The sequence below is a fragment of the Bradyrhizobium sp. SRS-191 genome (assembly GCF_024586915.1).
Lineage (GTDB): Bacteria > Pseudomonadota > Alphaproteobacteria > Rhizobiales > Xanthobacteraceae > Bradyrhizobium.
Genome location: NZ_JANBVS010000009.1, coordinates 57,524 through 172,866, shown reverse-complemented (window position 1 = coordinate 172,866; position 115,343 = coordinate 57,524). Strand labels below are relative to the sequence as shown.

General features: G+C 65.8%; 92 protein-coding genes, 1 tRNA gene and 1 pseudogene (1 of these 94 cut by a window edge). 55 read left to right on the top strand and 39 right to left on the bottom strand.

Annotation, left to right across the window (positions count from 1 at the left end):
• Nucleotides 1-118, top strand: partial view of a preprotein translocase subunit SecA gene (gene secA, locus NLR35_RS18225; RefSeq protein WP_257167899.1) — the final stretch only. Its footprint begins 2,735 nt before the window's first position; the window shows 118 of its 2,853 coding nt (coding positions 2,736-2,853); the start codon falls outside the window, past its left edge; its stop codon occupies nucleotides 116-118.
• Between the two features lie 479 nt (nucleotides 119-597).
• Here secA and NLR35_RS18220 read toward each other — a convergent pair whose 3' ends face one another.
• From NLR35_RS18220 to NLR35_RS18200, 5 genes and pseudogenes are all read right to left on the bottom strand, one after another.
• On the bottom strand, nucleotides 598-1,710 hold the full coding sequence (locus tag NLR35_RS18220; protein ID WP_257167898.1) for a glycoside hydrolase family 3 N-terminal domain-containing protein: 1,113 nt from the start codon (nucleotides 1,708-1,710) through the stop codon (nucleotides 598-600).
• 75 nt (nucleotides 1,711-1,785) lie between these two features.
• Entirely contained in the window at nucleotides 1,786-3,084 is a 1,299-nt protein-coding gene (locus NLR35_RS18215) for a flavin-dependent oxidoreductase (RefSeq protein WP_257167897.1), read from the bottom strand.
• A 215-nt stretch (nucleotides 3,085-3,299) separates the two neighbouring features.
• Nucleotides 3,300-3,793: pseudogene (locus NLR35_RS18210) on the bottom strand (GNAT family N-acetyltransferase).
• Nucleotides 3,794-3,893: 100 nt separating this feature from the next.
• Entirely contained in the window at nucleotides 3,894-5,813 is a 1,920-nt protein-coding gene (locus NLR35_RS18205) for an acyl-CoA synthetase (RefSeq protein ID WP_257167896.1), read from the bottom strand.
• A 420-nt stretch (nucleotides 5,814-6,233) separates the two neighbouring features.
• Nucleotides 6,234-6,677: a MarR family transcriptional regulator gene (locus NLR35_RS18200; protein ID WP_257167895.1), complete on the bottom strand. Its 444-nt coding sequence runs from the start codon at nucleotides 6,675-6,677 to the stop codon at nucleotides 6,234-6,236.
• 186 nt (nucleotides 6,678-6,863) lie between these two features.
• Between NLR35_RS18200 and NLR35_RS18195 the strand changes: the two genes are divergently transcribed.
• Entirely contained in the window at nucleotides 6,864-8,045 is a 1,182-nt protein-coding gene (locus NLR35_RS18195) for a substrate-binding domain-containing protein (RefSeq protein ID WP_257167894.1), read from the top strand.
• A 263-nt stretch (nucleotides 8,046-8,308) separates the two neighbouring features.
• Here the strand turns inward: NLR35_RS18195 and NLR35_RS18190 are convergent, their stop codons facing one another.
• Both NLR35_RS18190 and NLR35_RS18185 read right to left on the bottom strand, forming a co-directional pair.
• Complete coding sequence (locus NLR35_RS18190) at nucleotides 8,309-10,381, bottom strand: bifunctional diguanylate cyclase/phosphodiesterase (RefSeq protein WP_257167893.1); 2,073 nt, start codon at nucleotides 10,379-10,381, stop codon at nucleotides 8,309-8,311.
• Nucleotides 10,382-10,649: 268 nt separating this feature from the next.
• Nucleotides 10,650-13,049, bottom strand: coding sequence for a membrane-bound PQQ-dependent dehydrogenase, glucose/quinate/shikimate family (locus tag NLR35_RS18185; protein ID WP_257167892.1), 2,400 nt, complete (start codon nucleotides 13,047-13,049; stop codon nucleotides 10,650-10,652).
• 234 nt (nucleotides 13,050-13,283) lie between these two features.
• Here NLR35_RS18185 and NLR35_RS18180 point away from each other — a divergent pair, with 234 nt between their 5' ends.
• Nucleotides 13,284-14,174, top strand: a complete 891-nt coding sequence (locus NLR35_RS18180; protein WP_257167891.1) for a hypothetical protein — start codon at nucleotides 13,284-13,286, stop codon at nucleotides 14,172-14,174.
• 85 nt (nucleotides 14,175-14,259) lie between these two features.
• Here NLR35_RS18180 and NLR35_RS18175 read toward each other — a convergent pair whose 3' ends face one another.
• The 5 genes from NLR35_RS18175 to NLR35_RS18155 all read right to left on the bottom strand — a co-directional run bounded on the left by NLR35_RS18175 (nucleotide 14,260) and on the right by NLR35_RS18155 (nucleotide 21,190).
• On the bottom strand, nucleotides 14,260-15,708 hold the full coding sequence (locus NLR35_RS18175; RefSeq protein WP_257167890.1) for a hypothetical protein: 1,449 nt from the start codon (nucleotides 15,706-15,708) through the stop codon (nucleotides 14,260-14,262).
• Nucleotides 15,709-16,978: 1,270 nt separating this feature from the next.
• Complete coding sequence (locus tag NLR35_RS18170; RefSeq protein ID WP_257167889.1) at nucleotides 16,979-18,442, bottom strand: L,D-transpeptidase family protein; 1,464 nt, start codon at nucleotides 18,440-18,442, stop codon at nucleotides 16,979-16,981.
• Nucleotides 18,443-18,733: 291 nt separating this feature from the next.
• Nucleotides 18,734-19,696, bottom strand: a complete 963-nt coding sequence (locus tag NLR35_RS18165; protein ID WP_257167888.1) for an acetyl-CoA carboxylase carboxyltransferase subunit alpha — start codon at nucleotides 19,694-19,696, stop codon at nucleotides 18,734-18,736.
• Between the two features lie 219 nt (nucleotides 19,697-19,915).
• Complete coding sequence (gene xerD, locus NLR35_RS18160) at nucleotides 19,916-20,872, bottom strand: site-specific tyrosine recombinase XerD (RefSeq protein WP_257167887.1); 957 nt, start codon at nucleotides 20,870-20,872, stop codon at nucleotides 19,916-19,918.
• Between the two features lie 171 nt (nucleotides 20,873-21,043).
• Nucleotides 21,044-21,190, bottom strand: coding sequence for a hypothetical protein (locus NLR35_RS18155; protein WP_006613638.1), 147 nt, complete (start codon nucleotides 21,188-21,190; stop codon nucleotides 21,044-21,046).
• 329 nt (nucleotides 21,191-21,519) lie between these two features.
• Between NLR35_RS18155 and NLR35_RS18150 the strand changes: the two genes are divergently transcribed.
• The 3 genes from NLR35_RS18150 (at nucleotide 21,520) to NLR35_RS18140 (ending at nucleotide 24,707) form a co-directional block, all read left to right on the top strand.
• The gene (locus tag NLR35_RS18150) at nucleotides 21,520-22,185 is read left to right on the top strand and encodes a shikimate kinase (protein ID WP_257168025.1); all 666 of its coding nucleotides are present in this window, start codon (nucleotides 21,520-21,522) and stop codon (nucleotides 22,183-22,185) included.
• A complete protein-coding gene (aroB, locus tag NLR35_RS18145; protein WP_257167886.1) occupies nucleotides 22,182-23,330 on the top strand; it encodes a 3-dehydroquinate synthase in 1,149 nt (382 codons plus the stop codon). Before NLR35_RS18150 ends, aroB begins: the two co-directional genes overlap by 4 nt.
• 72 nt (nucleotides 23,331-23,402) lie before the next feature.
• Nucleotides 23,403-24,707, top strand: a complete 1,305-nt coding sequence (locus tag NLR35_RS18140; protein WP_257167885.1) for an HlyC/CorC family transporter — start codon at nucleotides 23,403-23,405, stop codon at nucleotides 24,705-24,707.
• A 19-nt stretch (nucleotides 24,708-24,726) separates the two neighbouring features.
• Here the strand turns inward: NLR35_RS18140 and NLR35_RS18135 are convergent, their stop codons facing one another.
• Nucleotides 24,727-24,996 carry a BolA family transcriptional regulator gene (locus NLR35_RS18135; protein ID WP_257167884.1) on the bottom strand — a complete coding sequence of 90 codons (270 nt, stop codon included), beginning with the start codon at nucleotides 24,994-24,996 and terminating at the stop codon, nucleotides 24,727-24,729.
• Between the two features lie 110 nt (nucleotides 24,997-25,106).
• Here NLR35_RS18135 and NLR35_RS18130 point away from each other — a divergent pair, with 110 nt between their 5' ends.
• Nucleotides 25,107-25,751: a J domain-containing protein gene (locus NLR35_RS18130; protein WP_257167883.1), complete on the top strand. Its 645-nt coding sequence runs from the start codon at nucleotides 25,107-25,109 to the stop codon at nucleotides 25,749-25,751.
• Nucleotides 25,752-25,788: 37 nt separating this feature from the next.
• On the opposite strand, the gene NLR35_RS18125 is transcribed toward NLR35_RS18130, so the two are convergent.
• The gene (locus tag NLR35_RS18125; protein ID WP_257167882.1) at nucleotides 25,789-26,877 is read right to left on the bottom strand and encodes a citrate synthase/methylcitrate synthase; all 1,089 of its coding nucleotides are present in this window, start codon (nucleotides 26,875-26,877) and stop codon (nucleotides 25,789-25,791) included.
• 82 nt (nucleotides 26,878-26,959) lie between these two features.
• Here NLR35_RS18125 and NLR35_RS18120 point away from each other — a divergent pair, with 82 nt between their 5' ends.
• Nucleotides 26,960-28,183, top strand: a complete 1,224-nt coding sequence (locus tag NLR35_RS18120; RefSeq protein ID WP_257167881.1) for a citrate synthase family protein — start codon at nucleotides 26,960-26,962, stop codon at nucleotides 28,181-28,183.
• Nucleotides 28,184-28,199: 16 nt separating this feature from the next.
• Here NLR35_RS18120 and NLR35_RS18115 read toward each other — a convergent pair whose 3' ends face one another.
• A complete protein-coding gene (locus tag NLR35_RS18115; protein ID WP_257167880.1) occupies nucleotides 28,200-28,856 on the bottom strand; it encodes a DedA family protein in 657 nt (218 codons plus the stop codon).
• 297 nt (nucleotides 28,857-29,153) lie between these two features.
• Here NLR35_RS18115 and cobS point away from each other — a divergent pair, with 297 nt between their 5' ends.
• The 12 genes from cobS (at nucleotide 29,154) to NLR35_RS18055 (ending at nucleotide 44,358) form a co-directional block, all read left to right on the top strand.
• On the top strand, nucleotides 29,154-30,152 hold the full coding sequence (gene cobS, locus NLR35_RS18110; protein WP_257167879.1) for a cobaltochelatase subunit CobS: 999 nt from the start codon (nucleotides 29,154-29,156) through the stop codon (nucleotides 30,150-30,152).
• A gap of 154 nt (nucleotides 30,153-30,306) precedes the next feature.
• Nucleotides 30,307-32,211 carry a cobaltochelatase subunit CobT gene (cobT, locus tag NLR35_RS18105; protein WP_257167878.1) on the top strand — a complete coding sequence of 635 codons (1,905 nt, stop codon included), beginning with the start codon at nucleotides 30,307-30,309 and terminating at the stop codon, nucleotides 32,209-32,211.
• 67 nt (nucleotides 32,212-32,278) lie between these two features.
• Complete coding sequence (locus NLR35_RS18100; RefSeq protein WP_257167877.1) at nucleotides 32,279-33,355, top strand: esterase-like activity of phytase family protein; 1,077 nt, start codon at nucleotides 32,279-32,281, stop codon at nucleotides 33,353-33,355.
• Between the two features lie 97 nt (nucleotides 33,356-33,452).
• Nucleotides 33,453-34,565: an NADH:flavin oxidoreductase/NADH oxidase gene (locus NLR35_RS18095; protein WP_257167876.1), complete on the top strand. Its 1,113-nt coding sequence runs from the start codon at nucleotides 33,453-33,455 to the stop codon at nucleotides 34,563-34,565.
• A 91-nt stretch (nucleotides 34,566-34,656) separates the two neighbouring features.
• Nucleotides 34,657-36,543: an RDD family protein gene (locus NLR35_RS18090; RefSeq protein ID WP_257167875.1), complete on the top strand. Its 1,887-nt coding sequence runs from the start codon at nucleotides 34,657-34,659 to the stop codon at nucleotides 36,541-36,543.
• Between the two features lie 181 nt (nucleotides 36,544-36,724).
• The gene (locus NLR35_RS18085; RefSeq protein WP_257167874.1) at nucleotides 36,725-37,825 is read left to right on the top strand and encodes an LLM class flavin-dependent oxidoreductase; all 1,101 of its coding nucleotides are present in this window, start codon (nucleotides 36,725-36,727) and stop codon (nucleotides 37,823-37,825) included.
• A 189-nt stretch (nucleotides 37,826-38,014) separates the two neighbouring features.
• Nucleotides 38,015-38,440: a hypothetical protein gene (locus tag NLR35_RS18080; RefSeq protein WP_257167873.1), complete on the top strand. Its 426-nt coding sequence runs from the start codon at nucleotides 38,015-38,017 to the stop codon at nucleotides 38,438-38,440.
• A 301-nt stretch (nucleotides 38,441-38,741) separates the two neighbouring features.
• Nucleotides 38,742-40,289, top strand: a complete 1,548-nt coding sequence (locus NLR35_RS18075; protein ID WP_257167872.1) for an ABC transporter substrate-binding protein — start codon at nucleotides 38,742-38,744, stop codon at nucleotides 40,287-40,289.
• 82 nt (nucleotides 40,290-40,371) lie between these two features.
• Nucleotides 40,372-41,343: an ABC transporter permease gene (locus tag NLR35_RS18070; protein ID WP_257167871.1), complete on the top strand. Its 972-nt coding sequence runs from the start codon at nucleotides 40,372-40,374 to the stop codon at nucleotides 41,341-41,343.
• Complete coding sequence (locus NLR35_RS18065; protein WP_257167870.1) at nucleotides 41,340-42,179, top strand: ABC transporter permease; 840 nt, start codon at nucleotides 41,340-41,342, stop codon at nucleotides 42,177-42,179. The genes NLR35_RS18070 and NLR35_RS18065 overlap by 4 nt, the downstream gene beginning before the upstream one ends.
• A 170-nt stretch (nucleotides 42,180-42,349) precedes the next feature.
• Nucleotides 42,350-43,954, top strand: a complete 1,605-nt coding sequence (locus NLR35_RS18060; protein WP_257167869.1) for an ABC transporter ATP-binding protein — start codon at nucleotides 42,350-42,352, stop codon at nucleotides 43,952-43,954.
• 221 nt (nucleotides 43,955-44,175) lie between these two features.
• The gene (locus NLR35_RS18055) at nucleotides 44,176-44,358 is read left to right on the top strand and encodes a hypothetical protein (protein ID WP_257167868.1); all 183 of its coding nucleotides are present in this window, start codon (nucleotides 44,176-44,178) and stop codon (nucleotides 44,356-44,358) included.
• A 48-nt stretch (nucleotides 44,359-44,406) separates the two neighbouring features.
• Here NLR35_RS18055 and rpsU read toward each other — a convergent pair whose 3' ends face one another.
• Complete coding sequence (rpsU, locus tag NLR35_RS18050) at nucleotides 44,407-44,721, bottom strand: 30S ribosomal protein S21 (RefSeq protein WP_257167867.1); 315 nt, start codon at nucleotides 44,719-44,721, stop codon at nucleotides 44,407-44,409.
• Nucleotides 44,722-45,198: 477 nt separating this feature from the next.
• Here rpsU and NLR35_RS18045 point away from each other — a divergent pair, with 477 nt between their 5' ends.
• The 3 genes from NLR35_RS18045 (at nucleotide 45,199) to NLR35_RS18035 (ending at nucleotide 46,113) form a co-directional block, all read left to right on the top strand.
• Entirely contained in the window at nucleotides 45,199-45,405 is a 207-nt protein-coding gene (locus tag NLR35_RS18045) for a cold-shock protein (protein WP_006613659.1), read from the top strand.
• Nucleotides 45,406-45,540: 135 nt separating this feature from the next.
• A complete protein-coding gene (locus NLR35_RS18040; RefSeq protein ID WP_257167866.1) occupies nucleotides 45,541-45,783 on the top strand; it encodes a transcriptional regulator in 243 nt (80 codons plus the stop codon).
• A gap of 84 nt (nucleotides 45,784-45,867) precedes the next feature.
• Complete coding sequence (locus NLR35_RS18035) at nucleotides 45,868-46,113, top strand: hypothetical protein (RefSeq protein WP_257167865.1); 246 nt, start codon at nucleotides 45,868-45,870, stop codon at nucleotides 46,111-46,113.
• Nucleotides 46,114-46,198: 85 nt separating this feature from the next.
• Here NLR35_RS18035 and NLR35_RS18030 read toward each other — a convergent pair whose 3' ends face one another.
• On the bottom strand, nucleotides 46,199-47,461 hold the full coding sequence (locus NLR35_RS18030) for a DUF2235 domain-containing protein (RefSeq protein WP_257167864.1): 1,263 nt from the start codon (nucleotides 47,459-47,461) through the stop codon (nucleotides 46,199-46,201).
• A 325-nt stretch (nucleotides 47,462-47,786) separates the two neighbouring features.
• Nucleotides 47,787-48,095 (bottom strand): 50S ribosomal protein L28, encoded by a 309-nt coding sequence (rpmB, locus tag NLR35_RS18025; RefSeq protein WP_006613663.1) that lies wholly within the window; start codon nucleotides 48,093-48,095, stop codon nucleotides 47,787-47,789.
• 557 nt (nucleotides 48,096-48,652) lie between these two features.
• Between rpmB and NLR35_RS18020 the strand changes: the two genes are divergently transcribed.
• From NLR35_RS18020 to NLR35_RS17990, 7 genes are all read left to right on the top strand, one after another.
• Nucleotides 48,653-49,501: a DUF3108 domain-containing protein gene (locus NLR35_RS18020; protein WP_257167863.1), complete on the top strand. Its 849-nt coding sequence runs from the start codon at nucleotides 48,653-48,655 to the stop codon at nucleotides 49,499-49,501.
• A gap of 563 nt (nucleotides 49,502-50,064) precedes the next feature.
• Complete coding sequence (locus NLR35_RS18015) at nucleotides 50,065-53,538, top strand: helicase-related protein (RefSeq protein ID WP_257167862.1); 3,474 nt, start codon at nucleotides 50,065-50,067, stop codon at nucleotides 53,536-53,538.
• Entirely contained in the window at nucleotides 53,538-53,864 is a 327-nt protein-coding gene (locus tag NLR35_RS18010; RefSeq protein ID WP_257168024.1) for an RNA-binding S4 domain-containing protein, read from the top strand. The genes NLR35_RS18015 and NLR35_RS18010 overlap by 1 nt, the downstream gene beginning before the upstream one ends.
• A 114-nt stretch (nucleotides 53,865-53,978) precedes the next feature.
• Nucleotides 53,979-54,317 (top strand): ferredoxin FdxA, encoded by a 339-nt coding sequence (gene fdxA, locus NLR35_RS18005; RefSeq protein WP_006613667.1) that lies wholly within the window; start codon nucleotides 53,979-53,981, stop codon nucleotides 54,315-54,317.
• A 501-nt stretch (nucleotides 54,318-54,818) separates the two neighbouring features.
• On the top strand, nucleotides 54,819-55,646 hold the full coding sequence (locus tag NLR35_RS18000) for a CarD family transcriptional regulator (protein ID WP_257167861.1): 828 nt from the start codon (nucleotides 54,819-54,821) through the stop codon (nucleotides 55,644-55,646).
• A gap of 83 nt (nucleotides 55,647-55,729) precedes the next feature.
• A complete protein-coding gene (locus tag NLR35_RS17995; RefSeq protein ID WP_257167860.1) occupies nucleotides 55,730-56,251 on the top strand; it encodes a hypothetical protein in 522 nt (173 codons plus the stop codon).
• 63 nt (nucleotides 56,252-56,314) lie between these two features.
• Entirely contained in the window at nucleotides 56,315-56,704 is a 390-nt protein-coding gene (locus NLR35_RS17990; protein ID WP_257167859.1) for a hypothetical protein, read from the top strand.
• A gap of 23 nt (nucleotides 56,705-56,727) precedes the next feature.
• Here NLR35_RS17990 and NLR35_RS17985 read toward each other — a convergent pair whose 3' ends face one another.
• From NLR35_RS17985 to NLR35_RS17975, 3 genes are all read right to left on the bottom strand, one after another.
• Nucleotides 56,728-57,720, bottom strand: coding sequence for a hypothetical protein (locus NLR35_RS17985; protein WP_257167858.1), 993 nt, complete (start codon nucleotides 57,718-57,720; stop codon nucleotides 56,728-56,730).
• Between the two features lie 378 nt (nucleotides 57,721-58,098).
• Nucleotides 58,099-59,565 carry a M48 family metalloprotease gene (locus NLR35_RS17980; protein ID WP_257167857.1) on the bottom strand — a complete coding sequence of 489 codons (1,467 nt, stop codon included), beginning with the start codon at nucleotides 59,563-59,565 and terminating at the stop codon, nucleotides 58,099-58,101.
• A gap of 49 nt (nucleotides 59,566-59,614) precedes the next feature.
• Nucleotides 59,615-60,454 (bottom strand): thermonuclease family protein, encoded by an 840-nt coding sequence (locus tag NLR35_RS17975; protein WP_374940828.1) that lies wholly within the window; start codon nucleotides 60,452-60,454, stop codon nucleotides 59,615-59,617.
• Nucleotides 60,455-60,647: 193 nt separating this feature from the next.
• Here NLR35_RS17975 and NLR35_RS17970 point away from each other — a divergent pair, with 193 nt between their 5' ends.
• From NLR35_RS17970 to NLR35_RS17960, 3 genes are all read left to right on the top strand, one after another.
• A complete protein-coding gene (locus NLR35_RS17970; protein WP_257168022.1) occupies nucleotides 60,648-61,832 on the top strand; it encodes an ABC transporter substrate-binding protein in 1,185 nt (394 codons plus the stop codon).
• A gap of 189 nt (nucleotides 61,833-62,021) precedes the next feature.
• Nucleotides 62,022-62,816, top strand: a complete 795-nt coding sequence (locus NLR35_RS17965) for an enoyl-CoA hydratase (RefSeq protein ID WP_257167856.1) — start codon at nucleotides 62,022-62,024, stop codon at nucleotides 62,814-62,816.
• A gap of 173 nt (nucleotides 62,817-62,989) precedes the next feature.
• Nucleotides 62,990-63,748 carry a hypothetical protein gene (locus NLR35_RS17960; protein WP_257167855.1) on the top strand — a complete coding sequence of 253 codons (759 nt, stop codon included), beginning with the start codon at nucleotides 62,990-62,992 and terminating at the stop codon, nucleotides 63,746-63,748.
• Between the two features lie 316 nt (nucleotides 63,749-64,064).
• Here the strand turns inward: NLR35_RS17960 and NLR35_RS17955 are convergent, their stop codons facing one another.
• The 3 genes from NLR35_RS17955 to NLR35_RS17945 form a co-directional block, all read right to left on the bottom strand.
• A complete protein-coding gene (locus NLR35_RS17955; protein ID WP_257167854.1) occupies nucleotides 64,065-64,874 on the bottom strand; it encodes an enoyl-CoA hydratase/isomerase family protein in 810 nt (269 codons plus the stop codon).
• A gap of 222 nt (nucleotides 64,875-65,096) precedes the next feature.
• Entirely contained in the window at nucleotides 65,097-66,254 is a 1,158-nt protein-coding gene (locus tag NLR35_RS17950; RefSeq protein WP_257167853.1) for an acyl-CoA dehydrogenase family protein, read from the bottom strand.
• 19 nt (nucleotides 66,255-66,273) lie between these two features.
• Nucleotides 66,274-67,338, bottom strand: coding sequence for an acyl-CoA dehydrogenase family protein (locus NLR35_RS17945; protein WP_257167852.1), 1,065 nt, complete (start codon nucleotides 67,336-67,338; stop codon nucleotides 66,274-66,276).
• A 246-nt stretch (nucleotides 67,339-67,584) separates the two neighbouring features.
• Between NLR35_RS17945 and NLR35_RS17940 the strand changes: the two genes are divergently transcribed.
• Nucleotides 67,585-68,367 carry an SDR family NAD(P)-dependent oxidoreductase gene (locus tag NLR35_RS17940; protein ID WP_257167851.1) on the top strand — a complete coding sequence of 261 codons (783 nt, stop codon included), beginning with the start codon at nucleotides 67,585-67,587 and terminating at the stop codon, nucleotides 68,365-68,367.
• A 268-nt stretch (nucleotides 68,368-68,635) separates the two neighbouring features.
• Here NLR35_RS17940 and NLR35_RS17935 read toward each other — a convergent pair whose 3' ends face one another.
• The 3 genes from NLR35_RS17935 to NLR35_RS17925 form a co-directional block, all read right to left on the bottom strand.
• The gene (locus tag NLR35_RS17935; RefSeq protein ID WP_006613680.1) at nucleotides 68,636-68,902 is read right to left on the bottom strand and encodes a GlsB/YeaQ/YmgE family stress response membrane protein; all 267 of its coding nucleotides are present in this window, start codon (nucleotides 68,900-68,902) and stop codon (nucleotides 68,636-68,638) included.
• Nucleotides 68,903-68,929: 27 nt separating this feature from the next.
• Entirely contained in the window at nucleotides 68,930-69,523 is a 594-nt protein-coding gene (locus NLR35_RS17930; RefSeq protein ID WP_257167850.1) for a YidB family protein, read from the bottom strand.
• A 210-nt stretch (nucleotides 69,524-69,733) separates the two neighbouring features.
• The gene (locus NLR35_RS17925; protein ID WP_257167849.1) at nucleotides 69,734-70,396 is read right to left on the bottom strand and encodes a hypothetical protein; all 663 of its coding nucleotides are present in this window, start codon (nucleotides 70,394-70,396) and stop codon (nucleotides 69,734-69,736) included.
• A gap of 409 nt (nucleotides 70,397-70,805) precedes the next feature.
• On the opposite strand from NLR35_RS17925, the gene NLR35_RS17920 reads away from it, so the two are divergent.
• Nucleotides 70,806-72,926, top strand: a complete 2,121-nt coding sequence (locus NLR35_RS17920; protein WP_257167848.1) for an NAD(P)/FAD-dependent oxidoreductase — start codon at nucleotides 70,806-70,808, stop codon at nucleotides 72,924-72,926.
• 18 nt (nucleotides 72,927-72,944) lie between these two features.
• Here NLR35_RS17920 and NLR35_RS17915 read toward each other — a convergent pair whose 3' ends face one another.
• Genes NLR35_RS17915 through NLR35_RS17905 form a run of 3 tightly spaced genes read right to left on the bottom strand, consistent with a single transcriptional unit; the run spans nucleotide 72,945 to nucleotide 75,452 of the window.
• A complete protein-coding gene (locus NLR35_RS17915) occupies nucleotides 72,945-73,889 on the bottom strand; it encodes a M28 family peptidase (RefSeq protein ID WP_257167847.1) in 945 nt (314 codons plus the stop codon).
• Between the two features lie 25 nt (nucleotides 73,890-73,914).
• Nucleotides 73,915-74,532: a fused MFS/spermidine synthase gene (locus tag NLR35_RS17910; protein ID WP_257167846.1), complete on the bottom strand. Its 618-nt coding sequence runs from the start codon at nucleotides 74,530-74,532 to the stop codon at nucleotides 73,915-73,917.
• Nucleotides 74,529-75,452, bottom strand: coding sequence for a spermidine synthase (locus NLR35_RS17905; protein ID WP_257167845.1), 924 nt, complete (start codon nucleotides 75,450-75,452; stop codon nucleotides 74,529-74,531). The genes NLR35_RS17910 and NLR35_RS17905 overlap by 4 nt, the downstream gene beginning before the upstream one ends.
• Nucleotides 75,453-75,776: 324 nt before the next feature.
• Between NLR35_RS17905 and NLR35_RS17900 the strand changes: the two genes are divergently transcribed.
• From NLR35_RS17900 to NLR35_RS17890, 3 genes are all read left to right on the top strand, one after another.
• Complete coding sequence (locus NLR35_RS17900; RefSeq protein WP_257167844.1) at nucleotides 75,777-76,823, top strand: alpha/beta hydrolase; 1,047 nt, start codon at nucleotides 75,777-75,779, stop codon at nucleotides 76,821-76,823.
• A gap of 111 nt (nucleotides 76,824-76,934) precedes the next feature.
• Nucleotides 76,935-77,011, top strand: a tRNA-Arg gene (locus NLR35_RS17895).
• 412 nt (nucleotides 77,012-77,423) lie between these two features.
• Nucleotides 77,424-80,099: a patatin-like phospholipase family protein gene (locus NLR35_RS17890; protein WP_257167843.1), complete on the top strand. Its 2,676-nt coding sequence runs from the start codon at nucleotides 77,424-77,426 to the stop codon at nucleotides 80,097-80,099.
• Here the strand turns inward: NLR35_RS17890 and NLR35_RS17885 are convergent.
• From NLR35_RS17885 to NLR35_RS17875, 3 genes are all read right to left on the bottom strand, one after another.
• Complete coding sequence (locus NLR35_RS17885) at nucleotides 80,053-80,616, bottom strand: hypothetical protein (protein ID WP_257167842.1); 564 nt, start codon at nucleotides 80,614-80,616, stop codon at nucleotides 80,053-80,055. The two genes, NLR35_RS17890 and NLR35_RS17885, sit on opposite strands and share 47 nt — an antisense overlap.
• A gap of 72 nt (nucleotides 80,617-80,688) precedes the next feature.
• Nucleotides 80,689-81,573: a hypothetical protein gene (locus tag NLR35_RS17880; RefSeq protein WP_257167841.1), complete on the bottom strand. Its 885-nt coding sequence runs from the start codon at nucleotides 81,571-81,573 to the stop codon at nucleotides 80,689-80,691.
• A 280-nt stretch (nucleotides 81,574-81,853) separates the two neighbouring features.
• Nucleotides 81,854-85,387: an autotransporter domain-containing protein gene (locus NLR35_RS17875; protein ID WP_257167840.1), complete on the bottom strand. Its 3,534-nt coding sequence runs from the start codon at nucleotides 85,385-85,387 to the stop codon at nucleotides 81,854-81,856.
• A 401-nt stretch (nucleotides 85,388-85,788) separates the two neighbouring features.
• On the opposite strand from NLR35_RS17875, the gene NLR35_RS17870 reads away from it, so the two are divergent.
• On the top strand, nucleotides 85,789-87,936 hold the full coding sequence (locus NLR35_RS17870; RefSeq protein ID WP_257167839.1) for a tetratricopeptide repeat protein: 2,148 nt from the start codon (nucleotides 85,789-85,791) through the stop codon (nucleotides 87,934-87,936).
• Nucleotides 87,937-88,082: 146 nt separating this feature from the next.
• Here NLR35_RS17870 and NLR35_RS17865 read toward each other — a convergent pair whose 3' ends face one another.
• Nucleotides 88,083-89,135: an LLM class flavin-dependent oxidoreductase gene (locus tag NLR35_RS17865; RefSeq protein WP_257167838.1), complete on the bottom strand. Its 1,053-nt coding sequence runs from the start codon at nucleotides 89,133-89,135 to the stop codon at nucleotides 88,083-88,085.
• A gap of 905 nt (nucleotides 89,136-90,040) precedes the next feature.
• Here NLR35_RS17865 and NLR35_RS17860 point away from each other — a divergent pair.
• Both NLR35_RS17860 and NLR35_RS17855 read left to right on the top strand, forming a co-directional pair.
• Nucleotides 90,041-91,066 carry an alpha/beta fold hydrolase gene (locus NLR35_RS17860; RefSeq protein ID WP_257167837.1) on the top strand — a complete coding sequence of 342 codons (1,026 nt, stop codon included), beginning with the start codon at nucleotides 90,041-90,043 and terminating at the stop codon, nucleotides 91,064-91,066.
• A 13-nt stretch (nucleotides 91,067-91,079) separates the two neighbouring features.
• Nucleotides 91,080-92,033 carry a fatty acid desaturase family protein gene (locus NLR35_RS17855; protein ID WP_257167836.1) on the top strand — a complete coding sequence of 318 codons (954 nt, stop codon included), beginning with the start codon at nucleotides 91,080-91,082 and terminating at the stop codon, nucleotides 92,031-92,033.
• Between the two features lie 264 nt (nucleotides 92,034-92,297).
• On the opposite strand, the gene NLR35_RS17850 is transcribed toward NLR35_RS17855, so the two are convergent.
• Entirely contained in the window at nucleotides 92,298-94,358 is a 2,061-nt protein-coding gene (locus NLR35_RS17850) for an ATP-dependent helicase (RefSeq protein ID WP_257167835.1), read from the bottom strand.
• Nucleotides 94,359-94,554: 196 nt separating this feature from the next.
• Here NLR35_RS17850 and NLR35_RS17845 point away from each other — a divergent pair, with 196 nt between their 5' ends.
• From NLR35_RS17845 to NLR35_RS17810, 8 genes are all read left to right on the top strand, one after another.
• A complete protein-coding gene (locus NLR35_RS17845; RefSeq protein ID WP_257167834.1) occupies nucleotides 94,555-96,870 on the top strand; it encodes a Tex family protein in 2,316 nt (771 codons plus the stop codon).
• Between the two features lie 139 nt (nucleotides 96,871-97,009).
• Complete coding sequence (locus NLR35_RS17840; RefSeq protein ID WP_257167833.1) at nucleotides 97,010-97,654, top strand: nucleoside-diphosphate sugar epimerase; 645 nt, start codon at nucleotides 97,010-97,012, stop codon at nucleotides 97,652-97,654.
• A 279-nt stretch (nucleotides 97,655-97,933) separates the two neighbouring features.
• Nucleotides 97,934-98,914: a TRAP transporter substrate-binding protein gene (locus tag NLR35_RS17835; protein WP_257167832.1), complete on the top strand. Its 981-nt coding sequence runs from the start codon at nucleotides 97,934-97,936 to the stop codon at nucleotides 98,912-98,914.
• 17 nt (nucleotides 98,915-98,931) lie between these two features.
• Complete coding sequence (locus tag NLR35_RS17830) at nucleotides 98,932-100,965, top strand: methyl-accepting chemotaxis protein (RefSeq protein WP_257167831.1); 2,034 nt, start codon at nucleotides 98,932-98,934, stop codon at nucleotides 100,963-100,965.
• A 62-nt stretch (nucleotides 100,966-101,027) separates the two neighbouring features.
• A complete protein-coding gene (locus NLR35_RS17825) occupies nucleotides 101,028-101,720 on the top strand; it encodes an alpha/beta family hydrolase (protein WP_257167830.1) in 693 nt (230 codons plus the stop codon).
• A gap of 117 nt (nucleotides 101,721-101,837) precedes the next feature.
• The gene (locus NLR35_RS17820) at nucleotides 101,838-102,839 is read left to right on the top strand and encodes an ABC transporter substrate-binding protein (RefSeq protein WP_374940827.1); all 1,002 of its coding nucleotides are present in this window, start codon (nucleotides 101,838-101,840) and stop codon (nucleotides 102,837-102,839) included.
• Nucleotides 102,840-102,881: 42 nt separating this feature from the next.
• Nucleotides 102,882-103,655 (top strand): ABC transporter ATP-binding protein, encoded by a 774-nt coding sequence (locus tag NLR35_RS17815; RefSeq protein ID WP_257167829.1) that lies wholly within the window; start codon nucleotides 102,882-102,884, stop codon nucleotides 103,653-103,655.
• Nucleotides 103,648-104,478: an ABC transporter permease gene (locus NLR35_RS17810; RefSeq protein ID WP_257167828.1), complete on the top strand. Its 831-nt coding sequence runs from the start codon at nucleotides 103,648-103,650 to the stop codon at nucleotides 104,476-104,478. The genes NLR35_RS17815 and NLR35_RS17810 overlap by 8 nt, the downstream gene beginning before the upstream one ends.
• Before the next feature lie 9 nt (nucleotides 104,479-104,487).
• Here NLR35_RS17810 and gtdA read toward each other — a convergent pair whose 3' ends face one another.
• Nucleotides 104,488-105,525, bottom strand: a complete 1,038-nt coding sequence (gene gtdA, locus NLR35_RS17805; protein ID WP_257167827.1) for a gentisate 1,2-dioxygenase — start codon at nucleotides 105,523-105,525, stop codon at nucleotides 104,488-104,490.
• Between the two features lie 99 nt (nucleotides 105,526-105,624).
• Here gtdA and maiA point away from each other — a divergent pair, with 99 nt between their 5' ends.
• Entirely contained in the window at nucleotides 105,625-106,257 is a 633-nt protein-coding gene (gene maiA / locus NLR35_RS17800; RefSeq protein ID WP_257168020.1) for a maleylacetoacetate isomerase, read from the top strand.
• A complete protein-coding gene (locus NLR35_RS17795; protein WP_257167826.1) occupies nucleotides 106,247-106,756 on the top strand; it encodes a MarR family winged helix-turn-helix transcriptional regulator in 510 nt (169 codons plus the stop codon). The genes maiA and NLR35_RS17795 overlap by 11 nt, the downstream gene beginning before the upstream one ends.
• Nucleotides 106,757-106,794: 38 nt before the next feature.
• On the opposite strand, the gene NLR35_RS17790 is transcribed toward NLR35_RS17795, so the two are convergent.
• The 3 genes from NLR35_RS17790 to NLR35_RS17780 form a co-directional block, all read right to left on the bottom strand.
• On the bottom strand, nucleotides 106,795-108,408 hold the full coding sequence (locus NLR35_RS17790) for a benzoate-CoA ligase family protein (RefSeq protein WP_257167825.1): 1,614 nt from the start codon (nucleotides 108,406-108,408) through the stop codon (nucleotides 106,795-106,797).
• Entirely contained in the window at nucleotides 108,405-109,544 is a 1,140-nt protein-coding gene (locus tag NLR35_RS17785) for an FAD-dependent monooxygenase (protein ID WP_257167824.1), read from the bottom strand. Before NLR35_RS17785 ends, NLR35_RS17790 begins: the two co-directional genes overlap by 4 nt.
• Before the next feature lie 80 nt (nucleotides 109,545-109,624).
• A complete protein-coding gene (locus tag NLR35_RS17780; protein WP_257167823.1) occupies nucleotides 109,625-110,608 on the bottom strand; it encodes a RimK family alpha-L-glutamate ligase in 984 nt (327 codons plus the stop codon).
• Between NLR35_RS17780 and NLR35_RS17775 the strand changes: the two genes are divergently transcribed.
• The 4 genes from NLR35_RS17775 (at nucleotide 110,608) to NLR35_RS17760 (ending at nucleotide 115,321) form a co-directional block, all read left to right on the top strand.
• Nucleotides 110,608-110,826, top strand: coding sequence for a hypothetical protein (locus NLR35_RS17775; RefSeq protein ID WP_257167822.1), 219 nt, complete (start codon nucleotides 110,608-110,610; stop codon nucleotides 110,824-110,826). The two genes, NLR35_RS17780 and NLR35_RS17775, sit on opposite strands and share 1 nt — an antisense overlap.
• Before the next feature lie 70 nt (nucleotides 110,827-110,896).
• Entirely contained in the window at nucleotides 110,897-111,670 is a 774-nt protein-coding gene (locus NLR35_RS17770; protein WP_009026109.1) for a ferredoxin--NADP reductase, read from the top strand.
• A 210-nt stretch (nucleotides 111,671-111,880) separates the two neighbouring features.
• Complete coding sequence (locus NLR35_RS17765) at nucleotides 111,881-113,446, top strand: acyl-CoA synthetase (RefSeq protein WP_257167821.1); 1,566 nt, start codon at nucleotides 111,881-111,883, stop codon at nucleotides 113,444-113,446.
• Between the two features lie 252 nt (nucleotides 113,447-113,698).
• The gene (locus tag NLR35_RS17760) at nucleotides 113,699-115,321 is read left to right on the top strand and encodes an FMN-binding glutamate synthase family protein (RefSeq protein ID WP_257167820.1); all 1,623 of its coding nucleotides are present in this window, start codon (nucleotides 113,699-113,701) and stop codon (nucleotides 115,319-115,321) included.
• The last annotated feature ends 22 nt before the right edge of the window (nucleotides 115,322-115,343 follow it).

The following is a 115,343-nucleotide window of genomic DNA, read 5'->3' as shown; positions in this document are numbered from 1 at the left end:
CCCCGCCGAAGCGCGCAACCCGAACGACCCGAATACATGGGGCAAGGTCGGCCGCAACGAGGACTGCCCCTGCGGCTCCGGCAAGAAGTACAAGCACTGCCACGGCCGCTACGCGTAAGCGCGGGCCGCGATAGTCTCTCTACGGGCAGTCCATCGACCGTCATTGCGAGCGTAAGCGAAGCAATCCAGAGTCGCCCACGACTCTGGATTGCCTCAGCCTACGCTCTTTGAGCTTCGGCGGACGCGTCGCTACGCTCGCAATGACACGACTGCCCGAGCTGCGCGTCCAACCCACCACTGTCGTCCCTGCGAACGCAGGGACCCATAACCACGGGATGACGTGAGGCGGCAGGCTGGTAGCTCCAGCCTTATTCTCTCAAATCGGCCGGTGGTTATGGGTCCCTGCGTTCGCAGGGACGACAGCGTTTGTTGGGCGCGATCCGGGCACACACTTCGCTGTCATCCCGGCGAGCGCCGGGATCCATAACCACCGGCCGATTTGCAGATGCCCGCTGATCGCTCCAGGATATCGCCTCACGCTCGCTGGAGCAGGGAACGCCGGTCAGCGCACAGCAACGCTCGCACGTCGCTGCTCGACTACGGCCGCTTCCAACCCGACGTCCACTGCCGGATGCGCGCCAACGAGCGTTGCACCCTTCCGCCCTTGATCTCACCCGAGCACACCGCCGCCGTCAGCGCGCCGTTGGTCTCGCGGCCGACATCGGAGGTCTGATCCTCGTCGCTGAACTTGGTGAACATGATGATGTCAGCGCCCGCCTTGACCGCATCGACGGCGGCCGCGGCCGGCGGCTTGGCGTCGAGGATAGCCTTCATCGCGAGATCGTCCGTCATGACCACGCCGTCATAGCCGACCTCGCGGCGCAGCAGGCGATCGATCGCATGTCCGCCGCTCTGGGTGGCGACGCCACCCCATTGCCTGGAATGCGCGAGATGGCCGACCATGATAGCGCCGGCGAGTCCTTGCCGGATCAGGCGCCTGTACGGCTTCAGCTCCGCTGATGACCATGTCTTGGTGACGTCGGCGATGCCGGCATGGCTGTCGGCGGTGGACGATCCATGACCGGGAAAATGCTTGAGCACCGTCAGGATGCCCTGCTTGCGGTGCGCCTCGATGAACGCCGCCGCATAGCGCACCACGGTGTCGGAATCGCTGCCATAGCTGCGCTGCCGTTGCCCGATGATCGGGTTCGACGGGTTGGTGTTGAGATCGACCACCGGCGCGAGGTTGATGTTGATGTGCAGCGTCGCGAGCTTCCCGGCGAGTGCGGCGTAGGTGCTGCGCGCCGCCGTGATGGAGCCCCGAGCGACCTCTGCAGCCGATGGTGTTTCGGCCAGGCCGATGTTCTGTCCGAGCCGCTCGACGGTGCCGCCTTCGTCGTCGATGGCGATGAACGGAGGAGCCGCGCATTTGCAGGACCGGATCCGCTCGATCATCGCGGTGAGATCATCCGACGTGCCGACATTGCGCCCGAGGATGACGACACCGCCGATGAGGCCCTCCTCAAGATCGGCGAGCAGCTGCTGGAATCCCTGATCCGACGGCTTGGTCCCGAAGAAACCGGCCATGATCATCGGGCCGACGAGTTGCGAGGTTGCCGACGTGTTGCTGCAGTGGGCAGCGAGGCTGGACTGACCCGACAGCGTCAGGACGGTGGCGGCCAGCAATAGCCGGCCTAATCGTCGGAGCATGGCGGTCTCCGCTGGGCGGCTGTTTCGGCGACTGCTCGCATGCACCGGTTCAGATCGCGTCGCACACGCCAGGTCTCAGATCGCCGCCAGGCTCTCGACCTTTGCCCCCTCCGCAATCGTCCGCTGCGCCGTATTCAGCTGCTCGATCGCAAACCCGGCCGCCTTCTTGTAGTTGGCCATGAACGCCTCGCGCTCGGCCGGCGGCACTATCTCATCGATGTTCGTGAACTTGCCGCCGCAGCGCTCGTCGACGAGATTGAGCAGGCCAAATGGGCCGGCGCCGCGGTTGCGCAGGATCACCTGCGAGATCGGGCCGCACAGTCTCTCGTCATAGGCAGCGAGCGCCGCCGGCGTCACGCCGTGGGCCAGCAGCATGGTGCCGAGCACGCGGGCGTCGACGATGGCCTGGCTCGCGCCGTTGCTGCCGGTCGGATACATCGCATGCGCCGCGTCGCCCATCAGCGCCACCGGGCCGTCGACCCAGGTGGAGACCGGATCGCGGTCGATCATCGGGTTCTCATAGGCGCCGTCGGCGCCGGCGATCAGTGCAGGGACATCGAGCCAGTCATAGGTCCAGCCGGCGAAATGCTGCGCGAATTCGCTGACCGGCACCTGCCGGAACCAGCCGGTCTGCTTCCAGCCCTCGGTGTTGTCCATCGTCACTTCCGCGATCCAGTTGATCAGCGCGAGCCCCGTCTTCGGATCGGGATGTGAAATCGGATAGACCACGACGCGATGGCGATGGGTGCCGAGGCCGACGAAGGACGAGCCGGTGCGCATCGGCTTCGCCCAGGTGACGCCGCGCCACATCACCGCGCCGCCCCAATGGATCGGCGGCTGGGTGGGATGCATCTGCGCGCGGACCGCCGAATGGATGCCGTCGGCGCCGATCAGCAGCCGCCCGCGCTGCTCGGAGCGCGAGCCGTCGGCGTGCTCGATGCGGGCCGTCACGGTCCCATCAGCATTCTTTTCATAACTCGCGACGCGACTGCCGAGCCGCACCGTCGCAGCGCCGGCGCGCTCGACCAGCCGGCTGTACAGCAGCATATGCAGCTTGCCGCGATGCACGGCGTATTGCGGCCAGTTGTAGCCGGCGAGCAGGCCGCGGGGCTCGGAATAGATGTCGTTGCCGTTGAGCCCGACCAGCGCCCATTCCTTCGCGGGCACGCCGACCTGGTCGAGGTCATCAGGCCCGATGCCGAGGTCGTACAACTCGCGCACCGCATTCGGCTGCAGATTGATGCCGACTCCGAGCGGCCGCATCTCGCGCACGCCCTCATAGACCACGCATGGCACGCCGATCTGCTGCAGGGTGAGCGCGGTCGCCAGGCCGCCGATGCCGCCGCCGGCGATGAGGACAGGAAGGTCGGTCATGGGCATGGGTCCGTCGCGCGTGAACTCGAAGGCAGAACTCGGAAAGAAAGGCCGAAGGGAATGAGGCACGGCATGTGCTGCGCGTGCGGATCGCCTCCCCTCGATCCGTGGCCAGCCTTGTCAGCTGGTCTGATGGTCAAGGCCTAGTTCAGAAGGCCTGCGGAGACAAGGGGCATGGGCTTCTCGCGCTTCGGTAGGCTGGTGCCATTCGGTAGTCATCGGAGTGCCTCGGTCGCCCCTTCAAGTCGCAGCCGTTTCGTCATGAACAGACTGAGCGGATCGAGTCGGTAAGCCCCGAACGGTCCGCAGTCCTGATAACCGGAGCTGCGATAGAGCCGGATCGCCTCCGGCTGTCGGATGCCGGTTTCGAGACTGAGGCAGTCGAGACCGCGACGGCGGGCCTCGTCTTCCAATGTCGTCAGCAGCTTGCGCCCAAGGCCGAAGCCGCGGGCCGCTTCGCGTACGAACAGCCGCTTGATCTCGCCATGTCGCGGGCCAGCTGGCCGCAAGGCGATCGAGCCGAGCAGCTTTCCCTCTCGACGGGCGGCAAAGAACACGACGCCGGGCGCCGAGAGGGCGTTGGCGTCGACGGGGGCATTGCTTTGGGCAGGGTGAGGGTGCGCAGAAAGGCATTGGCTTCGGCGATCAGGTCGGCGACGTCAGCCTGCCTGGCATCCTCGATCGCAATGTTGATATCGCTTGGGTTCATCGTCCCCGGCCAGACGAACGCGGCAAACTCGTCGCGATTGTGCCAGAGCACAGCCGCCTTGATCAAATGGCGGGACGGCGGCTTCGCCGGACATGGCTCTTCACTCCATCACCACCTCATGCCGGATCACGAACGGCGCCAGCAGCGTGTGCACCTCGTTCTCAACAGCTTCGCGGCTCTCCGCCGGCACGTTGCGCAGGGTCACCGTGGCGAGGCTGCCATGGCTGCCATGGGCGCCGACCTTGACGCTGCAATCGATGCCGCGGTCGGTCAGTTGCGATAGCACCTTGGTGAACACGCGCGTGGCGGCGTCCCAGCGCAGCTGCGGCTTGAACACCTTGCCGACGCCCGTGACCGGCATCGGATCGATCGGGATGATCTGCACCGGCACCGCGGCGCGCTCGGGCGTGCGGGCGCGCACCCAGTCTTCCAACTCGCCAGGCTGCACGGAGGCGCCCGGCTTGAGCTGGACGTAGCCGATCGGCAGTTCGCCGGCGTAGGCGTCGGGCTGGCCGACCACGGCGGCGAAGCCGACGGCGGGATGCTGGAACAGGATCTCCTCGATCGGCGCCGGATCGATGTTGTGGCCGCCGCGGATGACGAGATCCTTGGCGCGGCCGGTGATCCAGAGGAATCCGTCGGCATCGAGCCGTCCGAGATCGCCGGAGTTCACCCAGTGGCCGTCGACGAAGGCGCCCTTGTTGTGGGCGTCGTCGAGATAGCCGGAGAACACGCCGGGCCCGGCCATGATGACCACGCCGATCTCATCAGTTGCACAGTCGCGCTCATAGCGGCCATCGGCATCGAGCTTGACGATGCGCACCTTCGCGTAGGGCAGGGGCAGGCCGACCGAGCCGAGCCTGATCGGCTGGTCCGCATAGGCCATGGTGTGCACGCTCGCAGTCTCGGTCATGCCGTAGACCTCGATCACCGGCAGGCTCAGCCTGTCCATGATCGCTTGTCCCACTGCGACCGGAATCGCCGAGCCGCCGCCTGCGGCGTAGCGCAGGCTGGAGATGTCGGCGTTGCCTCGCGGCACCGCGAGTGTTGCGGCGAGCACCGTGGGCACGCTCGACAATGTCTCCGGCTTGTACTTCTCGACCAGGCCCCAGATGTTGCGCACCGCGTTCGGATTGCGCCAGCCGGCGCCCGAGAGCACGACGAGGCTGCCGCCGGCCGAGAGCGTCTGCAGCGCCTGCGTCAGCGAGCCGCCGACGTGGAACAGCGGCATGCCGAACAGCAGCGTGCCGCCGGGCTTGGCCTTGAGGACCAGGTTGATGCCCCAGGCCTGGTAGACCTGGTTGCCGTGGCTGTGGCGCACCAGCTTTGGCGTGCCGGTCGTGCCGCCGGTGTGGAAATAGGCCGCGGTGTCGCCGGCCTTGATCTGCCGGCCGCTGACGAGGTGATCGCTGGGCTGCGGCTTGATCAGATCGTTGAAGGCGTGGACGCCGTTGGCCGGATCACCGCCGCCGCCGTAAACCTGCACGATCGCCTTGAGGTGCTTGCAGCTGCCGCGCACCCTTTCGACCTTCTGCCAGATGTCGGTGCCGGGCAGCGGGCCGAGCGCCACCAGCACCTTGGTCTTGGCGGCGTCGAGGATCTCCGCGATCTGGTGCGGCTCGAGCAGCGGATTGACCGGGTTGGCGATCCCTGCAGCCTCCGCGCCGAACAGCGTGACGAACGCTTCGGGCACCAGCGGCAGCATCAAGCTGACGACATCGCCGGGGCCGACGCCGAGCGCATGAAACATGTTGGCGGCCTGCGTCACCCTCGCGATGAAGTCGCGATAGGTGATCACCACCGGTGTATCGGCGGGATCGGCATTCTGCAGAAACTGGATCGCCGGGGCATCCGGATTGGCCGCCGCGCCGCATTTCAGCGCCTCATAGGTACTCTGCGCGGCGATCCGTTCGCTGTACGGCGTCTGCTCGAAGGCGCGGATATCAGCCGTACTGGCGAATGTCGGATAGTCGCTGCCGATGGTGCGATCGAGCAGATGAATGCCCATAGAAATCGCCATGGCCCGTCCTCCCTGTGTCGTGTCCTCGTCCGGCCGATGCGGCCGGTGATCGCGCGCGGGCTCTGTGCGGCCCGTTCGTCGCGATCGCGAGAGGACAGGATGAGGGAGGATTCGTCTTGCGTCTATCCCGGCGTGACCGGGGACGTCGGGAGATTTGTCGCAGCAACGCTGCGCTGCGAGATGCTGCGCCCTCTCCCCTTGCGGGAGAGGGCATCTCCGGCCTATCAGCGCGCGCGGTGGGGTGAGGGGTCTCTCTCCGCGAGTGAAGCGCGTTGAGGCATACCCCTCACCCAATCGAGCTTGCTGAACCTTCCTACATGCCCTCTCCCGCAAGGGGCGAGGGCGCATTCACGAGCACCGGCCTGAAATTCTCATCGTCGAGCGCTGCGACGATTGAGTCGCCGGCAAGGCAGGGCCGCCTCAGCTCGCCGCGTCGATCAGATTCTCCAGCAGCCGCTTCAGCTCGCCGGTGGCCTTGTCGCCGTAGTTCTCCAGGATATGCGCCTCCTGGCTGGCGGCGAGCGAGTTGAGCCGCTTGCACAGCGCCTTGCCGCGGTCGCTGATGAACATCAGCACCTTGCGGCGGTCGTGGGCGTCCTGGCGGCGGTAGACCAGCGAGTCCGACACCATGCGGTCGGTCATCTTGGTCAAGGTCGGATGGTTCAGCAGCACCGCGTCGGCGAGGTCGCCCATCGAATGTCCCTCGCCGTCCGACAGCACCTTGAGGATGCGCCATTGCTCGACGGGCACGCCCTCCGTGCTCAGGCGCGATTCCAACTGCCGGTTGATCTCCCGGTTGGCCTGCGCGAGCAGATAGGCGAGATGTTCGGTGAGGGGGCTGTTTGGATGGGGCGATTTGGCCACGATGAACTTCGCTCAGAGGTCCCGACTTGAATGAATGTCCGGCAGTTGCTGCCCGATCTATATGCATCCCAATTCTTGAACATTCAACATTTTCGAATAGGATATTTGCCGAACGCGTGCTGATTTTGACGGCGTATGACCGCCGTCCCACACTGGGTTTCTCACGGCCGCGGCCAAGGAGTGGGTGTGCTCTCGACAGGATCTGTCACGGCCGGGCGCTGCAGCCCGCCGCCCTCCCTGCTGTTCAGGAGCCCGCCTGAGCGGGGCGGCCCGCCGTCGACGGCCCCCTTCGATCCCGATCGCTTTGCGCGGCGCGGCCGCCACAACAAGCTCCGTATCGGCAACTTCATCACGTTCTCCGGCTCGCCCGGAATCTGGGGACCGGCGGCGACCAACAGCGCGCTGCTTGCGGTGTCCGAGATCAACCGCCGCGGCGGCATTCTCGGCCGCGAGATCGAATTGTCGTTCTACGATTCCGGCGGTCCGGTCGATGAGGTGGCCGCGCGCGCCCGGGACGCGCTCGATTTCGACGACATCGACGTCGTGATGGGCTCGCATATCAGCGCCGTCAGGCTGGCGCTGCGCCGGCTGACCCGCGGCCGTATCCCTTATGTGTATACGCCCGTCTACGAAGGCGGCGAGCGCACGCCCGGCGTGATGGCGATCGGCGAGACGCCGCACAGCCAGACCCGCCCGGCGATCCATTGGCTGGCCGAGAACAAGGGCGCCAAGCGCTGGTACCTGATCGGCAGCGACTATGTCTGGCCGTGGCAGTCGCACCGTTCGACCAAGACCTACATCACCGAGGCCGGCGGCCAAGTCGTCGGCGAGGAGTTCGTGCCCGTTGGTGAGGACGATCACGAGGCGCATCTCGCGCGCATCCGTGCTGCCAGGCCGGATGTCGTGCTGATCTCGCTGATCGGCACCGACTGCATCACCTTCAACCGGGCGTTCGGCGAGTCCGGTCTTGCTGCGACGACGCTGCGTCTCGCCGGTGCCGTCGATGAAACCGTGCTGCTCGGCATCGGCGCTGACAACACGGAGAACCTCTATTCCGCCTCCGGCTATTTCAGCTGCATCGGCTCCGATGCCAATGATGCCTTCATGAGCCGTTATACCGCGATGTTCGGAACGGAGGCGCCGCCGGTCGGCTCCGTCGGCCAGTCCAACTACGAAGGCCTGCGCTTCCTCAAGGCCGCAGCCGAACGCGCCGGCTCGCTGGCCCTGCACCCGCTCGCCACCACCGGCCGCAACATCGTCTATTCCGGCCCCCGCGGCGACGTCGCCATCCGCCACGGCCGCGCCGCCATGGCCATGCACCTCGCAGAAGCCGACGGGTTGGATTTCAAGATCATCCGCACGTTCTGAGCGGCTGCGCCGGTTCGGCCGAGCATCCTCTCCTGGAGGGCAGGGCTATCGCTTATGGACATGCGGAGGCTATCTCGGCGAGCGATCCTGCCGATGATTTTCTCCGTCATGCCCGGGCTTGTCCCGGGCATCCACGTAGTTCTCAGCATGCCGAACGACGTGGATGGCCGGGACAAGCCCGGCCATGACGTTGTGGAGATGGACCCGCGCAAAACTCCGATCGTTGCACGCGATCGTCCTGCCTGGAGTGGGAGCACCTGCGCTCACGCGGCTGCCGCGTTCTTGGCCGGCGCGTCAGCGACGGCTGTCTGAATGACCCCCACCTCCCGGATCATCCGGCTGATCGCTTCATGCGGCATCGGTCTGCCGAACAAGAAACCCTGCACGCTGCTGCAGCCCTCCTCGCGCAGGAAGGCGAGGTGCTGCTCGGTCTCGACACCCTCGGCCAGCACGGGGATGTTCAGGCTGCGGCCGAGCAGCAGCGTCGCCTTGACGATCGCAGCCGCATGTACGCTGGTCTCGACCGACTGGATGAAGCTCTTGTCGACCTTGATCTTGTCGAACGGAAACACCTGAAGCGTCGACAGCGACGAATAGCCGGTGCCGAAATCGTCCATCGCCACCGTCACGCCGATCGCCTTCAGCGCCTGCATCACCTGCAGCGCGTGCTGGCGGTCGGCGATGATGCCGGTCTCCGTGAGCTCGATCTCCAGCCGCTCCGGCGAAAGCCCCGTCTCGCGCAGCACCTCCGCGACGCGCTTCGGCAGATCGTGGTTCAGCTGCATCGGCGCGACGTTGACGGCGACCTTGAACGGCTGGCTCCAGCCTGCCGCCGTGGCGCAGGCAGTGCGCAGCACCCAGTCGCCGATGTCGACGATCAGTCCCGTCTGTTCGGCCATCGGGATGAAATCGTTCGGCGGCACGCGGCCCTTGACCGGATGATTCCAGCGCAGCAGCGCCTCGAAGCCGATGATCTCGCCGCTCTGGGTGTCGTTCTGGACCTGGTAGTGCAGCTCGAACTCGTTGCGCACCAGCGCGCGCTTCAGGTCGATCGCGAGCTCGGCGCGACGCCGGCTGGCCTCGTCCATCGAGGGCTCGTAGGTGCAGATCTTGCCCTGGCCGAGGCTCTTGGCGCGATACATCGCGAGATCGGCGCGGCTGAGCAGTTCGTCTGCCGTGAGGCCATGCTCGGGATGGAGCGCGATGCCGATGCTGCAGCCGACCGAGAGGCTTCGCTCGTCCCAATCCACCGGCGTCAGCACCAGGGTGCGCATGCGCTCGGCGAATTTGGCGGCCTCGGTTCGCGCGAAGATCTCGCTCTTCACCGCGACGAATTCGTCACCGCCGATCCGCGCCAGAAATTCGCCGGGCTGCAAGGTCGCCGCGATGCGCTGGGCGATCGTGGACAGCACCGCGTCGCCCGCGGCATGCCCGTGCGCGTCGTTGATGTCCTTGAAGCGGTCGAGGTCGATGGCGAGCACGACGAGATGCGCGGTCTCGTCGCCATCCGCCAGCAGCGGCGTCAGCCGCTGTCCCAGGCCGTTGCGGTTGGGCAGGCCGGTCAGCGGATCCTGCAGCGCCAGCTGCCGATAGCCTTCGACCGCCTCCTGCGCGGCCTGCATGTCGATCATGTAGGCCGACGCCGCCATCGCCATGATCAGGCCGATGCCGGTGACGATGCTGATCAGCATCACGCCGTCGGACAGCGCCTGCACCGGCGCATCGATGCCGGCCATCGGCGCCAAGGTGAGGGCCGCCATGCCGGTGAAATGCAGGCTGAGAATCGCGAGCACCATCGCAGCCGAGCTGCCATATTTGCAGAACCGCGTGACCGGGCGTGCAATGCGGTTGGCGGCAATTGCGCCAAAGCCCATCGCGAGCACGAGGGAGAGCCAGATCGCGGGGGCATGCCACGTCCTGATGCCCTCGAGATTGAGCGCGCTCATGCCGGTGTAGTGCATCGCGGCGATGCCGAAGCCGAACACCGCGCCGCCGATCTCGATCAGCGGGCCGCGCTGGGTGCGCGTGGTGATGAAGAAGCCGAGCCAGGAAAACCCGATCGCAAGGCCGAGCGAGGCGAAGGTCATGCCTGCTTCGAACGAGCGATTGCCGGCAGCCTCATAGCCGAGGATGGCGGCGAAATGCGTCGTCCACACCGTGCCGCCGGCGACCAGCCCGGCCAGGAACAGCAGGTGAATCCGGCGCAGCCCCGTGTTGCGGCGGACGCGGGCGAGCAGGCGCATCGACAGGATGGAGCCGAGGACGCAGACCAGCAGCGCGGCGGCGACGTAGCGGAGATCGTGATCGGCAGGCAGGCAGGACAGGATCGTCAACATCGGCAAATGAACCCTTACGCAGGCGAGCTACGCATCGCGGCGCGTCGCGTTTTGGCGCGCGCGGATTCGCGGTTAGCAAAGCGTCAATGCGGGCGGAAAATCTTCGGCCCGCGCCGAGTCATGCACGAGGTCTGGGAAGCTGACGATTAAAGCGCGCGCTCGGCCGGCAGAGTTCCTCCGCGGAACCCCGGATATCGTGACCAAATGTGCAACGGGTCGGCTCACTCTGCGCAGGGCTGGAACCTGCGAACGATTTGCCTGCGACCGACTACTTGCTCGCGACATTGCCCGGCAGCGCATAGGCGCGCACGTAGTCGCCGAGCTTGGTGCCGAACGAACCGTGGCCGCCATCGACCGTGACGATGTACTGCCTGCCGCCGGCCTCATAGGTCATCGGTGTCGACTGGCCGCCGGCCGGCAGCCGGTCCTGCCACAGCAGCCGGCCATCCTTGACGTCGAAGGCGCGGATGTAGTCGTCCATCGTGCCGGTCAGGAACGCGACGCCGCCTGCCGTCACCATCGGACCGCCGAGCATCGGCACGCCCAGCTTGAACGGCAGCGGCACCGGCGACTGGTCGCGGATGGTGCCGACGCGGTGCTGCCAGACGATCTGGTTGGTCTTCAGATCGATCGCGGCGAGGCTGCCCCAGGGCGGCGCCATGCAGGGGATGCCGAGCGGCGACAGAAAGATGCCGAGCGAGACGCCATAGGGCGTGCCGTACATCGGCTGCACGCCGAGCTCGGTGCCCGGCGGGTGCGCGGCATTCGGCGCGGCCGGATTGTCCTTGCCGCGCGGCGCCAGCCGCGACACGAACGGGATCGACTGCGGATTGGCGATCGCGATTTTTCTCACGGGATCGATGGCGATGCCGCCCCATTCGAACATGCCGAAATCGCCGGGATAGACCAGCGTGCCCTGCTCGGAGGGCGGCGTGAACGGCCCCTCATAGCGCAGCCGCTTGAACTGGATGCGGCAGGCGAGCTGATCGAACATCGTCGCGCCCCACATCTGCGCGCCGGTGAGCTCCTGACGCGGTCGGAAGCTCAGCTCGGAGAACGGCTGCGTCGGCGATAGATGATCGCCGGGCGCAGCCCCCTGCGGCACCGGCTTCTCCGGCGCGGGGACTAATAAGTGTCCGTCGCGGCGATCGAGCACGAAGATGTTGCCGGTCTTGGCGGGCACGTAGATCGCCGGCACCACGCCGTCCTTGCCGGGCATGTCGACGAGGCTCGGCTGCGACGGCATGTCCATGTCCCAGAGATCGTGATGCACGTTCTGGAACGACCAGCGCAGTTTCCCCGTGGCGATGTCGAGCGCGACCAGTGCGGAATCATAGCGCTCGTTGTCGGCCGAGCGGTTGCCGGCCCAGATGTCCGGCGAGCTCGAGCCGAGCGGGATGTAGGCCAGGCCGAGCGCCTCGTCGGCCGCGCCCACGCTCCAGCCGTTCGGTGACCCCGGCGTGAAATGATGCGTCGGCGACGGCATCTCGTTCGGATCGGGATTGCCCGGATCGAACGCCCACAACAGCTTGCCGGTGTAGACGTCGAAGCCGCGGATCGCGCCTGAGGGCACCTTGTTGGAGTAGTTGTCGATGACAGCGCCCGCCATTATCACCACCTTGTCGGTGACCACGGGCGGAGAGGTGCCCTCGTAAAAGCCGACGGTGGTGATCTCGTTGCCCGCCTTCAGGTCGATCTGGCCGTGATCGCCAAAGCCCTCGCACGGCTTGCCGCTGTCGGCGTCGAGCGCGAACAGCCTTCCGTCATTGGTCGGCAGGAAGATGCGCCTGGCGCATTCCGTCGGCGCCGCGGCGCCTGACACGTCAACCGCGCCGGGCCTGGTCTCGTGATAGGCAACGCCGCGGCAGGTCATGTGCTGGAAATTCTTGTGGTGCTCGATCTTCGGATCGAACGTCCAGCGCTGTTTTCCAGTGGCGGCATCGAGCGCGAACACGATCTGGTGCGGCGAGCAGGTGTAGAGCAGATCGCCGATCTTCAGCGGCGTCACCTCGTTGGTGAATTCGTCGGGATCGTCGGGGCCCTTGCGGTCGCCGGTCCGGAATTCCCAGGCGAGCTGCAGGTTCTTCACGTTGTCGGGCGTGATCTGCTTCAGGCTGGAGAAGCGGGTGCCGAAATTGCTGGCGCCATAGGCGGTCCAATCCGCTTGCGCTTCCGCGGGCGCAGTATCGGTGCCGGCGGTCGCCGCCGCGGCCTGCGCCAGCGCGCCGTTGGCGCCGAAGCGGTCGCCGCGCAAGGAAGCGCCGAGCACGACGATTGCGACCGCGAGCACGGCGACGAGGCCCCAGCGCGCCGAACGCATGTCGCCGATGAGATGCGCGGTGATGAACGGCAGCAGTAGCCAGAGTCCGAGCGGCGCCAGCACGTCGCCGCGCGGCGCCAGCGACCAGAAGTCCAGGCCGACTTCCCAGATCGCCCAGATCATCGTGCCCAGCAGCAGCGCCGCATAGAGCCAGAGCGCCGCCGCTCGCCGCTGCCACAGCAGCCACGCCGTGCCGAGCAGAGCGGCGCCGGCGATGACGTAGTAGAGCGAGCCGCCGATCGCGGCGAGCCAGAGGCCGCCGGCGAGCAGCGCCACGCCCATGAGTCCGACAATGATGGCAGTGAAGGTCAGCAGCGGCGCGCGCTGCAGCTCGCGGGCGGCGGCCATGCGCGGCTCCAGGCTGATGAGAACGAAGCGCGGCAGGACGCCGCAGTCGCGTCATGAACGGCGAGGCCGGGCGGAAGTTCCTTCAGCCCGGAAGGCTTCCGGGACGCTTGTCTCGCCCGCTCGCAGGGACCCCAGCACACGCCCTTTTGCGTGCCCCCCGGGCCGGAACGGGTTGCTGCTCCATGATGGAATTAATACGATCCGATGTCAGTCACATGAAAATTGGAGTGCCGGATGCGTGCGCAGTCGCGAGCTTTGTCGAACCCGGTCGCCCTGTGGTGGGCGATGCTGACCCTGGTCAGCCTCGCCAACATCGTGTTCTGGTTCATCCTGTATCGCGAGCTCGCCGGCGGAAGCGGGAGCGCGACGAGCCTGTCCTCGCAATCCGGCCAGATGCTGGCGCTGTCGGCCGCCTATGTGTTCGGCTGCGCCTTCCGCTCGGTGCTGCCGCGCGCCGACGTCCAGCGCATCTGCCTGGTCGACAGCTGGCTGTCGAGCATCTTCGTCGGCCGCAGCGTCGCGACCATCGCCGAAATCGCCTTCGCGGCGCAATGGGCGATCATCCTGGCGCAGCTCGGGGCGATCGCCGATGCCGACACCGCCGTCAACATGGCGCGCCTGATCGTGCCGATCATCGTCGTCGCCGAGATCTGCTCCTGGTACGCCGTCGTCACCAAGAACTTCCTCTACAACGCGATCGAGAACTCGCTGTGGGCGGTTGCCTTCCTGCTCGTCGGAATCGGCCTCGGCCGTCTGCTGCCGGAGTTCGATGGCCTCGTGCGCGGGCTCTTGATTGCAGGCCTGGTGGGCATCGCCTGCTATCTCGCTTTCCTCGTCGTGGTCGACGTGCCGATGTATGTGAAGCGCTGGCGCATCGAGCGCGCCGCCGGCGTGCCGCTGCTGCATCCGCTGGTGGGATTGCGCGATTCCGCCACGCAGTGGACCGTCACCCATGAGTTCGAGCACTGGAAGGAAGAGATCGCCTGGATGTCGCTGTATTTCAGCGCGGCGGTCTGGGGCTCGCTGGCGCTGTGCGCGCTGTCGGCGATGAACGATCACCTGCCGCAAGCCCGCGCGCAGGCCTCGGCGCCTGCGGCGATCGTCCAGCCGGTGCAGACGCGCTGAGCCGAACGCGGCATCTCTGAGACGACAAATCTGAGAGGACGAAAAACCCGCGGTGCATGCACCGCGGGTTCTTCTTTGTCCGGCCTCAGCCATGCAGCGTGAAGTGATGCGAGTCGTCGATGTGGGCGACGTGGCTGAAATCGTGGTGCGGAGCGTCGTGCGCGCCACCGGCGTGGCTGAAATCGTGCGGCGGCACGATGCCGGTGTTGCCCGCCTGATGATCGTGGCCATGGTCGCCGAACCCATGATTGCCAAGGCCGTCGGCGATGATCGGGTGATGCGACGAGCCCTCGCCATGCAGCGGACCACCAAAGCCGAGGCCGGGGCCGTTGCCGCCGTGGCCGTTGTCGCCGGACTGGTGGATCGCCTGCGCGATCTGGTCCCAGAACCCGCCGCCGTGGCCGCCGGTGTGGCCGCTCTCATGGCCGCCGCCGAGCACGTCACCGGCGAGCTTGAACAGGTCGTTGAGCGCGGCCTGAGCATTGCCGTGGCTGAGATCGCTGGCGAGCGTCCCGAGATCGTGGCCGATCGCGTTGGCCTGGTGCCCGACCGCGTGGGTCAGGTCGCTGGCGGCCTCCGTCAGGCCCGACACGCCCGCGCCGACGGCGTGGCTGATGCCGCCGGTGATCCCGGAGCCGACCGTCTCGGCGGCGTGCGCGACGTCGGAGATGACGTGGCCGAGCGGTCCGCCCACCAGGTGACCGGCGCTCGACACCGCATCGGTGACGATGCCGATCGTGCCGTGACCGAGCGTCGTGCCGAGCTCGAGGCCGCCCTTCACCACATCGCCCGCCAGATGGATGCCGTCGGCGCCGACATGCGCGGCCGTGTCGACGATGGTGCCGGCCATGCCGAGCGCGCCGTGACCGATCGCGCCGGCCGCTTCCAGCCCGGCATGGCCGAGGCCGACGGCGCCATGGACGGCGTCGCCCACCGTGGCGATCACGCCATGCGCAAGGTCACCGCCGACCTTCACGCCGCCGTTCACGATATCGCTGCCGATGTGTCCGATGTCGCCGACGACACCGCCGAGATCGCCATGGGCGAGATGGTTGAGGCCGGAGGCGACGTCACCGACCACGTGAGCGCCGGTGCTGGCGATGTCGCCGGCGACGTGACCGGCGGTCGACACCACGTCCTGAACCCCATGAATGATGCTGCCGCCGACCGCCGCGCCGGCATGCTCGACGGCATGCACGACGCCGCCGACGGTGTGGATCGCCTCGCTGCCGAGATGGCCGATGCCGTGGGCGACATCGCTCACGACGTGCCCGACGTCGCCGGCGACATGACCCACCGTGTGGACGACGCTCGACGCGGCGTCGCCGACGGTGTGCGTGACCTTGCCGATGGTATGGATGACCGAGCCGCCGAGATGGCCGACCTCGTGCGCGACGCCGCTCGCCGCATGCTCCACCGTATGCACCACGCTGGAGGCGGCGTGACCGACCGCATGGCCGACATCCGACGCCACATGCGCCACGCCCTTCACAGCCGACCCCAGGGCGTGCCCGATATCGCCGAATAAGCTCATTGTTGTTCTCCCTCGGTTTGACGTCACCTCACCGCGGGTGACGGCCGAGTTGTCGCAGAGTGACGGCGCGATCTCCGTGAGGGACGTCACGCAAGCGCCTCGGGAGCCGGACCAGCGCAGCGGGGCACGCGTCCTGGTCGCGTGAGACGACTTTGTCCATGCGTGCACCGGCGACGCGACGGCGCTCTGCACGGCGAAGCGTCTGCGCGCGGACTCTCATTTCTCCCGTGCCTTCAAGCTGATTTGGCCTGTCCAGTCCCCTTGTGAAAAATAATCAGCTTCGCTTTTTCGGAAATCTATGCTCTTATCCCGTCATCCCGCCTCATCGACGAGGGGCGCTGCGCGGTCGTCACGAAGCGTGGAGTGCGGGATGTGGTGGGCGGGCCGGTTTGCAGCGTGAGCAATCGCGCCGACGAACGAATTGGTTCGCACGGTCAAGTCGCGTGGTCCTGATACTCCGAAGCCAGTATCAAGCCTGCGCCGGCGCGAGAGCGTGGCGCAGGCGACGGTGACCAGACAGCCCGGGCACCGGGGAGATCGCGAAGCAGCCGTAAAGCCATCACGCAGGGAGGGCCGGGTCGATCCGGCTGGACCTGTGGTTCCTGCCGCCTGCATTTTTTCCGCAGGCGGGCCACGGGCCTCAGTCGAGGCCCGGCTCTCCCTGCACCCTCGGTTTGGAGAGGGTGATTGGATAAGCAACACTCGGACGCGACAGCGGGTGCGAGAATGCGCAACCGTGCCGACAAAATTCGGTGTCGTCCCGGCAAGCCCGGCGACGCGCAGCGTCGCTGGGCGCCGACCCGGGATCCATACTCCGCGGCGGTTGTATGGGGCACGCTGGAGCACACATCTCGCGCCTCGATTCCCGCCGGTGGTTATGGATCCCGGCGTTCGCCGGGATGACGCCGAATGATTTGCGACAGCTGCGGACTCATCGGCACGATGCGGTCGATCGCGACCGGTTTGGCGTGAGAATGACGAACCGCGCCGACAATCTCCGCTGTCGTCCCGGACAAGCCGTGACGCGCCACGCGCGTCGCGGCGCTGATCCGGGATCCATACTCCGCGGCAGACGGATGCGGCACGCTGGAGCATCCAGCTCGCGCACCGATTCTCGCCGTGGTTATGGATCCCGGCGTTCGCCGGGATGACACCGAATGGTTTGATGCCGATGCGAACCTATCGACACAGGGTGCGGACAGTCGCGACGAAGCAGATCGCACGATCTGCCAACCGGAATAGCGATCCGCGTGGTGCCGCGTTGGCCGGCCTACTTGAACCCGGCGAACCGGCTGTCGAACGAGTTCGACGGCAGCACGGGCGCGGCGCCGGAGACCAGGGAGGCCTGGGTCTGCGCCGGGGCCGACGCCGTGGTCGCCGGTGCGTCGCTGGCCGCGGGCTTGAACGGCGGCCGTGCGGCGGCCTGCTTGGTTTCAGCGGGCTTGGCGGCGGCGACCGGCTTCGGTGCGGGCTTTGTCTCCGCGGTCTTCTCTGCAGGCTTCGCGCTTGCGGTGGTCTCAGCCGGCGCATTGCCGCCGAGGCCGACCTTGCGGGCGAGGCTCGACATGAAGCTCGGCTTCTCCGGCGCGCTGACGGCCGCAACGCGGGTCGAGGTCGAGGACGTCGTCGCCGGAGCCGGCGCTGTACTGGCCGGCATCGCCGCGACCTCGGTCGCGTCAGGCGCGCGCGGCGGGTTGACGTGACCCGGGATCGTGCCCGGCGTCGCCTGGAAGTTGGCGAGCGACAGGCCCGGCGCCTCGCCGGCATCGGACAGGCCCGTCGATGCGCCCGGCACGCGGCTGGCGAACACCGGATTCATGCCGCCGTCGATGCCGGTGTTGAGCTTGGCCACCGGCGTGCCCTTGGCGACCAGCTTGGCGTATTCGGCCTCGTCCGCCTGCTGCTTCTCGCGCACCGCCGTCGTGATCTCGTCCGGCACGACATAGGCCGGGCACTTGGCGGCCGCGTCGAACACCGGATCACGGGTCGCGCCCGGCGGCTTCTGGGCGTTGAAGACGTATTTCTTCTCACAGAAGTCGACCTTCGGCTCCTGACGGGTAACCTCGAAGGCGTCGTAGCCTTCCTTGATCATGCGCCAGAACGGCATGTTCGGATTGTTGCGATGCTTGGCCATGTTCACCGGCGTCATCCGGAACGGATAGGCCTGGAACTGGAAGGCGCGCTGCCCGCCGAAGAAAGATTCGCGGCCGAGCGCATAGATCTCGGCGATCTGCTCGTCGGTCATCGCAAAGCAGCCGCGCGAGGAGCAGTCACCATGCACCATCAGCTGCGAGCCGGTGCGGCCGAGCGCCTTGTCGAACGCGTTCGGATAGCCGGTGTTGAAGGAGAGATAGTAGGCCGACTGCGGATTCATCTGGCTCGGATTGATCGAGTAGAAGCCCTCGGGCGCCTGGCGGTCGCCCTCCCGCACCTTGGGCCCGAGATCGCCCGACCAGCGGCAGATCGGATAGGACTTGAGCAGCCCGAACTTGCCGGAGCGGTCCTGCTTCCAGACCTCGAGCTCGGCCTCCTGCTTGAACACGCGCACCAGGATCGGCGACTGCGGATCCATGTCCTTCTCGGTCATGGCCGCAACCAGCTTCGGCGGCACCGGCTGATTGGCCTTGGCATTGGTGGCAAGCGCGACCTGGTCGCTGTTGCAGCCGGTCAGCAGCGCACCGGCGGCCAGCGCGGCCGAGGTCATCAGGACCCGGACGAAAGCGCGGTTGATCAAAGCGAAGCTCCCCGCAAACCCAGCATGCCGCGATACCCCACTCTTGCTCTCGATCGGTCGGGACGCTGGAGAGATCCCAGGTCGACCGCGCGTCATGCCCACGTCAAACCAATGATTAAAATTGTACCCTTTGGCCCCGGGAGCCGCAACCCGCGCTACGGCAGTGCCGCGGCGCGGTGGCCCTCTTGGTCAACAAGTTCTAAACAGCAGACCGCGCCGCCACGGCCGAAATGCGGCCAAACGGCTGGAAAGACTCACAAATCCGCGAGCGGCAGACGCGGGCAGGCCGGCTCAGCTCAGCTTGCGGCCGATCTCGATGAACTTCTGGCGGCGCTGCTTGCGGATGGCATCGCCATCGAGGCCTTTCATCTCGTCGAAGGCCTGGGCGATCGCCTCGCCGGTGGCCGCGATCATCGCGGCGGGGTCGCGGTGGGCGCCGCCGACCGGCTCCTTCAGGATGGTATCGACCACGCCGAAGCGCAGCATGTCCTGGGCCGTGATCTTCATGCTGTTGGCGGCTTCCTGCGCCTTGGTGCCGTCGCGCCAGAGGATCGAGGAGGCGGCTTCCGGCGAGATCACGCTGTAGATCGCGTGCTCCAGCATCAGCACCCGGTTGGCGGTGGTCAGCGCGATCGCGCCGCCCGACATGCCCTCGCCGGTGATGATGGCGACGTTCGGCACGCCCAGCGCCAGGCAGGCGTCGGTGGAGCGGGCGATGGCCTCGGCCTGGCCGCGCTCCTCGGCGCCGATGCCGGGATAGGCGCCGGCGGAATCGACCAGCGACAGCACGGGGATGCCGAAGCGCTCGGCCATTTCCATCAGCCGGACGGCCTTGCGGTAGCCTTCCGGGCGGGCCATGCCGAAATTGTGCTTGAGGCGGGATTCGGTGGTGGCGCCCTTTTCCTGGCCCATCACGCAGATCGGCTCGCCACGGAAACGGCCGAAGCCGCCGAGCAGAGCGGCGTCCTCGCCGAACTTGCGGTCGCCGGCGAGCGGCGTGAACTCGGTGATCAGCGCATTGACGAAGTCGGTGAAGTGCGGCCGCTGCGGGTGCCGCGCGACCATCGTCTTCTGCCACGGCGTCAGATTGGCATAGAGCTCGGCCAGCGCCTGGCCGGCCTTCTCCTCGATCCGGCCGACCTCCTCGCCGATATCGGTGCCGGAGGCGGCCATCGCCCGGAGTTCATCGACCTTGGAATCGAGCTCGGCAACGGGCTTTTCGAAATCGAGGTAGCTGCGCATGGGATCCGGCATGGAAGAGCTGAAGGAAGAGCGCTGGGAGACGAGATCGGCTCGGCCCTCGGACCTGAAGACGTGGGACTTCAGGAGCTTAAGGGTCGATCGGTGCCCGGACTCCAGGCATCACGCCGGGATCGCGGGCAGGATGGCGCTCTTTCAGCGCAGACGGGCGCGAAGTCAAGCGGGCGCCGCGTCACGCTAGAGGATTTGGTTGCGGGAAAGTGTGGGGCCGGCTCAGGTTTCGGCAAGGGGGTGCAGGTCGCGGACCAGGCTCTTCAGCCGCTCCTCGACCACATGGGTGTAGATCTGGGTGGTCGAGATGTCGGTGTGGCCGAGCAGGGTCTGGACGATGCGCAGGTCGGCGCCGTTGTGCAGCAGGTGGCTGGCGAAGGCGTGGCGCAGCACGTGCGGCGACACCAGCCGGGCCGGCAGGCCGCTCGCCACCGCGAGCTCCTTGAGGTCGCGGGCGAAGTGCTGGCGGGTCAAATGGCCGCTCTCGCCGAACGAGGGAAACAGCCATTTGCCGAAGGTGGCGCTGGCCTTCTTCTCCGGCTTCTGCTTGTCCAGAACAGCCAGATAATCCGCCATCGCCTGGCGCGAGGCCTGGTTCAGCGGCACCAGCCGCTCCTTGTTGCCCTTGCCACGCACCACGATCATGCGAGCGTCGTTGCGTGCCGCCGTGCGCGGCAGTGCCACCAGCTCGGAGACGCGCAGGCCGGTGGCGTAGAGCACCTCGAGCAGGCAATACAGCCGCAGTGCGCGCAGCCGCTGCGACGGCGAGGCGTCGGCGGCCTCGGAGAGCTCCTTGGCCTTGGTCAGCATGCGGTCGACGTCGCCGATCGACAGCACCTTGGGCAAGGACCGGCCGCGCTTCGGGCCGGACAGGATCGCGGCGGGATCGTCGCTGCGGATGCGCTCGCTCAGCAGAAAGCGGAACAGATGCCGCATCGCCGACAGCCGCCGCGCCACGCTCGAGGACTTGAAGCCCCTCGTGTCGAGATCGGCGAGATAGTCGCGCAGCGCCTGGGTGTCGGCGGTCGCGAAGCTGTCGGCCTTGCGGGTGAGAAACTCGGAGAAGTCGGTGAGATCGCGCCGATAGGCGTCGAGCGTGTTCTGGCCGGCGCCCTGTTCCGCAGCCATCATGTCCAGGAACAGGCTCATCAGCCGGGCGTCGGAGGCCTTGACCTTCATAGTGTGGATTCCGCTGGGTCCGAGGCGATCGAATCAGTTCGAGATATTCGCGCCGGCACGTCGAGCGGTGACCGCAAATCTGGCCGATATCGCGGCGCCGGGCCGCCTCAGCCAATCGTAAAAATCTTAATCAATGCCCTGTGGCTTTTCGGTTCGCGGCGACCGCGCGGATCATTTCTTCTGGAACTTGTCCGGCGGGATCGACACCGTCATCTCGCGCGACTTCGGCGTCACGAAATTCGCCAGCGCGTAGATCGCGCCATAGACCACGCCGACGATGACGGCGATCACGGTCAGGAAGCGGAACAGGCTGGGCATCGGGGTCGCAGAGGCCACCAGGGAAGGAACGGTTTCATCCAACATGTTCGCACCCGGCTGGCAAGTCCGCGCTGCCGGCCCGTCGTCCGATGACCAGTTGTCTTGCTCCGTCATTCCGGGGCGGCCCGCGCAGCGCGACGAGTCCGGAATCCATACCCACAGCATGCCGTATGGTGCAGGCTGGTGGTGGGTATCTCGCTCCACGACATCTGCCTGGGGTTATGGGTTCCGGGCTCGCGCCGCGCGCGCCCCGGAACGACGTCCGGGGTTGGCGTGACGCGGAACAGGATGCCTTTGAAAGCAGCAGGGGCTGGGTTAGAAGCGGAGGGATGACCGATACGACCCAACCAGCACCCAGCCCAGCCGCTCCGGAGGCCGCGATTGTCGCGGGCCTCGGCAAGCGGCTGATCGTGCTGGTCGGGATGATGGGCGCCGGCAAGTCGACGGTGGGCCGGCGGCTCGCGGCGCGGCTGCGGCTGCCTTTCGTCGATGCGGACACGGAGATCGAGACCGCGGCCGGCATGAGCATACCGGAGATCTTCGAGGCGCGCGGCGAGGATTATTTTCGCAACGGCGAGGCGCGGGTGATCGCCCGGCTGCTGGAAGCCGGGCCGACGGTGCTGGCCACCGGCGGCGGAGCCTTCATGCGCGAGGAGACGCGCCAGCGCATCCACGAAAAAGCTGTCTCGGTGTGGCTCAAGGCGGATGCCGACGTGATCATGCGCCGGGTCCGGCGCCGCGCGGATCGCCCGCTGCTGCAAACCGCAGATCCCGAAGGCACCGTCGCGCGGCTGCTGACCGAGCGTGAGCCGGTCTACCAGACCGCTGACATCACGATCTGCTCGCGCGACGTGCCGCATGACCGCGTCGTCGAGGATTGCCTGGAGGCGCTGCAGGCTTTCCTGGCCCCGCCCGAAACCGAGGGGCAGCCGGACGGGCCGCAACCCGATCCGATTCAACCCGATCCTCCGCAGGCGATGAGCGCACTCCGATGACGGCACCCCTGAAGCATTCCGATCCGATCATCGTCGATGTCGCGCTCGGCGACCGCGCCTATGACATCGTCATCGGCCGCGGCGTCCTGGCGACGCTCGGACAGCGGATCGCGGCGCTTCGGCCGGGCGTGCGGACGGCCATCGTCACCGACCGCACCGTTGCCACGCATTGGCTGAAGCCGGCCGAGGCGATTCTGGCCGAGGCCGGCATCCCCACCTCGACCATCGTGGTCGAAGAGGGCGAGGGCTCCAAGACCTATGCCGGCCTGGAGAAGGTCAGCGAGGCGCTGATCGCCGCGAAGATCGAACGCAACGATCTCGTCATCGCGCTCGGCGGCGGCGTGGTCGGCGATCTCGCCGGCTTCGCGGCCGCGATCCTGCGCCGCGGCGTCGATTTCGTGCAGGTGCCGACCTCGCTGCTGGCGCAGGTCGATTCCTCGGTCGGCGGCAAGACCGGGATCAACTCACCGCAGGGCAAGAACCTGCTCGGCGCGTTCCACCAGCCGGTGCTGGTGATCGCCGACACTGCGGTGCTCGACACGCTGTCGCCGCGCCAGTTCCGCGCCGGCTATGCCGAGGTCGCCAAATACGGCCTGCTCGGCGACGCCAGCTTCTTTGCCTGGCTGGAGGCCAACCACGCCGACATCGTCAAGGGCGGCGCGGCCCGCGAGCATGCGGTCGCGACCTCCTGCCGCGCCAAGGCCGCGATCGTCGCCCGCGACGAGCGCGAGACCGGCGACCGCGCGCTGCTCAATCTCGGCCACACCTTCGGCCATGCGCTGGAGGCCATCACCGGCTTCTCCGACCGGCTGTTCCATGGGGAGGGCGTGTCCGTCGGCATGGTGCTGGCAGCGCAATTCTCCGCCGAGCTCGGCATGCTGCCGCCGGACGATGTCACGAGGATCGAGCGTCACCTTGCCGCCGTGGGCTTACCGACCCATCTGCAGGATATCGCCGGCTTTGCCCAAGAGGGTGTCGGCGACGCCGACCGGCTTTTGGCCTTGATGGCGCAGGACAAGAAGGTGAAGCGCGGCAAGCTCACCTTCATCCTGATGGAAGCGATCGGCCGCGCCGTGATCGCAAAGGACGTCGATCCCGTGCGGGTGCGCGACTTCCTGCAGGCCAAATTGCACCGCCGCGGCTGATCGCAGCTTTACGCCACGTTGAGCAGTGGCGGGGCATCATCGGCGGCTTCCATCGAGAGTGACATCGGCGTCATGGATTGGTTCACCCTCACCATCGTCATCCTCCTCCTCGCCGGCTCCGCCTTCTTTGCGCTGAGCGAGACCGCGCTCACCGGCGCCTCCCGCGCCTCGATGCTGCGCCTGTCGAAGCAGGGCAATCGCGAGGCCGACGTGGTGTCGAGCCTGTTCGACATGCGCGAGCGGCTGATCGGTGCGCTCCTGCTCGGCAACAACATCGCCAATATCGGCGCGTCGGCACTGGCGACCGGCATCTTCACCGCCTGGTTCGGCGAGGTCGGCGTGCTCTACGCGACCGGCGTGATGACCGCGCTGGTCGTGATCTTCGCCGAGGTGCTGCCGAAGACGATCGCGATCAACGCGCCGGACCGCGTGTCGCTCGCGGTGGCCCGGCCGATGCGGGCGACCGTCTTCGTGCTCGGTCCGGTGCTCGCGGTGATCGAGGCGATCGTGCGCGTCCTGATGCGGCTGATCGGCTTCAAGGTCGGCGCCAACCAGCCGATCCTGTCGCCGACGGAACGCCTGCGCGGCGCGGTTGATCTGCTGCATCACGAGGGCAAGGTCGAGAAGCAGGATCGCGACATGCTCGGCGGCCTGCTCGACCTGCGCGAGCTGCAGGTGTCAGACGTGATGGTCCACCGCACCGAGATGGTGATGGTGAATGCGGACCTGCCGCAGGAGGAACTGGTCCGCGAGGTGCTGGCGTCGGAATACACGCGCATCCCGCTGTGGCGCGACACGCCGGAGAACATCATCGGCGTGCTGCATGCGAAGGATCTGCTGCGTGCGATCCGCGCGGCCGAAGGCGATGTGACGCATATCGATGTGGCGTCACTCGCGCTGCCGCCCTGGTTCGTTCCGGAGATGCGTTCGGTGTCGGAACAACTCAAAGCGTTCCGCCGCCGCAAGACGCATTTCGCGCTGGTCGTCGACGAGTATGGCGAGGTCGAAGGCATCGTCACGCTCGAGGATATCCTGGAAGAAATCGTCGGCGACATTTCCGACGAGCAGGACGTGCAGGTCGCCGGCGTGCGCGTGCAGCCGGATGGCTCTGTCGTCGTCGACGGTTCGGTGCCGATCCGCGATCTCAATCGCGCGATGGACTGGACCTTGCCTGATGAAGAGGCAACGACGGTTGCCGGTCTGGTGATCCACGAGGCGCGCTCGATCCCGGAGCGTGGCCAGAGCTTCACGTTCCACGGTTTTCGCTTTCGCGTGCTGCGCCGGGAGCGCAATCGCATCACCGCGCTGCGCATCGTGCCGGTGCCCCGTGGAGAAACGGAGGAGACACGGCCGCGCCGAGCCGGTACGGCGTTCTAATCGGTGGGAGTGGTCGGGATCAGGCTTCGCCCGGCGCCTTCGCATGCAGCGCAAGCGCATGCACGGAGCCGGCAAGTTCCTCGGACAATGCGGCGTTGATCAGGCGATGGCGATCGACGCGGCTCTTGCCGGCGAAGGCCTGCGACACAATATACACGCGGAAATGGGTCTCACCGCTGGGACGGTGTCCCATGTGGCCCGCATGCAGATGTGATTCGTCCTGCACATCGAGGCTCTCCGGAGAGAAAGCTTCGCGCAACTTTTCGATGATAGCATCCTGGGTCCGCATGGTCTCTGGAAATACGCATCAAATTATTTTTCGTCAATCGGCGGTCCCCGCCTGAGGTATTCGCAATGTCAAGACTTGAAGCTTTTCGCGTTGCGTAGTCAAAGTCCGCCATGCCGATCGATTCAAACAAATTCTTCGACTCCATCCGCATCAAGCCCAAGAAGACGGCTGCGCGGCAGCCGGTGGTGCGCGAGGAGGCCCAGCCCTGCCAATGGCCGGACTGCAAGAACAAGGGTTCGCATCGCGCGCCCAAGGGACGCGAGAACCAGCGCGAGTATTGGCACTTCTGTCTCGATCACGTCCGCGAGTACAACCAGTCCTATAATTTCTTCTCCGGCATGAATGCCGATGCGGTCGCGCGCTATCAGAAGGACGCGCTGACCGGACATCGCCCGACCTGGAAGATGGGCGCCAATACCGCGGGCAAGCGCGGCACCGGCAATGCCGAATCCGATCTCGGCGATGCGTCGGATCCGTTCAGCGTGTTCGCCGAGATCAACGGCCGCGGCAGCTGGCGGCCGGGTGCGCAGTCGGCGCCGAAGGCCGAGACGCGCAAGGTGTTCAACGCCGAGAAAAAGGCGCTGCAGGTGATGGGCCTCGGCCCCGACGCCACGCTCGAGGACGTCAAGGTCAAGTACAAGGCGCTGGTGAAGCAGCACCATCCCGATGCCAATGGCGGCGACCGCTCCACCGAGGATCGCCTGATCGAGATCATCAAGGCCTACAACTATCTCAAGACGGTGGTGAAGGGCTGACGCGCGACAGCGAGGCTGCCGCGCGCCGTTCGTTGTTTTAGGGCTTCGGCCCGATATAGGCTGAGCTCGGCCGGATCAGCCGCCCCGTCCGCTGCTGCTCGCGGGCATGCGCGGTCCAGCCCGTGGCGCGCGCCACCGCGAAGATCGGCGTGAACGCCTGGCGCGGAATCTTCAGCGCGTCGAGCAGGATGGCGGTGAAGAACTCGACATTGGTGTCGAGCACCCGGTCGGGATTCTTCTGCCGCAACGCCTGCCGGATGTAAGCCTCCACCTCGCTCGCGAACGGCAGATCCGCCCCGCTCCCCGCCAGCCGCTCGATCGCGGCCTTGAGCACATCGGCCCGGGGATCGCGGACCCGATAGATCCGGTGCCCGAACCCCATCAGCCGCTCCCCCCGCGCCAGCGCCGCATCGACCCACGGCTTGATGTTCTCCCGCGTCCCGATCGCGTTCAGCATTTCCAGAACCGGCTCCGGCGCCCCGCCATGCAGCGGCCCGGTCAGGGCGCAGTAGCCGGCGGTGATCGCGGCGAACAGGTCGGCCTGGGTCGAGGCGACGACGCGGGCGGCGAAGGTCGAGGCGTTCATGCCGTGATCGCTGACGGTCACGAGATAGGTATCGAGTGCCGCGACCTCGCCATCGGCCGGCGTGTCGCCGCGCACCATGCGCAGGGTGTCGGCGGCGTGGCTCACGTCCGGGTTCGGAGCGATCGGCTGGGCGCCCCTGGCGCGCTGCACCAGGGCGCCGGCGATCACCGGGCAGGCGCCGACGATGGTGGCTTCGTCGTCAAGACCGGCCTCGACGCGCAGCGCTGCAACGGCGGCGCGGAAGCCATCGATGATCGACATCCCGGAGGTCGCAGCAAGCAGCTCGGGTAGCCGGGCGAACGCGCGCTGGCGCGCCTGGCCGAGGCTGGCGCGGACATCCGCCTCGCTGATGCTGCGCTTGGTCGCCGCGTTCCACAGCCGGGCCGTCACCCCCTCGAAGCCGCTGGCGGCCGCAAGGTCGGCCACGCGGCTGCCGGCGATGATCAGCTCGCCCTGCTGGCCGTCGACATGGCTGAGCACGGTCTCGGCGGCGGGAATACCGTCGAGGCCGATGGGGGACTTCGAAAGCTGGATGGTCATGGCGCGATCTCCTGCGTGAATGGTCACGTCCGTAAGATTCGCCCCGTCGACGGATTGATCAATCTTGATTAAGCTGATCAATATGAAAAAAGACAGTGGTCTTTACCTATCTGCTCGTGAGGCCTCCGCCGAACTCGCGATCACGCCGGCGACGCTGTACGCCTATGTCAGCCGTGGCCTGGTCCGTTCCGAGCCGTCGCCCGACTCCCGCAGCAACCGCTATCGCGCCGAGGATATCCGGGCGTTGAAGGAGCGGCGCGCGCCGGCGCCCGAGCCACGCGCGTTCCGCAGCTTCGATGCTGACCTGCCGGTGTTCGACTCTGCCGTGTCGACCATCACCGAGGCCGGTCCGATCTATCGCGGGGTGAACTGCGTCGAACTGGCCGAGCGGGATTCGCTGGAGCATGCGGCGACCCTGCTGTGGGATGTCACGGCCATCGACCCGTTCGCGGCCGAGAATATGCCGCACATCTCGGAGGAGATGAGCCGCATCGCCGACGCTGCACGGCGCGCGGCGCCGATCGACCGCGCCATCGCCGTGCTGGCGCTGGCGACACATGCAGACCTCGCCGCGTTCAACCGTGCTCCCGACGGTCGCGCGCTGGTCGGCGCGCGCATCGTTCGGCTCGTGGTCGCGACGATGCTGAATGGGCCGCCGTCTGCCGAGCCCCTGCATGTTCAGGTTGCCAAGGCCTGGGCGCCCGAGCACAAGCATGCGCCCGACCTGATCCGCCGCACGCTGGTGCTGCTGGCCGATCACGAGCTGAACGCCTCGACCTTCACCGTCCGCTGCGCGGCCTCCACCGGCTTGAGCCTCTATGATGCCGTGATCGCGGGCCTTGCGGCCCTCAAGGGTCCGCAGCACGGCGGCGCGGGCGTGCTGGCCTCGCAGTTGGTCAAGACGCTGATCGATCGCGACGTGGCGCCGCTGATCCGCGAGCGGGTGGCGCTGGGCGAGCGCTTCGCCGGCTTCGGGCATGGCGTCTACAAGCGCGGCGATCCGCGCGCGATCTCGCTATTGGAGGCGCTGACGCGCGCCGGCGCGCCGCGCAAGTTTACCCGCGAGGTGCCCGAGCGGATCGCGGAGGCCACCGGCGAGTTCGTCAACATCGACTATGCGCTGGCCGTGCTGGTGCACAGCCTGCGGCTGCCGGCCGGCAGCGAGCTGGCGCTGTTCGCGATGGCGCGCTGCGTCGGCTGGATCGCGCATGCCTGCGAGCAGCTCCAGTTCGGCCGGCTGATCCGGCCCCGGGCGCGCTATACCGGACCCATCCCGGGGCGCGCTTCCAGCCTCGAAACGCTGTAGCGGGTGTCGCCCGCGCCTATTCTGCAGAGCCTGCCGCCAGCTGCGTCTCGCGCCGTTTCCGCAACGTCCTCAGCACCAGCCAGACGACGATCGTGCCCACGACCGCCGCGACGATCCAGGTCGACTTGGCGATGTGGCTGTGATGCGGAATGCCGCCATAGCGATGCAGCAGTTGGACGGCGAACACGCCCGGCAGCACGTGGGCGCTGGCCCACAGCACGATCGCCGGAATGTTCACGGCGTAAAAGCGGGTCGGCGGAATGTCGAGCGCGCCCGCCGTGATCGGCACCACAGCGCGGATCGGCGCCACGAACCGGGCGAAGAAGATCGCCAGCGTGCCGAACCGGTGGAAGAAGGCCTCGCTCTGCGCCACCAGCCGCGGATAGTTCGAGAACGGCCAGGCCGTCAGGATCTCGCGCTGCTGGCGATGGCCGACCCAGAACGCCCCGCCGTCGCCGATCACCGCACCCAGAATGGCGGCCGCCAGCACCCATTGCAGCGTCAGCTCGCCGCCGGGGATGAGCGCGCTCAGCGCCAGGATGATGGTCGTGCCCGGGACCACGGAGCCCACGATCGGGACGGCCTCCAGCAGCGCCGCCATGAACAAAGTGAGATAGGCCAGTCCCGCATGGGCGGAGACGAAGGCGATCAAGGGGTCGAGCAGATGGGCCACACGAGTCCTGCCGGGTATGACGGAGAAATGACGAACTGTTCGATAAGTAGGAACCCCACCCCCGAGTGCCACGTCAGAATGCCGGACCCGTCGTGAGGCCAAAAGGTGGCGCGATACGCAGGGCAGCCTTCCAAAAACGTCGGCCCATGCCTATCTCGATGATATAACGACGGAACTTTGATCAAGGCTTAGGCTTCTGCCCGCGCGTGCTCTCTGCTAGGCTGGCGTCCGAAGCCCTTCAACCGCAGCCAAACCATGAAATCTGGTTTCGGGAATGCCCGGGACCTCGGAGGATGAATGACGACCGCCGCTACGACCAATGCGCAGGAGATGACCGGTGTGCCCGACATGAAGGTGTCGGTGCGGCAGGTGTTCGGGATCGACAGCGACCTTGAGGTGCCGGCCTTTTCCGCAACCGACCCGCACGTGCCCGAGGTCGATGCCGACTACCGTTTCGACCGCGCCACCACGCTGGCGATCCTGGCCGGCTTTTCCAAGAACCGGCGCGTGATGGTGACCGGTTACCATGGTACCGGCAAGTCGACCCATATCGAGCAGGTCGCCGCCCGCCTCAATTGGCCCTGCGTGCGCGTCAACCTCGACAGCCACATCAGCCGTATCGATCTCGTCGGCAAGGACGCGATCGTCGTCAAGGACGGCAAGCAGGTCACCGAGTTTCGCGACGGCATCCTGCCCTGGGCCTTGCAGCACAACGTGGCGCTGGTGTTCGACGAATACGACGCCGGCCGCCCCGACGTGATGTTCGTGATCCAGCGCGTGCTCGAAGTCTCGGGCCGGCTGACCTTGCTCGACCAGAACAAGGTCATCAAGCCGCATCCGGCGTTCCGCCTGTTCGCCACCGCCAACACGATCGGCCTCGGCGACACTTCGGGCCTGTATCACGGCACGCAGCAGATCAACCAGGGTCAGATGGATCGCTGGTCGATCGTCACGACGCTGAACTATCTGGCGCATGACGAGGAGGTCGAGATCGTTCTGGCGAAGGCCAAGCACTATCAGAACGCGCAGGGCCGCGACACCGTCAACAAGATGGTGCGGCTCGCCGATCTCACGCGCAATGCGTTCGCCAATGGCGATCTGTCGACGGTGATGAGCCCGCGCACGGTGATCACCTGGGCCGAAAACTCCGAGATCTTCGGCGATATCGGCTTCGCCTTCCGCGTCACGTTCCTCAACAAGTGCGACGAGCTCGAGCGTCCGCTGGTCGCGGAATTCTATCAGCGCTGCTTCAATGCCGAGCTGCCGGAATCCGCCATCAACGTCGCGCTGAGCTGAACTGGCGTCGTCCCGGCCTCGCGCCGGGACCCATACGCCGTAACGTTTCGGCCATAGGCTGGAGTTGGCGGCTGGAGTTGGCGTCGATACGAATGGATGACCGCCGGTGGTTATGGGTCCCGGCGTTCGCCGGGACGATAGCCGCAGGGATCAGATGACCACATCCAACAGCAAACTCCGTCCCGGCACCAAGGAAGCGCCGACCGAGCCGTTCAAGCGCTCGGTGACCGGCTGCCTGCGCGCGATCGCGCGCGCGCCGGAGCTCGATGTCTCCTTCGCCGCCGAGCGGCCGGGCCTGGCGCCGGGCAAGGCGCGGCTGCCGGAGCCGGCGCGCAAGATGACCAAGCGCGATGCGGCGGTGGTGCGCGGCCATGCCGACTCGATCGCACTCAAGATCGCCTGTCATGATCCAAAAATTCACCGCAAGCTGATCCCCGGCAATCCGCAGGCGCGCGGCGTGTTCGAGGCGGTCGAGCAGGCGCGGGTCGAAGCGATCGGCGCCAAGCGCATGGCCGGCGTCGCCAAGAACCTCACGGCGATGCTCGACGATCACTTCCATCGCGGCAAGTATGACGAGATCACCGACCGCGCCGATGCGCCGCTGTCGGATGCCTTGGCGATGATGGTGCGCGAGCGGCTGACCGGCATGGCGCCGCCGAATGCGGCGCGCAAGGTCGTCGATCTCTGGCGGCCGTTCCTGGAGGACAAGATCGGTTCGCGTCTCGATGAGCTCGGCCGCTTCACCGAGGACCAGGCCAAGTTCGGCGATCTCGTTCACGACTTGCTGTCGGCGCTGGATCTCGGCGACGAACGCAACGCCGATTCGGAAGAAGACGAGGACAACGACGACAATCGCGACGGCGACAATGATCAGTCCGGCGCCGAAGGCTCGCCCGAGTCCGATGCCGCGCAGGAGATGAGCGCCGACCAAGCGCAGACGACATCGGACGAGATGTCGGAGAGCGCGATGGAGGCGGCGCAGGCCTCGGCCTCCGACACGCTCGACGACGGCGAACTCGGCGACGACGAAACGCCGGGCGAGGCGACGCGGCCGAACCGCAACGGCGCGAATGAGCCGCGCGGACCGGAGTATCACGCTTTCGCACCGAAGTTCGATGAGATCATCGCCGCCGAGGATCTGTGCGATCATGACGAACTGGAGCGGCTGCGCTCCTATCTCGACAAGCAGCTTGCGCATCTGCAAGGAATCGTGGCGCGGCTCGCCAACCGGCTGCAGAGAAGGCTGATGGCGCAGCAGAACCGCGCCTGGGAGTTCGACCTGGAAGAGGGCATCCTCGATCCCGCCCGGCTGTCGCGCGTCGTGATCGATCCCTATCAGCCGCTGTCGTTCATGCGCGAGAAGGAGGCGACCTTCCGCGACACCGTCGTGACCCTGCTGCTCGACAATTCCGGCTCGATGCGCGGACGCCCCATTACGGTGGCCGCGACCTGCGCCGACATTCTCGCCCGCACGCTGGAGCGTTGCGGCGTCAAGGTCGAGATTCTCGGCTTCACGACGCGGGCCTGGAAGGGCGGGCAGTCGCGCGAGGCGTGGCTCGCCGCCGGCAAGCCGGCCAATCCGGGGCGCCTCAACGATCTTCGTCACATCATCTACAAGTCCGCCGATGCGCCCTGGCGCCGCGCGCGGAAGAATCTCGGCCTGATGATGCGCGAGGGTCTGCTCAAAGAGAACATCGATGGCGAGGCGCTCGACTGGGCGCACAAGCGCCTGCTCGGCCGGCCCGAGCAGCGCAAGATCCTGATGATGATTTCGGACGGCGCGCCGGTCGACGACTCGACCCTGTCGGTCAACCCCGGCAACTATCTCGAACGTCACCTGCGCCACATCATCGAGGAGATCGAGACCCGCTCGCCGGTCGAACTGATCGCGATCGGCATCGGCCACGACGTGACGCGCTACTACCGACGCGCGGTGACGATCGTGGACGCCGAGGAGCTCGGTGGCGCCATCACCGAGAAGCTCGCCGAGTTGTTCACCGAGACGCACACTGCGCCACAGCAGCCCGCGCGCGCACCAAAGCGCAAGCTGCACTCGTAAGCCGGTCGCTCGATCGGACGCGTGCCTCCTCCGTCTCGGAGGGGGCGGGGAGGGGGCCCCGCTCACGATGTCGCTGCAGGCGATCGCCGACCGCAGGCGCTTTCTCGCGCTGACCCTCGGTGGGGTGTCGGCGGTCGCCTTGCCCGGTCGCGCCGGTGCGCAGTCGGCGACGCCTCCCGTGCGGAGACGGGCCGCCGTTGACGAGCACTCCGTCGCCTCGGCGACGAAGATCGAAGTCAAAGCGCGACCGTTGCCGTCGTTCGACCTGCGCGACCGCACGCATCTGCGCTTCGGCATGCTGCACTATCGCAGCGGCGTGGCACTGACCTCCTCCTATCCGGGCTTCGGCGGGCTCTCCGGCATCCGGCTGGACGCAAAGGGCGAGCGCTTCCTCGCGATCAGCGACAAGGGCGGCTGGTTCACCGGCCGCATCGTCTATTCCGGGCGTGACATCGCGGGGCTTGGCGATGTCGAAGCAGCGCCGCTGCTCGGTCCCGACGGCCGGCCGATCACCGATCGCGGCTGGTACGATTCGGAGTCGCTCGCCCGTGACGGCGACCTCGTCTATGTCGGCCTCGAACGCGTCAATCAGCTCTTGCGCTATGACTTTGCCAAGGGTGGCACCGGCGCGCGTGGCGAGATTATCCCGCTGCCGCCTGCGGCAAAGCGCCTGCCGAACAACAAGGGGCTGGAGGCGCTGGTTGTCGTGCCGAAGGGGCTGCCGCTCGCCGGCACCGTGATCGCGATCTCCGAGCGCGGGCTCGATGCCAACGGCAATCTGCTGGCGTTCCTGATCGGTGGTCCATCGGCGGGTCAGTTCAGCATCGTGCGCAGCAACGATTTCGATGTCAGCGACGGCGTGTTGTTGCCGTCCGGCGACCTGCTGGTGCTGGAGCGCAAGTTCTCGCTGTTCAACGGTGTCGGCATCCGGATTCGCCGCATCAAGCTTGCGGATATTGCTCCGGGCGGGTTGGTCGATGGTCCCGCGATCTTCGCCGCGGATCTCGGCCAGGAGATCGATAATCTCGAAGGCATCGATGCGCATGTCACGCCGGAGGGCGAGACCGTGCTGACATTGGTCTCCGACGACAATTTCTCGATGATCCAGCGCACGCTGCTGCTGCAGTTCACATTGCTGGAATGAGCTGCGCTGCATCGCGCCGGCCGCGTTGACCGCGACCGCGCCATCGCCGACACTGGTCGATAAGATCACACGATCAACTCATAACCTGGAACTCAGCATGAGCGCCCTGTTCTCTCCGATCAAGCTGCGCGACCTCGAGCTCGCCAATCGCATCGTCGTGTCGCCGATGTGCCAGTACTCGGCCGAGAACGGCGCGGCCAACGACTGGCACTTCACCCACATCAACACGCTGGCGCTGTCCGGCGCGGCGATGTTCTGCATCGAGGCGACGCATGTCGAGCCGATCGGCCGCATCACGCCCGGCTGTCTCGGACTGTGGGACGATACCACGGAAGCGGCGCTGAAGCCGATCCTGGCCTCGGTGCGCAAGCATTCGAAGACGGCGATCGCGATGCAGCTCGCCCATGCCGGCCGCAAGGCTTCCAGTCACAAGCCGTGGGACGGCGGCCAGCAGATTCCGCTCAATGAAGGCGGCTGGCAGACCGTCGCGCCGTCGGCGCTGCCGCACAAGGACGGTGAGCTTGCACCGGAGGCGCTCGACACTGCCGGGCTGGTCCGCATTCGCGATGCTTTCGTGTCCGCGGCACAACGCGCCGCCCGCCTCGACATCGATGCGATCGAGCTGCACGGCGCGCATGGCTATCTGCTGCATCAGTTCCTGTCGCCGATCGCCAACCAGCGCAGCGACGCTTACGGCGGCTCGCTGGAAAACCGCATGCGCTTCCCGCTCGAAGTGTTCGATGCCGTGCGCGCCGTCTTCCCGGCTGACAAGCCGGTCGGCATGCGCGTGTCGGCGACGGACTGGGTCGAGGGTGGCTGGGATCTCGATCAGACCATCGTCTTCGCGAACGAGCTGAAGCGCCGCAGTGTCGATTGGATCGATGTGTCCTCGGGCGGTGCGTCCCCGCTGCAGAAGATCACGCTCGGGCCCGGCTATCAGGTGCCGTTCGCCGAAGCCGTGAAGACGGCCACGGGGCTTCCGACCATGGCGGTCGGCCTCATCACGCAGGCGCAGCAAGCAGAAGACATCGTGGCATCCGGCAAGGCCGACATGGTCGCGCTCGCCCGGGGCATGCTCTACGACCCGCGCTGGGGCTGGCATGCCGCCGCCGAGCTCGGCGGACAGGTTGCCGCGCCTCCGCAATATTGGCGCTCGCAGCCGTCGACGCAGAAGGAGCTGTTCGGCAAGACGACGTTCGGCGCACGCTGAACGCTCGCCTCCGGGAGTGGTCGCTTGCCCCGGTAGTCAATTCCAGGTAGCGTGCGAAGGCAGTGCCGCATGTGGCGGGTCATGGCAAGCGATGTTCGCCGAGCGGTTAGCGACAGACCAGGATCTCAGTAGCATCACCAAGCGCGCCGGAGTCTGGCGCCGGCTTGGCGCGCTGTTGATCGACATGATCGCCATCGCGGCCATTCTGCAGGTCTGCGCGTTGATCCTGTTTCCGCTGAGCCACGGCCGCGTTCAGTTTGCGGACGGCATCTATGCCATCAGCTGCAGAAAGCTTGACGCGATCCCGCCCGGGGTCGCCGTGCCTGCCGATCTGAAGCCCAACCGGATCGTCGATTGCACAAACAGCGTGTTCGGCCTGCCCTCTGCCCGCATGGTGCGGGTCGCGCAGGTCACGCAGGACGGTCCGTTCACCAAGGAAATCCACGTCGACAGCATGCTTGATGCGGAGGGCACTCCGGTCAAGGGACTCTCGCTCGGGATTGTCCTGCTGCCGCTGCTGCTGGTCCTGCGCGCCCTGTTCGACACGGCCGCCGGCACGCCCGGCCGAAGGATCTGTCGTATTCGTCTGGCGCGCGCCGATGGCGGTGCGGTGACGAATGCCGCGGCCTGGCGGCGTTACGGCCTTCTGCTCCTGGTCGTGAGTCCCGCGCTGATCTGGTCGGTCGTGCTCTCATTCCTGGATATCGCCGCGCTGCCGGCATCTCTGATCATTGGCCTGACGCTCGCATCCTATGCTCCGCTGCTGATCGCCGGCCTTGCGACATGGCGCCAAGTCTACGCCCGAAGCGATAGCTGGTACGACCAGTTCGCGGCCACTGCCGTCTATTGCGTTGATCGCGGGTGGGCAAGTGCCGAGCCGTCTACTCCGCTCTCGTCCGCGCCTTTGAGCCCGCAGCCGAGCTACCTTGCCCGGCATTGGCGCGGTGAGCTGTCCTTGCCCGTGTCGTACTGGGTCAACGGAGCATTGCTTGGCGTGATCGCGACGCTCGCGACCGAGGTTGTGACGGCGCTGGTCGCGCAGCAGGGATTCGATGCGCAGCCGCTGCCGGCGCTCGTCGTGATGTGCGTGATATGGCTCTGCATCTTGTTGTTCACGCTTTGGCAGAGCGTCGGCATCTGGCGCTCGTCGACGCGCTATGGCAGCGCTGACAGCAGCGCATGGGGCGGCCTGGCAAAGATCATGGTCGCGCTCGGCGTCGGAATCTCGGCTTGGCAATTCTTCACGCAAGGCCTGCCGCGGATCGCAGGCCTTGCCGAAATCGCCGGGGGCGACAGCTCGCTGGGACCGCACCAATTCAAGGTCCTCGCCTCTGGCGAAATGCTGGAATTCAGCGGTGGCATCAAGTACGGCACGGCCAAGGAGCTGGAAGACTTCCTGAACGCGATGTCGGAGGTCAAGACGGTGCGTCTCGATTCAGCCGGCGGCCGCATCCGCGAGGCGCAACGGATGTCCGACCTGATCAAGGCGCGCGGATTGTCGACCCTGGTCGAGAAGCAATGCCTGTCCGCCTGCACCATTGTCTTCCTGGGGGGCAAGGACCGTATCGTCGTGTCAGATGCACGGCTCGGTTTCCATCAACCCTCCTATCGCGGAATCACCGCTGCCGAGCGCGGCCGGACCATTGCGATCGAAGAGGAGCGGCTGCAGAATCTGGGGCTGACTCGCGCCTTTGCCGAACGCGCCAACATGGCGGAGCCGAGCTCGATGTGGTTTCCTGACCATGCCGAACTGCTCAGGGAGCATGTCGCGACCCGCCTCGTGCCTGCGACCGCAACTGCCGCGGCTGCGTCGGCAACGAAAGTTCGAACCATTGCGGTGGATGGTGCGGACAGCGGACAGTCGGCCGCACCTGCCCCGCCGCGGCCCACGGTTTACCTGCCACCGGACCTCGTGCAGCGACTCCAGTCGGAGAAACCTCCCGGTCGCTTTCCATCACCCATGACGGGCCTCAAATAGTCGCGATCTGCGCTGACGTGTACCCGGCCCTCGCGCAGTCGGTGATTGTCGACGGCTCATGAAGTGCTACACTTCGCAGACCACGTGCGGCGTTGCCGACTCCGTTGGTCGTGTTTCGTCTCGCGTGACGATGAGCGCATCACAAAGGTGCGCCGCAGTATAAACGCGAGAGGAAAGCGCCATGGAAATCGGATACTTCACGATGCCCTCGCATCCGCCGGAGTGCGGGTTGAAAGAAGGGCAGGAATGGGACCTTCAGGTCCTGCGCTGGCTCGATGAGCTCGGCTATCAGGAAGCCTGGATCGGCGAGCATCACACCGCGCCCTGGGAGCCGCATCCGGCGCCCGACCTGATCCTGGCGCAGGCCTTTCGCGAGACCAAGAACATCCGGCTCGGCCCCGGCGGTTTCCTGCTCCCCTATCATCATCCCGCCGAGCTCGCCAACCGCGTCGCGATGCTCGATCATCTCTCCGACGGCCGGCTCAATTTCGGCATTGCCGCATCCGGCCTGCCGAGCGACTGGGCGATGTTCAACGTCGACGGCATGAGCGGGCAGAACCGCGAGATGACCCGCGAGGCGCTTGAGATCATCCTGCGGCTGTGGACCGAGCCGGCGCCGTTCACGCACAAGGGCAAGTACTGGACGGTCACCAAGCCGGATGTGATGTTCGACTTCCTCAAGCCGCACATCAAGCCGGTGCAAGCGCCGCATCCGCCGATCGGCGTCGCCGGCCTGTCGAAGAATTCTGACACGCTCAAGCTCGCCGGCGAGCGCGGCTTCATTCCGATGAGCCTCAACCTCAACCCCGCCTATGTGTCGTCGCACTGGGATTCCGTCGAGGCCGGCGCCGCCAAGTCCGGCCGCAAGCCGAGCCGCAACGACTGGCGGCTGGTGCGCGAGGTGTTCGTCGCGGAGACGGACGAGGAGGCCTGGCGGCTGTCGACCGGCGACATGATGGGCCGGATGATGGGCGAATACTTCCTGCCCTTGCTCAGTCATTTCGGCTTCAAGGACTATTTGAAGCATTCACCCGACGTGGTGGATTCCGACGTGACCGTGGACTATTGCGCCAAGCGCAACTGGATCATCGGCTCGCCGGCGACGGTGACCGAGAAGATCGAGAAGATCTGGCACGAGGTCGGCGGCTTCGGGACGCTGTGCGTGTTCGGCTTCGACTACAAGCACAAGCCGGAAGCCTGGCACAACTCCCTGCGGCTGCTGAAGCACGAGGTGATGCCGAGGTTGCGCCATCTCAATGCCGATATGACCCGGGCCGCCTAGCGTTCTGCGTCCACGTCTGCCGCCCCGACGATCCGGCTCCGGCAGATGTGGCGCCACTGCAAAACTCGCTAAAATTTTCGAGCGAGTGGAGCTTCGGGTTTGACGCTCGGGTGACGGTCTCCCCGCTAGGAGGTCCGGAGCGTCAAATCCGCTGCGCCGGTGGCGCATCCGACATTCGGGAAGCAGATCATGCGGTTTCGCATCCGGAAGTTTGCCCATGTTCTCGAACGCTCCGGCCTTGCCTTGGCCGGGGCGGCCTGTGGTGTCTTCGTCGGAGCTCATGTCGGCTCCAGCGTGCCGGTGCTGACCAGCCAGGGCTTTCTGCTGGCGATGATGCTGTCCGGTGCGGCCGGTTTTTATCTCGGCATCGACACCCCGCAACTGCCGTTTCATCCTCCGGATGAAGACGTACCAGATACGAACAAGATCGATACGGCCGAATTCCTGAGCGCGGTCGGTACCTTTCTCGCGACTCTCACCGCCTTCTTTTCCGTCAGCATCATCATTCTGCGCGAGGATCCGCACATCGTCTGGACCTCCTTGATCCTGTTGGGATGGGTGATCGGGGTGGCGATGCAGATCGTCGCGGGTGCCATCGCGCGGATGCGGCGCTGAGTTTCTGATCAATTTTTGTGCTGATCCTGTCGCGACTTTCATCTGGCGCGATCGCGTGCGCGGACGCATGTCCCGGCGGAGTTCTGCTGCACGGAACTAATTGAGCGGCGCTGGTTGAGGTCGTCTCGTCCCTGCTTCCGATTGCCGTGGTACGGCGACCCCTCGGCCTGCATTTGGCGGGCCGATACCTCCGCGTCATGCATTCAGGGCAAGCGCAGCATCAAAACGCCGCATGGCCTTCGCGCGCACATTGGCGCGCTTGATGCATCGCTGCTGACCGAAATCATTTGGGACGTGCATCATGATCAAACGGGCGTTGCTGGGGATCGTTATCGGCTGCGGATTGTCCGTGGCGCAAGCGGAGGAGCCAAAGGTCGGCGGCGTCGTCAATGCGGTGATCCAGCCCGAGCCGCCCGGCCTGATGCTGGCGATGGTCCAGAACGGCCCCACCCAGATGGTATCCGGCAACATCTTCGAGGGCCTCCTGCGCTACAGTCCCAAGCTCGAGCCGCTGCCCGGCTTGGCCGCGAGCTGGACGATCAGTCCCGATGCGAAGGTCTACACCTTCAAGCTCAAGCCCGGCGTGACCTGGCACGACGGCAAGCCGTTCACTTCGGCCGACGTGCTGTTCTCGATCGAGATGCTGAAGCAGACGCATGCGCGCGCCCGCAACAATCTTGTGATGGTCGAGAAGGTCGAGGCGCCCGATGATCTCACCGTGGTGTTCACCTTGAAGGAGCCTTTCGGTCCCTTCATCGGCATCTTCGAGGTCGGCTCGCTGCCCATGGTGCCGAAGCACCTTTACGAAGGCACCGATTACAAGACCAATCCGAACAACAACGCGCCCATCGGAACCGGCCCCTTCATGTTCAAGGAGTGGCAGAAGGGCTCGTTCATCCGGATGGTGAAGAATCCGAACTACCACGAGAAGGGCAAGCCGTATCTCGACGAGGTCTACTGGCAGATCATTCCCGACGCGGCGGCCCGCTCGGTCGCGTTCGAGACCGGCAAGGTCGACGTGCTGCCGGGCGGCTCGATCGAGAATTTCGACGTGCCGCGGGTCTCCAAGCTGCCCGGCGCCTGCGTCACCGGCGCCGGCTGGGAGTTCTTCTCGCCGCTGTCGTGGATGTGGCTGAACCTGCGTAATCCGATCCTTGCCAACAAGAAGGTCCGGCAGGCGATCATGTACGCGATCGATCGCGACTTCGCCAAGGACGTGATCTGGAACGGGCTTGGCAAGGTCGCCACCGGTCCGTCGGCCTCGACGATCAAGTTCTACACCGATGACGTGCCGAAATATCCGTACGATCCCGCCAAGGCCAAGGCGCTGCTGAAGGAAGCCGGCTACAAGGGCGAGAAGATCCGCATGCTGCCGCTGGCCTATGGCGAGACCTGGCAGCGCTGGGGCGAGGCGGTGAAGCAGAACCTGCAGGACGTCGGCATGACGATCGAGACGATCGCGACCGACGTGCCCGGCGGCAACCAGAAGATCATGGAGTGGGACTACGACATCGCCTTCACCTATCTCTATCAGTACGGCGATCCCGCGCTCGGCGTCTCCCGCAACTACCTGACCTCGGCGATCGCCAAGGGGCAGCTGTTCAACAACGTCGAAGGCTATTCCAACCCCGAGGTCGACAAGCTGTTCGCCGAGGGCGCGACGGCGCCGACGGACGCCAAGCGCAAGGAGGCCTACGACAAGGTGCAGAAGATCCTCGTCGAGGACGTGCCGGTCGCCTGGCTGCTGGAGCTGCAGTTCCCGACCATCACCAAATGCAAGGTCAAGAACCTGATCACCACCGGCGTCGGCGTCAACGACGGCTTCCGCGATGCCTGGCTCGACAAATAGCGGTGGTCCAGGGAGCGCGGCCATCAGCGCCGCGCTCCAGCGCCTCAACTGATCGTGCCGAGCTGACCATCACGGGCCCTTTATGCTCTCCTTCATCGCCCAGCGCGTCGCGAAGGGCGTCATCGTCCTTCTCGCCATCATCGTGCTGAACTTCTTTCTGATCCGGCTGGCGCCGGGCGATCCCGCTGTCGTCATGGCCGGCGAGGCCGGCGCCTCCGACCAGATGTTCGTCGCGCAGTTGCGCGAGAAGTTCGGCCTTGATCGTCCGTTGCCGGAGCAGCTCCTCATCTACGTCAAGGGCATCGCTACTCTCGATCTCGGCTTTTCGTTTCGCCAGCAGGCGCCGGTATCCAGGCTGATCGCCGAACGGCTGCCCGCAACCCTGCTGCTGACGCTCTCGGCGTTTGCGATCTCGCTCGCGCTCGGCGTTCTGTTCGGCGCATTGGCGGCGCGGTTCGCCGGCACGTTCCTCGATACGGCCATTACCGTGCTCGCGCTGGTCTTCTACGCGACGCCGTTGTTCTGGATCGCGTTGATCGCCATTCTGCTGTTCTCCGTCTGGGTCGATTGGTTGCCGAGCTTCGGCTATGAGACCGTCGGCGCCGGCTACACCGGGCTGCGCCATGCGCTCGACGTTGGCGCGCATCTCGTGATGCCGGCGGCCACGCTCGGCCTGTTCTTCATGGCCACCTATACCCGCATGACCCGCGCCTCGATGCTCGAGGTGAAGCGGCTCGACTTCGTCAAGACCGCGCGCGCCAAGGGCCTGCGTGACGGCGTCATCCTGCAACGTCACGTTCTGCGCAACGCGCTGCTGCCTGTCGTGACGCTCGCGGGCGTCCACGCGGGCACGCTGGTCGGCGGCGCGGTGCTGACCGAGACGGTGTTCGCGTGGCCCGGCATCGGCCGACTGATGTACGACGCGCTGATCCAGCGCGACTACAACCTGCTGCTCGGCGTGTTCGTGGTGTCCTCCGCCATGGTGCTGATCTTCAACCTCGTCACCGACCTCGTCTACCGCCTGGTCGATCCGCGCATCGAGTACGCGTCATGAAGCAGTTCTGGCGCACCATGCTGCGCAGCCCGAGCGGCATCATCGGGCTGATCATCCTCGTCCTGGCGATCATCATCGCGGTAGCCGGGCCGTTCTACTTCCCCAATTCGCCCTGGCGCATGGTGCAGCGGCCGTTCGTGCCGCCGTTCACCTTGGCGAAGGTGCCGCTCGGCACGGATGCGCTCGGGCGGGACGTGCTGGCCGGATTGATCTTCGGCGCCCGCGTCTCGCTGCTGGTCGGCCTCGTCTCGACGCTGGTCGCGCTGGTCGTCGGCGTGCCGCTCGGCGCGATCGCCGGCTATTTCGGCGGCCGCGTCGACGATGCGCTGATGCGCTTCACCGAGTTCTTCCAGACCATTCCGAGCTTCGCGCTCGCCATCGTGCTGGTCGCGATCCTGCAGCCCTCGATCTATTCGATCGTTGCCGCGATCGGCCTCGTCAGCTGGCCGCCGGTTGCCCGCCTCGTTCGCGGCGAGGTGCTCTCCTTGCGCACCCGCGAATACGTCCAGGCGGCGATCGTCACCGGCCAGAGCAATTCGTGGATCATCTGGCGCGAGATCCTGCCCAATGCTCTGTCGCCGGTGATCGTGCTGGCCTCGCTGATGGTGGCGACCGCGATCCTCCTGGAATCCTCGCTGTCGTTTCTCGGCCTCGGCGATCCCAATCTAATCTCCTGGGGCTACATGGTCGGCGCCGGCCGCACCGTCATCCGACAGGCGTGGTGGATCACTGTGTTCCCCGGCGTCGCCATCCTGCTCTCGGTGCTCGGCCTCAACCTGATCGGCGAGGGCCTGAACGACGCATTGAACCCGCGCCTGTCGCGCGAGGGCAGGTGAGCATGGCTGATCATGACTGCCGTAGGGTGGGCAAAGCGGAGCGTGCCCACCGATTGTCGATCTCGTCTGCTTATGGTGGGCACGGCGCAGGAACGAGCGGAGCAAACGACGCGCGGCATCGGCGCGCCTCTGCCCACTCTACGAAACCTTCGCGTTGCGGACGGTGAGCGATGTCTGAGCCCGTCGTCGCCATCAAGAATCTTCGCATCGCCTTGCCCAAGGGCGCCGAGCGCGCGCATGCCGTCGACGGCGTCTCATTCGACCTCACCGCGGGGAAGATCGTCTGCGTGGTCGGCGAGTCAGGCTCGGGCAAGTCGATGTGCGCGCATGCGCTGCTCGGCCTGCTGCCGGATACCGTGACGGTCGACAGCGGCGAGATCCGCTTCGAGGGAGACGACCTGCTGAAGGTCGATGAAGACGGCTGGCGCGATTTGCGCGGCCGTCGCATCGCCATGGTGTTCCAGGAGCCGATGACCGCGCTCAATCCGCTGATGCGGATCGGCGACCAGTTGATGGAGGTGTTCGAGGCGCACGATCTGCTCTCGCCTGGGGAGCGCCGCGCCAAGGCACTGGCGCTGGTGCGCGAGGTCGGGCTGCCCGATCCCGAGCGCATCATTCGCGCCTATCCGCATCAGCTGTCCGGCGGCCAGCGTCAGCGCGCGATGATCGCGATGGCGCTGGCATTGGAGCCGGCCGTGCTCGTCGCCGACGAGCCGACCACCGCGCTCGACGTCACCACACAGGCGCAGATCCTCAAGCTGATCCGCAACCTGCAGGCCAGCCACAACATGGCGGTGATGTTCATCACCCATGATTTCGGCGTCGTCGCCGATATCGCCGATCAGGTCGTGGTACTGCGCCATGGCAAGGTCGTGGAAGAGGGCACGGCCGAAGCGGTGCTTAACCATCCGCAGCACGACTACACCAAAGCCCTGCTCGCGGCAGTGCCCTCATTCGATCCGCCGCCGCGCGTCACGCGCGAAGACGTGCCGAAGGCGATCGAGGTGATCGGCCTCGACAAGACCTATGTGACGCCCACCGGCTGGTTCCGTCCGAAGCGCGAGACCCGTGCGGCGCATGCGGTGAACTTCGCCATTCACCAGGGCGAGACGCTCGGCCTCGTCGGCGAGTCCGGCTCGGGCAAGTCCTCGGTCGCACGCCTGGTGATGCGGCTGATCGAGGCCGATCGCGGCACGGTGCGGATCGGCGACGTCGATCTCACGGCGCTCGAGGGCCGTGCCCTGCGCGCGCAGCGCCATCGCATCCAGATGATCTTCCAGGATCCGTTCGCCTCGCTGAATCCGCGCCGCAAGGTCGGCCGCATCATCGCCGACGGCATGGTCGCGCGCGGCGCGCCGCTCGATGCCGCGCTGAAACGAGCGCAGGAGCTGTTAGGTCTCGTCGGGCTCGATGCCGGCGCCATCGCGCGCTATCCGCACGAATTCTCCGGAGGCCAGCGCCAGCGCATCGGCATCGCGCGCGCGCTCGCGCTCGATCCGGAGATCATCGTTGCCGACGAGGCGGTATCGGCGCTCGACGTCTCCGTGCAGGCGCAGGTGCTGCGTCTCCTGGAGGATCTGAAGTCCCGGCTCGGCCTGTCGATGCTGTTCATCACCCACGATCTGCGCGTCGCCGCGCAGATCTGCGACCGGATCGCAGTGATGCAGAAGGGCGAGATCGTCGAGCTGAAACCGACGGCGGCGCTGTTCGCCAATCCGGAGCATTCCTATACGCGCGAGCTGCTCGCGGCCGTTCCGGGGCGCAAGCCTCGATGACGTGATCGCGCGCCCCGAATGAGTTGCAACATAATTGGCACAATCTCGTTATACGATCGACTGACTCGAGGACGCGGCTCCGGGCCGTCTGCAAAGCCGGCTCCGAGCAGCATGCTCACGAGGACGGCGATCCGTCGAGGACGTCATTGAGCCGTGACCGTCCCGTGCCAGTCATCCCAGGATGTCTTGCCGACATTCACGATCCAGCAAGGAAATTCATCATGTCAGAGCGCAGGCCTACGGCCGCCGTGCTTGAAGCCCACAAGGCCTTCAAGCCGGCCGCGGCGACGACCAGTGACTATGAGAAAGCGCAGGACGCGTTCAACCAGAACAGAGAGCGGCTCAAGGCCGAGCGCCTTGCGCGCGAAGCGGCTGTTCGCGACAGCAAACAAAAGCCGGCCTGACAGCCGGCTTCGTTCGCGCCGATGTCGGCCGGTCAGCCGGCCTCTTGCTTAGCTGCGAGGTGTCGCGGATGCGAGATGGCCTGGCGGGCGCTCGCGCGCTGACGTGGTGGAGGGCAGTGCGCCCGGCCGTGCCGCAGGTACCTTCTTCACGGGCGCCGGCAGCAACCCTTCACGGATCGCCTGCTTGCGTGCGACCTTGCGCTGGCGCCGGATCGCGTCGGATTTCTCGCGTGTCTTGCGCTCGGACGGCTTCTCATAGGAGCGCCGGCGCTTCATCTCGCGGAACACACCCTCGCGCTGCATCTTGCGCTTCAGAATGCGCAATGCCTTCTCGACGTCGTTGTCACGAACAAGAACCTGCAAAAGCGTCCTCCTTGTCTTCATCTCGCGATGACATTGTTAGATGACATTGTTAGCTGAGTGGTATGCCGAAGTGAGCTCGGCCGGCGCGGCGCACATCGAGGCGTCACGTTGAACAGGCCGTTAGACAAGCGGCGTTAGAATGAGTTGGGCCCGTCGTACCGAGACATCGTCATCCCCTTCCGAGAAGGCGGGAGCACGAGGTGTCTCTCAGCCATCGATGGCCAAGCCGTTACCGATGGTACCGAGAAACATAAGCGCGAAGGGTCGAGATTGCCAGCGCATTGGGTCAGCGGCGTCAGCTCTGCAAACTATATTTGCCACGCGCCCTTGTAATCCCCAGGAAAGGGTCTACCTTGAGATTGTTCGATTAGCCGCTGTGCCTTTCTGAATGTGCCCGCGGGCTATTTCCAAAGTCATCGCTCAGTTGAATGATGATGTCGTGCGGTGTTCGCGCGACGAATATGCTTGGAGATAGACATGCAGGGTACCGTAAAGTGGTTCAACGGCCAGAAGGGCTTTGGTTTCATTCAGCCGCAGGACGGCGGGAACGACGTGTTCGTTCACATCAGCGCCGTTGAGCGTGCTGGTCTGTCCGGTCTGGCCGAAGGCCAGAAGCTCAATTACGACGTCAAGACCGACAAGATGCGCGGTAAGACCAGCGCGGAAAATCTCTCGCTGATCTGATCGCGTCGATCCATCGATCTCTTGCCATTTCACGGATGTACTGAAATGGCCGGTTTGCCCGCTCGATCTCCAGGATTGAGCGGGCTGTTCGCGTTTCGTGACGACGATTGGCAGCTCTTGAGAAGGAATCGGTCGATGGCAACGAAGCGAGCAGTGGCGCCGTCGGCTGAAAGCATCGCGCGTGCGGAGCGCAAGCAGCTCGCCGCCGAGGACGGTGCCAAGGCGATGGCCGAGTGGGATCGGCGTGCAACCGCGGTCCGCAGCAACATGGAACGGCTGCGCGCGCTCAGGCTGGCCAAGGAGGCGCAGGACGCGACGGCTGGCGGCGATGCCGCCTCCGCGTCGAGCGCAAAGCGGCGCAAGAAGGTCGCTCGATAGTTCGAACCACGAGCGGCGATGTTCGTTTGCTTCTGAAGCCAGCGTTTCGCGTACAGGTTCCACCTTCCTGCCGAGGAGGCTGACGTGGCCAAATCCGTCGCGACCAACGTTCGTATTTCGAGGGAAGATGCCGAGGGAGGGCAGATGATCGCCTTTGCGCTCGCGATCGGCTCGACGCGGCAGGTGTGTCAGCTCGAAACCAGCTTCTGCACCCGCAATCAGGCGCTGGCCTATCTGCAGCGACATCGCACCGCGTTCGAGCAGCGCGCGCGCGAGCTGTTCGCGCGCGGGGAGGTCACGGACGGCGTCATTCATCTGAAAATGATCTGATGCCGGTCGTGGGCCCAGTCCTCGATCGGTGGCGAGCCGGCGCCGTGCGCACCGTTCAATGTGCCAGGGCTCCGGAAGCGATCGTCTAGTCCGTCTTCTGCTTAACCGGCAGCGGCACGCGCTCATACGTCGCCGGGAGGTTCACCGGCCGGTAGTCCTTCGACTCCGCGATGCGCATCAGCACGCTCTCATGGATGAATGCGCCGTCGGGAATGAAGCGCGGCTCGCAATCGGGGATGTAGAAGCCGAAATGGACCTTGCGCTCGGGCCATTCCTTGTACTTCGCCCGCTTCGGCAGATATTCGAGCAGCCGCCAGGCCGGCGTCATCGAATTGTGCAGCGGGCCGCGGATGCTCGGCTCCACATAAGAGAACGGGCTGTTCTTGCGCTGAACGCCCCAGGCGAGCTGATTGACGGTGCGTGGATTGACCGCGAGTCCGGCCTCGACCGCCTCGTCGATCATCCAGAGCAGCGGATATTTCGAGGCTGCTGATTGCGCCTCCGGATAGCCGCCGCCGACGTCGCAATGCACGCCTGCGAACCACACCTGCTTGGCGTCCTGCGGGCTCGCCTTGGCCTTGTTGAAGCGGTTCGGCGTGAAGGTCTGGGGCATCTCCCAAGGCTTCAGCCGGAACATGCAGCGCCGCTCGTCCATTGCTGCGGCCTGACGAAAGATCTTCACGCTGGGATTGCTGATCGTGAACGCCAGCTCCTCGAGGCTCGGCAGCGCGAACAGCCGGTCGGTGCGCGGCACGATCACGCTGGCCACCGTATCCCACACGCCGACGAAGTGAATGGTCGGCCAGCGCGTCGAGGTGATGCGCGCGAACTGTGCGGCCTGGTCGTCGCGGCTCTCCGGGATCGGACCTTCTTCCTCCGTGCTCTCGACCTCCTTGGTGACGCCGCGTCCGGCCTGCGGATTGTCGGATGAGTACTTCTTGTAGGCGATCACGCCGGAGCCGGCCAGATTGAGCTGATCGGGCGAGATCAGTCCAACCTTGTGAATCAGGCCGGCCAGTACGCGCACCGTGTAGGCGCCGCGCGAGAAGCCGAACAGGAATATACGGTCGCCGTCCTCATAATGTGTCGCCAGGAAGCAGTAGGCGTTGATGACGTTGTCATCAAGCCCGTAGCCGGTGGCGAGACCGAGCACCATGTTGAAATTGGTCTTGAAGCGATGCCAGCTGTCGGGCTGCGTCAGGGTGCCGACGCCGGGATCGTAGAACACGGCCTGGTGCGGCGTCGTCTTGTCGGTCTTGCGCAGGCAGCGATAGAGCTTGAGGACGTTCGAAATGTTCTCGCTGATCTCGTTGCCGGTGCCGTCGCAGCAGATGACAATATTCTTCATGACAAAGGAATGTCCGCGATAATGCTACCGCAGCGAGTGTAGAGCATCCCGCTGCCGTTGGGGAGGTCGATGGCCATGACACTTCGTCTGGGGCGCGCCGGTCACCCGCGCGGGTGACATCGCCATCATCGATCATCGATGGCCATTGTGCGAACGCGATGGCACGAAAACGCGCTCGCTTGTTCGTTTCGCGGCCTCCGCGCGGGCGGGTCTGGCGCCGTCATCTCGCAAACGAAAACGGCCGGATCTGGCGACCCGGCCGTTCTCTCAATTCATTTGGACCTCGCGCGCGATGCGGCGGGTCCTGGCGATGTGGTCCTGAAGCTCAGCTCGCCTTGGCGACCGGAGCGGCCTCGGCGGCCTTCTTCTCGATGGCGCGCTTCAGCTCGAGGGCGCGCGGCGACAGCGCCGCGGCGTTGGCCTTCAGCAGGTAGGCATCGAGGCCGCCATTGTGGTCGACGCTCTTGATCGCGTTGGTCGAGACGCGCAGGCGCACGTTGCGGCCGAGCACATCCGAGATGAAGGTGACGTTGCACAGGTTCGGCAGGAAGCGCCGCTTGGTCTTGATGTTCGAGTGGCTGACCTTGTGGCCAACCTGGGGGCCCTTGGCCGTCAGTTCACAGCGCCGCGACATGGCAATAAATCCTCTCTCATCCCCGCACCCTTCGTCCGCTCGTATCGGCGGGCCGCGGGGGTCCAAAACTCGTCCAGCTCGTCTCTGGGAGATGCGGTCCTATAGGGGGGACGGGGCTTTTCGTCAAGGTTTTGAAGGCCACGGCAATCGGCTGGCGTCGGGGCTTGCCGGAACCTGCGTCGGGACGCATGCCGCCGCGAGCAGGTCTGCGGCGTCCGGCCGCAATTACCGCCGATCAGAAAAGCGGACGTATAATCAAGGGTATAGCGTACAGTTTAGACCATATAAAGGGCGCATTCCGGCGTGATGGATAGGCATCCCGCGAACCATCCCAGCGCCAGAACGGCGGGCTCCTGGCGCGGTGCCGGAAAAAGAGTGCGCGGTTCCGGCAAGTCAGAGGACGATCGTTCCAGGGCCGTTCGGGCGCAAAGCGCTGGACAAACCGCCATTGTCGGCCGGTTCGCGTTGTTCGAAGGCGTTTTTGGCTTAAGTAGCAAGGACGGCGCGTCGGATCAGTCCGGCGCTCAGGCAGGCGGATCGGCAGGATCATCCCTCACGTGACCATCATCTCGGCTCCCTCATTCCTCTCGCGCCGCCTGATCGCGGCCGGTTCCGCCCTTTGTTTGTTGCTGCTGGCGCAGAGCGCGCAGGCGCAGGCCCGGCTGGACGCGCAATATGAGGCGTCGCTGGCCGGTATTCCCGTGGGCAAGGGCACCTGGGCGATCGAGATCGGCGACGACCAATACGGCGCGTCCGCGCAAGGCGGCACCGCGGGACTGCTGAAGAGCTTCTCGCAGGGCTCCGGCACGGGCTCGGTGCAGGGGCGCGTCGTCAACGGCGCGCTGGTCGCTCAGAGCTACCAGGCCTCGACCACCACGGGAAAGAAATCCGAGCAGATCCGCATCAACCTGCAGAACGGCACGGTGAAGGATTTCGCCATCGAGCCGACCCCGCCGGTCGATGCCGACCGCATTCCGGTGACGGACGCGCACAAGCGCGGCGTGCTCGATCCGATGACGGCCTCGCTGGTGCGGGTGCCAGGCAATGGCGAGCTGCTGTCGCCGGACTCCTGCCGTGGCGCCGCGCCGATCTTCGATGGCCGGATGCGCTACGAGCTCAAGCTCGACTACAAGCGCATGGAGAACGTCAAGGCCGAGAAAGGCTATCGCGGCCCGGCGCTGGTCTGCGCGATCTACTTCACGCCGGTCGCCGGCTACATCCCGGACCGGCCGGTGATCAAATATCTCGCCCAGGCGCGCAACATGGAAGTCTTCTTCGTGCCGCTCGCAGGCACGCGCGTGCTGGTGCCGTTCAGGGTGGTCATCCCGACGTCGTTCGGCACCGCGATGCTGGAGGCGACGACGTTCATGACCCAGGCGACACCGCATGTCGCCAAGACGCAGTAGCGCGACGGACCACTATTTTTTCCCGCATGTTCGCTGCGCGTCGCTCCGGAAAGCCCTCAGAGGCTGAATCCGGATTCGGGCGTGATGGCGTGACCGCGCGGCATCGGCTTGATCATGTTGCTTGAATCGTCCCGATACCTCGAAAGGCACGTGACGCGGTCGCCGTGAGAGCGGTTCAAGATCGCGCATCAGGATGCCGCTTCGTCATATCAGCGAATCCGTTTGACTCTTGCCGCGATCTGATTCGACTCAAGGCGGGCGCCAACGCGCTCTGGTTCCCTCGCAAAAGCGTTGCTTGTCGAGCCCCTGAAAACTTGATCTAGTGCCGATGAGATCGCAGAGCGCGAGATGTTGCGGTGAACGAAGCCGGAAAGACGTGGGAGTCAGCGATTCCTTCGTGATTCGTTCTCAAGGCGTTCCGAAGCTTAAGCTGCGTCCCTATATGCGTCACGATGTGAGACAGGGTGAGGAGCGCAGCTGCTCAAATAACGACGACAAATCCAGCATCCATCGCGCCTGACCCGCGCGCCTGCAACGCCGGCTTCGAGACCCAAATTTAACGAATGGCTTTTCCGTCTTCTTCGGCTGCCTCGCCTTTCGAGCGCATGTCCGACCGTGCATCCGACCGTGCTCCTGGAAGCGGCGTCACCGCCGTGCTCGGTCCGACCAATACCGGCAAGACTCATCTTGCGATCGAGCGCATGCTTGCGCACTCCTCCGGCATCATCGGACTGCCGCTGCGCCTGCTCGCGCGCGAGGTCTACAACAAGATCGCCGATCGGGTCGGCAGCGAAGCCGTCGCGCTGATCACCGGCGAGGAGAAGATCAAGCCGAAAAATCCGCGCTATTGGGTCTCGACCGTCGAGGCGATGCCGCGGGATCTCGACGTGTCTTTTCTCGCCGTCGACGAAATCCAGATCGCGTCCGATCTCGAGCGCGGCCACGTCTTCACCGATCGCATCCTCAACCGGCGCGGCCGCGACGAGACGCTGCTGCTCGGGGCTGCGACGATGCGCCCGATCATCGAGCGGCTGTTGCCGGGCGCCTCGATGGTGACGCGGCCGAGGCTGTCGCAGCTGGAATTCGCCGGCGATCGCAAGATCACGCGGCAGCCGCGCCGGACCGCGATCGTCGCCTTCTCAGCTGACGAAGTCTATGCCATCGCGGAGCTGATCCGCCGCCAGCATGGCGGCGCGGCCGTCGTGCTCGGCTCGCTGTCGCCTCGCACCCGGAATGCGCAGGTGGCGATGTTCCAGAACGGCGACGTCGATTATCTCGTCGCCACCGACGCCGTCGGCATGGGCCTCAATCTCGACGTCGATCACGTCGCCTTTGCCTCCGACCGGAAGTATGACGGCTATCAGTTCCGCCGCCTGACGCCGTCGGAGTTTGCCCAGATCGCGGGCCGTGCCGGGCGCGCAACGCGTAATGGGACGTTCGGTACCACCGGACGTTGTGCGCCGTTCGAGCCCGAGCTGGTGAATGCGCTCCAGAACCACACTTTCGATACCGTGAAGGTGCTGCAATGGCGCAATTCGAAGCTCGATTTCGCCTCGCTCGGCGCGCTGCAGGTGTCGCTGGCGCTGGCACCCGGCCATGAGGCGCTGACGCGGGCGCCGATCGCCGAGGATCTGCGCGTGCTCGATCACGCCGCGCGCGACGCCGAGGTGCGCGACATGGCGCATGGCGCCGCCGCTGTCGAACGTCTATGGGAAACCTGCCAGATTCCCGATTATCGGCGGCTGGCGCCGGCCGCGCATGCGGAGCTGGTCACCACGGTGTTCGGCTTCCTGATGCAGAAGGGCAGGATTCCGGATGCCTGGTACGCTGCGCAGGTCGACCAGGCCGACCGCGTCGACGGCGACATCGACACGCTGTCGGGGCGGATTGCACAAATTCGCACCTGGACCTTTGTCGCCAATCGGCCAGATTGGCTTGTTGATCCCGACTATTGGCAGGGAATTACCCGCGAACTCGAAAATAAATTGTCAGACGCCCTTCATGAACGGCTCACGGAGCGTTTCGTTGATCGTCGTACCAGTGTATTGATGCGGCGCCTGCGGGAGAACAGTGTTTTGAATACGGAAATCGGCAAGACCGGCGAAGTGATCGTTGAAGGGCACGCGATCGGCCGCCTGGATGGATTCACCTTCGCCCCCGACGCCGCCGAAGCCGGCTCCGAGGCCAAGGCCTTGCAGGCTGCTGCCCAGAAGGCGCTGGCCGGCGAGATCGAGGCGCGTGCCGAGAAGCTGTCGAATGCGCCGGACGAGCACATCGTGCTCACTGCCGACGGCACCATGCGCTGGACCGGCGACGCCGTCGCCAAGCTGGTCGCGGCCGATGACGCCCTGCATCCGCGACTGCGCATCATTGCCGACGAGCGGCTGACGGGTGCGGCCCGCGACAAGGTGCAGGCCCGGCTGGATCTGTGGCTGAAGACTCATATCGAGAAGCTGCTCGGCCCGCTGTTCGAACTGTCCAAGGCCGAGGACATTACCGGCATCGCACGTGGCATCGCCTTCCAGCTGGTTGAGGCGCTCGGCGTGATCGAACGCGCCAAGATCGCGGGCGAGATGAAGGATCTCGATCAGCCGTCGCGCGCCACCTTGCGCAAATACGGCGTGCGGTTCGGCGCCTATCACATCTACGTCCCGGCGCTGCTCAAGCCGGCCGCGCGCGCGCTCGCTGCGCTGCTGTGGGCCGAGAAGCAGGGCAATATCGACATGTCCGCGCTGACCGGCGCGCAGCATCTGGCGAGCTCCGGGCGCACCTCGTTCCCGGCCGACAAGGCGCTGCCGCGTGATGCCTACCGCGTGCTCGGCTACAAGCAGGCGGGTGAGCGCGCCGTGCGCGTCGACATCCTGGAGCGCCTCGCCGACCTGATTCGCCCCGCTCTGGCGTGGCGCGAGAACACGCAGGGCGAAAAGCCGGCCGGAGCGTTCGATGGCCGCGGCTTCGTCGTAACCCAGGCGATGACCTCGCTCACCGGCTCGGCCGGCGAGGATTTCGCCTCGATCCTGCGCGCGCTCGGCTATCGCATGGAGAAGCGGCCGCCGCTGCCGCCCAAACCGGTGGAGGCGCCGGTGGAGAAGCCGGCCGAGGCCGCTGCCGAAGCGGCGCCGACGGAGGCCGTGGATGCCGGCGCGAGTGAGCCGGTGCCGACCGTGGCTGAAGCGGCTGTTGCGCCGGTCACCGAGCAGGTGATGCCGGCTCCGGAGGTCGCGGCCGAGCCTTCTGTCGCGCCCGCGCCCGTCTCGGCGATGTCGTCACTCCCCACCGTTGATTTCGTCACCGCGACTCCCTCCGAGGAGGCGCCCGCGGCTGAGGCTGTTGCGGTCGAGACCGAAGCTGTGGCCGAGACCACGGCCGAAGCGTTCCCCGAAGCCGTCGCGCTGGAGGCACCGCAGCCCGAAGCCGCGCCGGCTGACGTGGCGGAGCCTGCCGCCTCGGCCGAGGCCGCGCCGGCTGCCGAGCCCGTGCTGGTCGAGGTCTGGCGTCCCGGCGGACGCTCGGAAGAGCGTCGTCCGCGCCACGAGCATCATCAGCGCAACCGGCATCACCGTCCGCAGCACGATCGCGGCCAGGCTGCCGCTGGCGGCGAGCAGGCTGCGGCGGGTGCCGCGCCGGCCGAAGGCGAGGCGCGGGGAGATCGCCATCATCGCGGTCATGGCCGTCGCGACCGGGTCAAGGAGTTCGGCAAGGACTTCCGCAAGGGCCCGCCACAGGCCGGCGGCGAGGCTGCCGCTGCGCCGGCGCGCGAGGATCGCGGGCCGCGCCGCGACCAGGATGCCAAAGGACGCGATCAGAACCGCGACCGCAACAAGGGCGGCAAGTTCGGCGGCGATCGCGAGGGACGCGGCGGTCGCGACTTCGGCAAGGGCGGTCGCGACAAGCGCGACAGCGGCCCGGCGCTGCGCCCCTACGCCTCGAGCGGCGGCGGTGGTCGCGATCGCGACCGGCCGGCCGATCCGAATTCGCCGTTCGCCAAGCTGGCTGCGCTCAAGGAGCAGCTCGCGGCGAACAACCGCAAGGATTGATCCGCGCGCGCTGCGCCGGGCCTGAGAGGACAACGCCGACGTCCGACGTTCCTTCAGAGCGCCAGCGCCTCGACAAATGGCTGTGGCATGCGCGGGTGGTGAAAGCCCGCAGCAGCGCCGCGGCGCTGGTGTCCTCGGGGCATGTGCGCATCAACGGCGTCCGCGAGACCTCGCCTGGCCATGGCGTGAAGATCGGCGATGTGCTGACCATCGCGCTCGACCGCAATGTGCGCGTGCTCAGGGTGACCGGCTTCGCCGAGCGCCGCGGCGATGCGACCTCGGTCCGCGGGCTCTATGATGACGTTGAGGCTGGCGGGCGATCGTGACCGGCTGTGCCGAAGCCGTTTGCGATTCAGTTCTTCGCCGCGCTTCACTTGCGGCACATCACGTCCTGCGCTAGTGCAGGCCTGCCGATTTGTTGATCCGTTCCGGAGCGCTGGATGACTTACGTCGTCACCGAAAACTGCATCAAGTGCAAATATACCGACTGCGTTGAAGTCTGCCCGGTAGACTGCTTCTACGAGGGCGACAACATGCTCGTCATTCATCCGGACGAATGCATCGATTGTGGCGTGTGCGAACCCGAATGCCCGGCCGACGCGATCAAGCCGGACACCGAGCCGGGGCTGGAGAAGTGGCTCGGCGTCAACGCCGAATACGCCAAGTCATGGCCGAACATCACCCAGAAGAAGGATCCGCCGGCCGATGCCAAGGAGCACGACGGCGAGGCTGGGAAATTCGAGAAATATTTTTCGTCGAAGGCCGGCGCCGGAGACTGAGGGATGGCCATCCGACCGGCGCTGAAGCAGCGCCGGCGGCTTGACGCAAAATCGCCTGCCGATCGAAATCGCGACGCGGAAACAACGGGCTAGGACAGATGTTGCGGTGCAGTGAGAAGCGCCGCACAAGTGTTCGATTCTGGCACGCTTCACTTAACCCTAACTTCGCGGATCCGTCACAATACCGCCCCTGAGGCCTCTAAATCATTGATTTTTGCGGGAAATGTGCTATATATGGCACATTCTCAGAGCCGAACCCGGCCATGCGTATACTTTTGTGGCCGCCCTTTTAGGTTCCCGCAACATCAAACAGGGGCGTGGCAGTTCCGCGCGCAGGCTGTGTCACAGAAAACGCGTAAAAAGAGTGCTTCCAAGAGTACAAAAAAAGCCGCCGCGGCCAGCCGCAGCGTTTCCAAGGGCCGTGCCCGGGCTCCTGTAAAGGAGATTCGGGCTGCCGCAAAGGCCTCGGCTGCCAAGTCCACCAAGAACAAAAGAAGCGCAATGCCTGAAAAGACTGCCAAGACTGCCGCGAAAGCATCCGCCGCGAAAACCACTCTTGAAAAGGACTCTGTTGCCAAGGCCGCTCCGGCCAAGGCTGCCGCTGCGCCCAAGGCCACCAAGACGGCCGTTCCTGCTGCTGCCCCTGTTGCCGCCAAGCCCCCCGTTGCCGCCAAGCCGGCTGCCCCCGCTGCGGCCGCGCCGCGCGTCGAGGAGAAGAAATTGCCGACCCAGCGCCAGGGCTTCAAGACCAATGAATTCGTCGTCTACCCCGCTCACGGCGTCGGCCAGATCCTGGCCATCGAGGAGCAGGAGATCGCGGGCGCCAAGCTCGAACTGTTCGTCATCAACTTCATCAAGGACAAGATGACGCTGCGCGTGCCGACCGCCAAGGTCGCCAATGTCGGCATGCGCAAGCTGTCCGAGCCGGCGCTGGTCAAGAAGGCGCTGGAGACCCTGAAGGGCCGCGCTCGCGTCAAGCGTACGATGTGGTCGCGCCGCGCCCAGGAGTACGAAGCGAAGATCAATTCGGGCGACATCGTCGCGATCGCCGAGGTCGTGCGCGATCTCTACCGCTCGGAGTCGCAGCCGGAGCAGTCCTACAGCGAACGCCAGCTGTACGAAGCCGCGCTCGACCGTCTGTCGCGCGAGATCGCGGTCGTGCAGCACTCGACCGAGACCGAGGCCGTCAAGGAGATCGAGACGCAGCTCGCCAAGAGCCCGCGCCGCGGCGCCAAGACCGAAGCCGACGCGGTCGCCGAGGGCGATGCCGACGCGGAGGGTGACGACATCGACGGCGACGACACCGCCGTGGCTGATGAGGCTGCCTGATCGACCGTTACAGCGTTTTCGAATTAGTCACTTACGAAAGCCCGGCCGCAAGGTCGGGCTTTTTGTTGCAAGGCCCTGAGGTCATGCCGGCTAATCTGCATTCCATCCAGCCGCTGCGTCGGCTCTGCCGGTTCGCCAGCCTCCTTGCTTATGCGGGCGCCTTCTCGATCTATCATCATGCGCAGCCGATCGCGGCGCAGGCCTACGACGATCTTTGTGCGGGGCAGGGTATCTCTTTCGGCCAGCCGACGCCTCTCAGCGAGCTCTGCGTAGCGCTGCTCGTCGCCGCCGTTCCGGTGGCGCTGGTCCGCAGCACCGTAAGTGTCGTGTTGGCCCTGGCCCTTGCACTGCTCGCCTTGCTGGCAGCCATGTCGTTGCTCGCCACCGCCGGCCACCCCCCATATGAATGCTTCACCCAGGCCGGAACCTATGAAGACCATGTTTCCGGGCTCGGTGACTTCGAACTTGCGTCGGCCCTCCTTGTCCTGCTCTCGTATCTCCTGCTTGCGGTCGATCTGCTGATCTGGATCCGAAGGAGATTGATCGCGCGCGGCACCGGCGCGGCCGCCAGATCCGGACTTTCACCTTCTCCCCCGCAGGTCTGATCGCGAACTTGAATGCGGACGTCGCGGCCGTTCATGACGAAGCCGCACTCGAGGCCTCGATACATGTCGGATGCGCTGGCCAGACTGATCTCCGTGAATGTCTTCCGCGACGGTGGCTCCTACGAAGCACGTTTCGCGACGGACGACGGTCGGCTGATCGCGCTATGGCTGCAGCGCTCGGCCATGCCCGATGCCGCCGGACTGCATCACCGTGAGCTTTTCCTCTACGAGGAAGGATCGGCAGTCCCGGATCCGCGACTTCTGATCACGGGCAGCTCCGAGGAGCAGGACCTGCTCCAGCGCCTCACCGAGGTCATCGCCCGGCCTCGCCAGGATTGCGATCCCGGCGAGCTGGAGCGTCTCGGGCGGATGATCGCTTGCATTGAGCGCCGGGAGCCTCTGTTCCCAGGGATGCAGCCTGCACGGCAACCGCCGCCCGGCTGGCCGGACTGAGCTCCATACGGGGAGGGGCGATATCAGCCCTCGGGCTTGGCCTGCATCTCCTGGACCTTGATCGGGCGGAGCAGCAGCTGGTTCAGTTCGGGAATGCGCGATGCGGGGAGGCGATGTGGCCCTGCCTCCGTGCCCCAGAGCTGGAACGCGCGCCAATCGACGCTGAAGACCGCCAGCGCCTCCGCATCGGCCCGTTCGAGCCGGGACATCTGCTCGTCGAGCGGTCGCTCAGGATCATAGTCGTCGAGAACGAGCTCCGGCTCGGCGATCGGAGGCAGCGCCCGGTATCCCGCTTGCTTGATCCAGGACAGCCCCTCATCCGTGACGGCACAGCAGTGCGGCATGCCGCCGAAGCCGCCGCCACGCAGTCCTCGCTCGATCCACCAGTTGTTCTGCCAGTCCTCATAGCCGAACAGCATGCCTTCCAGCCGTTCGAAATGTTCGTTCCAGCGGCCGGCCCGCCAGATCATCTTCATCGCGGGAATGCGCCACTCCTCCCCGATGGCGGCGAAGTAGACGTGCCTCGTGCCCTGGTGGCCGCCCGCCTCGATCTGCCCATCGCCGAACGCCTCGAGCTCGACCTCCTTGTGCAGCCGGCCTGCCGCGACCCAGCGGTCGAACCGCTCCTCGCCTTCAAAGCTCATGGGCGGATAAGCCTCGACGAATCGCGCCAGCTTCTTGCGGCCGTCGAGCAGCAGTGGCAGCTCGTAGCCGGTGTGGATCAGATAGGGAGCTTCCTGGATCGATTGGATGCGATCGACGATGAACTCGCGATCGGGGAAGTCGAGGGCAGCCCAGTCGAGGATGATCCCGAACGCCTCGCAGAGCTTCAGTGCCTCGGCATCCTCGAGATGGAAGATCTTCTGATCCAGCTCGGTCTCGTCGGTTGCGCCGAGCAGGACGCGCAGCTGATCAAGATCTGTGACCGCGAACCGGGCCTGCAGCACCGGGCACCATTGCTCACGATCGAACAAAGACAGCAGGAACAGGTGAGACGTCGGGCAGGGCACGGCCATGGCCGCGATATTGGCAGACAGCCGTTTTGCCGCCAATCGATTGCCGCGGCACCTGACGTCGTTTCGCCTTTGAAGTTAAGGCCTATGATTCGGGCCCTGTCATGGAGAGTGAGTTTCCTGCTGTCGGACGGCAACCGACGCGGTTACCGAGGGTCATGGCTCGCTTCCGACCTCTCGGCTGTCGTCCCGGCGAACGCCGGGACCCATAAACACAGGGCATTGTGGTTTGTCACGGCTGCCGCTCCAGCGTGCTCAGCAATGGAAACCGTGGCTATGGGTCCCGGCTCGAGGCCGGGACGACACCATCTTTGAGGTGGGGTCTACGCCATGCATCTCGTTGTCGGACGCGGCGCCTGATCGCGAGCGCTCCGAGGAGCCTCACTCCACCACGATCTTCACCCGGTCGCGCACCTTGACCTGGGCGCGGGCGTCGAGGCCGTTGAGGACGCGGAAACGCTCGATCGGGCGGTCGACGCCGGTCATGCGGTGGGCAAGGGATTCGACGGTGTCGCCGGGCTGCACGGTGATCACCTTGATGCGCAGCGGCCGTGCCGACTGGATCTCTTCCAGGCTGAGACGGCGGAACGAGTTGACGGCCTCACGGGCGTTGCGCTCGCTCTCCGTGGTCTTCTGGCGCGAGGCGAAGATGAACCGGTAGACGTCGCTGCCGACCCGCAGGGCATAGACCTTGAACTGCCAGGGATCGCCGGTGGCGGTGGTCGAGGCCGCCGGGAAGCCGTTGATCGTCAGCTCCTCGGTCGCCGACTTGTCGACATTCTCCATCCAGCCGGAATTGAGATAGTCGCCGAGCGTCTGCTGCGCCGGCACGCGCACCACGTCGAACCGCATCGCCTGGGCGCCGCCCTCGCGCACGCCGATCACGGCCTGGGCGGTGTTGTCGAGCGTGAAGTTTTCAGGCGCCTGGAAGGTGAAGCCAAGCTTCGGATGCAGGAAGCGCCGGCCGCGCACGAAGCCCTCGCTCGGGTCCTCGCCGTAGACGATGTTGTCGACCGCGGCGAGATAGGTCTCGCGATCGTGCTCCTTGGAGTCAGCAGAAACATATTGCTTGGCGATCGCGGCTGCGTTCTGCACCCGCTCCGGCGTCGCCGGATGCGACGACAGGAAGTCCTGTGCGCGCGGGTCGATCGCGACCTTGCCGGCCTTCAGCTCGGCATTGCGCTCCATCGAGGACAGGAAACGCGCCGCGCCGTAGGGGTCGAACTTGGCCTTGGCCGAGATCCCGACGCCGATGCCGTCGGCTTCGAACTCCTGGGTGCGCGAAAAGCTCGCCATCGTCAGCTTGGTCTTGGCCAGCGCCAGCGCCGTCAGGTCCGGATCGTTGCCCATGTCGGAAACGACGCGGGTGACGACCGCCGCCTGCCGCGCCTGGTCCTCGCGAATCGCGGCATGCCGCGCCAGCACATGCGCCATCTCGTGGCTCAGCACCGAGGACAATTCCGAGGTGTCGTTGGCAAGTGCGATCAGGCCGCGGGTCACGTAGAGCTGGCCGGTCGGAAGCGCGAACGCGTTGACCGCACCGGAGTTCAGGATCGTGACCTTGTAGCCCTGATCCGGCCGATCGGACGCCGCAACGAGCCGGTCGACGATCTTGCTGATCAGCCCTTCGAGCTGGGGATCCTCATAGGCACCGCCATAGGTTGCGAGAATGCGTTCATGCTCGCGATCGCTGGCCGGCGTGGTTTGAACCATCGCGGGCTTCGGTCGCGGCGTCGGCATCGGCGCCGTGGCCTGCTGCAGCTTGCCCATGTCGCTGCAGCCGCCCAGCGCCAGTCCGACGCACAGCAAAGCTGGTGCGATCCGCGAACAGCAGCCCACCATCGTCATGCGCGCTCGAACAGACAAGTTCACGTCGCTACTCACGTACCTTCGCGGATCAGTTGCCGCTCAAAATCTCGATCTGGGTGATCTGGCTCAGTTCCAGTCTCGGGCCCTGATGCGCTTCGACCCAACCGCGCACCTGAACCCGCCGATTCGCAAGTGATTTTGTCTCGATGCCGGCACCTTCCAATACCGCCACCATACGCTTTGGAATAGTCACCGCGAAGCCCCGTGTCCAGCTACGAGCGAAGTTCAGATAAGTTGTTGTCCCCGTCTGTCGTACGGACAACACCTTCCCTTCGACAACCGTAAATAGCCCTACGCGAGCCAAAATATCGTCTGGACTTTCCGCGTTTTTTATGACGGTCGCAATCTTCCAGAGCCCGCGCTGCGCCGTGCGCGCCTCAGCCTCCGCCGTCCCGAGGCTGAGGGAGCAGTCGCGGTCCTGAACGTCGATCCCGCGCAGGGCGGCGCCCTGCCGCAGCAACTCGTTTTGGGCCGGCTGGTCGGCGCCGGCGATGAAGGCGAACGCGCGCTGCCGGCCGTAACGGTCGGGGGCATCATCGTCGCCGCGCAGCACGATGTCGCGGTCCCGCAACAGCGCGCCGAGCGCGTCCATCGCCGCCGCGCGCTGCTCCGGCGGCGGGACCTCGATGCCGGCGAGCCGGATCTCCCGGCCGTCGCTGAGGCGCACGCTGCGCGCATCGACGATGTCGCTGACATGCCCGTCGCCGAGCTCCGCAAACGCGCAAGGGGCGGCATGGCTCGGCGTCGCCGCGACGACCACAGTGGTCGACGCGGCGACGACCATCGTGGTCGACGCCGCGCCGACCGTTGCACTCAGCAATGCGCCGGCGAGCCTTCGTCTGCAGTCGATGATGCGTGCACGCCCCATGCTGCATCATCGCACGAAATTTACGTTCCACTGAGCGGAAAACAGCGGCATCCGACTGCTTTGTTAGGCGCTTGCCGCATGCCTGGGCGTGCGTCATGATGCGAACTATCAACGAGGCCGTTGCCATGTAGCGACGTGCCCGGCAGGGAGGACATCGATGAGCGGATCCATTCGCGGCGCGGCGTCACTGGTCATGCTGGCGTCGGCGCTGACGCTGTCAGCCGGCGTGGCGCATGCGCAGAGCAAGCCGCCGCTGAAGATCGGCGGCATCCTCGACATGTCGAGCCTCTACGCCGACATCACCGGCCCCGGCAGCGAGGCCGCAGCGAAGATGGCGGTGGAGGATTTCGGCGGCGAGGTGCTCGGGCGCAAGATCGAGGTGATCGCGGCCGATCATCTCAACAAGGCCGATCTCGCCGCAAACATCGCACGCGACATGCTCGACAACCAGGGCGTCGAGATGATCTGGGACGTCGCGGCCTCCGCCACGGCGCTGGCCGCCGGCGAGATCGCCAAGGCGCGCAACAAGATCATCATCTTCAACGGTCCGGGCTCGGTGCGTCTCTCCAACGAGGCCTGCGGCCCGTACACCGTGCACTACGTGTTCGACACCTTCGCGCAGGCCAATGTCACCGGGCTCGCGGCGGTGAAATCGGGGCTCGACAGCTGGTTCTTCCTCACCGCCGACTACGCATTCGGCCAGGACCTGGAGAAGGACACCAGCGCGGTCGTGGTGAAGTCCGGCGGCAAGGTGCTCGGCAGCGTGCGCCATCCGCTCAACACCTCCGACTTCTCCTCCTTCCTGCTGCAGGCCCAGGCGTCCAAAGCCAAGGTGATCGGGCTGGCCAATGCCGGCGGCGACACCATCAACGCGATCAAGCAGGCGGCCGAATTCGGCGTCGCCAAGGGCGGCCAGAAGCTGTCGCCGCTGCTCGCCTTCGTCTCCGACATCGACAGCGTCGGGCTGGACACCGCGCAGGGGCTGCTGGTGGCGGAAGCGTTCTACTGGGATCTCAACGACGACACCCGCGCCTTCACCAAGCGCTTCATGGAGCGCACCAAGCGCGTGCCGACCTCGGCGCAGGCCGGCGTGTACTCGTCGGTGACGCACTATCTCAAGGCAGTGAAGGCTGCGGGCACCACCGATCCGGACGCCGTCATGAAACTGATGCGGTCGACCCCGATCAACGACATGTTCGCCAAGGGCGGGCGCATCCGCGAGGACGGCCGCATGGTGCACGACATGTATCTGTTCGAGGTCAAGAAGCCGTCGGAATCCAAGGGCAAGTCCGACGACTACAAGCTGCTCGCGACCGTGCCCGGCAACGAGGCCTTCCAGTCCCTGGAGCTGTCGCGCTGCCCGCTGGTGAAGAAGTGACGGCCGAAAGAGCCGTTGCTGCTACATTCCATGCGGGCTCATCCACAACGTCCGTCGTTCCGGGGCAACGCGCAGCGTTGAACCCGGAACCTCGAGCTGAGTCCCTCATCCCGGGAGTCCGGGTTCGACGCCGCCGCGTCGCCCCGGAATGACGGGAGCATCATTCACAACGACATGGGAGCGCCGGCCATGACCACCAACACCACCGTCCTGCAGCACCTCGACTCCGGCCTGCTCACCATCACGATGAACCGCCCGGAGCGGCGCAACGCGCTCAACAGCGACTTGACCAAGGGCCTGGTCGAGGCGGCGCAGCGCGCGGCCAATGATCCGGAGGTACGCGCCGTGCTGCTGAAGGGCGCGGGCGGCACGTTCTGCGTCGGCGGCGACGTCAAGGCGATGGCGGAGGTCAAGACCGCGCCGTCGTTCGAGACCAAGGTGACCACGTTGCGCGAGCGCATGGAGGTGTCGCGGCTGCTGCACCAGATGCAGAAGCCCGTGGTGGCGCAGATCGACGGCGCCGCGGCCGGCGCAGGCCTCTCGATCGCGCTCGCCTGCGATCTCCGCGTTGCCGGCGAGTCCGCCAAGATCACGACGGCCTTTGCCAAGGTGGGATTGTCCGGTGATTTCGGCGGCACCTATTTCCTCACCCAGTTGCTCGGCAGCGCCAAGGCGCGCGAGCTCTATCTGACCTCGCCGATCCTGAGCGCGAAGGAGGCGCTGGCGCTGGGCATGGTGACGAGGGTGGTGCCCGATGCCGAAGTCGAGGCCGCCGCGCGCGAGCTGGCGATGTCGTTGGCGCAGGGCCCGAGCGTCACGCTCGGTTACATCAAGCGCAACATCAACAATGCCGAGACGATGACTCTGGAAGCCTGCTTCGACGCCGAGGCGATGCATCACTCGCGCTGCAGCGAGACCGAGGATCACAAGGAGGCGGCGAGAGCCTTTGTCGAGAAGCGCGCGCCGGTGTTTCAGGGGCGCTAGCTCCGTGCTCTCCGTCATTGCGAGCGCAGCGAAGCAATCCGGGGTGATCGCCTGAGCTCTGGATTGCTTCCGCCTTCGCCTTTTAGGCTACGGCGGACACGTCGCTGCGCTCGCAACGACGACGGTAAGGCCGATGGCTTGCGTCGCGAGGTGGGACTTCGAAGAGGATCGCCATGCCCTATCTCCACCTGCGCCAGATCTGCCTCGTCGCGCGCAGCCTCGAGCCCGTCGTCTCCGACATCGCGGCGATCATGGTGCTCGAGGTCTGCTACCGCGATCCGCATGTCGGCAAATACGGATTGGAGAATGCGCTGCTGCCGGTCGGGCCGATTCTACTCGAAGTGATCGCGCCGACCCGCGAAGGCACCGCGGCGGGACGCTTCCTCGACAAGTCGGCCGGCCGCGGCGGCTACATGGCGATCTTCTCCTGCGACGATCCCGACGGCCGCGCCGCCCGTGCCAATGCCATGGGCGTGCGCACCGCCAATGTGATCGATCATCCGCCCTATCACGGCGTCCAACTGCATCCGCGCGACTGCCGCGCGGCGTTCATCGAGTTCAATCACACCGACGGCAGCGACGACGTGCTCGGGCCGTATCCGCCGGCCGGGCCGGACTGGACGCGGGCAATCCGCGGCGACGTCACGAGTGCGCTGACCGAAATCGTGCTGCAGAGCCCCGATCCCGCATCGCTCGCAGCGCATTGGGGACGAATTCTGGATGTGGCGCCGTCGACTGACGGCAAAGGTGTTCGGCTGAATCTGCCGAACGCGGAGATACGCATCGAAGCCGGCGAGCGTGAGCTGATGAGCGGCTTGGCTTTTCGTGTGACGGATGTGGAGCGCGTCACGGACGCCGCTCGGGCGCACGGCTATGCCGTGTCGCGCGGCGGCTTCGAAATCGGGGGTGTGACGTTTACACCGGTCACGTGAGTTGTGAGTTCGTGTTGATTTCGTCGCTGTGGATTTGCGATGCCCGTCCGATGGACCGCTAGTGGGCTGCGTATGTGCCATGCCCCTCGCCCGGATTGCATCTTCGATGCAATCCGACCTCTCCCCGCAAAGGGCGGGGAGAGGTTGCAGCGCCCGCGCCGCGCAAGGTTGCCCCAATGATCGCCATATCGCTGCCAGCGCAAAGCGAGCCATAGCCGCGCGGCCGGTGCGCTCCCTCTCCCCGTCCTTACGGGGAGAGGGTTGGGGTGAGGGGCAGCCGCCCGGGAAGTGTGTGTCGTGAGACCGCGCAATCCGTTCACCGTCCCTTGAAGTTGGCGAAGCGGCGTTCTTCCGTGGCCTTCACGCCTTCCTTGAAATCCTCGGTCGCGCGCAGCCGTGTCTGCTCCGCGAGCTCATGCTCGGTGGCGGCCATGACGCGGTCGGCGAGGTTGGCGCGCATCGTGGCGCGGGTCGAGAGCAGGCCGAGCGGCGAGCATTCGGCGATCTCGGCGGCGAGCTTCATCGCGGCCGTGCGCACCTGGTCCTGCGGCACGCATTCATTGGCGAGGCCCATTTTGTAGGCCTCCTCGCCGGTGACGCGGCGGCTGGTGTAGAACATCAGCTCGGCGTTGTTCTTGCCGACCAGCTCCGGCAATGTCACCGTCAGTCCGAAGCCCGGATGGAAGCCGAGCTTGGTGAAGTTGGCCGAGAAGCGCGCCTCCGGGCAGGTGACGCGGAAATCGGCCGACACCGCAAGGCCCAGTCCGCCGCCGACGGCTGCGCCATGCACGGCGGCGACGACAGGCTTCTTGCAACGGAAGATCCGCACCGCCTGCATATAGAGATGGTTGATCGCCCCGAGGCTGTCGGCGGGATCGCCTTTGGCCTCGGCCGCGTCCTGCGCCTGGCGTGCGGGATCGGTGAAGTTTGCGCCCGCGCAGAACGCCTTGCCCTGCGCAGCGAGCACGGACGCGCGAATCTCGATGTCGCGATCGAATCCTTCCAGCGCATCCGCGATCTGGTTGATCAGCGAAATATCGAAGAAGTTGAGCGGCGGCCGCCGGATCTCGATCAGGCCGATATGGCCATGAATCTCGACGCCGATGTCAGGGAACGCTGTGCCCATGATTGTTATCTCCAATGAACGGGAAACCTTCGGCTGGCTCGATGCACCCTCTCCCCTTGTGGGAGAGGGTGCCGAGCGAAGCGAGGCGGGTGAGGGGTCTCTCTCCGCGAGCACGGCTGGCGGAGAGAGACCCCTCACCCGTCTCGCGTTCGCTTCGCTCACGCGATCCACCCTCTCCCACAAGGGGAGAGGGTGCACCGAGCGAGCAGCGTTAGCATTCAATCACCGCAACCCCAGCCCGCGCGCGATGATGCCGCGCAGCACTTCCGTCGTGCCGCCCTGGATCGTCAGCTTCGGCGCGGTGCGGATGGCGAAGGTCAGCTGGTTCTCCAGCGTCTCGCGATTGCCGGCGTCCTCCTCGACGAAGGCGGCGAGGTCGCGCACGCGATGCGGCAGCTGCTGCTCCCACACCGTGCCGACATCCTTGACGATCGAGGCCTCGACCACCGGCTCCTTGCCGGCGTGCAGCATGCCGGCGACCGACACCGACATGCGCCGCATCGCATGGAGCTGCGCCACCAGCCGTCCGATGCCCTCGGCGCTGCGCGTATCGGGATCTGGGCCGACGGCGCGCACCAGCTCGGTCAGCACGTAGTAGGTTTCCAGGAAGCGCTCCGGTCCGGAGCGCTCATAGGCGAGCTCGGAGGTCGCCTGCTTCCAGGCGCCGTCGATCTCGCCGAGCTGATGATCGTCCGGCACGAAGGCGTCGGTGAAGACGACCTCGTTGAACTCCTTCTGGCCGGTGATCTGGCCGATCGGATTCACCTTGATCCCCGGCGACTTCATGTTCACCAGGAACTGCGTCAGCCCATGGCGCCGGTTCTCCTTGGTCGACGGCGAGGTGCGGAAGATCGCAATCATGTAGTCGGCCATGTGCGCCGACGTCGTCCAGATCTTCGAGCCGTTGATCAGCCAGCCGCCATCGGTCTTGGTCGCCCGCGTCTTGGCGGCGAACAGGTCGGAGCCGGAGTTCGGCTCGCTCATGCCGATCGCGAAGCACAGCTCGCCGCGGCAGATGCGCGGCAGGATGTCCATCTTGATGTGCTCGGGCGCGTAGCGCAGCAGGATCGGCCCGCTCTGGCGGTCGGCGACGAAGAAGCGCCGCACGGGCGCGTTGGCGACGCGCATCTCCTCGGTCACGACGTAACGCTCGAGGAAGGTGCGCTCATGGCCGCCGTATTTTTTCGGCCAGGTCATGCCGATCCAGCCGCGTTCGCCGACGCGCCGCGAGAACTCGCGCGCATCGGCATCCTCGCGCAGCGGCTGATAGGGATTGAACGTGCCGGCGGCAATCTCCTCGGCGAGGAATGCGCGCACCTCCTTGCGCAACTCCTCGCATTCCCCGGGCAGGCGGATCGGATCGAAACGAAGGGCAGTCATGCGGCAATCCTCTCCCGTCTCAGCGTGAGGCGACCAGCGGCCACAGCTCGTCGGCGCCGCGGGCGGCGACGCGCTGGCCGAGCGCCACGGCCCAATGGCTTTCGGAGCCGAAATCATCGCGCCAGGCCAGCGCGCGCAATGCGAAGCGATGCAGGATGTGCTCCGTGGTGAAGCCGATTGCGCCGTGAACCTGGTGCGCGATCGCCGCCCCCTTTTCGGCGGCTTCAGCACAGCGGATCTTGGCGGCCGCGGCCTCGAGAAAGATGGCGTCGTCGAACACGTCCGTGCGCGCGATCGCATCGGCCGCGGATGTCGCGGCGGCGCTGGCCGCGGCGCTCTCGCCGGCGAGCTTTGCGAGATTGTGCTGCACCGCCTGAAACTTGCCGATCGGCTTCTCGAACGCGATGCGCTCGCCGGCATAGCGGACGCTGATCTCGAGCAACTGATCCAGCGCGCCCGCGATCTGCAGGCCGCGCACGACGCCTCCCATCAGCATCAGGCGGTCCTGATCGAAGCCGGCCGGCGCGCGCTTGATCGTGACGGGCGCGACCTTGTCGAAGGTGACGGTGTCGCTGGGATCGTTGGCGAGCGACAGACCCGCATCGATGCGCAGCCCGGCTGCCTCGACCAAGGCGATCGAGACGCCGTCCCCGCCGTCAGCGACGACCGCGATATGGCTGGCGCTCTTCGCAAACGGCACGCCGCGTACGCGGCCCGACAGAGTGCCGTCGGCGTTGAGGGTGATCCTGTCCTTTGGACGCGCCGGCGCGATCGTCATCGCACCCTCGGGCGAGGCGATCCCGCCCTGCTGCAACAGCCAGCCGGCCAGCAGCGTTTCCGCGAGCGGGACCGGCAATGCGAAGCGGCCGGCGGAATTGATCACGGCAAAGCCGTCGGCGAGATCGGTGCCGGCGCCGCCGAGCTCCTCGGCGACCCAGGCCAGCGGCAGCCCGGCCTCGCTCAGCGCCTGCCACAGCGGCGCAGCCCAGCGCCCGTCCTTGTCGTGATTGATGGTCTGCGGGTCGGCGAGATCGGCGAAGATCTTCTCCGCGGTCGCAACCACGATGTTCTCAGCGTCCGCCACGGCGTTCCTCGTCCTGATCGTTCTGCCTCGCGCGCCGCGGCTGCGCGGCGCGCCGGATGTTTGCCGGGCATGATGAGCGTATGCGCGGGCGGTGACAAGCGCCGGCGTCGCAACGCCATGTTCATCCGCCGCATGGGGCGCAACGATTTCCGCGCTGCGGAGATTGGCGCGGCGGCCGCGCGCCCGATTTGCAGGCTGCGCGAACTTGGCTAAGAAGATCGCGAGGTGACAACAGGGAGAGCCGGAATGCCGACCAAGGGTCTGAGCGCGATCGTCACAGGTTCGGCGTCCGGCCTGGGAGCCGCGACCGCGCTGCTGCTGGCCAAGGCCGGCATGCGCATCGTCGTCAACTACGCCAACAGCAAGAGCGAGGCCGAGCAGACCGCCGACCTCTGCCGCAAGGAAGGCGTCGAGGTGATCGTCGTGCAGGGCGACGTGTCGCGCGACAAGGACTGCAAGACGATCGTCGCGGCCGCCGCGTCGTGGGGCCGGCTGGATGTGCTGGTCAACAATGCCGGCACCACCAAGCACGTGCCGCACGACCAGCTCGACGGCCTCTCGGCCGAGGACTTCCAGCGCATCTACGCGGTCAACACCATCGGTCCGTTCCAGATGATCCGCGCCGCGCGGCCGCTGCTCGAAGCCGCCGCCAAGGAAGCCATGCGCGCCTCGGCCGTCGTCAACGTCTCGTCGGTGGCCGGCATCAGCGGCGTCGGCTCGTCGATCGCCTATGCCGCGAGCAAGGGCGCGCTCAACACCATGACCTTGTCGCTGTCGCGCGCGCTCGCGCCCGCGATTCGCGTCAACACCGTGTGCCCCGGCTATATCGATACGCCCTGGTTCACCAAGGGCCGTGGCGAGGCCGGGGCCAAGCAGGTGCGCGATGCCGTGGTGGCCCGGGTGCCGCTGCGCACGGCCTCATCGGCGGATGACATCGCGCAGCTCGTCGCCTTCCTCGCCAGCCCCGCATCGGGGCAGATGACCGGCGAGGTCGTTCGCATGGATGCGGGCATGCATCTGTTGGGCTGAGATCGCGCTCGCTTCGGTCATGCGGTGACGCAATCCGGACCTTTCACTTGGCCCTGGATTGCTTCGCTGCGCTCGCAATGACAGTGAAAGCCGAGGGTCAGCCGGGGTGAGCGGCGGTCCTAGGTGCGCAGTGCTGCAATGTCTCTGCGGCGACGGTGTGAGTTGTGCTTCGATTCTCCATCTGCGTCATTGCGAGCGCAGCGAAGCAATCCAGGGCCCCACAAGGACTCGGGATTGCTGCGCCTGTCATGACTGATGTCGGCGTTACCTACCGATTGAAGTCGCGGATGGTGCCGCTGGCCACCAGCCTGTTCCAGATGAACAGCACGACCACCGCGCCGATCGTCGCGGTGATGAAGCCGGCGCCCTGGTTGGGGCCATAATGGCCAATCGCCTGTCCGACAGCGGTAGCGAGGAAAGCGCCGACGATGCCGAGCACGGTGGTCAGGATGAAGCCGGACGGATTGTTAGGTCCCGGCGACAGCAGCCGCGCCAGCAGGCCGGCAACGAAGCCAACGATCAAAATGTAAATCATGCGATCATCCTTGCCTGAAGGCCGGCTTCAGATTCGACCCGACAGCTCGTGCTCGGTCGGCACCCGGCCGTCCGGCGTCAGCTGATCGATCACCTTCGGCAGATATTGGCTGAGGCCGTTGAGCAGCTCCTCGCGCGACAGGCCGCTTTGCGCGGTGAGCTGATCGAGCTGGTCGGCGCCCAGCGCATTGGCGAGATCGCCGGGAGAGATCGGCTTGTTCTCGCCGGGGCTGACCCACGAATTGGCGGTGTCGCCATGGCCCTTGTCCTGGAACTGGCGGAGGAGATCACCAAGTCCGCCGGACAGCACGCTGCCGGCGGCGCCGCCTGCGAGCAGCCCGCCGAGGCCGCCGGCGAGGATGTTGCCGAGACCTCCACCAAGACCTCCGCCCAGCGCGCCGCCGAGCGGTCCGCCCTGTGGCGCCGGCTGCGGCGGCGGAACCGGCGTCGGCGCTGCGTTCGGCTGCTGGTTGCCTTGCGAGAAGTGCTTGACGGCTTTCCACGCGAGCAGCGCGAGGATCGCCATCGTCATCGGCGACATGCCGCCGTTTTTATCGGTGGTCGGATGAGAGGGCCCGTGCGGGCCGTTCTGCATGCCGTTGAGGATATCGAGTAGACCCATGTGACTGCCTCCTGCGCCCCACGCGGACAAAGCTATGGCCTCGCATAGGACGTGACAAGCGGCGGGCAGTCGCAAGCCGCACATGCGAGTGACGCCGCGCTGCACCGCTCGGCGCAGCACGTTCTGGCATCATCAGGATGACGGCGGGATGAACGGGCGTCGCGGGCCTTGCCGGCGCACGCCGTCCGGGTCAGTGCAGCTCAGTGCAGCCTAGTTCTTGGCGTCGGCCCGCTTCGGCGACTTCGCGGCCGGTGCCGTCGCGGTCTGGCTCGGGCCGGTGAACATCCGCTTCAGCTCGTCGAGTTTTTCGGACAGGACGGGAAAGTTGCACGAGAAGGAATCGCGGCGGCCGCCATCCTTGGCGCATTGCGCCGCCTTGATGCGCGCCCGCGTCTCGGCCGTGGCGGCCGGAGGCGTCTGGCCGGGCTGCGCTGCGACTGCCGGCGGCTTGCTCGGGCGCGGCAGCGGCGGCGGAGCCGGCATGGCCGGCTTCGGCGGCTCGATCGCGGCGCGCGCCGTCATCTCCTTGAGCGTCGGTGACTGCAGCCCCTGCGGCTGCGCCCGCGGCATCATCGCCGAGCTCATATTGGCGTGCCGTTGGCGTTCGAGATATTGCGTGTATTGCTGGTCGATGAACTTCTGCTCTTCCGGCGTCGGGTTGGGCCCGGCGATGTCGAAGCTGCGGTCCTGCATGAAATCGTAATAGACGTAGCCGCCGCCGACCTTCCGCCTGCCGGCAAATTTGGCGTTACACTGCGCCATCGCCGCGGTCTTCTCTTCCTTGGTGGCCGACTTCTCGGCCGCGTCAGCGCATTCCTCGAAATCGGACGGGGAGCGGCTCCACCACTCGGCATGCGCGCGTTGAGGTTGCATGGCGGGCAGGCAGGTGATTGCTGCAAAGACCAATACTGGCAGGTGGGGTCGGTACACGAACGGCAATCCTCAGCGTCTCCTCGCCTCAGATGACTGCAGATTGTCGCCATTTTGCGGCGATGTGTGACTCCAATGCTGCGTAAATTGCGAATTTCTTCTTTGTTTGTCGTGTTTCAGTGATCCCCGCGCCACAGTCTGGCCGTGCCTGATGGGCGAAACCGGATGAAACACCCCTCAGCTGTGGCATCCGTGCGATACGCGGCATGATTTTACCATTTTTTTCCCGCCGTAGTTGACGAATCTAATCTTGACGATGGAAAGATTATGGTTGACCCGCGGCCGGTTCCAGCTTACGTCAATATCTTGACGATGGAAAGATTGGCGCCGTGGGCGCGATGCGGAGGCTGTCATGAGAGTGTTCCTCACGGTGAAGCTAGCGCTGCTTCCCTTTGTCGTCTTCTGGGCGCTGCTCGCGTGGAACCAGCCGGCCTGGGCGGTGTGGTCCGCCTTGGCGATCGCGCTCGCCGGCAATCTCTGGCGCGCCTCCCGCGGCGAGCTCGCGCTGCTCGAGGCCGGCGGCCTCGCGCTGTTCGTGCTGCTGGCGATCGCCAACGACGTCGCGCCGAACTGGACGATGGCCAATGCGCTGTGGCTGTCCTTTGCGGCGCTCGGCCTGGTCAGCTTCGCCTCCCTCTCTGTCGGCAGGCCGTGGACCTCGGATTATTCCCGCGCCAGCTATGCCGACAACGCCGCGACGCCGCAGTTCCATCTGATCAACATGCTGATGACCGGGCTGTGGGGCGTCCTGTTCATCGTGCTCGGACTGTGCCGCTGGGCCGGCGTCTCGTCCTGGATCACGACGGCCATCGTCGTCGCCGGCGCGCTGATCTCGATTTTCGGTCCGCGTGTCGCGATCCGCCAGGCTCTGCAGCGCATGCGGGAGTCGCGCGAGGAGTTTCATTGGCCGGCGCCGGCCTTCGCCGCCACCGATGGCGTGGATTGCGATGTCGCGGTGATCGGCGCCGGAATCGGCGGTCTCACCGCGGCAGCCCTGCTCGCCGACGCCGGGCTGAAAGTGAAGGTGTTCGATCATCACGTCGTGCCCGGCGGCTTCTGCCACAGCTATCTGCGCAAGGCGCATCACGACAACAAGCCGGTGCTCTATCGCTTCGACGCCGGCCCGCATGATTTCTCCGGCGTCTGGCCCGGCGGCCCGGTCGAGAGCGTGCTGCGCCGGCTCGGGGTCGCGGACCGCATTCAATGGAAGCGTGTCACCCACTCCTACCGTCTGGCCGGCCGCCGCATCGACGTGCCCGAGGACTGGCGCGCCTATGTCCGTCAGCTCTGCGACATGTTTCCCGCCAGCGCAGACGGCCTGACCCGGCTGTTCGACACCATCCACGCCATCTTCGAGAGCATGTATGCGACCGGCCGCGGCCGCAGCGGCATCCCCGGCATGCCCGAATCGATCGAGGAGATGCTGGCCTTTCCGCGCAAGCATCCGCAGGCCTTCCGCTGGATGAACCGCCCGTTCGACGAGCTGGTCGCAGCCCATGTCTCCGATCCCGAGCTGATCGCCACGCTCAATGCGCTCGCGGGCTATCTCGGAGACGGCAGCGATAAGCTCAGCTGCGCGCAGATGGTCCCGATCTTCGGCTATTATTTCAAGGGCGGCTTCTATCCGGTCGGCGGCTCCGGCCACCTCGCGGACGTGCTGACGGAGGCGATCACCGCCCGGGGCGGCGAGGTGCAGCTGAAGTCCAAGGTCACGCGCATCCTGGTCGAGCAGGGCCGCGCCACGGGCGTCGTGCTCGGCAACGGCCGCATTGTCCGCGCGCAGGCGGTGGTGTCGAATGCCGATCTCGGGCGGACCTTCACCCAGCTCCTGACGCCCGACGATCTGCCGGCCACCTTCCGCGAGCGCGCCATCGCGCCGGCCAACTCCTGCTTCTCGGTCCATCTCGGACTGGATGTCGTCCCGGACATCGCGCCCGCGACCCATCTCGACACGCCGATGGGCATCGGCCTCGCGGTCATGTCCAAGCTCGATCCATCGGCGGCGCCGGAGGGGCATGCGACGATGACCATCATCACCCTCGTTTCGCACGACCAGGCCAAAAGCTGGTTCTCGGGAGAAGAGGGCGGTGACGACTGGAAGGCTTGGCGCCGTTCGAAGGACTACGAAACCCGCAAGCAGCAGCTCGGCGATGCGATGATCGCGGCCGCCGAAACCATCATTCCCGGCCTGTCGCAGCACATCGTCTACCGCACCGATGCCAGCCCGGTGACGTATGCCCGCTACGACCTCGCCAGCGCCGGCTCGATCTACGGCGTGGCCCGCACAGGCCGGCTGAAGGGCGCCAAGGCGCCGCTGCGTAATCTCGTCATCGCCGGCGGCGGCAATGCCGGCGCAGGCGTCGAGGCCGTGGTGATCTCGGGGGCGGAGGCCGCGGAGGCGCTGGTGCCCGGGCTGCTGTCGCGCCGGCCAGCGCCTCTCGAACGGCCGCAGCCCGAACTGGCCGTCGCGTGAGCAGGAGCGGCGCGCCGCTCACGGCGTGTAGAGATAGCGCAGCAGCGTGCGGCCGACGGTTTCCAGGCTCTGCGCCGAGCACTGCTCGATCGTGTCCTGGGTGGTGTTGAAATAGGGCTCGTAGTCGAAGTCGATGACCAGGAAGCTCGGAATGCCCGCCTGCATCAGCGCGGTATGGTCGTCGCTGATCGGATAGGCGGTCGGCTCCGGCGAGAACGCCTGCGGCGCGATCTGGCTGCCGATGCCCCAGAACTTCTTCACCTCGGGCAGCGCCGAATGCAACGACGACGGCTCCGGCTGCAGCTTGAGGTCCTTGTCGCAGACCATGTCGAAATCGACCGCCTTTTCCGGCTTCTGGACCGGATAATAGGTCTTCAGGTTGGCTGCGAAATGCGGCGAGCCCAGCGCGCGCCAGGTCGGATCGCCGGCGCCGAGCGATTTCGGTCCCTCCTCGCCGTCGAAGAAGATGAAGTCGATGCCGATGTTCGGCTTTGGTGACACCGACAGCACGCGCGCGGTCTCCAGCAACAGCGCCACGGCCGAGGCGGAGTTGTTGGCACCCGGCATCGGCGCGTCCGGCGATTTCGGATCGCGATAGGCCTTGATGATGCTGTCGTAATGCGTGGCGACGATGATGCGGCGCGGGTTCTGCACCTGGAAGCGGGCGATGATGTTGGTGAGCGGGATCGCCTTGCCGTCGTCGCCCTTGGCGGCGAAGCTCTGCGTCAGCACGGCCTCGGCCGCGCTCTTGGCCATCGCCGCCTTGATGTAGTCGATGGTTTTCTGGTGACCCGGCTCGCCCATCGACCGCGGGGTGAATTTCAGGAGATCGGCGATGTGGCCAAGCGCGCGCTGGCCGTCCCACAGCTCGATCTGGGCGTCCTCCGCCTGCGCGGGCAGCGACGTCAGCAGCAACGCGGCCGTTGCCGCAGTCGCGGCGAGGCGGGGCCAGAACTCGGTCATTCGCAAAGCTCTTCGATGATGAAACTCAGGACGTCTTCTTGCCGAACGGAATGAACAGGATGCCGGCGCAGCCGGCCAGCGCGACCGCGAAATAATAGGTGATCGCGCGCGAGCCGATGGTGGGGATCAGCGTGAAGGTCGTAACCAGCGTGCCGACCACGTTGCCGATGGTGGAGACGCCATACACCAGGCCCGCGACGCGGCCGGCCTCGCCGGCCGAGCGCGTCAACAGGCTTACCGCGATCGGCGAGAACGTGCCGAGAAGCGTCAGCGGGACCAGCAAAAGCGCGGTCGCGGCCATCAGCGTTGCCATCGGCCCGTCGCCGATGGTGTCGAGGATGTCGGCCATGACGACGTCGGCGGTTGCGGGCACCAGCGCCATATAGGCGGCGGCGATCAGGATCATGGTGCCGATGGTGCGCGTCGAAGGCCTGCGGTCGACGATGGCGCTGCCGGCGAAATAGCCGATCGCGAGCGCGCACAGCACGGTCGAGATCAGGCTCGCCCAGGCGCCGATGCCGCTGCCGAAATACGGGTTGAGATAGCGGCTGCCGAGCATCTCGAAGCCCATCAGCACGCAGCCGACGAGAAACGAGCAGATGTAGATCGCCAGCACACCCGCGCGGGAAACCTGCTCGCTCATGGCAGCTTCTTGTTGTGGCGCTCGATGCTCTTCAGCGCTTCCACCGGCGCGAAGTCATCGGTGAGAATCTTGGCCTTGGCGTCGATCACCTGACCGTTGTCGATGTCGATGCGCTTGCGCTGCGCCAGCATGTCGGCGAGCTTGTAGCGGAAGCCGAACTCCTTGTCGCGCTCCTGCGCGATTGCGGCGAGATCCTCGGCCTTCCGCTCGTCGCCGGGATAAGCGACCATGACGATGTTGCCGCCGGCCTCGTAGAAATCGACCTGCGGGAACACGCTGTGAATGGTCTTCACCGCGGCGTCGAACAGCATGGTGGAGGGCTCGACGTTCTGCGCCACCACGCCGCCTTCGGCGAGATGATCCTTGACCAGCTGGTAGAATTCCTTGGTCAGGAGGTGGAACGGCACGAACGGACCACGATAGGCATCGATCAGGACGATGTCGTAGCGGTCCTTGGATTCCTGCACGAACAGCCGTCCGTCGCGGTTGGCGACGTGGAAGTTCGGCTCCTCCTTGATCCCGAAATATTTCTTGGCGAACTCCAGCACCGTCGGGTCGAGCTCGACCGACGTCACCTGCACCTTGGGCAGGAAGCGATGCAGATACCAGGCGGTGCGGCCGCCGCCGAAGCCGATCTCCAGGATCGAGCTGACGGTCTTGGCGTACATCACGCTCGTGGTCATGAAGCGGGTATAGTCGACCGGCAGATCGAGCTCGTCGCGGGTATTGTAGACGCTCTCGGTATAGATGCGCCGGTTATGCCCGAACGTCATGCTGCGGTAAGGCGCCTGCTCATAAACATAGATGTTGTTGTAGAGCGACTCCTTGGACTCCAGCAGATGCCGGGTGTCCTGCGCCTGTGCGGCGGCAATGGAGAGGAGACCTGCGAGCGCGCCTGAAATGACCGACCGGATGAGCATCGACTTGTCTGTTTCCCTCGGCTGGAGAATGGAGCGGGCGCGCCCGGCTCGGTGGCTCCGTGGCTTGGGACGGCTGTCCCCGGTCACGAGCTGCCAGTCACGAGCTGCGCTCAGGCACGACCAATACGGCGATCCCGAGGCCGGTTCCGCATCGGCGCCGTTCTCTTAGACCATCGGCTGCCTGCCGGATAGTCAAACCGCCCCCGCCAACGGGGCTGTGATCGGCTGCCGGACCGGCCGCAGCCGATCCCGGCTGCCATTCCGGAGCCTCTTGTCGTTCCGGGAAGGCTGGCTCTTCCCTCGAATCAGGTCCAAGGAGGCCGGATGATGTCGTCGAAATGGGCGCTGACGGCCTTGTTGGGCGTTCTGCTGTTCGCCGCCGCGGCGCTCGGCAGCATTGTCGTTGCGCAGGACGAGACGGCAGCAAACCGGCCGGTTGCGGTCGTCGCCGAGCAACGCCTGGCGGTCGGCGACCGCGGCGTTCTGCCGCTTTACGCGTCCCGGCCATGGACCGTAGAGATGCCCGACATCACGCGGGCTGTGCTCGTGCTGCATGGCCGCCTGCGTAACGCCAACGTCTATTTCGAGACAGCCAAGAAGGCCCAGGCCGCCGCCGGCCCGCTGGGCGCGGCGACGCTGCTGATCGTGCCGCAATTTCTCGCCCAGGCCGATATCGAACCGCATCATCTGCCCGACGATATCCTGCGCTGGCAATTGACCGGCTGGCAGGCTGGCGATGCCGCGCTCGGGCCGCGGCCCGTGAGCTCGTTCGAGGCGCTGGATGCGATCCTGGCGCACCTCGCCAACCGGGCGCTGTTCCCGGCCTTGGCCGAAGTCGTGATCGCAGGTCATTCCGGCGGCGGGCAGATGGTGCAGCGCTACGCCATCGCGGGCCGCGGCGAGGCCGCGCTGGCCGAGCGGCGGGTTTCAGTGCGCTATGTCGTCGCCAATCCCTCCTCTTACGCCTATTTCTCCGCCAGCCGGCCGGAGCCCGCGATTGCTGCGGCTTGCCCGGGATATGACGATTGGAAATACGGCATGGCGAAGCGCCCGGCCTATCTGGCGGATGCCACGCCGGCCCAGCTCGAAACAACCTATGTCAGCCGGCGCGTGATCTATCTGCTCGGCACGCGCGATACCGATCCGGACCATCCGGCCCTGGACAAGACCTGCATGGCGAAGGCGCAGGGAGCATCGCGCCATGCCCGCGGACACGCCTATGCGGCGGCGATGGCCGCGCGCCCCGGTGGCACTCCGCGCCACCAGCTGTGGGATGTCGTCGGCGTCGGCCATAACGGCAACAAGATGCTGACCTCGCCCTGCGGGCTGAAGGCGCTGTTCGATATGCCGGGCTGCGAGGCAAGCCATTGATGTGACGAAGCTGTGTGGGCGGTCTCGTGCCGGGCGGAGGTTAGAGGCTTCCGATCACCGGCCGGGTCTGCTATGGAGGCGGCGAAGCAGATGCACGTCGGTGCAGGCTCCGGTCCCGTAGCTCAGCTGGATAGAGCGGCGGTTTCCTAAACCGTAGGTCGCATGTTCGAGTCATGCCGGGATCGCCAACTGCCGCTGTCCAGATGCTGTCGATCGTTAGCCTCCTTCCGTAAGAGAGCAGGTCGGGCGCCATCGCTCCTGTCGAATGGCAGCTTTCGTCGTTGGTCTTGCGCTGCGGAAGCACGATCGGCATGCCTGTGAAAGGCGCTTACCGAGATCGTTGGTAGCGCCCCGCGCATCATCCTCGTTTTGATTGAAGCGCACGATCTCGCGTGATAGCTTCAACTTTTATCATTGGGTCGCCGTCATTGGGTCGCGTCATATCCGGCGTGTGTCAGATCGAAATTTCCCATGAGCGATTTTCCTGGTGCCTCCGCAAAGTCCCATGGCCGCTCCAGGAAGGGGACGCCAGAAGAGCGGCATGAGCAAGCCGTCCTACGATGGGAGAAGCGGAAGCTTGCGAAAGCCCACGCGCGTCGCTTGGGGCAGGGCGAGAGCGACGACTGGAAGGGCATCGGTCTTTCGGGGGGCGGCATCCGCTCCGCAACCTTCAGTCTCGGTGCGCTTCAGGCGCTGGTCGCTCACGGGCTGCTTGCCAAGTTCGACTACATCTCGACCGTCTCGGGTGGCGGCTATATCGGCTCCTCCCTGCAATGGTGGTGGAGCGAGGCTCGGGCGAAAGAAGCTGCGGCTGTCGCGCAGGAAGCCCGCGACGCAGCGCAGGCAGCAGGGGGAGTGCCGCCCAGCGATTCCGCGCAGGCTCGAGCCGTGAACGGCACGACGGTCGACAACGGGCCAAGAGTCTATGGCGTGGACCGTGACAATTTTCCCTATGGTTGCGATCATCTGTCCAATCTGAATCAGTCGGACAGTCATGATCAGAAACGCAATCTCGCTTTCCTGCGCAACCACGGCAACTACCTGATCTCGGGTGAAGGCATCACCGCCTTGTCGGGCATCTACGTCGTTCTCAGGACGTTGCTCATCAGCCTGATCGTCTGGCTGCCATTGATCTTCCTTCTGTTCCTCATCGTTCAGTTCATCAACCTCCTGCTCACATCGGTCATCGAGCAAGTCTTCCCGGCGCTCGACCGGCCGTTGCCCGGATTTCCGGAGTCATGGTTCACGTGGACCTGCAATTCCACCAGGGCGCAATGCCCGTTTGCGCTGCCTCCGCTTTATACGCTGGCATTGGTGATCTATGCGGTTGGGGTCCTGTTCTTCGTATTCATGTCGTTGCTGTTCGCTCTCCTGACGCGCGTTCCCAGTGAAGTCGGCCAAGGCCGCAAGGTCAGCACGGCTGCCCTGCTACCCGCCTTGGCGGGCGGCGCGATGATCATCGTACCGATCTTGCTCTATTGGCGTCTGATCAGCTTCACCACGCTCGCGGTCATCGTCGCGTCGAGCCTGTTCGGCATCGTGCTGATTGCTCGATTCGTCTTCGAATATTTCTTTCGCGGCTCCTCCGTCACGGCGAGCTATTGGTGGCGGCGAACGCTCGAGGAATGGTTCGGTCTCATCTTCGCGATCGGCCTCGCCGTGCTGGTCGCCGGCTCATTACCCGTGCTGCCATTTTTTCTCGCTCAGAAGATCACCGCTTCGGACAGTCCTTCGATCATATTCACCGCTTTCTTCACGGTCCTGAGCGGCGCGGCATCCGCGCTCTATGGCTACTATTCCTTCGTCAAGAAGATCGATGAGACGATCGCGGCGCGCGTGTTCGTTCCGCTCGGGGCCGCCATCTTCCTGTATGGCACGCTGACGTTCGGCTATATCGGATCCGTCTTCGTCTTCGACGTCTTCTCGCAGAAGAACTCGCCGCTTCTCCCGGGCAACCTTGCATCCTACAAGGCTCTGATCGCCTATGCGTCGACGGTTTTCATCATCGTCGGTGTCGTCCTGAGCATTCGCGCCAACGTGAATCAGATCGGCCTGCATCGCTTCTATCGCGACCGTCTCATGGAAGCATTTCTGCCATCGACGCTCGCTGTGCAAATCGGCCGGGCGAGCTATTCACCAGTGGCCGACAGACTGAATCTCGTCAGCCTCCGATCGTCGTATTCGCCGGCTGCCCGCAACGGCTCTCCGGTTCCGTATCCCCTCATCAACGCCTTCGCCCGGATCGTCAGGGACCAGGACCCCAAGATCGTCAATCGGGGCGGGGTCAATTTCATTCTGTCTCCCTTCTATATCGGCTCGCGCTCGACCAGCTGGGAAGACACTGCGTCCTACACGGATGAGGACCGGTACGGTCCGCTGACGCTGGCGACGGCGATGGCGGCGTCGGGGGCGGCGGTCAATTCCAATGCCGGCTACATCGGCACCGGCTTCACCCGCAATCGTCTGGTCTCCGCCATCATGACGATCCTGAACATGCGGCTCGGCATCTGGGTCGGCAATCCCTGGCGCAAGGGCAAACGGCGCAGCCAGCCCGCCTATTGGAGCCCGACCCTGACGGCTGGTCTCCTCGGATACGGTCGTGCGCGGACCGGCGCCTTCATCGAGATCTCAGACGGTGGGAATTTCGAGAATCTCGGCCTGTACGAGCTCGTGCGGCGCAAGCTGGGGATCATCGTCCTGATCGACGGCGAGGCTGATGCGACCATTGCGCTGCCCGCATTGGTGTCGGCTGCGGTCAGGATCAAGGAAGATTTCAAGGCAACCTTGACCTTTGAACCCGCCGCCGGGGTCGATCGCCTGCTGCCGGTCGACAAGGAGGTCGGCTATCCCGCCGGCGCACACTTTGCCAAATCTCCCTATGTCGTCGGACGCGTCCGCTATGAGGACGATTCGCCAGACAGCATCGTGATCTATCTGAAGGCGACATTGATCCGGGATCTCGACTTTACGACCGCAGGCTATCGCGCTGGTAGTCCCGATTTCCCGCACGAGACAACCCTGGATCAGTTCTTCGACCCGAGCCAGTTCGAAGCGTATCGAGATCTCGGCTTTCGCAGCGCGTCCATCATGATCAAGGAATTGGGGCTCACAGGCTCCGGATCCAATCGATTTCCGAGCCGGGATGAGCTGTGGGGCAGCTATTCAAACCCTGACGCCGCCAAGCCTGACGCCGCCAAGCCTGATGCCACGAAGCCTGATGCCACGAAGCCTAGTGCAAAGACAGCAGCAGGCTCGCCATCACCACCATCAGAATGATTGCGGCGAGCGCGCCGAGCGCGAGGCGGAGCCTGTCACCGGCCCCCGCGATGAGCTTCGTCATCGTGATCATCGAGGCGAGGGCCGCGAACAGCAGCGCAACGCCCGCCTCAGCGGCACTACGGCCAATCTTAGCGACGGTCTCGACAGTGTCGCGCAGGCCCTCGTAGACGTGGAGATCCTTGCTGATGCAGAACAGGATGAGTGTGACGATCCACGTCGCAATCAGCCGCTTGGCAATGGCATCTCGCCCAGTTTTAGGGGCGGCGCGTGCGACCAGCAGCGACAGCCCGTAGAGCAAGGCAACCGGCACCACGCCGACGATCCAGTATTCGACATCATCGATATGCACGCGGCCGCCGGTGGCGATCGACTTCGCGATCACGAACAGCGCGCAGGCGGCAACTACCAGGCCGGTCTGAAGGATCGCGGGCCCCAATGAGGGAAGATTTCTCCGACCTCCGTCCTCCTTCAGATCAGGCCGGCCTTCCGCCGTCATGGTCAGTCCATCCGTCATGGCCGCAAGCCTTGACCTCGTTTGCCGTCCATCGAGCCGAAGGAATACTAAACAACTACGGCTAAAGACGGATTAACGCGTGAGCTGGCGGGACAGCTCGTCTGCCCGGATCAGCCGGCCACCCTTCGGGGCTCCTTCCAAATCATTGACACGAATGAAGAAGTTCTTGCCGGTCGGCTTCACCCGAAGGGCGATGCAGGCCATCTTCTGCGCATTCGTACGATATTTAATGATCTCCACCCGCTGATCAGCAAGGCCGACAGATCCGACCGCGGCGGCACCGACGACGTTGAGACCGGCCATGATCTGGCTGTGAAACCCGCCACTCACCACGCTCGGGTCGAACGAGAACTGCGACCGGTTGCTGCGCCAGTCCCAGCGCAGCGGAGCGTCGAACGTGGTGCTGTCTGTCGTCGCGTCGCATCGGCCGCTGCGGCTGACATATTTGGTGTGGAATTGAGTGAGGCTGCGGCCATCCTCATTGTCAGCCGCGTCATAGCCATAGTCGTGGTACCGGTCATACTCCAGCGCCGAGACCGGTCCCTGAAACGAGGACGGCTCCCTGGCCCGGCGGCAGGAGTCGAATTCGGCCTGTTTGGCGCGATCAAGCTTGATCTGCTTGCGGACGGGCTCGGGATCCTTCTCGCTGGTATCGATCTTCCGGCCGGTCTTGACGACGATCGCGCCCGACCTAGGGTCTTCCTGAAAAAATTCCCGCGCGACGTAGATCAGCTGGACTTCCCTCCCGGAGAGCGAAAGGCCGCTGTCCGGCACGGGTGCCCACGTTCCGGTCTCTGGATCCCGGTAGAACAGCTCCTGTGCAGCAAAGTCACTCATGAGCTGTGCCACAGGGGTGCAGAGATCGGCTTCGGCCGACGCGTGTCCGCTCGGCGCGACCCATGCCAACGCAACAGCAAACAATTGGAACGACGTCGCCCTCGTGAGCTTCCTCATCATAACGGTGCCTCCCTGCCCGCAGCAGATCATATCGCGTCAACCATCGGATGAGAAGATGCGTGCAGCAACCATCGGGCTTGGCGGTGGCTCGATGAGGCAAGGCGACTGTCGCAGCTGGGCGGCTGGGGTAGCGGCCCGTCGCACACCGGACATCGACCGTACTCGCGGGGCGCCGGCGCGGATGGATGTTGCGGGGAGCTGACGACGTGCGTTGCTGGCACTGACGAAAAAGCCGCGTCCTTTCGGACGCGGCTCGTTCGGCGTAACAGATGTGGTCAGCTCACCACTGATAGCGGATCCGCCCCGTCCCGGCCCAAGACGAGGCCTGTGGTGCGAACTGGCCATCGATCTGGCCGGACAGCGTGAGGCGCGAGGTCAGCGCCACCTCTGCCACCCCCGACAGCAGCGCCGAGTCGGCGGCGATGCGGGCGCCTGTCGTGACGAAGCTCGCTCCCGGCAGGGTCTGGAAGGTCGCCGCGACCGAGGCGTCGCGATTGTAGTCGTGGGCCCAGGCGGCGCGGCCGCGCAGCAGGAACGTCTCGGAGATGCGGCGGTCGGCCCAGAGGCCGAGCTCGGTGCGCGGCAGCGTGGTGTCGCGCGCGGCGAAGGTGAGCGCGGAGCCGCCGGCGCCGAGCGAGCTGGTCTCGGTGTAGGACGGCGTCCACACTTGCTGCAGCTGTAGCGCCGCGTAGGGCGTCAGGCTGCTCCAGCCGAGGTCGAAGCGATAGCCGGTCTCGGCGCGGCCTGCGAGCGTCGGCGCCGTGTAGCTCGCCCGCAGCGTCTCGGCGCCGCCGATATTGAGGCTGCGCGTCGTCGACATCCAATGGGCGCCGGCGGCGAGGCTGCCGGACACATAGGCCTGGCCGAAGCGCTTGGTCGCATAGGCCGCGGCCTGGATGAAATCCGAGCTGCCATAGCCGCTGCCCTGCGCGACGCTGAAGCTGGTCTGGCCGCCCGACAGCGCGAAGCCCAAGGTCATGTCGGGCGCCAGCCGATAATCGGCGCCGGTCGCGAGGCCGTAGATCCGCGTCGAGACATCCTGGCTGCCGGCCGTGGCATCGCCGCCGATATGGCCGCCGCCGCCGAACGCCGAGCCCCACATCGCCCAGCTCGGCTCCGTCGGCATTGCCTTGGCGAAGATCCTGCCGGCCTTGGCGGCCGGGCCGCTCGCGTCGGCATAGGCCAGCATCGGCGAGCCGCCGGGGTTCGATCCGGCACCGGAGCGGCCGCTGCCGCCGAAGTCGAGCACGGTGGTCATGAAGCCGGTCATGCTCTGCCCGACGCTCGAGGTGCCGGCCGGCGCGCTCTGGCTGGCGAGCTGGTTCAGCGTGGCGCCGACGCCGGCCGGGGTCTGGAAGTAGATCGATTGCAGCGAGGTGGGCAGCGTGCCGCCCTTGTTCACCGCGGTGTTGAGGGCGTTATAGATCTGCTGGCCGTTGCCGCTGACGCCTGATGTCGGCAGCGACGGCAGCGCCGCCTGCTTGAACATGAGATACGCGTTCTGGCCGTCATAGCTCAAGGTCGGCGTGACGTTGGTGGTGCCGGTGGTCGTGTAGTTGAACCCTGAGAACTGGCCGTTCACACCGCCGCCGGCCGAGACGATCGCGACCTTGCTGCCCGCGGCGTAGAGCCCGCCGGCGAACGTCGCGGTCACCTGGCCATTCAGCGTCGCCGTGCCGGACACGCTGGTCGTGCTGAAGCTGCCGGGCGTGAACTGCAGCGCGTAGGTGGCGCCGCTGGTGAAGGCGAGGCTGCCGAGCACGGTGAGCTGGCCGGCCTGGCCCGTCAGGCCGGCCACGGCCTGATAGCCCGGCGCCAGCGTGCCGGCGATGTTGATGTTGCCGACGGTGCCGAGGCCGCTCAGGGTAGCGCCGGCATTGACGTTGACCGGGCTCGTCACCGTGGCGCCGGCCGCGACGACTAGCGTGCCGCCGGTCACATTGGTGCCGCCGCTGTAGCTGTTGTTGCCGGCGAGCACGAGAGTGCCGCTGCCGCTCTTCGTCAGCGAGCCCGTGCCGGAGATGTCGTTGCTCCAGATGTCGAAGGCGTTGTAGCCGCCCTGCGCGGCATCCATCGTCACCGCGACGGCGCTGTTGAACGCGCCATAGCCATAGGCGGCCTGGTAGAGATTGATACGCCCCCAGCCGTCCCAGGTGTTGCCGTCGAGCAGCGCATAGCCGGACGGCAGCGCCGTGGTCCTCAGGATCTCGGTGCGCTGCGCGTCGCTGAGATAGGGAAAGCGCGTCAGCAACAGCACCTGCGCCTGCACCGGCACGTTCTCCGGCAAGGTCGTGCTGACGCCGGCGAGCTGCAGGCCGTAAGTCATGCGGTAGGTGTAGCTCGACGGAGCGGTGCTGGAGAGATTGACGTCCTTCGAGGCTGCGGCGATCGTCGCCGCGCCGCCCTGCGCCTGCTGGATGCAGGCCTGCACGCTGACCGTGCCGCAGGATGACGAGAGATACGACTGCGTCTGGGTGTAGGCCTGGTAGACGGCGTAGGCGCTGGTGTTGGCGGGGTTGGTCCAGTCGACCCGGTCGCCGTTGGAATCATACAGCGCGTTGTAGATGTTGGTCGCCGCGATCGCGGTCGCGAACACGCGGCCGCCGATGACGTCGAGCGGCGAATGCATGCCGGCGAGGATGCGGTTGTTGCCGAGATCCGCGGCGCGCGCCAGCAGGCTTTGATATTCCTGCGGCACCAGGAAGGCGAGCCCGAGCGCCTGCGTATAGCCCGAATTGGTGTGGCCGCTGATGAAGCCGCCATCGGCATAGGGGTTGGTGCTGTTGATGATCTGCAACAGCGGCGTCGGCACGTTGACGTCGGTCGACAGCCGGTAGGGCCGCGACGCCGCGCCGATGCCGGGCACGTAGTCGCCGACCGCGAACTGCGTCGGCTGCAGCACGCCGTTCGCGATGCTGCCGACATTCGGCACGGTGAGATAGCCCAGGCTGGTGCCATTCGCGGTGTTCTGCGCGTCGATCATCGCCTGGGTCACGGTGAAGCCGCGCACCCAGTTGGTGGCGTTGCCGTACACCGCGGGGATCGTCAGGTTGCCGTAGTAGGTGGGGACGACGATGTTGGCGGTGTCGGCCGTCGTCAGTCCGGTCTTGGTCGTGGCGTTGTAGTTGCCGAAGGCGGCGGCCAGCGGGCTCACCGTGGTCTGGTTCACCGAGGCGCCGAACGCGCCCGGGTTGGTCACCGGCGCGGTCGAGCCCATGTAGCGCTCGAAGGTGCGCTTGCTCGGCTCGGTCGAGGAGTTGGCGCGGACAGTGTTGTTGACGAAGTTGACCGCGGCGGCGAGCGGCGTCGCGCTGCCGTTGCCGAAGGTCGTCGCGCCCCAGCTCGCGCTGTTCAGATAGTTGATATTGGACTGGAAGTTCTGCAGCGTGTACGGCGCGTAGCTCGTGGGCGTCAAGCTGGTCGGCGTGGTGCCGTTCGCCGAGGCGCCGGCGCCGGTCATGAAATAGCCGGTGAGCACGCCGAGCCCGTTCAGCACGCTGTATTGCTGGCTGGTGCGATCGTCGTGGATCGCCTCCAGGGTCTGCGCCGCCGTGCGCGCCTGCGTCATGCGCACCACGGTTGCGAGGTTCTGCTCCATGACGCCCGTGCCGTTGGTCAGCGTCGGATCGTTCAGCATCAGGTTGATGTAGGAATCGACCACGTTGACCATGGTCGAGCCGACCGTCGCCGTGCTCGAATTGGTGAAGTTCACCGGAGGCGTGGTCGGGATGTCGCCGGCCTTGGCGGCGAAGGGCAGCAGCGCCGAGCCCAGCGCGGCATATTTCCAGAACTTCAGACAAGCAGACGACGACATTCCGTACGGTCCCCAGACAGAAAAGATCGATGCCGGAGACGCCTTGGGTGTCCGGCGGGGCCAGCCGCGCACCTGCGACGTTTTGCCCCGCTGCCGTCACTATTGGCCGTTTGTTTCAGATTCTTAACGGATCGTTAGCGACGTCGATTCGTCGGTGTCTGACGCCGGAAAGACACACAATCCCAGCGTCATCGCGATGGTCCCTGCGCCGCGCAGCGCGAGTCTTACCAACGATCTGATGTAGTTCTGGCGGAACTGATGATCAGGGTTGTGCCTGCGTCTGGTGCCGCACGTCACTCGGCTGCGAATGTCGGCTCGCGCATGTTGACGCGTGCAATCTCGCCTGAATTGCGCGTGCCACGCGTTGAACCCTGCATCCGAGTGCGAGACGTGGGGACATCATGGGGGCTGTTGCTGTCGAGCGGCTGCTGGTCGAGGCGGCCGATCACTACAATGCCGGGCGGGCCGGCCCGGCGCGCGCCCTGTGCGGCGACATCCTCGGCGCGGCGCCGGATCATCTGCCGGCGCTGCATCTGTCCGCGATCCTCGCTTTTGCCGACGGCCGCATGGCCGAGGGCGCCGCACTGCTGGCGAGGGTGTTCGCCAGGGATCCCCACCATGCGCCGGCTTACGTGACGCTCGGCGACGCGCTGTCGTTGAAGGGCGAGCATGAAGGCGCGGCGGATGCATTCGCGCGCGCCGCGGCGCTGCGGCCGAGGGATGCTGACATCAGCAGCCGGCTCGGCAGCGCGCTGCTCGAGCTGTCGCGCCTGACCGAGGCCGAGATCGCCTATCGCCTGGCTCTCGCGCTTGATCCTGAGCTGCTGCGCGCGCGCTGGAATCTGGCGCTCGCGCTGGTCAGGCAGGGCCGGCTCGACGAGGCCGAAGCCGCCTATCGCGCTCTGCTCGAACGCGACCCGTGCTATCCCGATGCATGGCGCGCGCTGGCGCAGCTCCTGGCCGATCAGGCGAAGGATGCGGCGGCGGTGCCCGCCTATCAGCAGGCGCTGGCCGCAGCGCCGGCTGATGCGAGCCTTCATTTCGGCCTCGGCGACGTGCTCTACAGGCAGCGCGTCTTCATGGAGGCCGTGAGCCATTATCGCCGCGCCGCCGAGCTCGCGCCCGATGACGTCCATGCCGCGCGGATGCTCGGGCATGCCCTGCACGAGGCCGGACGTCCGGCCGAGGCCGTCGAGGCCTATCGCCGCGCGGCGCTGCGCGATCCCACCGACGTCGTCGTGCTCAGCAATCTCGGCGCCTGCCTGTGCGGCATCGGCCAGCTCGGCCCGGCGATGGCTGCGTGCGAGCATGCGCTGGCGCTGCAGCCCGATCATGCTCTGGCCCACACCAATCTCGGCATCATCCATGAGAGGCGTGGCGAGATCGCTGAGGCCGTCGCAGCGCATCGCCGCGCGGTCGCCGCCGATCCCGCCTATGCCAAGGGTCACGCCAATCTCGCGGTGGCCTTGCGCAACGCGGGCGACATCGATGCCGCACTGGCGGCGTCGCATCAGGCGATCGCGCTCGCGCCGGACGATGCGATGGCGCGCTACAATCACGCGCATTTCCTGCTGATGTGCGGCGATCTCGCGAACGGCTTTGCCGAGCATCGCTGGGGCCGCGACTGCGCCGAGCTCTCTGCGGGCATGCCGCGCTTCGATGCGCCGGAGTGGCAGGGCGAGCCGCTTGCGGGGCGCACACTGCTGCTGTTCGCCGAATACGGCATCGGCGATGCGCTGCAATTCGTGCGTTATGTGGACCGCGTCAGGACGATGGGCGGCACGATTGTGCTGCAGGTGCAGCCGGCGATCGCATCGCTGCTGCGCGGCCTCGACGGCGTCACCGTCGTCGCGCGCGGCGAGCCGTTGCCGCCATTCGACCTGCAGCTGCCGCTGATGGATCTGCCGCGCATCTTCGGCACGACGTTGGAGACGATTCCGGCGGATGTGCCCTATCTCGCCGCCGATCCGATCAAGGTCGCGGCCTGGCGCAACGTGCTCGGCCGCGCGCCCGAGCTCAAGGTCGGCGTGGTCTGGGCCGGCAATCCGCGGCACAAGGGCGACCGCCAGCGCTCGCTCGCCGCGCGCGATGTGATGCCGCGCTTGGTCATGCCGGGCGTGCAGCTGTATTCGCTGCAGAAGGAGCCGCGGCCCGACGATGCCCCCGCGCTGCTCGATCTCGGCACCGACGTCATCGACCTCGCGCCGCTGCTCAGGGATTTCGCCGAGACCGCGGCCGCCGTCGCCGCGCTCGACTTGGTGATCTCGGTGGATACGTCCGTGGCGCATCTCGCCGGCGCGCTCGGCCGCCCGGTCTGGGTGCTGCTGCCCTACGCCCTCGACTGGCGCTGGCTGCGCGACCGCGCCGACACGCCGTGGTATCCGACCATGCGGCTGTTCCGACAGGAGAGGCCGATGGCGTGGGACGGCGTGCTGGCGCGGGCCGCCGAGCAGCTGGCGCGCGTGGCGGCCGGCGAGTGGGAGCTGTTATTGCCGAACGGTCTATCCAAGCCTCCGGCTGTCGTCCCGGCCTTGAGCCGGGACCCATAACCACAGGCCGCTCTTCGGCGAAGAACGACGCTCAGCGTGCCCTTCATAAAGATCACGCGGTATGGGTCCCGGCGCGGAGGCCGGGACGACAGCGGTGGGTGTCGCGCGAGCCGCGGCCGACTCAAGCGCCCGCGCGGCCACGCTGATCAGGCCGCCGGCGCCGCTTGCTCCGCCAGCAACTCACGCACCCGCGGCACCACCGCCTTGCCGTACAGCTCGATGCTGCGCATCAGCTTGGCGTGCGGCAGTGGACCGGCGGAGTATTTCAGCTGAAAGCGCGACAGGCCGAGCGCCTTGATCGTGGCGGCGATCTTCCGCGCCACGGTCTCCGGCGAGCCGACATAGAGCGAGCCGTGATCGGCCTCCTGCACGAACTCGTCGCGGCCCATCGGCGGCCAGCCGCGCTCGCGGCCGATGCGGTCGCGCATGGTCTTGTAGTCGGGCCACAGCTCCTCGCGCGCCTGCTCGTCGCTGTCGGCGACGTAGCCCGGCGAATGCACGCCGATCGGATTCATCGCACGGCCGAACTGCTTGATGGCCCGGTGATAGAGGTCGACATAGGGCGCGAACCGCCGGGGATCACCGCCGATGATCGCCAGCATCAGGGGCAGCTCGTAATGAGCCGCGCGCACCACCGATTCAGGGCTGCCGCCGACGCCGATCCAGGCCTTCAGCCGGCCATGCTCGACCGGCGGATAGACGAGTTGATCCTTCAGCGGCGGGCGCAGATTGCCCTGCCAGGTCAGCGGCTGCTGCGGCAGCAGGCTGACGAACAGATCGAGCTTCTCTTCGAACAGCGCCTCATAGTCCTTCAGGTCGAAGCCGAACAGCGGGAAGGATTCCGTGAACGAGCCTCGGCCGAGGATCACCTCGGCGCGGCCGCCTGAGACCGCGTCGAGCGTCGAAAAGCGCTGGAACACGCGGATCGGATCGTCCGAGCTCAGCACGGTCACCGCCGAGCCGAGCTTGATCGTCGTGGTCCGCGCCGCGATCGCCGCCAGCGCCACCTCCGGCGCCGAGATCGCGAAATCGCCGCGATGGTGCTCGCCGAGCCCGATGAAGTCGAGCCCGAGTTGATCGGCCAGCACCGCCTCCTCGACGACGTCGCGGATCACCTGGGCGTGAGAGGCGACCGCGCCGTCAGCGCCGCGCGTGACGTCGCCGAAAGTGTCCAGGCCGAATTCGAGTGCTGTGGTCATGTGCCATTCCATTGCGTCGCGCCGTCATACGGCGTCCCGCTGTCAGCTGGAAGGGGCGGAACGGGTTTGCAAGCAGGGGATGGCGAAACACAGGGTTTCGATGAGCATCTCTCTGCGACGACAGGCTCGCGGCCACGCTCAAAAGCCACACTCCCCGTCATTCCGGGGCAATCGGCAGCGCGCAGGCGCAAAGCGCCTGTGTGTTGACGATTGAACCCGGAATCCAGAGGTGGGGATGAACAATCTCGAGATTCCGGGTTCAAGGCCTGCGGCCTTGCCCCGGAATGACGGTGCCCATGCGGTTTGCGAAGAAGCCGCTTGAGCCCAAAAATTCATCTTTCGTTTTTCCGAAAATTATGCTCTACTGCGCCCATCCCGCCTCATCGATGAGGGGCGTACGCGCGGTCGTCACGAGACGCGAGGCGGGGATGCGGTGGCCGTGGCGGGTCGCAGCGTGACGCATGTCGCGCCGACGAACGATCCGCAGCGGACGGTCAAGCCGTGTGGTCCTGGCCTCCCGAAGCTGAGGCCAAGCCGGTGGAGCGATCCATTGGCGACGGGGGCAAGACAGCCGGTCCCCGGGGAGAGCACGGAGCAGCCGTAAGCCCATCGCGCAGGGAATGCCGGATTGTCGGCTGAACCTGTGGTACCTGCCGCCTGCATTTTTTTCCGCAGGCGGGCCATGGGTGAGGCCTTCACCCGGCATTCCCTGCGCCCTCATCTTTCGAGGGTGTTCCATCCGGCAAGACTCGGGCGCAACCCGCCGCGAGAGCACGAACGCGTGGCCGCAGCGGACACGAGGCGGCGCGCGCCTCCTGCGCGGTCATGCCATGCCAAAAAATGGGCGTGTGGGTCGGCCGCGCATCACCTAGGCTCGAGCGGAATCGTCAGACGGGATCACGCGCATGGTGGCAGGCAGGGACTATCAGATCTACGAGGCAGGCGATGTCGTGCTGCAGTCGGGCGCAACGTTCCCGTCGCTACGGCTCGCCTACAAGACCTATGGCACGCTGAATGCGGCCAAGGACAACGTCATCCTCTATCCGACCTCGTTCGGCGCCCAGCATACTGACACCGAATGGCTGATCGGACCCGGCGGCATTCTCGACTCCGACAAATACTTCATCATCATCCCAAACCTGTTCGGCAACGGCCTGTCGTCGTCGCCCTCGAACACGCCGGTGGGTGAGACGCCGTTCCCGGCGTTCAGCTATCACGATGCGATCGCGGCGCAGCGGCGGCTGCTGGAGGAGCAGTTCGGCGTCAGGAAGCTCGCGCTGGTGTATGGCTGGTCGATGGGCGGCATGCAGGCCTATCACTGGGCTGCTCTCCACCCGGACATGGTCGAGCGCGCCGCGGTCGTCTGCGGCAGCGCGCGCTGTTCGCCCTACAATCATCTGTTCCTCGACGCCGTGAAGGCGGCGCTGACGGCCGATCCTGCGTTCCAGAACGGCCGCTTCGTCGAGAAGCCCGTGGCCGGCCTGCGCGCCATGGGCCGCATCTATGCCGGCTGGGCGATGTCCTACGAGTTCTATCGCGACGCGGTCTGGCGCGAGCAGGGCTTTGCCTCGCAGGAGGACTATCTCGCCGCCACCTGGGACACCGCCTTCGCGCATCGCGACGCCAACAATCTGCTGACACAGATCGCGATCTGGCAAAGCGGCGACATCAGCAATTGCGCGGCGTTCTCAGGCGATCTCGATCGGGCGCTGGCGGCGATCACGGCGCGCATGCTGCTGATGCCCGGGCAGACCGACCGCTATTTCGACTGGCGCGACAATGAGCGCGAGCTGCCGAAGCTGGTCAACGCCCGCTCCGCCGCGCTGCGGCCGATCCCATCGGTCCACGGCCACCGCGCCGGCAATCCCGTCCGCATTCCGGCCGACCGCGACTTCATCAAAGCCAACGTTTCGACCCTTCTCCAGAGCTGAGCCCCGATCTGTGATGACCGATGTGCCCACCGACGAATTCGCGCCTCGCCCGAAGCTGCTGACACCAATGGTGTTGCAGCAGCTCTGCACGCGCTCCAACCTGAAGGGCGCGCTGCGCACGCTCAGCCATTACGGCGCGATCATCACCATGGGGGCGCTGATCGGAGTGATCGCCTCGACCTATGGCGTGCTGTGGACGCTGCCCTTGCTGCCGGTGCAGGGCGTGCTGATCGCGTTCCTGTTCATGGCGGTGCATGAGACGGCGCACAAGACCGCGTTCGACAGCCGCCGGCTGAACGTCGCGATCGGCAATCTCTCCGGCTTCCTGATCGGGCTGCCCTACGAATATTACTGCCTGTTCCACTGGGAGCATCACCGCCACACCCAGGATCCCCAACGCGATCCCGAACTGATCGTCGGGCCCAAGCCGCGCTCGGAAACGCAACTCGCGATCGCCTATTCCGGCCTGGTCCAGGTCGCCGGCCGTCTCAGGCTGGTGTTGAAGCATGCCATCACGGGGGAGGTGACCGTGCCGTGGGTGCCCGCCGGCCGCCGCGCGATCATCGTGCGCGAGGCGCGCGCCTATGTCGCCGGCTATGCGCTGCTCCTGTTCGGCTCACTCGCGCTGCACAGCGCGCTGCTGCTGTGGGTCTGGGTGCTGCCGCTGCTATTGGGACAGATGGTGTTGCGGCCCTATCTCTACGCCGAGCACACCGGCTGCGATCACACAAGAAGCGCCTTCCACAACACCCGCACCACCTTCACCACGCAGGCGGTGCACTGGCTCGCCTGGAACATGCCCTACCACGTCGAGCACCACGCCTATCCGGCGGTGCCGTTTCACGCGCTGCCGCAGCTGCATGCGATCGTGGATGGCGAGATCAAGTATCGTGGGCAGGGCTATGTGGCCGTGACGAGGCAGACCTGGGCGTGGTTTCGCGCGCATTTTGATGGGGCGAACCCCTGAAGCAAATGAGTTCGCGCTTAAGCCATCGCCACGCAGACGGTGCACCCTCTCCCCCAAGGCGAAGCAAAAGCTTCGCCAGGGTGGGAGAGGGTGGCTTTCATGCGAAGCATGAAAGCCGGGTGAGGGGTTGCCACGAACTCAGGCCCGAATTCGAGGAACGAACCCCTCACCCGAGTGAGTATGCCGTTGATAGCTGCGATGCCCTCTCCCACAAGGGAAAGGGCGCAGTCATTGGCATCGCATAAGTGTTGCCGGTGAGTCAGTTCACCGCCACCGCTCGCGCATCCGCGCGCCAAGATCGATGCGCGGCCCTGAACTCGCATATCCCGCTCCAGCCTGCACCTTCGGCCAGCTCACGCGCTCGAACAGTGGCACCAGGGCTTCCGGAATGAACCGCGTGCGCGAGGCGTAGACATGGCGATCGCCGCGCACCGGTTGGCCGTGAACGAAGAAGCGCTGCGGCACCAGGAGATGCAGGTCGTCCTTGGCGCGGGTCATCGCGACATAGAGCAGCCGGCGTTCCTCCTCCAGTTCGGCATTCGAGCCGGCGCCGAGATCGGACGGCATGCAGCCGTCGACGACGTTGAGCACGTGCACCGCGTTCCACTCCATGCCCTTGGCGGAATGGATGGTGGAGAGGATCAGATAGTCGTCGTCAAGCAGCGGCACGCCGGCCTGGTCGGATGTCGCGTCGGGGGGATCGAGCGTCAGCTCGGTGAGAAAACGCTCGCGCGAGGGATAGCCGCTGGCGATCTGCTCGAGCTGCAACAGGTCGGCGCTACGCACCTCCGCATCCTCGTGCACGCGCTCGAGATGCGGCTGGTACCAGTGCCTCACGCGCTCGATGTCGGCGGGCCAATCGGAGATCCGCAATTGGTCCAGCGTGCGCACGAACGCCGCCCAATCCTCGCCCGCGCGGGGCGGCGCAGGCTGTACGCACAACGCGCCGATCGGATCGGCGCTCTCGGCGGCGGCATCGAGCAGTCGCTGCGCCGAGGCCGGACCGATGCCGGGAATGAGATGCAGCACGCGAAAGCCGGCGATGCGGTCGCGCGGGTTTTCGATGAAGCGCAGGCAGGCCAGCATGTCCTTGACATGCGCCGCATCGAGAAACTTCAGCCCGCCGAACTTCACGAACGGGATGTTGCGCCGGGTCAGCTCGATCTCCAGCGGGCCCGAGTGCGAGGACGTGCGGAACAGCACCGCCTGCTGTTTCAGCACGATGCCTTCCTCGCGCTTGGCCAGCACCTGCTCGACGATGTAACGCGCCTGGTCGGCCTCGTCGCGCACGGTCACCAGCTGCGGCTTCCGCGAGGCCGTGCGGTCGGTCCACAAATTCTTGGTGAAGCGCTCGCGCGCCAGCCCGATCACGGCGTTGGCAGCCGAGAGGATCGGCTGCGTCGAGCGGTAGTTGCGGTCGAGCGTGACGATGTCGGCGCGTGGCCTGAACTGATCGGGAAATTCCAGGATGTTGCGCACGGTCGCGGCGCGGAACGCGTAGATCGACTGCGCGTCGTCGCCGACCACCGTGAGCCCGGCGCCATCAGGCTTCAATCCCAGCAGGATCTGCGATTGCAGCCGGTTCGTGTCCTGATACTCGTCGACCAGGACGTGATCGAAGCGATCGCCGATCTCGCGGGCGATCAGTTCGTCGGCCATCATCTGCGCCCAGTAGAGCAGCAGGTCGTCGTAGTCGAGCACGGCGTTGGCCTGCTTCGCCTCGACATAGGCGGCGAACAGCCCTTTCAGCTCGCTCGCCCATTCGGCGCACCAGGGAAAATGCCGCACCAGCGCTTCGTCCAGAGGCATGTCGGCATTGACGCAGCGCGAGTAGATCGCGAGGCAAGTTCCCTTCGTCGGAAAGCGCCGTTGCGTGTTCGACAGGCCGCGCTCATGCCGCACCAAATTCATCAGGTCGGCGGAATCCTCACGATCATGGATCGTGAATACGGGATCGAGGCCGATGCGCTCCGCATGCTCGCGCAGCATGCGCGCGCCGAGGCCGTGAAACGTGCCGGCCCAGGTCAGCCCCGCCGTGATCGCTTCCGCGTGGCTGCCAAGTACCTTGCGCGCGATGCGCTCGACACGCCGGCTCATTTCGCCGGCCGCACGGCGCGAAAATGTCATCAGCAGGATGCGGCGCGGATCGGCGCCGTTGACCAGCAGATGCGCGACGCGATGGGCCAATGTGTTCGTCTTGCCCGAGCCGGCACCGGCGATGATCAGCAGCGGCGGTCCCGGTGCGGCCAACGCACCGCCGTGCTCGACGGCGCGGCGCTGCTCCGGATTGAGATCGTCGAGATATGTCGCGGCCGTTGCCTGCACGAATCGCCCCTCAGCTCACAAGAATCAGCGATTTGCGCCATGCGCGCAACGACATGGCCCGCTTGCGGCAGCGTTTTACATGATTCGCAACCGGTCTTTTTTGCCACGGTTGCCCACAGAGCGCTCCGGCCCCGCTTGCGCCGGCGCGCGCGGACTCCTATCCAATCAGCCCCGTCACGAATCTCGGAAGAACACCGTGTCGAATTTTGCCTCCATCATCGCTGCTGAGCTCTCTGTCAGGGACGCCCAGGTCCAGGCCGCGATCGACCTGCTCGACGGCGGCGCGACCGTTCCGTTCATCGCGCGCTACCGCAAGGAAGCGACCGGCATGCTCGATGACACGCAGCTGCGTACTCTGGAGGAGCGGCTGCGATACTTGCGCGAGATGGATGCACGGCGCACCGCGATCATCGAGAGCATCAAGTCGCAGGGCAAGATGACGCCGGAGATCGAGCTGGCGCTGGCGACCGCCGACACCAAGGCGCGACTGGAAGACATCTATCTGCCGTTCAAGGAGAAGCGCCGCACCAAGGCGCAGATCGCCAAGGAGGCCGGACTCGAGCCGCTCGCCGACATGCTCATCGGCGATCCCATGAAGAATCCGGAAGACGAAGCCAAGGCGTTCATCAAGAAGGACGGCGACAATCCGGTCAAGGACGTCAAGGCCGCGCTCGACGGCGCGCGCGCGATCCTGGTCGAACGCTTCGCCGAGCACGCCGACCTCGTCGGCTCGCTGCGCGAGGAGATGTGGACCCGCGGCGCCGTGAAGTCGTCGGTGCGCCACGGCAAGAAGACCGAGGGCGCCAAGTTCGCCGACTATTTCGATTTCTCCGAGCCGTTCACCAAGCTGCCCTCGCACCGCATCCTGGCGATGCTGCGCGGCGAGAAGGAAGAGGTGCTGCAGCTCGATTTCGGCGATGGCGAGCCGGAGGATTCGAAGGATCCGTCGCTGTATGAGAACCGCATCGCGGTGACCTTCGGCATCTCGCGTCAGGGCCGCCCCGCCGATCAGTTCCTGTCGGACTCCGTGCGCTGGGCCTGGCGCACCCGCATCAAGACCTCGCTCGCGCTCGATGTCCGCATGCGGCTGTGGCAGGAGGCGGAGAAAGAGGCGGTGCGCGTCTTCGCCGCGAACCTGCGCGATCTCCTGCTCGCCGCCCCCGCCGGCGGCCGCGCCACGCTCGGCCTCGATCCGGGCTTCCGCACCGGCGTCAAGGTCGCGGTCATCGACCGCACCGGCAAGTTCGTCGACCATGCCACGATCTATCCGCACGAGCCGCAGCGGCAGTGGAACGAGAGCATGCTCACCTTGGCGCAGCTCTGCATCAAGCATCGCATCGAGCTGGTCGCGATCGGCAACGGCACGGCCTCGCGTGAGACCGAGAAGCTGGTCAACGACCTGATGAAGCTGAAGCCCGACCTCAAGCTGACCAAGGCGATCGTGTCGGAAGCCGGCGCGTCGGTCTATTCGGCCTCGGAATTCGCCGCCAAGGAATTCCCCAATCTCGACGTCTCGATCCGCGGCGCGGTCTCGATCGCACGCCGCCTGCAGGATCCGCTCGGCGAGCTCGTCAAGGTGCCGCCGGCCTCGATCGGCGTCGGCCAGTATCAGCACGATCTCAACCAGTACGAGCTGGCGCGCGCACTCGACGCCACCGTCGAGGACTGCGTGAACGCGGTCGGCGTCGATCTCAACACCGCCTCTGCGCCGCTGCTGGCGCGCGTTTCCGGCATCGGCGAGACGCTCGCCCAGAACATCGTCGCGCATCGCGACGCGAACGGTCCGTTCCCGACCCGCGACAAGCTCAAGGAAGTCCCGCGTCTTGGACCGAAGGCGTTCGAGCAGTGCGCCGGCTTCCTGCGCATCCGCGACGGCGACAATCCGCTCGATGCCTCGGGCGTGCACCCCGAATCCTATCCGGTCGTGAAGAAGATCCTCGAAGCGACCAAGAGCGACATCAAGGTGCTGATCGGCGAGACCAAAACCCTGAAGGCGCTCAATCCGGCGAAGTTCGCCGACGAGCGCTTCGGCGTGCCGACGGTCACCGACATCATCAAGGAGCTGGAGAAACCCGGCCGCGACCCGCGCCCGGAGTTCAAGACCGCGACCTTCCAGGAGGGCGTCGAGAAGATCACGCATCTCAAGCCCGGCATGATCCTGGAGGCGACCGTGACCAACGTCGCCGCGTTCGGCGCGTTCGCCGATATCGGCGTGCACCAGGACGGCCTGATCCACATCTCGGCGATGTCCGAGAAGCGCATCAACGATCCGCGCGAGGTGGTGAAGCCGGGGCAGGTCGTGAAGGTGAAGGTGCTCGACGTCGACGTTCCGCGCAACCGCATCTCGCTGACGCTTCGCCTGTCCGATCCGCTGCCCGCCAAGGGCGAGAAGCGCACCAGTGCGCGGCCTCCGGCGGCGGCGCGCATGACCACGCGCGAGGAGAAGCCGTCGGGCGGCGGCGCCTTCGCCGCGGCGCTGGCGAAGGCTCAGGAGCGTCGCAAGGGCGCCTGAGGCGCTTCGCTCTGCCTCGTGACGACAACGCGCCGCGGCATGATGTCATTCCGCGGCGCCGAGCTGAAAAGTCCGGGCCGCTTTTCGTTCGGCTCGACGATGCCTATCTCCTTCGGCGGGCGTAGTCTGAGGACAGGTGATGGCGAACCGCACCGTGATCATTGCTGGAGCCACCGGCCTTGTCGGCCGCGAGCTTTTGCGCGGCCTGCTCGCCGATCCCTTCGTCGATCACGTCCATGTCGTCGGCCGCCGGGCGCCTCCGGTGGTTGCGCCGAAGCTGACGGCTCATATCGTCGATTTCGCCGCGCTGACGCCTCTGCCATCAGCTGATGAGCTTTATCTGGCGCTCGGAACGACCATCAAGGTCGCCGGCAGCCAGGCCGCGTTTCGTGCGGTCGATCACGACGCCAACCTCGCCGTCGCCAAGGCGGCGCTTGCTGGAGGCACCAGGCGCGTCGGGCTCGTCAGCGCGATGGGCGCCGATGCCAAGTCGCGCATCTTCTACAGCCGCGTGAAAGGTGAGCTCGAAGAGGATCTGGGCGCGCTGCCCTTCGCTGGGCTTGTCATCGCACGGCCCTCGCTGCTCATGGGCCCGCGGGAAGAGCTGGGGCAGCCGGCCCGTCCGGGCGAGGCCTGGGGCAATGCGCTCAATACCATCGTCGGCTTTCTCATCCCGCCGAACTACAAGCCCATTCCCGCCTCGGATGTCGCGCAGGCGCTGCTGTCGACCGTTCCGACCGCTGCCGGCGTCAAGGTCCTCCTATCAGGTGAAATGCGCAGATAGTTGCGCGCGTTACCCTTGCGGTCCGGCTCGGTGTTTCTATTTATCAGAATTATGGGGCGCCCGGGTCTCCCCCGGACGGTCCTGATGGCTGTGCATGGCTCCGTAGTTTTACGGGGCGGGCCGGTCGATGAGATCCGCCTGTTAGTTCCGCGAAGCGGGCCGATCCCTTTGATTAACTTAGGATACTATCGAAGCCATATTTCGGCATGATCCCGCTTTTAACACCTTAACCATATCTGCCTGCTACGACTGCCAGGAGAACAACGAGCTCGGGATCTCATGCGCAGACAGCTTCGAGACATTTTTGTTGCCGGACTGATGACGACGGCGCTGCTCGGCCTGCATCCAGCTGCAGCTTCGACTCGAATGGTCTCGCTGGTATTCAATTCTCAGCCGCAAAATCCACAGCAGATCGGGTCCGACGAGTTTCGGACCAGGCTGCAGGCCCTCGCTGGAAAGAAGCTGATCATCGACGAACGAGCCGGCAATTCGTTCGGCAGCGAGGCGGGCGTCCTCGCGGCAACTCGCACCGGAGCGGTCGACATCTCCGTGGTGTCCGGCGGCATCGCCAGCGCCGTGGTCCCGGAACTGGGCGTCTTCGACATCCCCTTCCTGTTTCGCGACACCGCGCACGCCAAGGCCGTCGCCACCGGCCCCGTCGCTGCCGCGATCGGCGCCAAGTTCGCCGACAAGGGACTGGTGCTGCTCGCCCTCGGCAAGCAGGGCTTCCGCAATCTGACCAACTCGAAGCGGCCCGTTCGGTCCGTCGATGACGTCAAGGGTCTGAAGATCCGCGTCATCCCCAATCCGGTCTATCAGATGACGTTCAAGGCGCTGGGCGCCGAGGTGCTGCCGATGGACTTTCCGCTGGTCTACGCGGCGCTCAAGGACGGGCGCCTCGACGGCCAGGAGAATCCCGTGGCGACGATCGCCGCCAATCGGTTCGAGGAAGTTCAGAAATATCTGACCCTCACCGGCCACTTCTTTGCGCCGATCGCCTTCGTCGCCAATCGCGCGACATTCGAGCAGCTCGACGCAAGCGAGCGCGACGCTCTGATCACAGCCGCCAAGGCGGCCGCAGAGGTGACGTGGCAGGCGCAGTTGGATGCCGAGAAGCTCGCCGAGCTGCGCAAGGGCGGCATGGAGGTGATCGAGACGTTCGACCGCAAGACCTTCGTCGATGCAGTCAAGCCGCTCGACCCGGAATTCGAAAAGCGCTTCGGCAAGGAGCTGCTCGCCACCATCAGGTCCACGCCGTGAATCAGTCGGGCAATCCCATGAAATTTTCTTCGATGTTGTCGTGGATCGGCATCCGTCCCCGGATCTTCGGCGGCTTTGCGCTGATCCTGAGCTTCCTGGTGCTGCTCGGCGGCTTCGCCATGAGCCAGGTCGGGCGGATCGGCGGAACGGTCGACGAGCTCGTCACCAGCGCGGCCGGTGATGCCGGCATGTCGCAGGTCCGCGCGGCGTTGCTCACGGCCAACAGCGCCGTCGAGAAGTTCATCCGCACCTGGAGCGTCGGTGACAAGGATGCCGCTGGCAAGGCCATCGATGCGGTCGCCGGTCTTGCCGACGAGGTCGAGAAGCAGTCGGGCAAGCTGAAGGTGATCGCCGACGGCGCCGCGCCGGTGCGCAGCGCGCTCGCGAGTTATCGCGCGTCGTTCGCCGCGGCCGCAGAAGCCGTCGACCGCCTGCGTGCGGCCTCGACCAAGACCGACACGCTCGGCGCCGTCGCTGGCGTCAATGTCGGCGGCATCCAGGTCGCCCTCGCCAATCGTGCAGGCCGCGAGCCTCTGCTCAATCCCCTGCGCCTCGCCAGCGTCGTCGATGCGTCGCGCGTTTCGGTGATGCGCTACACCAGCACTTTGTCGCCGAACGACGCCGAGGACGCCAAGCTCACCTTTGTCTACGCCAAGCTGGCGCTCGCCGATACCGAAGCCGAGATCGCCGATATCGATGATGCCAAACTGAAGGCGCTGGTCGCGGCGCTGAAGGACGCCGTGACGGCTGACGCGACCGCGCTCGACGACGTGACGAAGGTCGCGGCCGATCTGCGCGCCAAGCAGGGCGAACTCGCCAAGGCCAGTGCGTCGATCGAGGCGCAGGTCGGTCAGATCAACCGGCAGCTCGATACGGCCCGCAAGGAGCAGGCTGCGAAGACGGGAGTGGCGGTTCAGGAAACCAAGCAGACCATCATCGTAACGGCAGCAGGAGCGGTCGTGTTCGGCGCCGTGCTGGCGTGGCTCATCGGCGCCAGCGTGTCCGGCCCGATCCGCAGCATGACGGAACGGATGCAGTCGCTGGCCTCGGGCGAGCTGGAGCAGCCGATTCCCGGTGGCGAGCAGCGCGACGAGATCGGCCGGATGGCGCGCGCGGTCGAGGTGTTCCGCGACAATGCGCTTGCCGTGCGCCGCATGGAGCAGGAGGCTGCCGCGCAGCGCGAGGCTGCGGAAGCCGAGCGGGCGCGCATGATGGCCGATCTCGCCGGCCGCTTCGAACAGGGCATGCAGGGCGTGATCACCGGCGTCGGTGGGCGCGCGAGCGAGATGGGCCAGAGCGCCAAGGAGCTGGCGCAGGTGGCCGAGCGCGGCCGGGGCCTCGCGGAGGCGGTGGCGAGCCGCGCCGAGCAGGCGTCGGTCAACGTGCAGACCGTCGCATCTGCGACCCAGGAGCTCGCGGCCTCGATCCGCGAGATCTCCGGCCAGGTGCAGCGCTCGGTGGCCGTGTCGAGCCGCGCGACGCAGGAGACCGAACGCACGTCAGAGCTGATCAACGGCCTGTCCAGCGCTGCGGAGCGGATCGGCACGATCGTGCAGCTGATCCAGGCGATCGCGAGCCAGACCAATCTGCTGGCGCTGAATGCGACCATCGAGGCGGCGCGCGCCGGCGAGGCGGGCAGGGGCTTTGCGATCGTCGCGAGCGAGGTGAAGAACCTGGCCTCGCAGACGGCGCAGGCCACCGAACAGATCTCGAGCCAGATCGCCACCATCCAGAGCGCGACCGGGGAGACGGTGGGGGCGATCGCGCAGTTCGGCACGACCGTGCGCGAAATCGCGGAGATCTCCAACGCCATTGCGGCGGCGGTGGAGCAGCAGGGCGCCGCGACCAGCGAGATCGCCCGCAATGTCGAACAGGCCGCCAGCGGGACCGCAGCGGTGACGCAGGAGATCGGCGACGTCAAGGCGGTCGCCGGCCAGACCGATGCCGGCGCCGAGGCCGCGCTCACCGCGGCCGCCGCGCTACAACAGCAGGCGGCGTCGCTGCGCAGCAATGTCGCCGATTTCCTGCAGACGATCCGGACCGCGGCCTGAGCCGTCGCGGGGTTGAGACTGATGGAATTGACTCAAGGCGAGCGCGCTCACAAGACATGGGCATGACCGACCTCCAGGCGCGCTCCCTCTCCCTCTCGATCGACGGCGCGGGCACCGTGTCCGCGCTGTTCATCATGCCTCCGCAGGCGCGCGCCTGCTTTGTGTTTGCCCATGGGGCCGGCGCCGGCATGACCCACGCCTTCATGACCAAGGCGGCGGAGCGCCTTGCGAAGCACGGCATCGCCACGCTGCGCTTCCAGTTTCCCTACATGGAGAAGGGCAGCAAGCGCCCCGATCCGCCCGCGCTCGCCCACGCCACGGTGCGTGCCGCCGTCGCCGAGGCTGCGCGGCACTGTCCCGGATTGCCGCTGATCGCCGGTGGCAAATCGTTCGGCGCGCGCATGACCTCGCAAGCGCAAAGTCTGGCACCGCTACCGGGCGTGTCGGGGCTCGCCTTCCTCGGCTTTCCACTGCATCCCGCCGGCAAGCCGTCGGTGGCGCGCGCCGACCATCTCGATGCGGTCGAGGTGCCCATGCTCTTTCTCCAGGGAACCCGCGACAAGCTCGCGGAAATGGAGCTGCTCGAGCCGGTCGTGAAGCGGCTCGGGCTGCGCGCGACGTTGCATCGCATCGCGCATGCCGATCATGCCTTCCACGTTCCCGCGCGGTCCGGCAAGGACGCTGAGGCCGTCATGGACGAACTGGCGCAGGCTTTCGCGTCCTGGCTCGACACCCTCGACGCTCCCAGCATCTGAGGGGCGCGTGCCTCGAACTCCGCGAAAATTTGCCGCGACATCGAGCACGAAATATTGCAACAAGTCGGCATCACCCCCGGGCCGAAGGTCCGCACGGGCCGGATCTTGGAGAGCTTGATGTTGCGACGCTTGAACCTGGTTCTGACGGCCTTTGCCATGCTGGCCTCGATCAGCGCGGCGCATGCTGACGACACCAAGCTGCGGATCGGCGTTCTCAGGCTGTCGTCGTCAGCGCCGGTGTTCATCGCGCTGGACAAGGGCTACTTCCGCGAAGCTGGTCTGGACGTCGAGCTGAAGTTCTTCGATGCTGCGCAACCGATCGCCGTGGCCACCGCAACCGGTGACGTCGATGTCGGCGTCACTGCGTTCACCGCGGGACTCTACAACCTGGCCGGCAAGGGAGCCTTGAAGATCATCGCCGGCATGAGCCGCGACCGCCCCGGCTATCCGTTGATCGGCTACTTCGCGAGCAACAAAGCCTATGAAGCCGGTCTCAAGACGCCGAAGGACATCGCGGGCAAGCGCGTGGCGATGACCCAGGTCGGATCGAGCTTTCACTACTCGGTCGGGCTGCTCGCCGATAAATACGGCTTCAAGCTCGCCGACGTGAAGATCGTGCCGTTGCAGTCGATGTCGAACATGGCCGCGGCGATCAAGGGTGAGACGGTGGATGCGGCGCTGATGCCGGTCTCCGTCGCGCGCAAGCTGATGGAGGAGGGCGCCGTCAAGCACCTCGGCTGGGTCGGCGACGAGACGCCCTGGCAGGTCAGCGGCGTCTTCGCAGGGCCGAAGACACTGGCCAAAACGGCCGTCGTCACCAAGCTGCTCGAGTCGCTGCAGCGCGCTGACCGCGAATATCACGACGTAGTGCTCGCTTCGGTGAAGGACGGCAACGCTGCGATCGACGAGAAGACGAAGCCGCTGCTCGAGATCATCGGCAAATACACCAACCTTCCGGTCGATCAGGTGGTCGGCAACTGCGCCTATATCGATCCCGACGGCAAGCTCGACGTGAAGAACATCGACAGTCAGGTGAAATGGCTCCAGGCCCAGGGCTTTGCAGACCAGGGCTACGATGCGACCGCGATCATCGCGAAAGAGTATGTGAAGCCCGATTGACGGACGCGAGCCGCGCCCGTACCCGCGGCGGAATGATTTGAGATGGACCTGATCGCCGACACCATCAGCCACCGTTTCGACGCGCTCGATGTGCTCGACGGCGTGTCGTTTGCCGTTGGACCCGGCGAGGTCGTGGCTATCGTCGGTCCCTCCGGCTGCGGCAAGAGCACGCTGCTTGCGATCCTCGGCGGACTGCTCCAGCCGAGCGCGGGACAGGCGTTGTTGCGTGGCGCGCCGCCGCCCGGCAGTCTGAACCCGCTGACCTTCGTGTTCCAGGATTTCGCGCTGCTGCCCTGGGCGAGCGTCGCCGACAACGTCGCCTTCCCGCTCCTGCATACGTCGCTATCCGCGCAGCAGCGGACTGCTGCCGTCGACGATGCGTTGCGCCGCACGGGGCTCGTTGACTTCAGGGCGGCCTTTCCGAAGCAGCTCTCCGGCGGCATGCGCCAGCGCGTCGGCATCGCGCGCGCGCTCGTCGTGCGGCCCGCGATCCTGCTGATGGACGAGCCGCTGTCGGCGCTGGACTCGCAGACCCGCGAGCTGCTGATGGAGGACTTCGTCGACCTGCTCGCCGATGGCACGATGGGGGCGGTCTATGTCACCCACAACCTCGAGGAGGCCGTCAGGCTCGCCGATCGCATCGTCGTGCTGTCCCGCCGCCCCGGCCGCATCCGGAAGGTGGTGACTGTCCCGGCGACACGGCGCGCCCGCGGCGACGCCGTGATGCGCGCGCAGTTGCTGGATCTCCAGAACGATCTGTGGTCGCTGATCCGGACCGAGGCGATCGATGCCGAGCGCGAGGTTCAGCATGCTTGATCGCGCGCCAAGCGACGCGCCTCGCGCGGCCGGTGACGCCGAAACGAAGCCGGTGGGCTTCCGTGGCGGTGGCTTCACGCCGGCGGCCAGCCGCTGGGCGGGCCCGCTCGCGCTCGCCGCGGTCCTAGGGCTGTGGCAGCTGATCGGCAGTCTCGCGCTGATCAATCCGCTGTTTCTCCCGACCCCGCTCGGCATCCTGCGCGCGCTGTATCGTCTCGCCGAGAGCGGGGCCCTCTGGCAGCACGTCTCCGCCTCGCTGCTGCGCATCCTCTCGGGCTGGGCGCTGGGCACCGCTACCGGCATCGTCGTCGGCTTCGCGATCGGGCTGTGGCGGATCGCGCGCAGCATCGGCATCACATTCGTCTCGGCGCTGTTCCCGATCCCGAAGATCGCCGTACTGCCGCTGTTGATCCTCTGGCTCGGCATCGGCGAGCAGCCGAAGATCGCGACGATCGCGCTCGGCGTGTTCTTCTCGACCACGATCTCGGTCTATAGCGGCGTCGACGCGGTGCCGCGCAATTTGATCCGCATGGCGCAGAGTTTCGACGTGCCGTTCCCGACCATCGTGCGCAAGGTGATCTGGCCCGGCGCGCTGCCGTCGATTCTGGCGGGCTTCCGCATCACGGCTTCAGTGGCGCTGATGCTGGTGGTCTCGGCAGAGATGATCGGCGCCGAGACCGGCATCGGCACCTTCGTGTTGCAGGCCGGCAATCTGATGCAGACCGATCAGCTGATGGCGGGCATCCTGATGCTGTCGCTGTTCGGCCTCGCCATTGGCAAGCTGATCAGCCTGCTCGAAGCGCGGCTGCTGCACTGGCGCTAATTTAGTGCATTACGCGTTGCCGCGATCCTCGCGGTACAGATCGAGCTTCTCCTGCACCGGCCGGTCGGAGAACGAGAACAGCACGGCGTCCTCATCCGCCTCGTGGCTCACCCATTGCCAGCTCGGCACGACGAACAGATCACGCGGCCCCCATTCGAAGGTCTGGTCGCCGATGCGGCTGCGTCCCCGGCCTTCGATCGCGGTGAAGACCGTTGCGTCGGTGGAGCGATAGCGTGCGGTCTCGAAACCCTTCGGCAGCAGCTGGATGAAGGTGCCGATCGTCGGCATCGCGAAGTCGCCGGTCTCCGGATTGGAGAATTTCAGCTTCAGCCCATGGCACGCATCCCATTCCTCGCTGCGCTTGGCGTTTTCCAGCGCCTCGCGCGTGTAGGCATAGGGATAGTTGAAGATCGGCGATGTCCGCGATCTGCGCTTGGCATCGACCGGCAGCAGATTGTGGCCGTAACGGGCAAAGCTGTCGCCGGCGGGACGCGCGACCTTCTGCTGATCCTCCTGCGATCCTTGCGCGAAGGACGCATCGAGGAACTGCACCAGGGGAATGTCGAGCCCATCGAGCCAGAACATCGGCTCCGAGGTCTCGTTGCCGTGATCGTGCCAGGTCATCGAGGGCGTGATGATGAAGTCGCCGGGCTGCATCAAAGTGCGCTCGCCGTCGACTGTCGTGAACGCGCCCTGGCCCTCCAGCACGAAGCGCAGCGCCGACTGGCTGTGCCGATGGGCCGGCGCGATGTCGCCGGGGATGACCATCTGAATGCCGGCATAGAGCGAGGTCGTGACCTTGGACTGTCCGCGGAGCCCGGGATTCTCGAGGATCAGTACCCTGCGCTCGGCTTCCTTCGCCGTGATCAACCGGCCGGCCTCGATCATGTAGTCGCGGATCGCCGCGAACTGCCACAGATGCGGACGGCACGCGCTCTTCGGCTCGGGCGTGATGAGGTCGCTCATCACCGTCCACAGCGCGGTCATGTTCTCGCCGTCGATCTTCTTGTAGAACGCCTCGCGTTCCGGGGTCGAAACTGCGGCCATGCGCGCCTCCCGATCAGAAGTTGTTATTTATTGACAGTATACTGTCAATTAGTTTACCGTCAACGCAACCAGAACTATCATTTCGGGAGGAGTGCCATGATCAAGCTGCACGGCTATTTCCGCAGCAGCGCATCCTATCGCGTCAGGATCGCGTTGAACCTCAAGGGTCTCACGGCCGAACATCTGCCGCATCACCTCCGCAAGGGCGAGCAGCGCGCGCCTGCCTATCTCGCTCTCAATCCGCAGGGCTTCGTTCCGACCCTGGAGGACGACAGCGGAGCAACGCTGATCCAGTCGCTCGCCATCATCGAATGGCTCGATGAGACCCACCCCGAACCGCCGCTGCTGCCCAGGGACCCCCTGTGTCGCGCCCAGGTCCGCGCCTTCGCACAGGTGCTCGCGTGTGACACGCATCCGGTCCAGAACCTGAAGGTGCTGGCGCGGCTGCGCGAGCTCGGCCTGCCCGAGGACAAGGTCACCGCCTGGGCCGGCTGGGCCAATCGCGAGGGCCTTGCAGCCTGTGAGGCTCTGGTCAAGCATGAGCCCGGTCCGTTCTGTTTCGGAGCCGCGCCGACCCTGGCTGATCTCTGCCTGGTGCCGCAACTCGGCAATGCCCGCCGCTTCGGCGTCGATGTCGCGGCATTCCCGCGTCTGCTGCAGGCCGAGGCCGCAGCGAAGGCCATGCCTGCCTTTGCGGATGCTGCGCCGGAGCGCCAGCCCGATGCCGAGTAAGCCGCCCGAAATCACGATGGACGCGGTCTACACCAAGCCGGGCTATCTGTTCCGGCGGATGCAGCAGATCGCCGTCTCCATCTTCATCGAGGAATGCCGGGAGTTCGATCTCACGCCGGTGCAATACGCTGCGCTGGTTGCGATCCAGAACCACCCGGGCATCGATGCCACCAGGCTGTCCGCCGTGATTGCGTTCGACCGCTCCACGCTTGGTAGTGTGATCGAGCGGCTCGAGGTCAAGGGGCATGTCGAGCGCAAGCCGTCGGCCGAGGACAAGCGTGTCAAGCTGCTCTATCTGACCAGGGCCGGCGCGGTGCTGCTGCGAAACATCATGCCGTTCGTCGACCGCGCGCAGGCGCGCATGCTGGCGCCGCTGAAGGCGGCCGATCGGAGGGCGCTGATGGCCCTGCTGTCGCAGTTGGTCGATCTCAACAACGAGGTGTCGCGCGTGCCGCTGCGCGCCGAGGACGCGTTGGAGCACCTCGGCAAGAGCGGCTGAGCTCTGACGCTCGTGCATCGTCTGCGAACGGCATTCGTTCATAGCCGCATCACCGCCTGACGGTCGATCTTGCCGGTGCCGGTCTTCGGCAGCTCGTCGATAAAGACGATCTCACGCGGATATTTGTAAGGCAGCAGCTTGGCCTTGACGTAGTCCTGCAGCGCCTTGGTCATGACCGGCTCATCGCGCGACCGGCCGTTGGTCACCACCACCGCCTTCAGGCTCATCCGCCTGTCGGGCAGCTCGTGCGCGAACACGGCGCATTCCCGGATGTCCGGATGCTCGGCGAGGCAGAGCTCGACCTCGAGTGGATAGACCCACTGCCCGGAGATCTTGATGAGGTCGTCGGCGCGACCGCGGAAGAAGTGAAAGCCGTCGATGTCGCGCACGAAGCGGTCGCCGGTGTAGATCCATCCGCCCTCGCGGATCGTCTCCGCGGTCTTGTCCGGCCGGTTCCAGTAGAGCGGCGTGTTGGAATCGCCCCGGACCCAGAGAATGCCTTCTTCACCGGTGGCGACGTCGTGGCCGTCCTTGTCACGCAGCGCAATCTCGTAACCGGGCACGCGCAGGCCGGCCGCGCCGAGCTTCTTCCGGTCCTCGCGGTTGGACAGATAGACATGCAGCGCTTCGGTGGAGCCGAGACCTTCGACGATCTCGTGTCCAGTGAGACTCTTCCAGCCGTTGAAGACCTCAGCTGACAGCACTTCGGCCGCGGAGACCGAAAGGCGCAACGATGAGAAGTCGGTCTCTTTGGCGCCGTCCGCCTTGGTCAGCGCCGTGTAGAGCGTCGGCAGGCCGAAGAACACGGTCGGACGGAAGCGGTTGATCGCATCGAAGATGGCGGCGGGCCTGGGTTGGCCCGGCAGCAGCAGCGTCGTCGCGCCAGCCGAGAATGGGAAGGTGATCGAATTGCCGAAGCCGTAGGCAAAGAAGATCTTCGGCACCGAGAAGCAGATGTCGTCCGGTCTCAGCCGCAGCACGTTCTTCGCAAACGCCTGCTCGCTGTAGGCCATGTCGTGCTGAAGATGGACGATGCCTTTCGGGCGGCCGGTCGAGCCCGACGAGTACATCCAGAAGGCCATCTCGTTGCGATGAGTGTCGGCCTCATCGAGCTGAGCGGCAAAGCCGGGGAGCCATTGATCGACGGCAATCGTCGTCGGCGCTGCCCTCGCCGGCGCTGCGCCGTTAACGACGATCAGCGTCTGCAGCGCTGTTTCCGCACACGCCTGCGCGTCGAACCGCCCGGCAAACTCGGCATCCGCCACCGCGACCGTTGCGCCGGAATCGGCAAGATAGAATTGCAGCAGGTCCGGCGGCGTCAGCGTATTGATCAGCAGCGGCACGAAGCCGGCACGCACCGCGCCGAAGAAGGCCGCCGGGTAGGCCGGCGTATCGTCGAGGAACAGCAGCACGCGGTCGCCGCGAGCAAGGCCGAGCGACGCAAAGCCGTTGCCCCAGCGGCAGGCCTCGGCGCACAGCTCGGCATAGCTGCGCTCGCCGGCTGGGCCGATCAGCGCGGGCTTGTTCGCGTTGCCTTTAGCGAGATTGTCGAACAGCACGCGGCTGGCGTTGTAGCGGGCGGGGATCGCGAAGCCGATTTCGCGGGCACCGGCGCTGTCCGAAGGAACCTGATCGGCGATCTCCTGTGTCATGCCCGGCCTCCGTCCGTGCGCGACGCCTCGTAGCGTGCCATGAACTGCGGCGCCATCGCGCGCAGCCTGGCGTCGTCAATGCGACCGGAGCGCGTGATGTAGCTGTAGGCAAAGTCCATCAAACCCAGCGTCATGTGTGCCGGGAATTTTTCATACCAATCGGCGCTGGTGCGGGCGGCGGTCACCAGCTTCTTCACGATCGGCTGCCGCTCCGCCTGATAGCGCGCGAGGCCGGCGGACAGGTCGGTCTCGGCATCGAGCGCCTTGGCGAGCGCGATCGCATCCTCGATCGCAAGCCGCGTCCCCGAGCCGATCGAAAAATGCGCGGTATGAAGCGCATCTCCGATCAACACCATGTTCCGGTGCCACCAATGCTCGTTCCACACCCACGGGAAATTGCGCCAGACCGAGCGGTTGGAAACCAGCGAGTGGCCCTCGAGCGTGTCGGCGAACACCTGCTCGCAGATGCGCCGGGACTCGTCGACTGACTTTTCCGCAAAGCCGTAGGCGTGCCAGGTGGCGCGATCGCACTCGACCAGGAACGTGCTCATGTCGGGCGCGTAGCGATAGTGATGCGCATTGAAGGTACCGCGATCGGACCGGACGAAGGTCTGCGACAGCGTCTTGAAGGTCTTGCTCGTGCCGTACCAGGCGAACTTGTTGCTGGAGTAGGACACCGAGAAGCCGAAATCGCCTTCGAAGCTGCGCCGGACGAGCGAGTTCAATCCGTCGGCGGCGACGATCAGATCATAGCCCGAGAGCTGATCCAGCGACTGGATGGCGGTGCCGTAACGGGCGATCACGCCGACGCTCGCGGCGCGCTCTTGCAACAGCTTCAGCAGTTCGAGTCGCCCGATTGCGGAGAAGCCGACGCCGTCGATCTCGACGCTCTCGCCGTGCAGATTGAGCGTGATGTTGCGCCAGCTCTCCATGCGCGGCGCAATCGCATCGACCGTGTCGGGATCGTCGGCGCGGAGGAATTCCAGCGCCTGGTCGGAGAACACGACGCCGAAGCCCCAGGTCGCGCCGGCCGGGTTCTGTTCGAACAGATCGACGACGGCGGACGGGTGCCGCTTCTTCCAGAGATAGGCGAAATACAGCCCGCCAGGGCCGCCGCCGAGTACGGCGATGCGCAAGGGCGCTCTCCCAATTGACAGTATACTGTTTATTTTGGGCCGGAGACTAATCTCTCATTCCAATGGACGCTAGAGAAATCTTATTGCGAGAGTTTGGATCCCGCTGCTGCTGATCCCGAGGCACGGGGTGCAAAGATGGCGTCGAGCGCGGCGAACGTGGCTGCCTCCACCAGCTCGGGCGCATGCTCGCCGAGCGCCTCCAGCTTCACGCCCGAATTGATCTCGAGCACCCGCCATTGGCTGTCGGCCATGACGACATCGACCGACGTATAGCGGATGTTGATCGCGCGTGCGGCTTCCCGCGCCAGTGCCGTGCAGGTCTCGCGCAGCTCGCCGTCCCTCAGCAGCACCGGCCGGGCGCCGAATTCGAGATTGTGCCGCCAGCTCAACAGGCGCTGCTCGCCGTGGGGGACGATCGCGTGCAGCGTCGATGCGTCGAACTCCGCGGCGAGGCGCCGAAGCAGTTGCGACTGCTGCTGGATCGGCGCAGCCCTCAGCGCGAGCTCGCGCACGGAATGAATTCCGTCGCCGGTCACGACGGGCCGCTGCTTGCGATAGACAATCAGTGGAACGCCATCGAGCAGGATGACGCGAACTTCGTCCACGATCTCCAGCAGCGGCGCAATCGCTGCGCTGGCTCCGGTATCGAAGATGACGGTGAGCGCGTTCTTGAGCTCGGTCGCGGCGTGGACGCGCGTCACCCCGCGTCCCGACGTCCCCTCATTCGGTTTCACGACCAGCCCGCTCGGATGCGCCTCGAGCAATTCCAGAATGGATGTCCATTCGGGCTCGCTGCTGCCCGCCATGGCCGGCCCGAGAAAGAACGCATGCGGGACCGCGGGAACCCCGGAGGCCGCCAGCAGGGCGGCCGTCGCGGCCTTGTCGCAGGCAATTCTGTGCGCCACCGCACTGTTCAGGCCGAGATCATAGCCGAAGATCAGGTGACGCTTGGTGGCATTGCCGAGCACCAGCAACCAGCCGTCCTCCCGGACGTCGAGCGAAATCCCCCGCTCGGCGCAATAGCGGGTCACGGCGGCGAGCTGGTGGTGCGGATGGTTAATCATTGCTCAAGGATTGGGCCGTGGTTGCGGAATTAAAGTGCTGGAAAGCCCTGGTCTCGGCAAGTAAATTACCCATGTCGTTTGTGTACGAACGAATTGCAGATCGAGGCGATCCGGCACGGGCCGGCATGCGTTTGATCGTGATCAATGGTGCAGTCATGCGGGTTGATTATTTGCTGTTTTCACGTACATCAGGCGCCGAAAATCGCTGGGATCTATAGGGTTTTTTGCGATCCTGCCTCGTCACGACTTGTTTCTTCCAACTTCAGCCCACGTGAAAAAACAAACGACATGAGCGCGTTCTATAAAGAGAAAGTTCTTTCCGTTCACCACTGGACGGACACTCTGTTCTCCTTCCGGGCGACCCGCGATGCGGGCTTCCGTTTCCAGAATGGTCAGTTCGCGATGATCGGCCTCGAGGTCGAGGGCCGCCCGCTGCTGCGCGCCTACAGCATGGCGAGCGCCAATCACGAGGAGGAGCTCGAGTTCTTCAGCATCAAGGTGCAGGACGGCCCGCTGACCTCGCGCCTCCAGAAGATCAAGGAAGGCGATACCATCCTGGTCGGCCGCAAGGCCACCGGCACGCTGATTCCTGACAACCTGCTGCCCGGCAGCCGGCTGCTGCTGCTGTCGACCGGGACCGGTCTTGCGCCGTTCGCCAGCCTGATCAAGGACCCCGACGTTTACGAGCGGTTCGAGAGCATCGTGCTGGTCCATGGCTGCCGCCAGGTCGCCGAGCTCGCCTATGGCGAGAGCGTCGTTGCCAAGCTGCGCGAGGACGAGCTGTTCGGGGAGCTGCTGGAAGGCAAGCTGCACTACTATCCGACCGTCACCCGCGAGCCGTTCCGCAATCGCGGCCGCATCACCGACCTGATCTCGTCGCAGCAGCTGTTCAACGATCTTGGCCAGCACGAGCTCGACATCGCCAAGGACCGCATCATGATGTGCGGCAGCCCGGCGATGCTCGAGGAGCTCAAGACCATGTTCGAGTCGCGCGGCTTCCTCGAAGGCAGCGGCAACGAGCCCGGCCACTTCGTGATCGAGAAGGCGTTCGTCGAGCGCTGAGCCGCCCATCCCGCTATTTTGGAATTCGTCAAAGAGCGCCTCGACGCAATCGGGGCGCTCTTTTCGTTGGCAATATCCTCCTTGCGCGCGCCGAAGCGGCCGTGCGATTTTCGCCCGCAAGACCGGACCTGCAGACGTCCGGCGCGACACAGGGAGGGGACCTGGATTGCCTGACGGGCGGCCATCCCCGCGACAGCAAGGGGAACGGCCATGGATTCCATCGTTCGCAGACAGACGCTCGGTGACCTCCTGCGGCGGAGCGCGGCGCGCACGCCCGGTAAGACGGCCGTGATCTGCGGCGATACCAGCTGGACCTATGCCGAGTTCAACGCCCTGGTCGACCGCCTTGCGGCAGGCCTTGCCGGCCGCGGTGTCGGCAAGGGCGAGCGCGTCGCCATCCTTGCCCGCAACTCGCATGCGTTCGCGGCCCTGCGCTTCGCGCTGGCCCGGCTCGGCGCCGTGCTGGTGCCGATCAACTTCATGCTCAAGCCGGAGGAGGTCGCCTACATCCTCAAACATGCCGGCGCCCGGCTGCTGGCGACCGACAGCGGATTTGCCGCCGTGGCGCGCGCGGCCAAGGCGTTGGCGCCGGCAGTCGAGCAGATGATCTGGCTGCCATCGGAAGTGCCGAGCGAGCGGCAGAGCGACATGATCGACTTTGCCGAGCTCGCAGCGTCCACGGCGACGGTGCCTGCCGTGGAGATCGCGGGCCACGACGTCGCGCAGATCGTCTACACCTCGGGCACCGAGTCGCTGCCGAAGGGCGCGATGCTGACCCATGACGCCGTGATCTGGCAATATGTGAGCTGCATCGTCGATGCCGGCATTGCCGCTGACGACGTCACACTGCACGCGTTGCCGCTGTATCATTGCGCACAGCTCGATGTGTTCTTCGGGCCGTCGATCTATGTCGGCGCCACCAACATCATCACCGCATTCCCGACGCCCGACAATCTGCTGCCGCTGATTGCGAAATATCGTATCAGCTCGTTCTTCGCGCCGCCGACGGTGTGGATCTCGATCCTGCGCTCGCCGCTGTTCGAGACCACTGATGTCTCGACGTTGCGCAAGGGCTATTATGGCGCCTCGATCATGCCGGTCGAGGTGCTGCGCGAGCTGGCGCAGCGGCTGCCGAAGGTCCAGCTGTGGAATCTCTACGGCCAGACCGAGATCGCGCCGCTCGCGACGATGCTTGGACCAGAGGACCAATTGCGCAAGCCGGGCTCGTGCGGCCGCGCCGTCCTTAATGTTGAGACGCGGGTGGTCGACGACGACATGAACGATGTCGCGCCGGGCGAAGTCGGCGAAGTCGTGCATCGCTCGCCGCATCTGATGCTCGGCTACTTCCACGACGAAGAGCGCACCACGGCGGCCTTCCAGGGCGGCTGGTTTCACTCCGGCGATCTCGCGACCATCGATGAGGAAGGCTACATCACCATCGTCGACCGCAAGAAGGACATGATCAAGACCGGCGGCGAGAACGTCGCCAGCCGTGAGGTCGAGGAGGCGCTGTATCAAATTCCCGAAGTATCGGAGGTCGCCGTGGTCGGCCTGCCGCATCCGCGCTGGGTCGAAGCCGTGGTCGCGATGGTCGTGGTGAAGTCGGGCTGCGAGCTGACCGAGGAGGCGCTTCTCAAGCAGGCGTCGACGCGGCTGGCCTCGTTCAAGACCCCCAAGCGCATCGTGTTCGTTGATGCGCTGCCGAAAAATCCCAGCGGCAAGCTGCTGAAGCGTCAGCTCCGCGAGGCGCATTCCGGCCTGTTCGCGGAGGGCTGAGGCGTCACGGGGCAGGCGGGTCAATCGTTCTCCTGGGCAGGCCCGCGGGTTCGGTCGATGCACTATGATGGCACCGCACCCTCGCACCCGTGCAAGGGTGCGGTGGACCTCGTGGCATCCGGGTCCATCGCCGCGGACTTTCGACGATGTGATACCGTCGATGGCCAATCGCGCGGGCTTGTGTAACGATTGCTTCGCGATGCGCGTAGTATCTTCAGTGCTGACCGTCCACGATCCGCCCCGAGGCCCTCCATGGATACGCTGCTGCTTCCGTTCTCGCCGCGCTACATCGTGCTGACGATCTGCGCCACGGCGACCGCCCTGCTGCTCGTCCTCGGCATCTACGATCGCAAGATCTTCGATCTCGTGCTGATACCGCTGCTGATCTTCGGCGCGCTGACCGCGCTCGGCGTCCGGGACTTCATGCAGAAGAGTCACGCGGTGCTGCGCAACTACCCGATCTCGGCGCATCTGCGCTTCATCCTCGAGGAAATCCGGCCGGAGATGCGGCAGTATTTCTTCGAGAGCGAGAAGGACGGCATGCCGTTCTCGCGCGACACCCGCGCAGTCGTCTATCAGCGCGCCAAGATGGTGCTCGACAAGCGCCCGTTCGGCACCCAGGAGGACGTCTATCGCGAGGGCTATGAGTGGATGCACCATTCGGTGTCGCCGAAGCCGCATGCCGAGGAGAAATTCCGGATTCAGATCGGCGGCCCCGATTGCGCCAAGCCTTACTCGGCGTCGGTGTTCAACATTTCCGCGATGAGTTTTGGCGCGCTGAGCCCGAATGCCGTGCGCGCGCTGAACGGCGGCGCCAAGCGGGGCGGCTTCGCCCATGACACGGGCGAGGGTGGCTTCAGCCCGTACCACGCCGAAATGGGCGGCGATATCATCTGGGAGATCGGCTCCGGCTATTTCGGCTGTCGTCACCGCGACGGCAGCTTCGATCCGGATGCTTTCGCACGCACGGCGTCGATCGAGCAGATCAAGATGGTGGAGCTGAAGGTCAGCCAGGGCGCCAAGCCCGGCCATGGCGGTGTGCTGCCGGCCGCGAAGGTGTCCGAGGAGATCTCCAAGATCCGTGGCGTATCGATGGGCGAGGACTGCATCTCGCCGCCGGCGCATCGCGCGTTCTCGACGCCTGTCGGCATGATGCAGTTCATCGGCGAGATGCGTCGGCTGTCCGGCGGCAAGCCGGCCGGCTTCAAGCTGTGCATCGGCCATCCCTGGGAGTTCCTTGCCATCTGCAAGGCGATGCTGGAGACCGGCATCACTCCCGACTTCATCGTGGTCGACGGCAATGAGGGCGGCACGGGTGCTGCGCCGCTGGAGTTCATGGACCATCTGGGCATGCCGATGCGCGAGGGTGTCAACTTCGTGCACAATGCGCTGGTCGGCATGAACATCCGCGACCGCGTGAAGATCGGCGCGTCGGGCAAGATCGCCACCGCCTTCGACATGGCCCGCGCCATGTCGATCGGCGCCGACTGGTGCAATTCCGCGCGAGGCTTCATGTTTTCGTTGGGCTGCATCCAGTCGCTGAGCTGCCATACCGACAAGTGCCCGACCGGCGTTGCGACGCAGGACCCGACGCGCGCCCGTGCGCTGGTCGTCCCGCACAAGATGGATCGCGTCTACAACTACCATCATGCGACCCTGCATGCGCTGACCGAGCTGCTCGCGGCGGCCGGACTCGAGCATCCGCAGGATCTGCGTCCGATCCACTTCTCGCAACGGACGTCGACCACCGAAGTGTCCTCGTTCGCGAAGCTCTATCCATCGCTGCGGCCCGGCGAGCTGCTCGACGGCACCCAGGACGTCCGCTTCCGCGACGCCTGGGCGATGGCGCGGCCCGACACGTTCGCGGCGGCTTGAGGTTGCTACGCCTTTCTGAGTG

What these genes read in the sequence shown, in the direction of transcription:
- NLR35_RS18130 (WP_257167883.1), top strand. Translation starts at nt 25,107, where the DNA reads ATGCCGATCGATTCAAACAAATTCTTCGACTCCATCCGCATCAAGCCC.
- NLR35_RS17795 (WP_257167826.1), top strand. Translation starts at nt 106,247, where the DNA reads ATGCCGAGTAAGCCGCCCGAAATCACGATGGACGCGGTCTACACCAAG.
- NLR35_RS17950 (WP_257167853.1), bottom strand. Translation starts at nt 66,254, where the DNA reads ATGACTGCCCTTCGTTTCGATCCGATCCGCCTGCCCGGGGAATGCGAG.
- NLR35_RS17830 (WP_257167831.1), top strand. Translation starts at nt 98,932, where the DNA reads ATGAAATTTTCTTCGATGTTGTCGTGGATCGGCATCCGTCCCCGGATC.
- NLR35_RS18030 (WP_257167864.1), bottom strand. Translation starts at nt 47,461, where the DNA reads ATGAAGAATATTGTCATCTGCTGCGACGGCACCGGCAACGAGATCAGC.
- NLR35_RS17935 (WP_006613680.1), bottom strand. Translation starts at nt 68,902, where the DNA reads ATGATTTACATTTTGATCGTTGGCTTCGTTGCCGGCCTGCTGGCGCGG.
- NLR35_RS18180 (WP_257167891.1), top strand. Translation starts at nt 13,284, where the DNA reads ATGCGTGCGCAGTCGCGAGCTTTGTCGAACCCGGTCGCCCTGTGGTGG.
- NLR35_RS18095 (WP_257167876.1), top strand. Translation starts at nt 33,453, where the DNA reads ATGAGCGCCCTGTTCTCTCCGATCAAGCTGCGCGACCTCGAGCTCGCC.
- NLR35_RS18120 (WP_257167881.1), top strand. Translation starts at nt 26,960, where the DNA reads ATGAAAAAAGACAGTGGTCTTTACCTATCTGCTCGTGAGGCCTCCGCC.
- NLR35_RS18165 (WP_257167888.1), bottom strand. Translation starts at nt 19,696, where the DNA reads ATGCCGGATCCCATGCGCAGCTACCTCGATTTCGAAAAGCCCGTTGCC.
- NLR35_RS18070 (WP_257167871.1), top strand. Translation starts at nt 40,372, where the DNA reads ATGCTCTCCTTCATCGCCCAGCGCGTCGCGAAGGGCGTCATCGTCCTT.
- gtdA (WP_257167827.1), bottom strand. Translation starts at nt 105,525, where the DNA reads ATGGCCGCAGTTTCGACCCCGGAACGCGAGGCGTTCTACAAGAAGATC.
- NLR35_RS18220 (WP_257167898.1), bottom strand. Translation starts at nt 1,710, where the DNA reads ATGCTCCGACGATTAGGCCGGCTATTGCTGGCCGCCACCGTCCTGACG.
- NLR35_RS17910 (WP_257167846.1), bottom strand. Translation starts at nt 74,532, where the DNA reads ATGAGCGAGCAGGTTTCCCGCGCGGGTGTGCTGGCGATCTACATCTGC.
- NLR35_RS18205 (WP_257167896.1), bottom strand. Translation starts at nt 5,813, where the DNA reads ATGGCGATTTCTATGGGCATTCATCTGCTCGATCGCACCATCGGCAGC.
- NLR35_RS17975 (WP_374940828.1), bottom strand. Translation starts at nt 60,454, where the DNA reads ATGGGGCGTGCACGCATCATCGACTGCAGACGAAGGCTCGCCGGCGCA.
- NLR35_RS17790 (WP_257167825.1), bottom strand. Translation starts at nt 108,408, where the DNA reads ATGACACAGGAGATCGCCGATCAGGTTCCTTCGGACAGCGCCGGTGCC.
- xerD (WP_257167887.1), bottom strand. Translation starts at nt 20,872, where the DNA reads ATGAAGGTCAAGGCCTCCGACGCCCGGCTGATGAGCCTGTTCCTGGAC.
- NLR35_RS17930 (WP_257167850.1), bottom strand. Translation starts at nt 69,523, where the DNA reads ATGGGTCTACTCGATATCCTCAACGGCATGCAGAACGGCCCGCACGGG.
- NLR35_RS17970 (WP_257168022.1), top strand. Translation starts at nt 60,648, where the DNA reads ATGCTGGCGTCGGCGCTGACGCTGTCAGCCGGCGTGGCGCATGCGCAG.
- aroB (WP_257167886.1), top strand. Translation starts at nt 22,182, where the DNA reads ATGACGGCACCCCTGAAGCATTCCGATCCGATCATCGTCGATGTCGCG.
- NLR35_RS18090 (WP_257167875.1), top strand. Translation starts at nt 34,657, where the DNA reads ATGTTCGCCGAGCGGTTAGCGACAGACCAGGATCTCAGTAGCATCACC.
- NLR35_RS17825 (WP_257167830.1), top strand. Translation starts at nt 101,028, where the DNA reads ATGACCGACCTCCAGGCGCGCTCCCTCTCCCTCTCGATCGACGGCGCG.
- NLR35_RS18075 (WP_257167872.1), top strand. Translation starts at nt 38,742, where the DNA reads ATGATCAAACGGGCGTTGCTGGGGATCGTTATCGGCTGCGGATTGTCC.
- NLR35_RS18140 (WP_257167885.1), top strand. Translation starts at nt 23,403, where the DNA reads ATGGATTGGTTCACCCTCACCATCGTCATCCTCCTCCTCGCCGGCTCC.
- NLR35_RS17960 (WP_257167855.1), top strand. Translation starts at nt 62,990, where the DNA reads ATGCCCTATCTCCACCTGCGCCAGATCTGCCTCGTCGCGCGCAGCCTC.
- NLR35_RS18190 (WP_257167893.1), bottom strand. Translation starts at nt 10,381, where the DNA reads ATGTTGACGATCCTGTCCTGCCTGCCTGCCGATCACGATCTCCGCTAC.
- NLR35_RS17955 (WP_257167854.1), bottom strand. Translation starts at nt 64,874, where the DNA reads ATGGGCACAGCGTTCCCTGACATCGGCGTCGAGATTCATGGCCATATC.
- NLR35_RS18065 (WP_257167870.1), top strand. Translation starts at nt 41,340, where the DNA reads ATGAAGCAGTTCTGGCGCACCATGCTGCGCAGCCCGAGCGGCATCATC.
- NLR35_RS17855 (WP_257167836.1), top strand. Translation starts at nt 91,080, where the DNA reads ATGACCGATGTGCCCACCGACGAATTCGCGCCTCGCCCGAAGCTGCTG.
- NLR35_RS18085 (WP_257167874.1), top strand. Translation starts at nt 36,725, where the DNA reads ATGGAAATCGGATACTTCACGATGCCCTCGCATCCGCCGGAGTGCGGG.
- NLR35_RS17780 (WP_257167823.1), bottom strand. Translation starts at nt 110,608, where the DNA reads ATGATTAACCATCCGCACCACCAGCTCGCCGCCGTGACCCGCTATTGC.
- NLR35_RS18080 (WP_257167873.1), top strand. Translation starts at nt 38,015, where the DNA reads ATGCGGTTTCGCATCCGGAAGTTTGCCCATGTTCTCGAACGCTCCGGC.
- NLR35_RS18150 (WP_257168025.1), top strand. Translation starts at nt 21,520, where the DNA reads ATGACCGATACGACCCAACCAGCACCCAGCCCAGCCGCTCCGGAGGCC.
- NLR35_RS17820 (WP_374940827.1), top strand. Translation starts at nt 101,838, where the DNA reads ATGTTGCGACGCTTGAACCTGGTTCTGACGGCCTTTGCCATGCTGGCC.
- NLR35_RS18060 (WP_257167869.1), top strand. Translation starts at nt 42,350, where the DNA reads ATGTCTGAGCCCGTCGTCGCCATCAAGAATCTTCGCATCGCCTTGCCC.
- NLR35_RS17940 (WP_257167851.1), top strand. Translation starts at nt 67,585, where the DNA reads ATGCCGACCAAGGGTCTGAGCGCGATCGTCACAGGTTCGGCGTCCGGC.
- NLR35_RS18155 (WP_006613638.1), bottom strand. Translation starts at nt 21,190, where the DNA reads ATGCCCAGCCTGTTCCGCTTCCTGACCGTGATCGCCGTCATCGTCGGC.
- NLR35_RS17905 (WP_257167845.1), bottom strand. Translation starts at nt 75,452, where the DNA reads ATGCTCATCCGGTCGGTCATTTCAGGCGCGCTCGCAGGTCTCCTCTCC.
- fdxA (WP_006613667.1), top strand. Translation starts at nt 53,979, where the DNA reads ATGACTTACGTCGTCACCGAAAACTGCATCAAGTGCAAATATACCGAC.
- NLR35_RS17815 (WP_257167829.1), top strand. Translation starts at nt 102,882, where the DNA reads ATGGACCTGATCGCCGACACCATCAGCCACCGTTTCGACGCGCTCGAT.
- NLR35_RS17810 (WP_257167828.1), top strand. Translation starts at nt 103,648, where the DNA reads ATGCTTGATCGCGCGCCAAGCGACGCGCCTCGCGCGGCCGGTGACGCC.
- NLR35_RS18055 (WP_257167868.1), top strand. Translation starts at nt 44,176, where the DNA reads ATGTCAGAGCGCAGGCCTACGGCCGCCGTGCTTGAAGCCCACAAGGCC.
- NLR35_RS17860 (WP_257167837.1), top strand. Translation starts at nt 90,041, where the DNA reads ATGGTGGCAGGCAGGGACTATCAGATCTACGAGGCAGGCGATGTCGTG.
- rpmB (WP_006613663.1), bottom strand. Translation starts at nt 48,095, where the DNA reads ATGTCGCGGCGCTGTGAACTGACGGCCAAGGGCCCCCAGGTTGGCCAC.
- cobT (WP_257167878.1), top strand. Translation starts at nt 30,307, where the DNA reads ATGACCACATCCAACAGCAAACTCCGTCCCGGCACCAAGGAAGCGCCG.
- NLR35_RS17885 (WP_257167842.1), bottom strand. Translation starts at nt 80,616, where the DNA reads ATGACGGATGGACTGACCATGACGGCGGAAGGCCGGCCTGATCTGAAG.
- NLR35_RS18015 (WP_257167862.1), top strand. Translation starts at nt 50,065, where the DNA reads ATGGCTTTTCCGTCTTCTTCGGCTGCCTCGCCTTTCGAGCGCATGTCC.
- NLR35_RS18045 (WP_006613659.1), top strand. Translation starts at nt 45,199, where the DNA reads ATGCAGGGTACCGTAAAGTGGTTCAACGGCCAGAAGGGCTTTGGTTTC.
- NLR35_RS17920 (WP_257167848.1), top strand. Translation starts at nt 70,806, where the DNA reads ATGAGAGTGTTCCTCACGGTGAAGCTAGCGCTGCTTCCCTTTGTCGTC.
- NLR35_RS17985 (WP_257167858.1), bottom strand. Translation starts at nt 57,720, where the DNA reads ATGGCCGTGCCCTGCCCGACGTCTCACCTGTTCCTGCTGTCTTTGTTC.
- NLR35_RS18000 (WP_257167861.1), top strand. Translation starts at nt 54,819, where the DNA reads ATGCCTGAAAAGACTGCCAAGACTGCCGCGAAAGCATCCGCCGCGAAA.
- NLR35_RS17840 (WP_257167833.1), top strand. Translation starts at nt 97,010, where the DNA reads ATGGCGAACCGCACCGTGATCATTGCTGGAGCCACCGGCCTTGTCGGC.
- NLR35_RS18185 (WP_257167892.1), bottom strand. Translation starts at nt 13,049, where the DNA reads ATGGCCGCCGCCCGCGAGCTGCAGCGCGCGCCGCTGCTGACCTTCACT.
- NLR35_RS17980 (WP_257167857.1), bottom strand. Translation starts at nt 59,565, where the DNA reads ATGACGATGGTGGGCTGCTGTTCGCGGATCGCACCAGCTTTGCTGTGC.
- NLR35_RS17760 (WP_257167820.1), top strand. Translation starts at nt 113,699, where the DNA reads ATGGATACGCTGCTGCTTCCGTTCTCGCCGCGCTACATCGTGCTGACG.
- NLR35_RS17870 (WP_257167839.1), top strand. Translation starts at nt 85,789, where the DNA reads ATGGGGGCTGTTGCTGTCGAGCGGCTGCTGGTCGAGGCGGCCGATCAC.
- NLR35_RS17900 (WP_257167844.1), top strand. Translation starts at nt 75,777, where the DNA reads ATGATGTCGTCGAAATGGGCGCTGACGGCCTTGTTGGGCGTTCTGCTG.
- NLR35_RS17915 (WP_257167847.1), bottom strand. Translation starts at nt 73,889, where the DNA reads ATGACCGAGTTCTGGCCCCGCCTCGCCGCGACTGCGGCAACGGCCGCG.
- NLR35_RS18215 (WP_257167897.1), bottom strand. Translation starts at nt 3,084, where the DNA reads ATGACCGACCTTCCTGTCCTCATCGCCGGCGGCGGCATCGGCGGCCTG.
- NLR35_RS17865 (WP_257167838.1), bottom strand. Translation starts at nt 89,135, where the DNA reads ATGACCACAGCACTCGAATTCGGCCTGGACACTTTCGGCGACGTCACG.
- NLR35_RS18100 (WP_257167877.1), top strand. Translation starts at nt 32,279, where the DNA reads ATGTCGCTGCAGGCGATCGCCGACCGCAGGCGCTTTCTCGCGCTGACC.
- NLR35_RS17875 (WP_257167840.1), bottom strand. Translation starts at nt 85,387, where the DNA reads ATGTCGTCGTCTGCTTGTCTGAAGTTCTGGAAATATGCCGCGCTGGGC.
- NLR35_RS17925 (WP_257167849.1), bottom strand. Translation starts at nt 70,396, where the DNA reads ATGCAACCTCAACGCGCGCATGCCGAGTGGTGGAGCCGCTCCCCGTCC.
- NLR35_RS17770 (WP_009026109.1), top strand. Translation starts at nt 110,897, where the DNA reads ATGAGCGCGTTCTATAAAGAGAAAGTTCTTTCCGTTCACCACTGGACG.
- NLR35_RS17765 (WP_257167821.1), top strand. Translation starts at nt 111,881, where the DNA reads ATGGATTCCATCGTTCGCAGACAGACGCTCGGTGACCTCCTGCGGCGG.
- NLR35_RS17995 (WP_257167860.1), top strand. Translation starts at nt 55,730, where the DNA reads ATGCCGGCTAATCTGCATTCCATCCAGCCGCTGCGTCGGCTCTGCCGG.
- NLR35_RS18040 (WP_257167866.1), top strand. Translation starts at nt 45,541, where the DNA reads ATGGCAACGAAGCGAGCAGTGGCGCCGTCGGCTGAAAGCATCGCGCGT.
- NLR35_RS17990 (WP_257167859.1), top strand. Translation starts at nt 56,315, where the DNA reads ATGTCGGATGCGCTGGCCAGACTGATCTCCGTGAATGTCTTCCGCGAC.
- NLR35_RS17965 (WP_257167856.1), top strand. Translation starts at nt 62,022, where the DNA reads ATGACCACCAACACCACCGTCCTGCAGCACCTCGACTCCGGCCTGCTC.
- NLR35_RS18135 (WP_257167884.1), bottom strand. Translation starts at nt 24,996, where the DNA reads ATGCGGACCCAGGATGCTATCATCGAAAAGTTGCGCGAAGCTTTCTCT.
- NLR35_RS18175 (WP_257167890.1), bottom strand. Translation starts at nt 15,708, where the DNA reads ATGAGCTTATTCGGCGATATCGGGCACGCCCTGGGGTCGGCTGTGAAG.
- NLR35_RS17835 (WP_257167832.1), top strand. Translation starts at nt 97,934, where the DNA reads ATGCGCAGACAGCTTCGAGACATTTTTGTTGCCGGACTGATGACGACG.
- NLR35_RS18125 (WP_257167882.1), bottom strand. Translation starts at nt 26,877, where the DNA reads ATGACCATCCAGCTTTCGAAGTCCCCCATCGGCCTCGACGGTATTCCC.
- cobS (WP_257167879.1), top strand. Translation starts at nt 29,154, where the DNA reads ATGACGACCGCCGCTACGACCAATGCGCAGGAGATGACCGGTGTGCCC.
- NLR35_RS17880 (WP_257167841.1), bottom strand. Translation starts at nt 81,573, where the DNA reads ATGATGAGGAAGCTCACGAGGGCGACGTCGTTCCAATTGTTTGCTGTT.